101 protein-coding genes, 1 tRNA gene and 2 pseudogenes are annotated in these 113,118 nt (G+C 69.6%); 58 read left to right on the top strand and 46 right to left on the bottom strand.

Features of this window, described 5'->3' with window-relative positions; genetic code table 11:
* Positions 1 to 1,073: 1,073 nt before the first annotated feature.
* Complete coding sequence (locus tag ADL03_RS18695) at positions 1,074 to 1,616, bottom strand: DUF305 domain-containing protein (RefSeq protein WP_053734762.1); 543 nt, start codon at positions 1,614 to 1,616, stop codon at positions 1,074 to 1,076.
* Between the two features lie 71 nt (positions 1,617 to 1,687).
* Positions 1,688 to 2,083: a hypothetical protein gene (locus tag ADL03_RS18690; protein WP_053734761.1), complete on the bottom strand. Its 396-nt coding sequence runs from the start codon at positions 2,081 to 2,083 to the stop codon at positions 1,688 to 1,690.
* A 322-nt stretch (positions 2,084 to 2,405) separates the two neighbouring features.
* Between ADL03_RS18690 and ADL03_RS18685 the strand changes: the two genes are divergently transcribed.
* Complete coding sequence (locus ADL03_RS18685) at positions 2,406 to 3,149, top strand: lytic polysaccharide monooxygenase (protein WP_053734760.1); 744 nt, start codon at positions 2,406 to 2,408, stop codon at positions 3,147 to 3,149.
* A 4-nt stretch (positions 3,150 to 3,153) separates the two neighbouring features.
* Entirely contained in the window at positions 3,154 to 3,762 is a 609-nt protein-coding gene (locus ADL03_RS18680) for a DUF305 domain-containing protein (RefSeq protein ID WP_063798631.1), read from the top strand.
* Between the two features lie 57 nt (positions 3,763 to 3,819).
* Here ADL03_RS18680 and ADL03_RS18675 read toward each other — a convergent pair whose 3' ends face one another.
* Both ADL03_RS18675 and ADL03_RS18670 read right to left on the bottom strand, forming a co-directional pair.
* Positions 3,820 to 6,420, bottom strand: coding sequence for a BTAD domain-containing putative transcriptional regulator (locus ADL03_RS18675; protein ID WP_053734758.1), 2,601 nt, complete (start codon positions 6,418 to 6,420; stop codon positions 3,820 to 3,822).
* 12 nt (positions 6,421 to 6,432) lie between these two features.
* A complete protein-coding gene (locus ADL03_RS18670; RefSeq protein ID WP_053734757.1) occupies positions 6,433 to 7,194 on the bottom strand; it encodes an AraC family transcriptional regulator in 762 nt (253 codons plus the stop codon).
* A 50-nt stretch (positions 7,195 to 7,244) separates the two neighbouring features.
* Here ADL03_RS18670 and ADL03_RS18665 point away from each other — a divergent pair, with 50 nt between their 5' ends.
* From ADL03_RS18665 to ADL03_RS18655, 3 genes are read left to right on the top strand one after another with little or no spacing between them, the layout of a single operon-like run.
* A complete protein-coding gene (locus ADL03_RS18665) occupies positions 7,245 to 7,643 on the top strand; it encodes a DUF2000 domain-containing protein (protein ID WP_231641991.1) in 399 nt (132 codons plus the stop codon).
* A 23-nt stretch (positions 7,644 to 7,666) separates the two neighbouring features.
* Positions 7,667 to 8,245 (top strand): Pr6Pr family membrane protein, encoded by a 579-nt coding sequence (locus ADL03_RS18660; protein ID WP_053734756.1) that lies wholly within the window; start codon positions 7,667 to 7,669, stop codon positions 8,243 to 8,245.
* Positions 8,246 to 8,273: 28 nt separating this feature from the next.
* Positions 8,274 to 9,479, top strand: a complete 1,206-nt coding sequence (locus tag ADL03_RS18655; RefSeq protein WP_053734755.1) for an MFS transporter — start codon at positions 8,274 to 8,276, stop codon at positions 9,477 to 9,479.
* On the opposite strand, the gene ADL03_RS18650 is transcribed toward ADL03_RS18655, so the two are convergent.
* From ADL03_RS18650 to ADL03_RS18640, 3 genes are all read right to left on the bottom strand, one after another.
* On the bottom strand, positions 9,389 to 10,213 hold the full coding sequence (locus ADL03_RS18650) for an alpha/beta fold hydrolase (RefSeq protein WP_053734754.1): 825 nt from the start codon (positions 10,211 to 10,213) through the stop codon (positions 9,389 to 9,391). The two genes, ADL03_RS18655 and ADL03_RS18650, sit on opposite strands and share 91 nt — an antisense overlap.
* Positions 10,210 to 10,893, bottom strand: coding sequence for an SRPBCC domain-containing protein (locus tag ADL03_RS18645; RefSeq protein WP_053734753.1), 684 nt, complete (start codon positions 10,891 to 10,893; stop codon positions 10,210 to 10,212). The genes ADL03_RS18650 and ADL03_RS18645 overlap by 4 nt, the downstream gene beginning before the upstream one ends.
* Positions 10,894 to 11,196: 303 nt before the next feature.
* Positions 11,197 to 11,430, bottom strand: a complete 234-nt coding sequence (locus ADL03_RS18640; RefSeq protein WP_053734752.1) for a zinc-ribbon domain-containing protein — start codon at positions 11,428 to 11,430, stop codon at positions 11,197 to 11,199.
* Between the two features lie 86 nt (positions 11,431 to 11,516).
* Here ADL03_RS18640 and ADL03_RS18635 point away from each other — a divergent pair, with 86 nt between their 5' ends.
* From ADL03_RS18635 to ADL03_RS18605, 8 genes are all read left to right on the top strand, one after another.
* The gene (locus tag ADL03_RS18635; protein WP_053734751.1) at positions 11,517 to 12,023 is read left to right on the top strand and encodes a GNAT family N-acetyltransferase; all 507 of its coding nucleotides are present in this window, start codon (positions 11,517 to 11,519) and stop codon (positions 12,021 to 12,023) included.
* Between the two features lie 26 nt (positions 12,024 to 12,049).
* The gene (locus ADL03_RS18630; protein ID WP_231641989.1) at positions 12,050 to 12,658 is read left to right on the top strand and encodes a nucleotidyltransferase family protein; all 609 of its coding nucleotides are present in this window, start codon (positions 12,050 to 12,052) and stop codon (positions 12,656 to 12,658) included.
* Positions 12,621 to 12,869: a BON domain-containing protein gene (locus ADL03_RS49650; RefSeq protein WP_053734749.1), complete on the top strand. Its 249-nt coding sequence runs from the start codon at positions 12,621 to 12,623 to the stop codon at positions 12,867 to 12,869. Before ADL03_RS18630 ends, ADL03_RS49650 begins: the two co-directional genes overlap by 38 nt.
* Complete coding sequence (locus ADL03_RS18620) at positions 12,866 to 13,588, top strand: metallophosphoesterase (RefSeq protein WP_053734748.1); 723 nt, start codon at positions 12,866 to 12,868, stop codon at positions 13,586 to 13,588. Before ADL03_RS49650 ends, ADL03_RS18620 begins: the two co-directional genes overlap by 4 nt.
* Positions 13,585 to 15,345, top strand: coding sequence for a thiamine pyrophosphate-requiring protein (locus ADL03_RS18615; RefSeq protein ID WP_053734747.1), 1,761 nt, complete (start codon positions 13,585 to 13,587; stop codon positions 15,343 to 15,345). The genes ADL03_RS18620 and ADL03_RS18615 overlap by 4 nt, the downstream gene beginning before the upstream one ends.
* Positions 15,342 to 16,292 carry a TIGR03557 family F420-dependent LLM class oxidoreductase gene (locus ADL03_RS18610; RefSeq protein WP_053734746.1) on the top strand — a complete coding sequence of 317 codons (951 nt, stop codon included), beginning with the start codon at positions 15,342 to 15,344 and terminating at the stop codon, positions 16,290 to 16,292. Before ADL03_RS18615 ends, ADL03_RS18610 begins: the two co-directional genes overlap by 4 nt.
* Positions 16,293 to 16,649: 357 nt before the next feature.
* Positions 16,650 to 16,790 carry a hypothetical protein gene (locus ADL03_RS47160; RefSeq protein WP_157528918.1) on the top strand — a complete coding sequence of 47 codons (141 nt, stop codon included), beginning with the start codon at positions 16,650 to 16,652 and terminating at the stop codon, positions 16,788 to 16,790.
* A gap of 210 nt (positions 16,791 to 17,000) precedes the next feature.
* Positions 17,001 to 17,654, top strand: a complete 654-nt coding sequence (locus tag ADL03_RS18605) for a DUF6766 family protein (protein WP_197288441.1) — start codon at positions 17,001 to 17,003, stop codon at positions 17,652 to 17,654.
* Between the two features lie 556 nt (positions 17,655 to 18,210).
* Here the strand turns inward: ADL03_RS18605 and tuf are convergent.
* Both tuf and ADL03_RS18595 read right to left on the bottom strand, forming a co-directional pair.
* A complete protein-coding gene (gene tuf, locus ADL03_RS18600; protein WP_053734744.1) occupies positions 18,211 to 19,392 on the bottom strand; it encodes an elongation factor Tu in 1,182 nt (393 codons plus the stop codon).
* 208 nt (positions 19,393 to 19,600) lie between these two features.
* Complete coding sequence (locus ADL03_RS18595; RefSeq protein ID WP_053734743.1) at positions 19,601 to 20,473, bottom strand: LysR family transcriptional regulator; 873 nt, start codon at positions 20,471 to 20,473, stop codon at positions 19,601 to 19,603.
* Positions 20,474 to 20,543: 70 nt separating this feature from the next.
* Between ADL03_RS18595 and ADL03_RS18590 the strand changes: the two genes are divergently transcribed.
* The gene (locus ADL03_RS18590) at positions 20,544 to 21,581 is read left to right on the top strand and encodes an FAD-binding oxidoreductase (protein ID WP_053734742.1); all 1,038 of its coding nucleotides are present in this window, start codon (positions 20,544 to 20,546) and stop codon (positions 21,579 to 21,581) included.
* 322 nt (positions 21,582 to 21,903) lie between these two features.
* On the top strand, positions 21,904 to 22,287 hold the full coding sequence (locus ADL03_RS18585) for an STAS domain-containing protein (RefSeq protein ID WP_197288440.1): 384 nt from the start codon (positions 21,904 to 21,906) through the stop codon (positions 22,285 to 22,287).
* Positions 22,288 to 22,309: 22 nt separating this feature from the next.
* Here the strand turns inward: ADL03_RS18585 and ADL03_RS18580 are convergent, their stop codons facing one another.
* The 7 genes from ADL03_RS18580 to ADL03_RS18550 form a co-directional block, all read right to left on the bottom strand.
* Complete coding sequence (locus tag ADL03_RS18580) at positions 22,310 to 23,455, bottom strand: glycosyltransferase (protein ID WP_053734771.1); 1,146 nt, start codon at positions 23,453 to 23,455, stop codon at positions 22,310 to 22,312.
* A 54-nt stretch (positions 23,456 to 23,509) separates the two neighbouring features.
* Entirely contained in the window at positions 23,510 to 24,583 is a 1,074-nt protein-coding gene (locus ADL03_RS18575; RefSeq protein WP_053734740.1) for a nucleotide disphospho-sugar-binding domain-containing protein, read from the bottom strand.
* 96 nt (positions 24,584 to 24,679) lie between these two features.
* Positions 24,680 to 25,606: a hypothetical protein gene (locus ADL03_RS18570; RefSeq protein WP_053734739.1), complete on the bottom strand. Its 927-nt coding sequence runs from the start codon at positions 25,604 to 25,606 to the stop codon at positions 24,680 to 24,682.
* 143 nt (positions 25,607 to 25,749) lie between these two features.
* Entirely contained in the window at positions 25,750 to 28,509 is a 2,760-nt protein-coding gene (locus ADL03_RS18565; protein ID WP_053734738.1) for an AAA family ATPase, read from the bottom strand.
* Positions 28,510 to 28,651: 142 nt separating this feature from the next.
* Positions 28,652 to 29,032, bottom strand: a complete 381-nt coding sequence (locus ADL03_RS18560) for a very short patch repair endonuclease (protein WP_053734770.1) — start codon at positions 29,030 to 29,032, stop codon at positions 28,652 to 28,654.
* 64 nt (positions 29,033 to 29,096) lie between these two features.
* Positions 29,097 to 29,900, bottom strand: a complete 804-nt coding sequence (locus ADL03_RS18555) for an SAM-dependent methyltransferase (RefSeq protein WP_053734737.1) — start codon at positions 29,898 to 29,900, stop codon at positions 29,097 to 29,099.
* Between the two features lie 93 nt (positions 29,901 to 29,993).
* On the bottom strand, positions 29,994 to 30,764 hold the full coding sequence (locus ADL03_RS18550; protein WP_197288439.1) for a toll/interleukin-1 receptor domain-containing protein: 771 nt from the start codon (positions 30,762 to 30,764) through the stop codon (positions 29,994 to 29,996).
* A 440-nt stretch (positions 30,765 to 31,204) separates the two neighbouring features.
* Here ADL03_RS18550 and ADL03_RS48465 point away from each other — a divergent pair.
* A pseudogene (locus tag ADL03_RS48465) lies at positions 31,205 to 31,354 on the top strand (helix-turn-helix domain-containing protein); the annotation flags it as partial.
* A gap of 30 nt (positions 31,355 to 31,384) precedes the next feature.
* Positions 31,385 to 31,708 (top strand): VOC family protein, encoded by a 324-nt coding sequence (locus ADL03_RS48460; protein ID WP_231642001.1) that lies wholly within the window; start codon positions 31,385 to 31,387, stop codon positions 31,706 to 31,708.
* Here the strand turns inward: ADL03_RS48460 and ADL03_RS18535 are convergent.
* Genes ADL03_RS18535 through ADL03_RS18520 form a run of 4 tightly spaced genes read right to left on the bottom strand, consistent with a single transcriptional unit; the run spans position 31,692 to position 35,582 of the window.
* Positions 31,692 to 33,065 carry an NAD(P)/FAD-dependent oxidoreductase gene (locus tag ADL03_RS18535; protein WP_053734734.1) on the bottom strand — a complete coding sequence of 458 codons (1,374 nt, stop codon included), beginning with the start codon at positions 33,063 to 33,065 and terminating at the stop codon, positions 31,692 to 31,694. The two genes, ADL03_RS48460 and ADL03_RS18535, sit on opposite strands and share 17 nt — an antisense overlap.
* On the bottom strand, positions 33,066 to 34,283 hold the full coding sequence (locus tag ADL03_RS18530) for an MAB_1171c family putative transporter (RefSeq protein ID WP_053734733.1): 1,218 nt from the start codon (positions 34,281 to 34,283) through the stop codon (positions 33,066 to 33,068). It abuts the gene before it with no gap.
* Positions 34,270 to 34,827 carry a hypothetical protein gene (locus ADL03_RS18525; RefSeq protein WP_157528914.1) on the bottom strand — a complete coding sequence of 186 codons (558 nt, stop codon included), beginning with the start codon at positions 34,825 to 34,827 and terminating at the stop codon, positions 34,270 to 34,272. The genes ADL03_RS18530 and ADL03_RS18525 overlap by 14 nt, the downstream gene beginning before the upstream one ends.
* A gap of 47 nt (positions 34,828 to 34,874) precedes the next feature.
* Positions 34,875 to 35,582: a hypothetical protein gene (locus ADL03_RS18520; RefSeq protein WP_053734731.1), complete on the bottom strand. Its 708-nt coding sequence runs from the start codon at positions 35,580 to 35,582 to the stop codon at positions 34,875 to 34,877.
* A 215-nt stretch (positions 35,583 to 35,797) separates the two neighbouring features.
* Here ADL03_RS18520 and ADL03_RS18515 point away from each other — a divergent pair, with 215 nt between their 5' ends.
* The gene (locus tag ADL03_RS18515) at positions 35,798 to 36,733 is read left to right on the top strand and encodes a GGDEF domain-containing protein (RefSeq protein ID WP_082373252.1); all 936 of its coding nucleotides are present in this window, start codon (positions 35,798 to 35,800) and stop codon (positions 36,731 to 36,733) included.
* A 74-nt stretch (positions 36,734 to 36,807) separates the two neighbouring features.
* Entirely contained in the window at positions 36,808 to 37,902 is a 1,095-nt protein-coding gene (locus tag ADL03_RS18510) for a hypothetical protein (RefSeq protein WP_157528912.1), read from the top strand.
* 1 nt (position 37,903) lies between these two features.
* On the opposite strand, the gene ADL03_RS18505 is transcribed toward ADL03_RS18510, so the two are convergent.
* The 3 genes from ADL03_RS18505 to ADL03_RS18495 are packed head-to-tail and all read right to left on the bottom strand — an operon-like array spanning position 37,904 to position 40,258.
* On the bottom strand, positions 37,904 to 38,536 hold the full coding sequence (locus ADL03_RS18505; protein WP_197288438.1) for a DsbA family protein: 633 nt from the start codon (positions 38,534 to 38,536) through the stop codon (positions 37,904 to 37,906).
* Positions 38,529 to 39,140, bottom strand: a complete 612-nt coding sequence (locus ADL03_RS18500) for a TetR/AcrR family transcriptional regulator (protein ID WP_053734728.1) — start codon at positions 39,138 to 39,140, stop codon at positions 38,529 to 38,531. The genes ADL03_RS18505 and ADL03_RS18500 overlap by 8 nt, the downstream gene beginning before the upstream one ends.
* Entirely contained in the window at positions 39,137 to 40,258 is a 1,122-nt protein-coding gene (locus ADL03_RS18495) for a glycosyltransferase (RefSeq protein ID WP_053734727.1), read from the bottom strand. The genes ADL03_RS18500 and ADL03_RS18495 overlap by 4 nt, the downstream gene beginning before the upstream one ends.
* An 87-nt stretch (positions 40,259 to 40,345) precedes the next feature.
* Here ADL03_RS18495 and ADL03_RS18490 point away from each other — a divergent pair, with 87 nt between their 5' ends.
* Positions 40,346 to 42,466 (top strand): tetratricopeptide repeat protein, encoded by a 2,121-nt coding sequence (locus ADL03_RS18490; RefSeq protein WP_053734726.1) that lies wholly within the window; start codon positions 40,346 to 40,348, stop codon positions 42,464 to 42,466.
* A 103-nt stretch (positions 42,467 to 42,569) separates the two neighbouring features.
* On the opposite strand, the gene ADL03_RS18485 is transcribed toward ADL03_RS18490, so the two are convergent.
* Positions 42,570 to 43,688: a hypothetical protein gene (locus ADL03_RS18485; protein WP_053734725.1), complete on the bottom strand. Its 1,119-nt coding sequence runs from the start codon at positions 43,686 to 43,688 to the stop codon at positions 42,570 to 42,572.
* A gap of 332 nt (positions 43,689 to 44,020) precedes the next feature.
* On the opposite strand from ADL03_RS18485, the gene ADL03_RS18480 reads away from it, so the two are divergent.
* The gene (locus tag ADL03_RS18480; RefSeq protein WP_053734724.1) at positions 44,021 to 46,888 is read left to right on the top strand and encodes an NB-ARC domain-containing protein; all 2,868 of its coding nucleotides are present in this window, start codon (positions 44,021 to 44,023) and stop codon (positions 46,886 to 46,888) included.
* Between the two features lie 430 nt (positions 46,889 to 47,318).
* On the opposite strand, the gene ADL03_RS18475 is transcribed toward ADL03_RS18480, so the two are convergent.
* Both ADL03_RS18475 and ADL03_RS18470 read right to left on the bottom strand, forming a co-directional pair.
* Positions 47,319 to 48,755: a HAMP domain-containing sensor histidine kinase gene (locus tag ADL03_RS18475; protein ID WP_197288437.1), complete on the bottom strand. Its 1,437-nt coding sequence runs from the start codon at positions 48,753 to 48,755 to the stop codon at positions 47,319 to 47,321.
* Positions 48,752 to 49,417 (bottom strand): response regulator transcription factor, encoded by a 666-nt coding sequence (locus ADL03_RS18470; RefSeq protein WP_053734723.1) that lies wholly within the window; start codon positions 49,415 to 49,417, stop codon positions 48,752 to 48,754. Before ADL03_RS18470 ends, ADL03_RS18475 begins: the two co-directional genes overlap by 4 nt.
* A gap of 153 nt (positions 49,418 to 49,570) precedes the next feature.
* Between ADL03_RS18470 and ADL03_RS18465 the strand changes: the two genes are divergently transcribed.
* On the top strand, positions 49,571 to 50,815 hold the full coding sequence (locus ADL03_RS18465; RefSeq protein ID WP_053734722.1) for a glycosyltransferase: 1,245 nt from the start codon (positions 49,571 to 49,573) through the stop codon (positions 50,813 to 50,815).
* Positions 50,812 to 52,869, top strand: a complete 2,058-nt coding sequence (locus tag ADL03_RS18460) for a glycosyltransferase family 39 protein (RefSeq protein WP_053734721.1) — start codon at positions 50,812 to 50,814, stop codon at positions 52,867 to 52,869. The genes ADL03_RS18465 and ADL03_RS18460 overlap by 4 nt, the downstream gene beginning before the upstream one ends.
* Here ADL03_RS18460 and ADL03_RS47155 read toward each other — a convergent pair.
* Positions 52,824 to 52,970 (bottom strand): hypothetical protein, encoded by a 147-nt coding sequence (locus ADL03_RS47155; RefSeq protein ID WP_157528908.1) that lies wholly within the window; start codon positions 52,968 to 52,970, stop codon positions 52,824 to 52,826. The genes ADL03_RS18460 and ADL03_RS47155 overlap by 46 nt on opposite strands.
* A 231-nt stretch (positions 52,971 to 53,201) precedes the next feature.
* On the opposite strand from ADL03_RS47155, the gene ADL03_RS18455 reads away from it, so the two are divergent.
* The 4 genes from ADL03_RS18455 (at position 53,202) to ADL03_RS18440 (ending at position 58,894) form a co-directional block, all read left to right on the top strand.
* Positions 53,202 to 54,455, top strand: coding sequence for a DUF2252 domain-containing protein (locus ADL03_RS18455; RefSeq protein WP_082373256.1), 1,254 nt, complete (start codon positions 53,202 to 53,204; stop codon positions 54,453 to 54,455).
* Positions 54,456 to 54,502: 47 nt separating this feature from the next.
* A complete protein-coding gene (locus tag ADL03_RS18450; RefSeq protein WP_053734720.1) occupies positions 54,503 to 55,369 on the top strand; it encodes a Scr1 family TA system antitoxin-like transcriptional regulator in 867 nt (288 codons plus the stop codon).
* A 779-nt stretch (positions 55,370 to 56,148) separates the two neighbouring features.
* Positions 56,149 to 57,171: an amidohydrolase family protein gene (locus tag ADL03_RS18445; RefSeq protein WP_053734719.1), complete on the top strand. Its 1,023-nt coding sequence runs from the start codon at positions 56,149 to 56,151 to the stop codon at positions 57,169 to 57,171.
* A gap of 76 nt (positions 57,172 to 57,247) precedes the next feature.
* Positions 57,248 to 58,894, top strand: coding sequence for an SWIM zinc finger domain-containing protein (locus tag ADL03_RS18440; protein ID WP_157528906.1), 1,647 nt, complete (start codon positions 57,248 to 57,250; stop codon positions 58,892 to 58,894).
* Between the two features lie 37 nt (positions 58,895 to 58,931).
* Here the strand turns inward: ADL03_RS18440 and ADL03_RS18435 are convergent, their stop codons facing one another.
* Positions 58,932 to 59,723, bottom strand: coding sequence for a hypothetical protein (locus ADL03_RS18435; protein WP_053734717.1), 792 nt, complete (start codon positions 59,721 to 59,723; stop codon positions 58,932 to 58,934).
* A 221-nt stretch (positions 59,724 to 59,944) separates the two neighbouring features.
* Positions 59,945 to 61,171 carry an IS256 family transposase gene (locus tag ADL03_RS18430; protein WP_197288445.1) on the bottom strand — a complete coding sequence of 409 codons (1,227 nt, stop codon included), beginning with the start codon at positions 61,169 to 61,171 and terminating at the stop codon, positions 59,945 to 59,947.
* Between the two features lie 337 nt (positions 61,172 to 61,508).
* Between ADL03_RS18430 and ADL03_RS18425 the strand changes: the two genes are divergently transcribed.
* Positions 61,509 to 62,459: a helix-turn-helix transcriptional regulator gene (locus tag ADL03_RS18425; RefSeq protein ID WP_053734716.1), complete on the top strand. Its 951-nt coding sequence runs from the start codon at positions 61,509 to 61,511 to the stop codon at positions 62,457 to 62,459.
* Between the two features lie 255 nt (positions 62,460 to 62,714).
* Positions 62,715 to 64,109, top strand: a complete 1,395-nt coding sequence (locus ADL03_RS18420) for a pentapeptide repeat-containing protein (protein ID WP_157528904.1) — start codon at positions 62,715 to 62,717, stop codon at positions 64,107 to 64,109.
* 532 nt (positions 64,110 to 64,641) lie between these two features.
* On the opposite strand, the gene ADL03_RS18415 is transcribed toward ADL03_RS18420, so the two are convergent.
* Positions 64,642 to 65,721, bottom strand: a complete 1,080-nt coding sequence (locus ADL03_RS18415; protein ID WP_053734714.1) for an exonuclease domain-containing protein — start codon at positions 65,719 to 65,721, stop codon at positions 64,642 to 64,644.
* Between the two features lie 248 nt (positions 65,722 to 65,969).
* Here ADL03_RS18415 and ADL03_RS18410 point away from each other — a divergent pair, with 248 nt between their 5' ends.
* From ADL03_RS18410 to ADL03_RS18395, 5 genes and pseudogenes are all read left to right on the top strand, one after another.
* Complete coding sequence (locus tag ADL03_RS18410) at positions 65,970 to 66,773, top strand: hypothetical protein (RefSeq protein ID WP_157528902.1); 804 nt, start codon at positions 65,970 to 65,972, stop codon at positions 66,771 to 66,773.
* A complete protein-coding gene (locus ADL03_RS18405) occupies positions 66,770 to 67,063 on the top strand; it encodes a hypothetical protein (protein WP_157528900.1) in 294 nt (97 codons plus the stop codon). The genes ADL03_RS18410 and ADL03_RS18405 overlap by 4 nt, the downstream gene beginning before the upstream one ends.
* Positions 67,064 to 67,271: 208 nt before the next feature.
* Positions 67,272 to 67,706: a GAF domain-containing protein gene (locus ADL03_RS48455; RefSeq protein ID WP_197288436.1), complete on the top strand. Its 435-nt coding sequence runs from the start codon at positions 67,272 to 67,274 to the stop codon at positions 67,704 to 67,706.
* Between the two features lie 299 nt (positions 67,707 to 68,005).
* Positions 68,006 to 68,419, top strand: a pseudogene (locus ADL03_RS50235) (recombinase family protein); the annotation flags it as partial.
* Between the two features lie 27 nt (positions 68,420 to 68,446).
* Positions 68,447 to 69,508 carry a recombinase family protein gene (locus ADL03_RS18395; RefSeq protein ID WP_369808991.1) on the top strand — a complete coding sequence of 354 codons (1,062 nt, stop codon included), beginning with the start codon at positions 68,447 to 68,449 and terminating at the stop codon, positions 69,506 to 69,508.
* Between the two features lie 216 nt (positions 69,509 to 69,724).
* On the opposite strand, the gene ADL03_RS18390 is transcribed toward ADL03_RS18395, so the two are convergent.
* Positions 69,725 to 69,796, bottom strand: a tRNA-Arg gene (locus tag ADL03_RS18390).
* A gap of 149 nt (positions 69,797 to 69,945) precedes the next feature.
* Between ADL03_RS18390 and ADL03_RS18385 the strand changes: the two genes are divergently transcribed.
* Complete coding sequence (locus ADL03_RS18385; RefSeq protein ID WP_053734766.1) at positions 69,946 to 70,854, top strand: cation diffusion facilitator family transporter; 909 nt, start codon at positions 69,946 to 69,948, stop codon at positions 70,852 to 70,854.
* Positions 70,855 to 71,116: 262 nt separating this feature from the next.
* Here the strand turns inward: ADL03_RS18385 and ADL03_RS18380 are convergent, their stop codons facing one another.
* The 4 genes from ADL03_RS18380 to ADL03_RS18365 all read right to left on the bottom strand — a co-directional run bounded on the left by ADL03_RS18380 (position 71,117) and on the right by ADL03_RS18365 (position 79,387).
* Positions 71,117 to 75,313: a GH92 family glycosyl hydrolase gene (locus ADL03_RS18380; protein ID WP_197288435.1), complete on the bottom strand. Its 4,197-nt coding sequence runs from the start codon at positions 75,311 to 75,313 to the stop codon at positions 71,117 to 71,119.
* Positions 75,314 to 75,759: 446 nt separating this feature from the next.
* Positions 75,760 to 77,634 (bottom strand): acyl-CoA dehydrogenase family protein, encoded by a 1,875-nt coding sequence (locus ADL03_RS18375; protein WP_053734708.1) that lies wholly within the window; start codon positions 77,632 to 77,634, stop codon positions 75,760 to 75,762.
* Between the two features lie 194 nt (positions 77,635 to 77,828).
* Entirely contained in the window at positions 77,829 to 78,536 is a 708-nt protein-coding gene (locus ADL03_RS18370; protein ID WP_053734707.1) for a DUF305 domain-containing protein, read from the bottom strand.
* The gene (locus ADL03_RS18365) at positions 78,536 to 79,387 is read right to left on the bottom strand and encodes a DUF3105 domain-containing protein (protein ID WP_231641987.1); all 852 of its coding nucleotides are present in this window, start codon (positions 79,385 to 79,387) and stop codon (positions 78,536 to 78,538) included. Before ADL03_RS18365 ends, ADL03_RS18370 begins: the two co-directional genes overlap by 1 nt.
* A 142-nt stretch (positions 79,388 to 79,529) precedes the next feature.
* On the opposite strand from ADL03_RS18365, the gene argS reads away from it, so the two are divergent.
* The 6 genes from argS (at position 79,530) to rho (ending at position 88,190) form a co-directional block, all read left to right on the top strand.
* Positions 79,530 to 81,158 (top strand): arginine--tRNA ligase, encoded by a 1,629-nt coding sequence (gene argS / locus ADL03_RS18360; RefSeq protein WP_053734705.1) that lies wholly within the window; start codon positions 79,530 to 79,532, stop codon positions 81,156 to 81,158.
* On the top strand, positions 81,158 to 82,576 hold the full coding sequence (gene lysA, locus ADL03_RS18355) for a diaminopimelate decarboxylase (protein WP_053734704.1): 1,419 nt from the start codon (positions 81,158 to 81,160) through the stop codon (positions 82,574 to 82,576). Before argS ends, lysA begins: the two co-directional genes overlap by 1 nt.
* Positions 82,577 to 82,579: 3 nt before the next feature.
* Positions 82,580 to 83,902: a homoserine dehydrogenase gene (locus tag ADL03_RS18350; protein WP_053734703.1), complete on the top strand. Its 1,323-nt coding sequence runs from the start codon at positions 82,580 to 82,582 to the stop codon at positions 83,900 to 83,902.
* Positions 83,902 to 84,954: a threonine synthase gene (gene thrC, locus ADL03_RS18345; protein ID WP_053734702.1), complete on the top strand. Its 1,053-nt coding sequence runs from the start codon at positions 83,902 to 83,904 to the stop codon at positions 84,952 to 84,954. Before ADL03_RS18350 ends, thrC begins: the two co-directional genes overlap by 1 nt.
* The gene (gene thrB, locus ADL03_RS18340) at positions 84,951 to 85,796 is read left to right on the top strand and encodes a homoserine kinase (protein ID WP_053734701.1); all 846 of its coding nucleotides are present in this window, start codon (positions 84,951 to 84,953) and stop codon (positions 85,794 to 85,796) included. The genes thrC and thrB overlap by 4 nt, the downstream gene beginning before the upstream one ends.
* A 321-nt stretch (positions 85,797 to 86,117) precedes the next feature.
* Entirely contained in the window at positions 86,118 to 88,190 is a 2,073-nt protein-coding gene (gene rho, locus ADL03_RS18335; RefSeq protein ID WP_082373249.1) for a transcription termination factor Rho, read from the top strand.
* Positions 88,191 to 88,286: 96 nt separating this feature from the next.
* Here the strand turns inward: rho and ADL03_RS18330 are convergent, their stop codons facing one another.
* Positions 88,287 to 88,673 carry a hypothetical protein gene (locus ADL03_RS18330; RefSeq protein WP_053734699.1) on the bottom strand — a complete coding sequence of 129 codons (387 nt, stop codon included), beginning with the start codon at positions 88,671 to 88,673 and terminating at the stop codon, positions 88,287 to 88,289.
* A gap of 256 nt (positions 88,674 to 88,929) precedes the next feature.
* Here ADL03_RS18330 and rpmE point away from each other — a divergent pair, with 256 nt between their 5' ends.
* The 5 genes from rpmE (at position 88,930) to prmC (ending at position 93,809) form a co-directional block, all read left to right on the top strand.
* A complete protein-coding gene (gene rpmE / locus ADL03_RS18325; protein ID WP_053734698.1) occupies positions 88,930 to 89,142 on the top strand; it encodes a 50S ribosomal protein L31 in 213 nt (70 codons plus the stop codon).
* Between the two features lie 90 nt (positions 89,143 to 89,232).
* Positions 89,233 to 90,297 carry a peptide chain release factor 1 gene (gene prfA / locus ADL03_RS18320; protein ID WP_053734697.1) on the top strand — a complete coding sequence of 355 codons (1,065 nt, stop codon included), beginning with the start codon at positions 89,233 to 89,235 and terminating at the stop codon, positions 90,295 to 90,297.
* Positions 90,298 to 90,319: 22 nt separating this feature from the next.
* Complete coding sequence (locus tag ADL03_RS18315; RefSeq protein ID WP_082373248.1) at positions 90,320 to 91,528, top strand: acyl-CoA thioester hydrolase/BAAT C-terminal domain-containing protein; 1,209 nt, start codon at positions 90,320 to 90,322, stop codon at positions 91,526 to 91,528.
* A 10-nt stretch (positions 91,529 to 91,538) separates the two neighbouring features.
* Complete coding sequence (gene lpdA / locus ADL03_RS18310) at positions 91,539 to 92,924, top strand: dihydrolipoyl dehydrogenase (RefSeq protein ID WP_053734695.1); 1,386 nt, start codon at positions 91,539 to 91,541, stop codon at positions 92,922 to 92,924.
* Positions 92,925 to 92,936: 12 nt separating this feature from the next.
* The gene (gene prmC / locus ADL03_RS18305; RefSeq protein WP_053734694.1) at positions 92,937 to 93,809 is read left to right on the top strand and encodes a peptide chain release factor N(5)-glutamine methyltransferase; all 873 of its coding nucleotides are present in this window, start codon (positions 92,937 to 92,939) and stop codon (positions 93,807 to 93,809) included.
* Positions 93,810 to 93,831: 22 nt separating this feature from the next.
* Here prmC and ADL03_RS18300 read toward each other — a convergent pair whose 3' ends face one another.
* Both ADL03_RS18300 and ADL03_RS18295 read right to left on the bottom strand, forming a co-directional pair.
* Positions 93,832 to 94,155 (bottom strand): hypothetical protein, encoded by a 324-nt coding sequence (locus ADL03_RS18300; protein WP_053734693.1) that lies wholly within the window; start codon positions 94,153 to 94,155, stop codon positions 93,832 to 93,834.
* Positions 94,152 to 95,864 (bottom strand): hypothetical protein, encoded by a 1,713-nt coding sequence (locus ADL03_RS18295; protein WP_157528896.1) that lies wholly within the window; start codon positions 95,862 to 95,864, stop codon positions 94,152 to 94,154. The genes ADL03_RS18300 and ADL03_RS18295 overlap by 4 nt, the downstream gene beginning before the upstream one ends.
* A gap of 175 nt (positions 95,865 to 96,039) precedes the next feature.
* On the opposite strand from ADL03_RS18295, the gene ADL03_RS18290 reads away from it, so the two are divergent.
* Positions 96,040 to 96,996, top strand: coding sequence for a TIR domain-containing protein (locus tag ADL03_RS18290; protein WP_053734691.1), 957 nt, complete (start codon positions 96,040 to 96,042; stop codon positions 96,994 to 96,996).
* Between the two features lie 107 nt (positions 96,997 to 97,103).
* On the opposite strand, the gene ADL03_RS18285 is transcribed toward ADL03_RS18290, so the two are convergent.
* Genes ADL03_RS18285 through ADL03_RS18250 form a run of 8 tightly spaced genes read right to left on the bottom strand, consistent with a single transcriptional unit; the run spans position 97,104 to position 102,753 of the window.
* A complete protein-coding gene (locus ADL03_RS18285; protein ID WP_157528894.1) occupies positions 97,104 to 97,661 on the bottom strand; it encodes a hypothetical protein in 558 nt (185 codons plus the stop codon).
* Positions 97,662 to 97,695: 34 nt separating this feature from the next.
* The gene (locus ADL03_RS18280) at positions 97,696 to 98,949 is read right to left on the bottom strand and encodes a hypothetical protein (protein ID WP_053734689.1); all 1,254 of its coding nucleotides are present in this window, start codon (positions 98,947 to 98,949) and stop codon (positions 97,696 to 97,698) included.
* On the bottom strand, positions 98,949 to 99,248 hold the full coding sequence (locus tag ADL03_RS18275; protein ID WP_053734688.1) for a type VII secretion target: 300 nt from the start codon (positions 99,246 to 99,248) through the stop codon (positions 98,949 to 98,951). The genes ADL03_RS18280 and ADL03_RS18275 overlap by 1 nt, the downstream gene beginning before the upstream one ends.
* Positions 99,245 to 99,727 (bottom strand): YbaB/EbfC family nucleoid-associated protein, encoded by a 483-nt coding sequence (locus ADL03_RS18270; protein WP_053734687.1) that lies wholly within the window; start codon positions 99,725 to 99,727, stop codon positions 99,245 to 99,247. Before ADL03_RS18270 ends, ADL03_RS18275 begins: the two co-directional genes overlap by 4 nt.
* Positions 99,724 to 100,476 carry an ESX secretion-associated protein EspG gene (locus ADL03_RS18265; RefSeq protein WP_053734686.1) on the bottom strand — a complete coding sequence of 251 codons (753 nt, stop codon included), beginning with the start codon at positions 100,474 to 100,476 and terminating at the stop codon, positions 99,724 to 99,726. The genes ADL03_RS18270 and ADL03_RS18265 overlap by 4 nt, the downstream gene beginning before the upstream one ends.
* Entirely contained in the window at positions 100,473 to 101,741 is a 1,269-nt protein-coding gene (locus ADL03_RS18260; RefSeq protein ID WP_053734685.1) for a WXG100 family type VII secretion target, read from the bottom strand. Before ADL03_RS18260 ends, ADL03_RS18265 begins: the two co-directional genes overlap by 4 nt.
* A 23-nt stretch (positions 101,742 to 101,764) precedes the next feature.
* Positions 101,765 to 102,301, bottom strand: coding sequence for a DUF3558 family protein (locus ADL03_RS18255; RefSeq protein WP_053734684.1), 537 nt, complete (start codon positions 102,299 to 102,301; stop codon positions 101,765 to 101,767).
* Positions 102,298 to 102,753, bottom strand: a complete 456-nt coding sequence (locus ADL03_RS18250; RefSeq protein ID WP_053734683.1) for a hypothetical protein — start codon at positions 102,751 to 102,753, stop codon at positions 102,298 to 102,300. Before ADL03_RS18250 ends, ADL03_RS18255 begins: the two co-directional genes overlap by 4 nt.
* A 255-nt stretch (positions 102,754 to 103,008) precedes the next feature.
* Between ADL03_RS18250 and ADL03_RS18245 the strand changes: the two genes are divergently transcribed.
* The 11 genes from ADL03_RS18245 to ADL03_RS18195 all read left to right on the top strand — a co-directional run.
* Positions 103,009 to 103,659: an L-threonylcarbamoyladenylate synthase gene (locus ADL03_RS18245; RefSeq protein ID WP_053734765.1), complete on the top strand. Its 651-nt coding sequence runs from the start codon at positions 103,009 to 103,011 to the stop codon at positions 103,657 to 103,659.
* 82 nt (positions 103,660 to 103,741) lie between these two features.
* Entirely contained in the window at positions 103,742 to 104,878 is a 1,137-nt protein-coding gene (locus ADL03_RS18240; RefSeq protein WP_053734682.1) for a glycosyltransferase family 4 protein, read from the top strand.
* 56 nt (positions 104,879 to 104,934) lie between these two features.
* Positions 104,935 to 105,381 carry a hypothetical protein gene (locus ADL03_RS18235; RefSeq protein ID WP_053734681.1) on the top strand — a complete coding sequence of 149 codons (447 nt, stop codon included), beginning with the start codon at positions 104,935 to 104,937 and terminating at the stop codon, positions 105,379 to 105,381.
* 149 nt (positions 105,382 to 105,530) lie between these two features.
* Entirely contained in the window at positions 105,531 to 106,307 is a 777-nt protein-coding gene (gene atpB, locus ADL03_RS18230; protein ID WP_157528892.1) for a F0F1 ATP synthase subunit A, read from the top strand.
* Positions 106,308 to 106,368: 61 nt separating this feature from the next.
* Complete coding sequence (locus tag ADL03_RS18225) at positions 106,369 to 106,617, top strand: ATP F0F1 synthase subunit C (protein WP_053734680.1); 249 nt, start codon at positions 106,369 to 106,371, stop codon at positions 106,615 to 106,617.
* A gap of 29 nt (positions 106,618 to 106,646) precedes the next feature.
* Positions 106,647 to 107,195: a F0F1 ATP synthase subunit B gene (locus ADL03_RS18220; protein WP_231641984.1), complete on the top strand. Its 549-nt coding sequence runs from the start codon at positions 106,647 to 106,649 to the stop codon at positions 107,193 to 107,195.
* Positions 107,196 to 107,204: 9 nt separating this feature from the next.
* Complete coding sequence (locus tag ADL03_RS18215) at positions 107,205 to 108,047, top strand: F0F1 ATP synthase subunit delta (protein ID WP_053734679.1); 843 nt, start codon at positions 107,205 to 107,207, stop codon at positions 108,045 to 108,047.
* A 46-nt stretch (positions 108,048 to 108,093) separates the two neighbouring features.
* Positions 108,094 to 109,740, top strand: coding sequence for a F0F1 ATP synthase subunit alpha (atpA, locus tag ADL03_RS18210; protein WP_053734678.1), 1,647 nt, complete (start codon positions 108,094 to 108,096; stop codon positions 109,738 to 109,740).
* An 8-nt stretch (positions 109,741 to 109,748) separates the two neighbouring features.
* Complete coding sequence (locus ADL03_RS18205; RefSeq protein ID WP_053734677.1) at positions 109,749 to 110,663, top strand: F0F1 ATP synthase subunit gamma; 915 nt, start codon at positions 109,749 to 109,751, stop codon at positions 110,661 to 110,663.
* Positions 110,656 to 112,092 carry a F0F1 ATP synthase subunit beta gene (atpD, locus tag ADL03_RS18200; protein ID WP_218133719.1) on the top strand — a complete coding sequence of 479 codons (1,437 nt, stop codon included), beginning with the start codon at positions 110,656 to 110,658 and terminating at the stop codon, positions 112,090 to 112,092. Before ADL03_RS18205 ends, atpD begins: the two co-directional genes overlap by 8 nt.
* 342 nt (positions 112,093 to 112,434) lie before the next feature.
* Positions 112,435 to 113,118: ABC transporter transmembrane domain-containing protein (locus ADL03_RS18195; RefSeq protein WP_369808990.1), on the top strand; the 684-nt coding region annotated here is incomplete at its 3' end.

Below are 113,118 nucleotides of genomic sequence, written 5' to 3'. Positions count from 1 at the left end.
GTCCGTGGGCTGTCGTCTTGGGTGCGGGGTTGGGTTGGGTCCGTGCGTCTGTCGCCTTGGGTGCGGGGTTGGGTTGCGTCCGTTTGTCTGTCGCCTTGGGTGGGTGGTCTTGCAGGCAGGGACGACGTTCGGGGTTCATCGCCGCTTCGCGACGATTGCGATTGGGGCTTGACTTCGAGCCTCTTGCGGGGCGATGAGTCGGCCTTAAAAGGCCGGGCATAAGGGAGCCCGGCCGATCCCTACCAGGGTATCGCCCCGCCCTCAAAGTCAAGCCCCAATCGCAGGTCAAAGGGCTAGTCACCGCTACCCGTCAAGGGAAGGTAGATACGTCTCGCTTCGCTCGATAGGCGTGAACTGCCTGAGGCGAGGGAGGTTCGTCTCGCTTCGCTCGACGGGTGTGACCGTGCATGAAGGGAGATTGATACGCGTCGGGTCAGGCTGCCTGATCCGACGCCCGCCCGCCTCGGGGCTACGCCCGTCCAGCTACGCCCGTCCAGCTACGCCCGCCTCGGCTACATCCGTCCAGCCACGTCCGTCGAGCCCAGCCCCGCCCAGCCTTGGCCGTCCAGCCTCGGCCCCACTCCAGTCCCGGCCGCCCAGCCCGGCTGCCCATTCACATCCGCCCATTCACATCCGCCCATTCACATCCGCCCAGTCACGTGCGGTCGGCTGCGCCCGTCCCGGCTACGTCCGCCCGACCCTGGCAACCCAGCCCTGGCAACCCAGCACTGGCCTCAGCTTGCCCGCGCCCGGAAATGGCCGTCCGAAACTGTCAGACCCCATCACTAGCCTGGGTCGCGGGGGAGCCAAAACCGAAGGGGACCCCTGCGCAAGCCTGCAAACGACGCGGTGGCGGGTGCACGGCGCAACCAGCCGCCGCGCACCCGCCACCAAGTACGTCCGGCGTCGAGCGCGTCTCCACCGACCGCCGCTGACTGCGTGTCCACCGCCAAGCCGCCACCAGCGGCCCAGCGGCCTCAGCGGCCCAGCAGCCAGCAGCCAGCAGCCAGCAGCATCAGCAGCATCAGCACCCCAGCACCCCAGCACCCCAGCAGCCCAGAGGCCGGTCAGCGTCAGGACTTCTGCTTCGCGCTGATCTGGTCCAGCACCTCGGTCTGCGACACGATGATCTTGCCTGCCAGCGCCTTCGAACCGATGTGCACACCGGTCGTCTGGGCGTCCTTCGCCATGTCGACGCCGCTGCGGAGGTGGCGGGACAGGGTGGCGAGGTACAGCGTGTCGAACTGGGTGCCTTGTGCGGCCTTGAGGCCCTCCACGTCCTTGGCCGTCATCATCCCGGCCATCTTGTGGGTGCCGTTCGGGTCGTCGCCGGGGATGGGGATGTTCCAGGTGCGCAGGTAGGTGGACATCTGCTCGATCTCGCCCGCTTCGGCGGTGGAGATCTTGTCGGCCACGTCGATGACGAACGGGTCCTTCGAGCGTTCCACGGCGAGTTTCGAGATCTCGATGGTTTGGCGGTGGTGCGGGATCATGCGCAGTGAGAACGTCGCATCCGCCTCGTTGGCCGCGGGTTCGCCGGAGCTGCCTCCGCCGAACATCGAACAGCCCGTCAGCGCTAGCAGACCCAGCACCATGATGAGCAGGCGCGCACGCATGAAGCCTCCCGTCCTCGGTTCCCTGCCGAGGGATACGGGCGGGTGTTCTGTCCGGTTCAGCGGAAGTTCTGTCACCTCACCTGTTCGGCGACCGCGTTCACCACGTCCGGGTGGCCGAGGGGCAGGGGTGCGGGGATGCGGTCGTCTGAGGTGTCGTCGCTGCGGGCGATGACCCGGGCGAACGGGGCGGAGACCTCGGTTTCCGGGTCCACCAGCAGGACCGAGTTCACGAGGTGTTCGTGGCCGCGGACCAGGTCGACGACGTCGGCTGCGATGGGGCCGCTGCACACCACGTCGAGGCGGGCCGGGGCCGTGTCGTCGCGGTGGGCGGTGAGCACCTTGTCCACTGTGGACTGCCAGCCTGGCGCGGCCGGCACGCGCAGCCACACGATGCGCAGGGTGTCGGTGAGCGTGCGCCAGGTGGCGGGGATGCCGTCGTGCAGGGCCTCGCCGGCTGGATCGATCACGAGGATCGTTGGGGCGCCTGCGGGTCCGTCGACCACTACGCCGGGACCGGTGGCTCGGGCTGGCTCGTCGAAATCGCGCATGACGGTGGGATTACCCATCCGGCGGCGGATTAGTCGGCCGACAGGACCAGTTGTGCGAGTGGACCTGTGGGTGGGGAACTCGTCCCGGTTCGCTGCCCGTGACTCCTTGACCACTTTCTGAACTCCGGTTTATGGTCTAGACCACACCGAAACCCGATCGGCGAGCGATCAGAACGCCGCCGGTTCCCGCCCCCTGCAACGGGGTCAACCCCGCCTGGGAACGATCCAAGGAGTTCGGACGATGAAACTCACCCGCAAAGCGGCGCTCGTCATGGCCGCGGTCCCCGCAATCGTGTTCATCACCCCTGTCGGTTCGGCGAGCGCGCACGGGTACGTGTCGTCGCCGCCGAGCCGTTCGGCGCAGTGTGCGCAGAAGACCGTTCCGTGTGGTGCGCCCACGTACGAGCCGCAGAGCGCTGAAGGGCCCAAGGGCCTGATGAACTGCAACGGCGCTCGTGGCGACTTCGACGAGCTGAACGACGACAACAAGGGCTGGAAGGCGACCAGCACCGGCACCAGCCTGACGGTGTCCTGGACGTTCACCGCCCGCCACAAGACGCGCGACTACGAGTACTACATCAACGGCTCGCGCGTCGCGTACGTCAACGGCAACAACGCGGCGCCGGTCGACCCGGTCCGGCACACGCTCAACCTGAACGGCTTCTCCGGCCGCCAGAAGATCTTCGCGATCTGGAACATCGCCGACACCGGTGCCGCGTTCTACTCCTGCATCGACGTCAACGTCGGTGGCGGCACGACCCCGCCGCCCACCACGACGCCGCCCACCACGACGCAGCCGCCCACCACGACCACGGCCCCGCCGACCACGCAGCCGCCCGCGGGTGGCACGTGGGCGCCGAACACGGCGTACGCGACGGGTGCGCAGGTCACCTACGGCGGTTCGACGTACCGCTGCCGGCAGCCGCACACGTCGCTGGTCGGCTGGGAGCCGCCGAACGCGGCCGCGCTGTGGGAGAAGATCTGATCCGATGAGGCGCCTGGTGATCGCGGTGGCGGTCCTGGCGCTGGCGGGGTGCGGCGGAGGTGACGCCATCGTGCCGGAGGCCCAGCAACACGGCCACGGGCACGGTGCGGCGACCTCCGCCGCACCACCTCCCGCTGCCAGCGCGAGGTTCAACGACGCGGACGTGATGTTCGCGCAGATGATGGTCGCCCACCTGCAGCAGGGCATCGACCTCGCGCAGGTGGCGAAGGCAATGGCCACCAAGCCGAAGGTGAAGGAGCTCGCGGGCGCGGTCGACGCGACGCAGCGCGAGGAGCTCGAGATGCTCAGGGGCTGGCTGAAGCTCTGGGGCAAACCCGAGCAGCCGTCGAGCGACCCGAACGTGCACGCCGCGCACGGCGGCATGCCGTTGCTCGACGCCAAGGTCATCAGCGAGGTCAAGGACAGGAGCAAGGAGGAGTTCGACCTCGCCTACCTCAACCTGATGACCGGCCACCAGGGCGGCGCCGTCGAGATGGCGCAGACGGAGCTGAAGGACGGCTCCAACCCGGAGACCACGGCCTACGCCGAACGGGTGCGCGACTCGCGGTCGGGTCAGATCCAGCAGATGCTGACGTTGATCAACGAACAGTAGGTGGTCGGCGGCCCGGTGTTGCCTGCCGGGCCACGGACCCGAGGGCCGCCACGGCGATCAAGCTCCCCGACCACGCCTCAGCTCGCTGAGCGCCGCTTCGACGTGCTGCTTGGCGTTGGCGTGCATCCACCCGAAGCCGAGCTCCTGGCCGGCGGCCACCAACAACCGCTCGGCCTCGGCCGGGTCGCCCTTGCGGCGCGCGATCTCCGCCAGGCCCGCGCAGGCCAGCGCCCTGGTCGTCGCGAGACCCGCGTGCGTCGCCAGGTCCAGGGCCGTGCGGTAGTCGTGTTCGGCCGCGTCCTGGTCGAGGTCGAGCAACCGGTCCGCGCGCCGCGTGCGCAGTTCGGCCAGCTCCTCCTGGGCGCCCAGCTCGCCGACGGCCCGCAACGCCTCGTCGGTCAGCGCGAGGGCCTCGTGCGGGTCCTCGGTGAGGGTGGCCAGCACGTCGAGGACCTGGGCCGCGCCCCAGCGTTCGCCCAGGTCCTGGAACCGCCGCAGCGCCTCGCGAGACCGTTCGACCGCCTTGGCCCGGTCGCCGTGCAGGGTCCACTCGGTGTAGGCGTTGCTGAACGCGATCAGGCCCTGGACCCACGGGTCGGTGCTGCGCTCGACCTCCTCCTGCAAGGAGGTGCGAGGTGCGTCCGGCTCGGGCGGGCCGGCCAGCATCGCCCACGCGATCAGCACGAACGGCTGGCGGATCGGGCCGTGCAGCCGCTCCAGGACGCCGCGCACGCGTTCCGGGTCGGCCAGTGCCAGCAGGATCGCGTAGTCCTCGCTGACCTGCTCGGGCACCCGGTCGAGGAGCGTGCGCGCGGTGGCTTCGACCTCGTTGCGGCTGCCCTTCAGGTACAGGTACCACGACAGGTCGCTGAACAGCCGCAACGCCTCGGCGGGCGCGTGCAGGGTGGTCCACGTCAGCGCCTGCAGCAGGTTCGCGTGCTCCGCGCTGAGCCGGGCGAGCCAGCGCACCTGGTCGCGGCCGCGCAGCTCCGGGCCGGCCCGGCGGGCCAGGGCCGCGAAGTGGGCGGCGTGCTCGGCGTCGACGCGTTTGTGCCGCGCGCAGAACTCGCGGATGGTCTCCAGCATGCGGTAGCGGCCGTCGGCGGCGTCGACCAGCGACTTGTCCACCAACGCCTCCAGCACCTCGAGGTCGTGCCCGCCCACCTCCTCCACGGCGTCGAGCGCGGCGCCGCCGCTGAACGTGGCGAGGGCCGCGGCGAGGTCGCGTTCGTCCTCCGTCAGCAGGTCCCAGCTCCACTCCACGACGGCGCGCAACGTCTGGTGGCGGGGTGCGGCGGCGCGGTTCCCCTTGGTGAGCAACCGGAACCGGTCGCTCAACCGCCGGGAGATGTCCTCGGTCGTGAGCGTGCGGACGCGCGCGGCGGCCAGCTCGATCGCGAGGGGGAGGCCGTCGAGCTCACGGCAGATGCTCTCGGTGTGCTCGTCCGGGGTGAACGCCGGGTTCACGGCCCTCGCGCGCTGCACGAACAGCGTCACGCTCTGCTCGGGGTCCAGTGGCGGCACCGGGCACAGCGTCTCGCCGGTGATGCCGAGCGCCTCCCGGCTGGTCGCGATGATCCGCAGCCGCGGGCACGTGCTGAGCAGGTGCTGGGCGAGTGCCGCCGCCTGCACGACCACGTGCTCGCAGTTGTCGAGGACCAGCTGGGCCGCGCGGTCCTTCAGCGCCAGCGTCAGCCGCTCCTCCGGTGGCAGCACGGTTTCCTTGAGGCCCAACGCCTGCAACGTCGCCGCCGCGACCTCCCGCACCGGTGCGAGGTCCACGAAGACGGCGTCCTCGTCCGCCGCCCGCAGCGCGAGCCGGGTCTTGCCGGCACCGCCGGGACCGGTGAGCGTGATCAACCGGGCCGCGCCCAGCCCCGCGATCCGGTCCAGCTCCGCCTGCCTGCCCACGAAACTCGTGAGCTGCGCGGGCAGTTCGCGCTGGGACTGGCCGCGCAGCAGCTGCACGTGCACTGCCCGCAGCTCGGCCGACGGGTCGGTGCCGAGCTCCTCCGCCAGCACCGCGCGGGCGTCCTCGAACGCCTGCAACGCCTCCGCCTGCCGGCCCTGCTGGTGCAGCGCCTGCATCAGGAAGCCGCGCAACCGTTCGTCCAGCGGGTGCTGCCGCACGAGGTCCTGGATCTCCGCCACGTCCGCCCGGTGCAACCGGATCCGCGCGGCGATCAGGTCGTGCGAGGCGGCTTGTCGTTGCCGCTCAAGGCGTTCCGCGTGCCCGGCCGCGGTCGTGCCGGCCAGCGCCGGTCCACGCCACAACGCCAGCGCCTCGGCCAGCACCGTCTCCGCCGCCTGCGGGTCACCCTGCTCCAACGCCTGCCGCCCGGCCGCCGCCAGCGCAGCGAACCGGTGCGCGTCAACGCTTTCCGGTGCCAGCGCCAACCGGTAGCCGGCCGGGTGGAGCTCGACCAGCCCGGCCACCCCGAGCGCCCGGCGCAGCCGGGAGACCTGACCCTGCAACGCGTTCGCCGCGTCCGCCGGTGGGTCCTCGCCGTACAGCTCGTCGATCAGCCGGTCGACGGGCACGACCTCGCCCGCCCGCAACGCCAGCAGCGCGAGGAGGGTGCGCGGCCGCGGACCGCCCACCTGGATCTTGCCCTCCGCGGCGTGCGCTTCCACCGGGCCGAGGATGTCGACGTGCACCGGGTGATTCTGTCAGCGCGCGAACCGGCCGGGGCTGGTACCGAGCACACGCCGGAAATGCCGGGTCAGGTGCGACTGGTCGTGGAACCCGGCCAGCACCGCCGCCTCGGCCGCGGGACGCCCGTCCAGCAGGTGCCGGCGGGCCAGGTCGACCCGCCGGCCGGTCAGGTAGCGGTGCGGCGGCAGCCCGAACCGCCGGCTGAACGCGCGCACCAGGTGCGTGGGGCTGGTCTGCAGCTTCGCCGCCGCCTCCGCCAGCGTGATGCCGCCGGGTAGGGAGGCGTCGAGCAGCTCGCGCAACCGGTCGGCCAGCGTCGGGTCGGCGAACACCTGCGGTGCGGTGCCCGCGAGGTGGTGCGTGATCCGCTCGGTGATCAACGCCAGCCGGCTCTGCGCCTCCAGCGGCTCGTCGAGCACCAAATGCAGCTGGTGCACCCGCTGCCGCAGCAACGGGTCGACCAGCATCGGGGTGTCGACCGACCTGCCGACCAGTCCCGCGGGCAGGACGTCACCGTCGAGGTACAGCACGCGCTTGCGGAACCCCGACGCGTGCGCGGACCGGCCGTCGTGCGGCACGTGCGGCGGCAGCAGCGTCACGCCGTCGACCAGCGCGCCGTGCTCGTGCCGGTCCAGCTCGTAGCGCACCGCACCGGTGTCTATCAGCAACAACGTCCACGCGTCGTGCGTGTGCGCCGGGTAGACGTGGGTGGTGAACTCGGCGTGGAAGACCTCCCGGATGCCCTCCACCGCCGGGCGCCAGGCGGTGCTGCCCATGTCAGGAACGTACAAGACCGCACGCCGTGGCACCCGCGATGGTGGACGCCATGTTCGACACCAAGATCGCTGTTCTGCTGCGGGACGACCTGGCCTCCTGGCAGGCGCTGAACGTCACCGCCTTCCTCGTCAGCGGCCTCCCGCAGGAGCTGCGCGGAGAGCCCTACGTCGACGCCGACGACGTGACCTACCTGTCGATGTTCGGCCAGCCCGTGGTGGTCCTGCAGGGCGACAGGGACCTGCTCACCAAGGCCCACGGCCGTGTGCTGGCCCGCAACCAGCTCGTGTCGATCTTCACGGCCGACCTGTTCGCCACCGGCAACGACGCCGACAACCGGGCCGCTGTGCGCAAGGTGCACACCCAGGACCTCGACCTCGTCGGCATGGCGGTGCACGGCCGGAAGAACGCCGTGGACAAGATCGTCAAGGGTGCCCGGATGCACCCCTGATCGATCCGGGTTCTAATTCCAGCGTGATCAGACTGCTCCGCACGGCCGTGTTCCTGCTGGTGCTTTCAGCCGAGGTGTACCTGGTCGTGGTGCTGGGCGACCGGTTCCGCGGGGTCAACCACTTCAGCTACTTCACGGTGCTGTCGAACCTGTTCGCGGCCTGCGTGGCGGTACTGGGGGTGTTCCGGCCGGTGTCGGCGCAGCTGCGTGGCGCCGCCGTGCTCTACATGGCCACCACGGGCATCGTCTACACGATGCTGCTCAGGGACGTCGACGTGCAGACACCGGCGTACGCCGACTGGGTCCTGCACGTCGTCGTCCCGGTCCTCGTCGTCGTCGAGTGGGTTCTCCGGCCGGAGAAGACGGCACGGCCGTGGACGTGGCTGGCGTTCCCGCTGGCCTACCTGGTGTACACGCTGGTCAGGGGCCCGGTAGTGCACTGGTACCCGTACCCGTTCATCGACCCGCGGCCACACGGCTACGGCGCCGTGGCGGTGAACTGCCTGCTCGTGGCGTTCATGTTCATCGTGCTGGCCTATGCGGTCTCGTGGGTCGGCACGAAATTGGCCCAAAGAAGCAGTGCGGTCTTGTCCTACGACTAGGGCCAATCGCCGCCATACGGTCGTGAACATGACCCGGCGACTCGCATATGCCCAGCTCACGAACTCCATCGGCGACGGCGGTTTCCTCGTCTGCTCCGCCCTCTACTTCACGCTCGTGGTCGGCCTGAGCCCGGCGCAGGTCGGGCTCGGCCTCACCGTCGCGTGGGGTGTCGGCGCGGCGGCCGGTGTCGCACTCGGCTCGCTCGCCGACCGGTGGGGGCCGCGCACCACCGCCGTCGTGCTGGCCGTGCTGACCGCGGCGAGCATCGCGGTCCTGCTCGGCACGCGCGACCACCTGGTGTTCGTGCTGGTCATGTGCCTGTACGCGAGCTGCCAGAGCGGGCTGCAGGCGGCGCGGCAGGCGTTGCTCGCGGGCCTGACGACACCCGAGGAACGCACGCGGGTCCGGGCACGCATCCAGGCCACGGCCAACGCGGGCATCGCGATCGGCGCGGCGGCGGGCGGGTTCGCGTTGCACCTCGGCACGGAGATCGCCTACACGGCCGTGTTCGCGCTGGACGCGCTGAGCTTCCTCACGGCGGCGGCGATCCTCGTGACGTTGCCGGAGACGACGATGACCCGCACCACGGGCCGGTTCGACGTGCTGAGGGACCGGCCGTACGCGCTGGTCATGCTGATCAACGCGGTGATGCTGCTGTACATGCCGCTGCTCAGCCTGGTCATCCCGCTGTGGATCGTGCAGCGCACCGAGGCGCCGACGTGGCTCGCGGCCGCGCTGCTGGTGCTCAACACCGCGGCCGTCGTGCTGTTCCAGGTGCGGATCGCCCGGCGTGCCACCGGTCTCGCGCGGGCCTCGAAGCTCGTGCGGCACGCCGGGCTGGTCATGCTGGCGTCCTGCGTCGTCTTCGCGGCCACGGCGTTCAGCATCGGCGCCTGGCCCGCGGCGGCGTTGCTGGTCGCCGCCGCCGCGTTGCAGGTGCTCGGCGAGATGATGCTCGCCTCCGGCGCGTGGGAGATCAGCTTCTCCCTCGCCCCGCCCGACCGGCAGGGCCAGTACCAGGGCTTCTTCGGCACCGGCACGGCGGTCGCGCGCATGGTCGGACCCGCGCTGCTCACGACCGTCGTGCTCGGGTGGGGGAGCGTGGGCTGGCTCCTGGTCGGCGGCCTGTTCGTGCTGGCCGGCTACGCGATGGGGCCGGCGGTGCGCTGGGCCCGCGAGAAGAACTCGACCAGCTCCGGTGCGACGACCGACGACCTGTACATGTGCGTCTGACCGGGCAGCGTCCGGTGCTCGGCGCCCTCGACGACCTCCGCGACGTTCTTCATGGCGTTGCGGAGGTACACGGGCGACTTGCCGCCGTCCATCACGAGCGTCGGCACCTCCACCTGCCAGCGGCCGGTGGGCAGCTTCTCGCCGCGGCCGTCGTCGCCCAGCAGCGCCAGGTCCCACGGCAGCGTGTGCGCCACGGCCTTGAGCTTCTTCCACACCGGGGTCAGCTTCATGACCGCGACGGCGAAACCGGGCGTACCGACGAGCTTCATGAACGACGCCACCGCACCGGACCGGTCGCCGCGCGCGATGAGCCCCTCCAGCGTCCGCACGTAGTCCGCCGGACGCGCCGGGTAGGTGTCGTCCACGACGAACGGCGCCTCGTAGACCGCCAGACGGGTGATCGACGGCAGCCGGGACGCGGCTTCGAGGGCGAGCACCGCGCCGGAGGACACACCGAAGACGAACGCCGTGCCGCCGGCCTCCCTGATGATCGCGTCGATGTCCTCGACCTCGCGCTCCAGCGACCACGGCGTGGCGCCGTCACCGGTCTCGCCCCGGCCGCGGCGGTCGTAGGTGTGGACGGTGAAGTCCTTGTCCAGCACGGACGCCAGCTCGGTCGTCGGGCCGAACCTGCGGTGGCACAGGGCGCCGTCCACGAGGACCAGCGCCGGTCCGGAACCGGTGACGGAGCAGGCGATCTCCGTGCCGTCGGCCGAGGTCGTGAAGCGGGTCATCTCGTCTCTCCCAGGGTGGTGTCGAGCCAGCGCTGCCAGTCCTGTTCGGACTCGTCGCCCGCGAAGACGTGGTGTGCGGCGATCATCGGGCCGTGGAACCCGCGCAGGAAGCGGTACATGCCGTTCTGGGTGCGCAGGCCCAGGGTGTGCGAGTTGCGGTGGTACTCGACCGCGCCGGGGAGCCGGTCGGCCAGGCCGTCCGCGAGCCTGCGCCAGGCCTCGTCCCAGTCGGTGACCGCCGGGCCGAAGACCGTGAGGGGCCGTGCGGTGCGGCCGGCGAAGTGGTGCAGGTACTCGACCAGCGTGCGCCAGAACAGCGCGCCGCCCAGCCGCATCGCCTCGTACTCGTCCGCCCAGTCGTCGCCGGGCAGGAAGCCGCTGGTGACCATCCGCAGCACCGTGCTGCCGTGGTCGCGGCCCTCGATCATGAACTCGTAGGCGATGAACCGGCCGTCCTCGGCCTTGCCGCTGTCGTGCACGAAGTGCTTCGGCGGGTCGCACGCGGTGACCTCCGAGTTGAGCCTGAGCCCACCGAAGGACAGCGTGACCTGGCCGTTCTCGACCTCGCTGCGGCCCATGAACCACGAGTCGATGCCCGGCCCCGTCGCGATCGCGGCCCAGACGTCCTCGACCGACGCCGGTACCTCGACCTGCTCGGTGCCTTCGAACGCGTGCCCCATGGCTCCTCCTTCGCGGTGATGCTCCCATCCTGCTGCCGAAAGTTCTCCTCGTCAAGACAGTTTGGTTCGTCTTGACAAAAATATTTGTCGGAGGCTGCGCGCGTAGGCTCGGGGAATGGCTGGTGAGCGGGCTGATGATGCCGACGGCGTTCCCGGACACCTCGCCGGGGACCGCGCTGCTCTACCCGGTCGTGACGACCGGTCGGCCGCGGACGTCGGTGAGACCGCGTGTTTCCTCGACCTGGTCTGCCCCGAGTGCGGGCGCGTCACCACCGATGCCGGCGCGCCCGGCTGCGCCGCCTGTCAGACGCCCGCGCCCAGCTGATGCGCGTGGGCCGAGCTGATGTCGTACGCCACGCCGCAGAACGTGCACTGCATCCCGTACTTCTTGCTGATCGTGAACAGCGGGATGAAGAAGATCGTGGGCTTCGTGACCCTGCGCGTGAGGCTGTGCGCGGCCTGGTGACCGCAGTGGCCGCACACCAGCGTCAGCATCACGAGCTGCTGGACCGTCGTTCGCCAGCCGAAGATGACCATCCGCACTCCCTGGGTCGGTTCACCTCTTGGACGTCCGGCGGGCCCGTTGAGTTGCAGCCGGCCCGGCATCTTCAGAAGGTGGACAGGTGACCGACCTGCTGCGGCCGTGGCTGCCCGACGACGCTCCGGTGCTGCTGGCCGCCGCCCGTGAGCCGCTGGTGGACCACCAGTTCACGACCGCGATCACCTCGCTGGAGGACGCGGTCGCCTGGATCGACCTGCTCGCCACGAGCCGGGTGGACGACACGGCGTACGCGTTCGCGGTGCTGTCGGACGGCGTGCCGGTCGGGAACATCACCGTGTCGAGCGTGGACCGGCGGCACCTGACCGGGTGGGTGTCGTACTGGGTGCGGTCGTCGGCACGCGGCCGCGGCCTCGCGACGCGGGCCTGCCGCGAGGTGAGCGACTGGGCGTTCGGCGAGCTGGGCCTGTTCCGGCTGGAGCTGGCGCACCGGACCGACAACCTCGCGTCGTGCCGGGTGGCGCTCGGTGCCGGGTACGCGGTGGAGGGGGTCGAACGGGCGCGGCTGCTCTACGACGGCGAGCGGTTCGACGCGGAACGGCACGCGCGGCTCGCGACCGACCGGGTCTGATCGAGTTCGAGGTTCACCCCGCGGACATGCGGGTAACCGCTGGCATGAGCGACGTGCAGGACGAGCTGCTGCGGACGCTGACAAAAGTCGCGAACGCCTTACGCAGCGCCGAAATTCCGTTCGCCCTGACCGGCGGGTGCGCCGGCTACGCGCGCGGTGGCCCGGCGAGTGAGCACGACGTCGACCTGCTCGTGCGAGAGCAGGACGCCACCGAGGCCGTGCGGGTGCTGGTGTCACGAGGGCTGCGGGCCGCGGAACCGCCGGAAGACTGGCTGTTGAAGGTCTACGACGGCGACTCGCTGGTGGACCTGCTGTTCCGGCCCAACGAGCGGCCGGTCACCGAGGAGATCCTCGCGATGGCCGAGGAGCTGCCGGTCGGGTCGGTGGTGCTGCCGGTGATGCCGGCGACGTACGTGCTGACCAGCAAGCTGCTGGTGCTGGACGGCCACCGGTGCGACTTCAGCGAGCTGCTGCCGTTCGCCCGCGCGCTCAGGGAGCAGATCGACTGGCAGCAGGTGCGGGACGACACCAAGAACTCCCCGTACGCGGAGGCGTTCCTGGTGCTGATCGAACGCCTGGACATCATCGGGAGGGACCATGAGCTCCGAGCAGTACCTCGCGGCGAATCTGCGTAGGGCGGTCGCCGAGGACCCGAGAACGGCCGAGCTCGGCGTGCGGGTGACCGTGCGCGGGGACCACGTGATGCTCTCCGGCGATGTCGCGTGCGCGGACCGCAGGGCCGCGCTGGAAGAGGTGCTGCACGAGGCGGCACCCGAGCTGACGATCCTCAACGACGTGCGCGTGACACCGGCCGGTGAACCGGAAGGTGAGGAGGACCTGCGATGATCCGCATCGCCGCCGTCGGTGACGTGCACCTGGGCGAGGACATGCGCGGCCGGCTGAGGCCCGCGTTGGAGAAGGTCGGCGAGCACGCCGACGTCCTGCTGCTCGCCGGCGACCTGACCCGGCACGGCACGGTCGCGGAGGCCGAGGTCGTCGCCGACGAGTTCGCCGACCTGCCGGTGCCCGTGGTCGCCGTGCTGGGCAACCACGACCACCAGGACGACAAACCGCTCGAAGTCACCAAGACGTTGCAGGACAAGGGCCTCCACGTCCTGGAGGGCACGACCTTCGAGACCCGCATCAACGGCTGCACGCTCGGCGTCGCCGGAGTGAAGGGCTTCGGCGGAGGCTTCGCCGGCAAGTGCGGCAGCGCGTTCGGCGAACGCGAGATGAAGGCGTTCATCCAGCACACCTGCGACATCGCGGCAACGCTGGAGAGCGCACTGTCCGAACTGGACACCGACATCAAGGTGGCACTGACGCACTACGCGCCGGTACCGGACACGTTGCGCGGCGAGCCGCCGGAGATCTACCCGTTCCTCGGCTCGTACCTGCTCGGCGAGGCCATCGACAAGACCGGCACGCACCTCGCGATCCACGGCCACGCGCACTTCGGCACCGAACAGGGCATGACGCCCGGCGGGGTGCGGGTGCGCAACGTCGCCCAGCCGATCATCCGCTCGGCCTACACCGTGTACGTGCTGGAAGGCGCCTCCGCATGACGACCGTCGGCGACTTCATCGTGCAACGCCTGCGCGACTGGAAGGTCGCGCAGGTGTTCGCGTACCCCGGCGACGGCATCAACGGGATCGTGGCCGCGTTCGGCAAGGCGGACGACGACCCGAGGTTCATCCAGACCCGGCACGAGGAGATGGCCGCGTTCGCCGCCGTCGGCTACGCGAAGTTCAGCGACGACGTCGGCGTCTGCCTGGCCACCTCCGGTCCCGGGGCGATCCACCTGCTCAACGGGCTGTACGACGCGAAGCTCGACCACGTGCCGGTCGTCGCGATCGTCGGCCAGACCGCCCGCACCGCACTGGGTGGCAGCTACCAGCAGGAAGTCGACCTGCACTCGTTGTTCCGCGACGTCGCCGCGTTCCTGGTCGACGTCACCGTGCCCGAGCAGCTGCCCAACGCGCTGGACCGCGCGTTCCGCACCGCTGCCGCCGAGCGCGCGCCGGCCGTGCTGATCATCCCGAACGACGTGCAGGAGCAGGACTACGCGGCGCCCAAGCACGAGTTCAAGTACATCCCGTCGAGCCCGCCGTCCCGGCCGTCGTCCACCGTCGTGCCGGCCACCGACGAGGTGCGGCGCGCCGCCGAGGTGCTGAACAGCGGCTCGAAGGTCGCCGTGCTGATCGGCCAGGGCGCACGCGGCGCCGCCGAGGAGGTGCGGGAGGTCGCCGACCTGCTCGGCGCGGGCGTCGCGAAGGCGTTGCTGGGCAAGGACGTGCTGCCCGACGACCTGCCGTTCGTCACCGGCTCGATCGGGCTGCTCGGCACCCGGCCGAGCTACGAGATGATGCGCGACTGCGACCGGTTGCTGATCATCGGATCGAACTTCCCCTACTCGCAGTACCTGCCGAAGCCCGGAACGGCCCGCGGCGTGCAGATCGACCTCGCCGGCAGCACGATCGGCATGCGCTACCCGACCGAGGTCAACCTGGTCGGTGACGCCCGCGAGACGCTGCGTGCGCTCATCCCGTTGCTCGACCGGAAGGACGACCGCTCCTGGCGTCAGACGATCGAGCAGAACGTCACCCGTTGGTGGGAGGTCGTGGAACGGCAGGCACTCGTACCCGCCGAGCCGGTCAACCCCATGCGGATCGTGCACGAGCTGTCCGAACGGTTGCCGCACAACGCGATCGTCACCGCCGACTCCGGTTCCGCGACGAACTGGTACGCCCGCAACCTCAAGATCCGCGGCGACGTGCGGTCCTCGTTGTCCGGCACGCTCGCCACAATGGGCTGCGCCGTGCCGTACGCCCTGGGCGCCGCGTTCGCCCAACCCGACCGCCCGCTGATCGCGCTCGTCGGCGACGGCGCCATGCAGATGAACGGCATGGCGGAGCTGCTCACGTTGCGGCACCACGACATCCGGTGCATCGTGTGCGTGTTCCACAACAACGACCTGAACCAGGTCACGTGGGAACTGCGCGCGATGGGAGGTGCCCCGAAGTTCGAGCCGTCCCAGACCCTCCCGGACCTCTCGTACGCGCAGTACGCGCGTTCGATCGGCCTGCAGGGCATCGAGGTCGACGACCCCGACCAGCTCGGCCCGGCCTGGGAGACGGCACTCGCGTACGCCGGCACGACCGTGCTCGACGTGCGCTGCGACCCGAACGTCCCGCCGATCCCGCCGCACGCGACGTTCGACCAGCTCAAGGACATGACCGAGGCGGTGCTGCGCGGCGACCCGGACGCCTGGGGCGTCATGGCGCGCGGCCTGCGAACCAAGATCCAGGAGTTGCTGCCGTGAAGCTCGGCTACTTCCTTTCCTCAGAAGAACACGGCCCGCGCGAGCTGGTCCGCAACGCCCGCCTGGCCGACCAGCACGGCTTCGAGGCGCTGTGGATCTCCGACCACTACCACCCGTGGAACGACGAACAGGGCCAGTCCCCGTTCGTCTGGAGCACCATCGGCGCACTGTCCGAAGCCGTCACGCTGCCGATCACCACAGCCGTGACCTGCCCGACCGTCCGCATCCACCCGGCCGTCATCGCCCAGGCCGCCGCCACCGCCGCGGTCCAGTGCGAGGGCCGTTTCGTGCTCGGCGTCGGCAGCGGCGAGGCCCTGAACGAACACGTCCTCGGCGACCGCTGGCCGTCCGCCGACGTGCGCCTGGAAATGCTGGAGGAGGCCATCGGCCTCATCCGCGCGCTGCACAAGGGCGACGAGGTCACCCACCACGGCAAGCACTACACCGTGGAGAACGCCCGCATCTACACCCTCCCCGAACAGCCGGTGCCGATCTACGTCTCCGCGTTCGGCCCCAAGGCCGTCAGCCTCGCGGCCCGCACCGGCGACGGCTACATGTGCGTCGGCCCCTCCGGCGACCTGGTGGAGAAGTACCGCTCCGAAGGCGGCCGCGGCCCGGCCCAAAGCGGCCTGAAGGTCTGCTACGCCCGCTCCCAGGACGACGCCGTCGCCACCGCACACCGCCTGTGGCCCAACGACGGCCTGCCCGGCGAGCTCGCCCAGGTCCTGCCGACCCCGCGCCACTTCGAACAGGCCTCACAGCTCGTCACGCCCGAGATGATCCGCGACGCGATCCCCTGCGGCCCCGACCCAGAGCCGTACGCGGAGAAGATCAAGGAGTTCGCCGAGGCCGGGTTCGACGAGGTCTACGTGCAGCAGATCGGGCCCGACCAGCAGGAGTTCTTCGAGTTCTGGGCCAAGGAGGTCGTGCCGCTCATCCAGGATTAGCCGCCTTTGGGGCTTGTCGTTTGTGGAGGTTCGGCGAGCCCCAGGGGTATGTTGCTTGGCGGTGTTTGGTGGCGGACGCGGGTCGGCTGCAACGTCGGCGTGCTTGGCGTGTCCTGCAACGGCACTCTGCCCAACGCCGCCGCGGCCGTACCCGGGGTCCCGCGGCTGGCTTCGGGGCGTGTTTGCTCGTCGGGGTTCCGCGGGCTCCGGGGTGTGTGGCTTGTCGGGGTTCGGTGGTGGCGCAGGCCGGGCCTCCAGCCTGAAGTCTGGAGGCCGACCTCGCGGCGTGGTGCGCCGGGGTTCAGCAGCGGGCACAGCTCGTGCCGTTTGCCGCGGTTCGGCCGCTGGCTTCGGGACGTGCTCCTCGTCGAGGTTCCGTTGCGGACGCGGATCGCGCCGCTCACCGCGGTTCGGCGGCAGGGTCCGGACGCGCTGCTCGTCGAGGTTCCGTTGCGGACGCGAGTCGCGCCGCTCGCCAAGGTCCGGTGGCGCACGTGAGTCGCGCCGCTCGCCAAGGTCCGGTGGCGCACGCGAGTCGCGTCGCTCGCCGCAATTCGGCGGCAAGCCCAGACCGTGCCGTTCGCCGAAGTTCAGCGCCCGCCCCAGACCATGTTGCTCATCGCGGTCCAGCGCGGCGGACCCGAGCCGCGCTGAACCTCAGGGTTTAGCGGAAAGCCCGCCGGGAACTCCGGTCCAATGAGGAGGTTCTTGCGCGAGCACAGCCTGACGCTCGTCTTCGCCGGGCTCTTCCTCGCCGCGCTGGTCGGCCAGTTCTTCACGGGCCACGCCGACTACAACGAACGTCAAGCCTCGCTGGGCCAGCCGTTGCTGTCCCTCGGCTCCTACCTCGTCTCCGCCGACTTCATCGTCGACGTCGTGGAGAACTGGCAGTCCGAGTACCTCCAGTTCTTCCTCTACGTCTGGGCCACCGTGTGGCTGGTCCAACGCGGCTCCACGGAGTCCAAACCGGCCGACAAGGCCGGCCCGGAAAGCGACGAGGAGCAGCAACTCGGCCGGCACACCACCGAATCCTCCCCGCGGTGGGCCCGCGCGGGCGGCTGGCGCACCGCGCTGTACTCGAAGTCGCTCGGGCTCGCGATGCTCGCGCTGTTCCTGTTCTCCTGGACCGCGCAGTGGATCGCCGGCTGGTTCGCCAACAACTCCGACCCGCTCGCCACGAAGATGAGCCTGCTGGAGTACTTCTTCAGCGCCGACTTCTGGAACCGGTCGCTGCAGAACTGGCAGTCGGAGTTCCTCGCGATCGCGTCGATGGCCATTCTCAGCGTGTACCTGCGGCAGCGCGGATCGCCCGAGTCAAAGCCGGTCGGTGCGGCGCACTCGGTGAGCGACCGGTCGGGGTAGCTGCGCCGGGCTCCCAGGCATGGCTGCGGTGTGGTCGGGCTTGGCTGCGGGTCTGGTCGAGCTTGGCTGCGGTGTGGTCGAGGCTTGACTGCGGCCTGGCCTGGCCTGGCTGCGGTCTGGCCAGGCGTGGTTGGTTGTCCGGTTCGGGCTGACCGACCGAGGCGACGTGCCGCAGCTCCAGTGGTGTGCGCTGAACGGCGGGCCGCTGCTCGGTGACGCGGACTGGCTGCCACACCACCGAGCCGCCCAGCGTTCTCCCCGCCGCCCCGCGCGTTTCCCAATACGGGACGAGCGAGCATCCAGATCCGGACACATCCGCCCTCCTTTCACCCGATCCGGTGACGCACGCCTCGCACGCCGACCAACCAAGAGAAGAGACGCCGGCCCACCCGAATCCGGACACGCTTCACCCGATCGAGCGACCCCGCGCCACCCGCAACCGACCGCCGAAACCCCACTGACCTGCGAAAACGAGAAAGGGTGCGGCAGAGCCTGAAGGCCCCACCACACCCTCCCGAAGGCAGCGCGACCACCTTCTCGGGCCGTCGCCGCCGCCCTAAGCGAGGATCTCGCCGACCGTGCCGGCGCCCACGGTCTTGCCGCCCTCGCGGATCGCGAACCCGAGTCCGGTGTCCATCGCCACCGCCTTGCCGAGTTCCACGGTGACCTCGACGGTGTCCCCTGGCAGGGCCAGCGTCCTGTCGAGCTCGACCACCCCGACGACGTCGCCGGTGCGGAAGTGGAACTGCGGGCGGTAGTTCGTGGCGATGCCCGTGTGCCGGCCGCCCTCGACGTGGGACAGCAGGTACACGGTCGCGCGGAAGCGGGTGTGCGGGGCCACGGTGCCGGGCAGGGCCAGGACCTGGCCGCGCCGGACGTCGCCGCGGCGGACACCGCGCAGCAGGATCGCGGCGTTGTCTCCCGCCTGGGCCTGCTGCATCGGCTTGCCGAAGGTTTCGATGCCGGTCGCCACGGACGTGACGGCCGGGCCGAGGCCGACGACCTCGACCGTGTCGCCGGTGGTGAGCACGCCGCGTTCCACCGCGCCGGTCACGACGGTGCCGCGGCCGGTGATGGTCAGAACGTTCTCGATCGGCATCAGGAACGGGCTGGTGAGGTCCCGCTCCGGCACCGGGACGTGGGTGTCCACGGCCTCCAGTAACGACACGATCGACCGCGTCCACGCCGGGTCGCCCTGCAGCGCGCGCAGGCCCGAGACGCGGACCACCGGAGTGGCGTCGCCGTCGAAACCGTAGCGCGACAACAGGTCACGGATCTCGAGCTCCACCAGGTCGAGGAGCTCGGGGTCGCTGACCGCGTCGGCCTTGTTCAGCGCCACCACCACGTGCGGCACGCCGACGCGCCGCGCGAGGACCACGTGTTCGCGGGTTTGTGGCATGGTGCCGTCCTCGGCGGACACCACCAGGATCGCGCCGTCGAGCTGCGCCGCACCCGTGATCATGTTCTTCACGTAGTCGGCGTGGCCGGGCATGTCGACGTGGGCGTAGTGCCGCGTCGGCGTCTCGTACTCGACGTGCGCGATGTTGATGGTGATGCCGCGGGCCAGCTCCTCCGGGGCGCGGTCGATGCGGTCGAACGCGGTGAAGGCGGTGGCCGACGGGTCCACTTCGGACAGTACCTTGGTGATGGCCGCGGTCAGCGTGGTCTTCCCGTGGTCCACGTGACCCATCGTGCCGATGTTGAGGTGCGGCTTGGCGCGTACGAACTCCTGCTTCATCGTCCTGTTTCCTCGAAAGAACAGCCGGGTTGCCCAGAACCGGTCGACCACCACGACCCTCCTCCAGCGGTCCTGGAGGAACGGACTGGAGAAGGGTCAGAGTCGGGCGCCGGTCAGCTGCGCCGAGGCGACGGCGAGCGCGCCCGCAGGAACACCTGCGAACGTCGCGCACTCAGCCGTCAGGAACATGCCGGAGATCGTGGCAGAACTAAGGATTCGCTGTCACGCGCTTTTCCGCGAGCGCGATCAACGCCCGCGCCGCCGGGCTGTGTGGGCCCTCCGAGCGCCACGCCAGCGCCAACCGGCTCCACGGCACCGGATCCGTGATCCGCACCGCGTGCAGGCCGGACACCATCGACTCCGCCAGGATCGCCGGGCCGAGACCGCGCTGCGCCAGGGTGATCACCATCGGCGGCGCCGACGCCTCGAACGCGATCCGCGGCCGCCGCGGCCCGCAGGCCGCGTCCAGCGCCCCGCGCAGCCCCGTCCCGACCGGCAGGCTGATCAGCCCGCGCTCCAGCAGCTCGTCCAACGTCACGGAATCCCTGCCACACCAGGGATCTGACGACGACACCGCCGCCACGAGCGGCTCGTCGGCCAGCACCCGCACCGTCAGCCCGGCCGGTGTGTCGCCGGCATACCCGACCAGCGCCAGGTCCAGCCGTCCGTCCACAAGCGACTCGATCAGCTCGTCGGAGTTGGCCTCCGCCAACGTGATCTCCACACCCGGATGCGCCGCGTGGAACGCCGACAGCAGCTCCGGCAGGTCCATGATCCCGCACGACACGACCATCCCCACCCGCACGGTGCCGCGCACCAGCCCGGCCAGCTCCTCGACGGTCCGCCGCGCCGACTCCACCGACCCCAGCGCCGCCCGCGCCAGCGGCAGCACCGCCGCGCCCACGTCGGTCAGCGTCACCGCGCGCCCCGACCGGTCCAGCAGGTCGTGGCCCAGCTCGCGCTCCAGCCGCCTGATCTGCGCGCTCACACCGGGCTGGGCGACGTGCACCCGTTCCGCGGCCCGCGTGAACGAGCCCTCCTCCACGACCGCGACGAAGTACTCCAGCTGCCGAAGCTCCATAACCACCGATTATAGAACCGAGCACAACTAGATCTTGGACATATAACCACTGCTCATCCACCCTGGAAACATGCAGATATTCCACCCCGGCGACCCCGGCTACGACGACGAACGCAGCGGCTTCCAGACCGGTCTGCGCCACGAGCCCCAGGTGATCTTCGCCGTGGAGAACGCCGAGGACGTGCGGAAAGCCGTCGAGCACGCCGAGGCCAACGGCCTCCCGTACGAGGTCCAGGCCACCGGTCACGGCCTCACCACGCCGACGACCGGCGTCCTCATCTCCACCAAGCGGATGAACGGCGTCCACGTCGACCCCGCCCAGCGCACCGCCACGGTCGAGGCGGGCGCGCTCTGGCAGCAGGTGATCGACGCGGCCGCTCCGCACGGCCTCGCCCCGCTCAGCGGCGACGCCGGTGACGTCGGCGTGGTCGGCTACACCCTCGGCGGCGGCCACGGACTGCTGGCCCGCGAGTTCGGCCTCGCCCGCGACCGCGTCCGGAGCATGGACAAGATCGGCGAGGTGGTGACGACCCTGGAGTTCGAGCTGCTGCCTGTGAACCAGGTTCACAGCGGGGAGATGTACTTCGACGCGAAACACGCCGAAGCGGTGTTCGACGCGTTTCACCGGTGGGACCTGCCGGACCACGTCACACCGTCGCTCGCGACCATCGCGTTCCCGGACATCCCGGTGCTCCCGGAGCCGCTGAGGGGGCAGAACACCGTCCGCCTCACCTACGCGAGCACCAGGCCGTTCGACATCGACCACCTGAAGGTGGCGCCACGACTCACCGAGGAGTTCGGTGTGAAGCCGTTTCACAGGGCGAGCGGCGGCGAACTCCCGCCACACACCTACCAGGGTGACAACGTGCTGCTCAGCGATCTCCCGGCAGAAGCGCTGCACAGCGTCCGCGAGCGCGCCGCCGGCTCCGACGTGCCGATCTTCCTCGGCCTGCTCCCGCTCAACGACAAGATCAGCCCCGGCGCCACCCACCTGCTCAAGCTGATCTCGCCCCGGCTGCACGTCGAGGACCGGCACGCCGAGGTGTTCGACGCCGTGCGCCCGTACGTCGTCGGCAGGTCGCGCAACTTCCGGTTCGCCGTCGGATGAGCAACGTCACATCGGCCTTGACCACGGTTGTCCACTGTGGACACGAAACCCCTGCTCGGCCGAGACACAACCGTGACCACACAACCGCTCACCACCGGCGACGGCCCGGCTCCGCGAAACGTGCTGCTCGACGAAGAACCACCCCGCGACGGTGAGAGCGGTCCCCCGGTGACGCGCCACCGGGCCGGTCGCCTCCGATCGACGGATGCTGTTGCAATAGGTTGTGGTGTGTAAGCAACAGCCGTAACGTCGATGACGCAGCCGGGTTCAGCAGCGTGCTCGGAGTCCTAGTCATACGCGCTTCGGCCACCGGGGAGTGCTGGTGAACGAAGATCAGTTCAATGAGTCACCGCTGCTGACGGTGCGTGCCGACGAGGTCGCCGGAGTGGTGGTCGTCGCGGTCGAGGGTGAGATCGACGCCGACACCGCCGACGTCGTGCTGGACGCGCTGCGCCTGGGCTTCGAGACGGCGGGACCGGCGCTGGTCGCCGACCTGACCGGGGTCAGCTTCTTCGGCTCGACCGGCATCTCCACGCTGATCACCGCACACGAGCTCGCCGACGAGCACGGCATGGACTTCCACGTCGTGGCCCCGCACCGCGCCGTCAAGAGGCCGTTGCAGGTCACCGGCGTGGCCGACGTGCTCCGGCTGCACGACTCGGTGCCGGAGGCGCTGACCGCGCTGAAGCCGGTGCCCAGCGAGTGACACCCGCCGGGCACCCGCTCCGCTAGCCCGCCAGCTCGACCAGCTTCGGCACCACGTCCGCCGGCGACGGCATCGCCGCGATCTCCAGCCGGATGCTCTCGACCGCGTCGTGGACGGCCGCGTCGTTGAGCAGCCTGGCCACCGTGTCGTGCACGGCGTCCGCGGTGAACTCCTCGCCGACGAGGTGGTCACCGAGGTTCGCCGCGGCGACCACCTCGCCGTTGCGGAACTGGTCGGCGCCCTGTGGCAGCACCAGCTGCGGCACCCCGGTCGTCATCGCGCTGACCGTTGTGCCGCTGCCGCCGTGGTGCACCACGAGATCTGCGTGCGCGAGCAGATCCGCCTGGGGCACCCACGACATGACGTGCACGTTGTCCGGTGCGTCGGCGACCAGCGAGGCCTCCACCTGCGGCCCGGTCGCGACCAGGACCTCGGCGTCCAAACGCGACAGTCCGGCCATCGCCCGCTGGATCAGCTCCAGCCCGGCGAACGCGGTGCCGAACGTCAGGTAGACCAACGGCCGGCGGTGCTCGCGCACCCAGTCCGGCACCTGCCCCGGCTCGGCGAACGGCACCGGCCGCACCGGGATCCGCTCGACCTCCCTCAGGTGGTCGAGGTCCTGCAACGACGCCGGGAAGATGTCGAGATAAGGCGCTCCAAGCCCGAAGAACTGCCCATTCGGCACCGTGATGCCCACTTCGTCCAGGTACTCCAGCAGTGGCGTGACCATGGTCTCAGGGGCCATCATCGGGTCAACCTTGCCGAAACCGTGGCAGACGGCCGGAATTCCCGCCTGGATGGCCGCGACGCCCGCGCCGGGGTTGAGGATCTCGAAGACCACCAGGTCCGGCTTGTCCCTTTCCAGGATCGGGGCCAGATCACGGGCATAGGCGCGGGGGAGGACCGAGCCGAACGCCGTCGAGGCGGTCTGGCGGAGCATCTCGCGCTGGAACTGATCGGTCCCGTGCAGGCTGTTGGCCTGGGTGAACGCGTCGAGGATGCTCAGGCCGGCCTCGACGACGGTGAAACCCAGCTTTGCGACGGGAGCGTGAAATCCGGAGTCGACCGCGTAAACGATGTCGTGCCCTTGCTCACGGGCGGCGACCGCGAGCGGGAGTAACGGATACGTGTGTCCGTGCGAGCCCAGGCTCGAGAAGAGAATGCGCACCACAACACACTATGGGGTGACGCAAACAATCGGGGCCGGATCGGGTTGCTCGATCTAGGTGACGATGCTTTCCCATTGACGGGCGATATCCGCCGGTGCGGGCATCTTCGCCATCTCCTCGCGCACCTCGCACGCGGCGGCCTGCAGCTTCGGCGTCGTGATCAGCGTGGTCAGCAGTTCCGGGGTGATGTCGCGCGGCGTCGCCTTCAGCCCGGCACCGCGGCCGGCGACCGCGGTCGCGTGCGCGGTGCGGTCGCCGGGACCGGGCTCCACCAGCTGCGGGACGCCCGCGGCGAGCGCGGCCAGCAGCGTGCCCGCGCCGCCGTGGTGCACGATGCCGTCGCAGAACGGCAGCACGGCCGGGACGGGCACCCAGCCCGTGGTCCTGACGTTGTCGGGCAGGCCGTCGGTCCGGTCGGGGCGGACCAGGACGAACTCGGCGTCGACGTGGGCGGCGGCCTCGACCACGGCGGCCATCATCCGGCCCGCGCCGGGGCCGGGGGCGGTGCTGCGGCTGACGAGGATCCGCGGCGTGCCGGACGGCTCCGCCAGCCACGCGGGGACCTCGCCGGTGCCGGCGTGGGGGACGAACCGCATCGGCAGCCCGCCGGGGAACTTCGCCAGACTGGCCGGGGCCGTGCGCAGAACCGTTGCGGGCGCGTGGGTTTCGGCCTTCATCCGGGCGCTCACGGCGGCGGTGAGCTCCAGCCCGTCGAACAGCGAGACGTCTTGCACGATCGAAGGCACGTCCAACGTCGACCCCGCGGCCGCCAGCGGTTCGTGCAGGACCACGTCCGGGCGCCACCGGGTGGCAAGCGCTTGCAGCGGGGCGGTCATGGCGTTGTTGACGGCGGCGAACAGGCGGGAGACGAAGTCCAGCCTCCCGCTGCCGCGCAGCTCCGCCCGTGCCACCAGCGGGTGGGTGAGCATGATCCGCGCCGCGACCCGGCCGAAGTGGACGTCCGGCCCGACGACGTCCTCGACGGGCAGGCCCGACTCGCCGGCCCTCACCGCCTCGCCGCCGGTGGCGATCACGACGTCGTGACCCGCCTCCCGCAACGCCAGCGCCAGCGGCAGCAACGGGAAGACATGACCCAGCAACGGCGCCGACACCACGAGAACACGCACATGCCCAGGTTAGACGCGATGTGTGAGAGCAGACTGAGAATCACGCCGCGAAGGCCGCGCCCCCTCGCGGGGAGCGCGGCCTCCTGCGGCCCGGGGTCACTTGGCCATGTCGAACCAGTTGAAGCCCTCGACCATCGGCCGGGTCGTGCCGACGTAGCGCGGGCCGGTCAGCTCCCAGCGGGTGACGGTGCGGTAGGTGCCCGGCTGCAGCGACTCGTCCTGACGGGTGTTCTCGTCGTCCTTGACCGGCACGTACTCCTTGATCGAGCGCTTGGTCAGGGTGACGTCGAGCGCCTCGTAGGCGGACTGCGTGGACAGGTAGTCGCCGTCACCGTGGTCCAGCGCACGGCCCGGGTCGGCGAGCTTCAGCTGGATCGTGTTGCCGCCGAACGACCCCGTGGCGGACACGACGGTGACGATGTGACCGCCGCTGCGCTGCAGGGAACCGGTCGTGGGGCCGTCCTTGTACCGGCCGTAGACGAGCTGCAACGGGCCCTCGTTGAGCTTCTTGGCCACGTCACCGGCGAAGTCGGGGTTCTCGTGCGTGCTGACGCCGCCCGTGGTGGTGGTCCAGCCGGCGTCACGGGCCGGCTTGGTGGCGATGGTCCACGCGGTGCGCAGGTTGGTGAGGTTGGTGCCGCTGCCGCTGTACTTGGCGTCCACGCCGATGCGCCCGATCGAGTTGGTGATGACGCCGTAGTCGGCCGGGTCCTTCGGGTCGAGGTTCGCGACCTTGGTGGTGAGCCAGCCGACCGGGGCGGCCTTCTGGTGGGCCCAGTAGTGCAGCACGTTGTAGAGCGAGGTCGGGCCGCAGTAGGCGCCGCCGTCGTTCTCCAGACCGGCGCGGAACTGGTCCACGTCGCTGACACCGCACTTGCGGACGGAGAAGTCCGGGCCGACCAGGTCGGCGGCGGTCACGCACGGCGGCGGCGTGCCGATGACCGGGTCCGCCGAGGCGATCGGGGCGAAGACGGCGGCGATGGTGGCGGTGGCGGCGGTGGCGACGAGAGCGGTGCGGATCATGTCGGTGTCCCCTTCGAGTTCCTGTGTTCCCCTGCGGTGACACAAGATTCGCCGAGGCGGACCCCCAAGGGCATGAGGGGAGATCCCTCAACCCCGCGGCGGGAAAGATGGGTGTATCAGGGACACCCCCACGTGCATCCGTTCTAGGCCAGAACGCGGGCGAGGTCCCTGCGACCTGCGATCCCGAGCTTCGTGTAGATGCGGCCGAGGTGGTTCTCGACCGTCTTCGGCGTCACGAACAGCTCCTGGGCGATCTCCCGGTTCGCACGTCCGGTGGCGGCGAGGTCGGCGACCCGGCGTTCCGACGCGGTCAGCGCCTCCGCACCCACCACGACCTGCCGGCGCGGCCGGTCACCCAGCGCCTCCAGAGCCTCGGTCGCGCGCGTCCGCAACGCCGCGGAGCCGCACTCGCCCGCGAGCTCGATCGCCCGGTGCAGCGGTTCGCGGCCGTCGGTGCGCTTGCGGGCCACCCGCAGCGCCTCACCGAGGTCGACCAGCGACCGGGCCAGCTCCAGCCGGGCCGGCGAGCCCTCCAGGACCCGCACGGACTCGGCCAGCAGGTCCAGGCGCGCGGCCGGGTCGGCATGGGCGAGCAGCCGCAGGGCCGCGCCGACCTCCGTGGCGGCGCCCCACCTGCGGGCCACCTCCACCTGCTCGGCGGCGAGTTCGAGGGCGAGCTCCTGCTCACCTAGCAGCAGAGCGGCCCTCGCGGCCGGTGCGCGCCACGGGATCGTGGGCGGGTCGACGTGCACCCGGTGCATGGCGTCGCGCTGCCGGTACGCCTCGGACATCGCCCTGCGGGGGTCGTTCCCGGCCAACGCGATGAGCGCGCGCACCTCGTGCAACCAGATCGTCGGCATCGTCGGGCGGGCATGGGCGTGTGCCCGGTCGAAGGCGTTGATGAACGACGCCGCCGCTGCCGTGTCACCACGTTCGAGAGCCGCGTAGACCGCGAAGTGGGTGGAGGTCGCGCGCAGGCTGATCACGGTCGAGCCGGGGTCCTCGTGGGCGACCGCGGCCAGCGCACCCTCCGCCTCGGCCTCGACCGCCCGCATGTTGCCGGTGCGCCAGCTCAGGAACAACGCCGCGTTCGTCACCATCGCGAACTCGATCGGCGAACCGTGCGCGCGCACCTTGAGCCGTGCGCGTTCGATCTCTCGTTGCGCCGTATCGACTCCGTCAGCGGCCATCAACGCGAGGAGCGCCACGAGCCACGCGACCATCTCGTCCGTGCTGCCGGTCGCGTCGTCGAAGTACGCGCCGTTGGCCAGCGCGCGCGTCGCGGTCGCGGCGACCTCCTCGTGCGGCCACACCTCGTAGCGGCCCATCTGGGCGAGCAGGCCCAGCAGCGTGCGTTCGTCCGGCGTGCCGCCTGCCAGGTGCGCGTAGCCGCTGAGGTGCGCGGACGCGACCTGGCGCTGGTCGGGCAGGAACGACCGGAACACCGCCAGCCTGGCCTCCAGGTGCAGCCGCGACTCGCCATCCGGCCGCCGCGCGATGGCCTCGGTGAGCTCCTCGATCGCGGCCGCGGGCCCCTCGATCACGGCCGTCGCGGACGCGGCGGCGGCCACGAGCTCGGCGTCCGGCAGCCCGGCCGCGGCCGCCTTCAGGTGCCGGTGGGCGTTGACCGCGTCGCCGGTCCGCAGCAGCGCCCTGCCCAGCTCCGCGCGCAGGGCCGCGTCGTCGGGCCGCTCGTCCACGGCACGCGTGAGGTGGGCGGCGGCCATGCGCGCGTCACCGGCGGCCAGCAGCGCCGACGCGGCCTTCCTGAGCACCTCGGCGGCGTTCGGGAGCGTGCCCTTCGGGGCGTGGACGAGGTGCGCCGCCACCCGATCTGCCGACGCGTGGGCTTCTGCCAACGCCGTCGCAGCGCGCGCATGCAACGAAGCACGCGCGATCGGGCCGAGGCTGCTCAACACCGCCTCACGCACCACGGGGTGCACGAACTCCAGGTGATCGCCGGTGACGATCACGTTCGCCGCCACCAGCGCCTCCACCGCGGCCGGCAGGTCAGCGGTCTGCGCGAGTGCCGCCGCCTGCCACGGGTCGGCGTGCGATCCGAGGACCGCGACCGCACCCGCGAGGGAGACGGCCGCAGCGGGCAGCCGTCCGAGCGTGGCGCGGAAGACGGTGCTGGGCCCGAGCCCGCCGACCTTCTCCGCGGTGTTCGCGTCGTCGATCGGCAACCCGAGCGCCGCCAGCTCGTCGACCAGCACCCCCGCCAGGAACGGGTTCCCGCCGCTGGCCGCGTGCACCGCCTTGACCACCTCCGGGTGCCCGCCCACCAGCGTGCTGAGCGCATCGGGGGTGAGGGGCCGCGGCAGCAACCGGTCGGCCGACAGGCTGAGCTGGGCGAGCGGACCGGCGTTGTCCGCGGGCGGCCGGGTGGCGACGACCAGGGCGATCGGCAGGTCCGCGATCCGGCGCGACAGGTAGACGAGGAACCGCAGCGACGACAGGTCGGCCCAGTGCGCGTCGTCCACCGTGATCAGCAACGGCCGCGTGGACGACAGGTCGACCGCCACCCACCACAGCGAGTGCAGCGTGCGGGCGAGCTCGGCCTCGCTCGGGTCGAGCGCCGCGTCGTCGAGCGCCTTGAGCGCGGCACCCGACGGCCCGGCGAGGATCTTCTCCCTGACCTCACCCGAGTAGCGCGAGATCGACCGCTCGACCAGCTGCCGCACGACACCCCACGCCATGGCGGTCTCCAGCCCGTCACCCACGGCCTGCAACCGCCCGAACCCGCGCTCCTTGGCCAGCTCACGGCACTCGTGCACGAGCCGGGTCTTGCCGATGCCCGCACGACCCTCGATGATGACGACGCGACCCTCACCACGGGTGGCTGCGTCCAGGGCTTGACGGAGGTGCGCGATCTCGTCGTCTCGTTCAAGCGGTTCGCGCACGAATCGATCGTAGCGGCCCTCAGGCGGCCTACATGCTGGTCATCGGCATCGCGTCCGGGCGACTTGATGCTCCATTAGCGTGAACGCATCAGTGCACGCACCCGGAGACGTGGGCCCGGCTTCTTCCGCTCCTCCTGACCGCTCAGCGCGGCCGCCTGCCCAGCACGACCTCGTGCACGCGGGCGGCCGCGGTTGCGGCGCTCTCGTGCTCCCACACGCGCACCGACAGCCAGCCGGCGTCGGCGAGCTTCGCGTCGGTGTCCAGGTCACGCCGGCGGTTGGTCTCGATCTTCGTCCGCCAGAACTCGGCGTTGTTCTTCGGCCAGGTGGCGTGCTCGGGGCAGCCGTGCCAGAAGCAGCCGTCGACGAACACCGCGACCTTTGCCGAGGTGAAGACGATGTCGGCCTCGCGTCGCACGCTCTTCACCGGCCTGCGGTGCACCCGGTAGCGCAGGCCCGCGGCGAACAGCGCCCGGCGCAGCTCCACCTCGATCTGCGTGTCGCGGGTCTTCTGCTTGCTCATCCGGGCCCGCACGCCCGGTGCGGTCTCGAGCGGCTCCACGGCGGCATTCTCCCCGACGAGGGGATCAGACCTTGCGGGCGACTCCCACGTAGACGTCCTCGGGGCCGCCTTCTCCGGCCGGGCCGAGCTCGGGGTACCAGTGCGGTGCCGCGACGACGCCCGGCGGGAGGACCTCCATGCCCGCGAACATCGTGAGGAACTCGTCGCGCGAGCGGAAGTACATGGGGTCGCGGCTGTGCTTCATGGCCTCGACGACGGCGCCCATCTCCTGCGGCTTGAAGTCGGCGGTGAGGTGGGATAACGCGATCAGGCTGCCGGGGGGCATGGCGTCGCGGTAGCGGGCGACGACGTCGGCGGGGCCCTTCTCGTCGGACACGAAGTGCAGGACCGCGACCATCAGCAGGCCGACGGGCTTGGAGAGGTCGATGAGGTCCTTGACGACCGGGTCCGTGAGCACCTGGTGCGGGGCGCACATGTCGGCCTGGACGACGTCGGCGTTCGGGTTGCCCTCCAGGATGAGCTGGCTGTGGGAGACGGCGACCTCGTCGTGGTCGACGTAGACGACGCGGGCGTCCGGGTTCTCCTGCTGCACGATCTCGTGGACGTTGCCGACGGTGGGGATGCCGGAGCCGAGGTCGAGGAACTGGGTGATGCCGTGCTGCATCATCAGGAGCACGGCGCGGCGCATGAACGAGCGGTTCGACGCCGCGATGGCGCGGCCGTCGCGCAGGACGCCGAGCACCTTCTCGCCGACCACGCGGTCGGAGGCGAAGTTGTGGCCGCCTCCCAGCAGGAAGTCGTAGACGCGTGCCGCGCTGGGCACGTCGGTGTTGATTCCGGTGGGCACCCACGAGAACGGCTCGACCATGCCGGAGAACCTACCGGGTTGTGCGCACGCGTGCGTGGACCCGGATCGGGTGAAAAACGCGGCCGGGGCGTGCGCGGATGGCGCACGTCTGCTTCAGGGGAGCAGGTGGCGGAAGGCGGCGATCAGCAGCAGCCGCTTCTGGTCCACGTCCAGCGCGTCGTCGCCGGCCAGCCACTCGACGTGGATGCCCAGGTCGACCACGTCGGACCTGGGGTCCACTGTGGACTCACCGGGAGCGATCACGGTGCCCTGCTGCGACAGCCGGTACGAGAAGCGCAGGCCGACCTGGCCGTCGAAGCCGGCCTGTTCCTCCGGCAGCCGCAACGCGCTGTGCACGGCCCGGTGCAGTGACTCCCCGGTCAGGTGCAGCGGGGCCATCACCACGTGGGTGATGCCGAGGTCGTGGCTGCGCACCGGCACCGCGACCGTGGGGCCGTCGGGAACGGGCGGGCGGGGTTGCGGGAACACCGGCAGCGCCGACTTGCGGTCCGCGCGCCACGTCGTGACCAGGCGGTCGGCCGCGTCCACGAGGTCGATGTGCTTGCGCGGGGTCAGCAGCGGCAGCGGTTCCTCGTCCACCCGCACGACGAACAGGAACGCGCGGCGGCGGGTCAGCTCCGCGGCGAAGCCGGCGGTCCAGCTGTCGGTGGCCCACTCACGCGAGGGCGTGTGGGAGGACCACAGCAGGACGTAGTAGTCCGAGGAGGCGATGGCGTCGGGAACGGGGGTTTCGGTCAGCTCGTTGAGGAACGTGGTGACGTTGCGGGACTCCAGCTCCTCGTGCAGGGAGTCGGCGTGGGGGCGGTCTTTGCCGGCGAACGACAGGAACACCTTCGGGTGGATGTCGAGGGGCACGGGGGTCACCGTTCTTCCGCTGTGCCGGGTGTGGTCTGCGGACAGTTGCCGTGGCACGCAGGTTAACGATCCGGGTGCGGTTCAGATCGTTTGTCATGTTTCTGTCCTTGATCCGGCGCCTATCGAGCGGGTGATGCGGGCGGCCATCGCCGCCAGGTGCTCGATCAGCGGTGCGGGGCCGTGCACGGTGAAGTCGCAGGCGAGCGACGTGAGCTCCACCGAGGGCGTCAGTTCCCGGCGGCACGTGGAACCCACCCGGCTCGTGGCGCTGGGCCGCCACGAGGTAGGAGAAGCGGAGGCGTTCGCGGGAGTGGGTGGCGGCGGCGACCGCGGTCAGCTCGGCGGGGTCGGCCACCGAGCCGGGCGGGCGGGGGAGGACGACGTCGCGGCGGTGAGGGAGGTGACGCGGCGGGCCAGGCGGGGCGGCAGGACCTGTTGGAGCTTGGCGAGTGCGCGCAGGGAGGCGTCGGCGATGCCGGAGACGGGCTGGCGCGCGGCGGTGCGCAGGCCGAGGGTGGGGCAGTGAGCTCGCGGCCCGGCTCGGCGTCACCTCGCGCACCGTCCGCCGTGACGTCGACCGCCTGCGCGACCTCGGCTACGGGGAGCCGGGTGCGATCGGGCACGCGGAGGTGCGGATCGGGGACTCGGTGGTGATGTTGTTCGACCACCCGGACTGGCCGGCGACACCGGGGTTCCTGCGGCTGTACGTCGCCGACGACGCGGCGGTGCTCGAACGGGCCAGGGCCGGCGGGGCGGTGGTCGTCACCGAGCCGACGGAGTTGTTCTGGGGCGACCGGGTGAGCAGGTTCGCGGATCCGTTCGGGAACCTGTGGTGGGTGCATCAGCGCGTGGCGCACCCCACCGCCGAGGAGCTGAACGCCAGGATGGCCGACCCGGCGTTCATCGAGGCCATGGCGTACGTGCAGAGCATGCGGTTCACACCGGGCCGGTGACGCGGGACCGTTCCTCGGCGGTGAGGGTCGGTGCCGGCGGTGTGCCGCGAGGTCCGCGCAGCGTGGCGAGGAGGACCCTGGGGCTCATCAGCTTCGTCATCGGGCCGGAGAGCGTGAACGCGTCGATGAAGGCGCGGGTGACGGTGGGTTCGGTGGTGGCGGTGCGGACCAGGCGGTCGACATAGCGCTGCAGGACGCGGCCGGTCAGCGACAGCGGCTTGCCGACCGCGCCGGGGTAGAGGATGTCCTGGTTGGTGGCCATGGCCCAGGCGCCGTCGACGACCTTCGCGATGTCGCGCTGGACCTGCTGCACGGTGGAACCGGAGCGCAGGCCGGCGTCGAGGGCCAGTGCGCTCTGCGCGGCGACCGACATGCCGTGGCCGTAGACCGGGTTGTAGGTGGCGACCGAGTCGCCGAGCGCGAGAACGCCGGTGGGCCACGACTTCAGGCGTTCGAAGTACAGGCGGCGGTTGGCGGTGCCGTGCGCGCCGTACACGGGGCTCAGCGGCTCGGCTCCGGCGATGAGGTCGCCGACGAGCGGGTCGCGGACGGAGCGGGCGAACGAGACGAACCGCGCCTCGTCGGTGGTGGGTTCGCCGCCACGGGTGCCGGACAGGGTGACGAGCCAGCGGCCGTTCTCGATCGGCAGCAGCGTCGCCGTGCAGCCGGGGTGCGGGTCGCGGGGGTTGGCCTGGACGTTGACGATCGGGAAGCCCGCTGCGGCCGGGGCGGGGGCGCGGAAGACGCGGGTGGCGTAGGCGAGGCCGGAGTCGACCGTCTCCTGCGGGACCTCGGGCAGGCCGAAGTCCGCCAGCCACCGGGAGAGCTTCGAGGCCCGGCCGGTGGCGTCGAGGACGAGGTTCGCCTCCAGCGACACGTGCTCGCGGGAGACGCGGTCCTCGACGAGCACGCCCGTGACGGCCTCGCGGTCGCCGAGCAACGCCACCGGCTCGGTGCCGGCGAGCACGGAGATCTTGGTGTCCCGCAACGCCCGGCTGCGCACGACCCAGTCGAGCAGGCTGCGGCTGCACGAGACGATGTACTGCATCTCGGGGAACCGCGGCACCCAGCCCTGGGCGCTCAGCGACACCAGCGCGTCCGGAACGCCGATGCGGTGGGCACCCGCGGCGTAGAGCTCGTCCAGCGTGCCCGGCAGCAGCTCCTCGATCGCGCGGGCGCCGCCGGACATCAGCAGGTGCGCGTGCCGGGCCTGGGGCACGCCGGTGCGCGGCTCCGGGCCGTCGGGCAGCTTGTCGCGCTCGACGACGGTGACCTCGTCGAAGTGTCTGATGAGGACGGTGGCGGCCAGCATGCCGGCCAGGCCTCCGCCGAGGACAACGGCGTGTGTCGGAGCCATCTAGTCGTTTCCCCTTGCTGCGTGCACGCGGGTGGCGTCGGCCACCGCGGCGTCGACGATGGGCGAGTGCTGGAACGCGCGCGAGATGCGCACCCATCGGTCGTGTTCGGTGGCGAGGTCCGTGCCGTCGACGATCTCGGCGGCCGGGCGGCGCTGCGGTGGCCGGCGACGGGCCTCGGTGGTGCCCGCGGCGCGCAGCTGGGCGGCCTCGACCACGGCGGCCAGCTCGTCGCCCGGCAGGTCCGCCCGGCGGGCCAGGGCGGCGGCCGACTCGCCGACGGAGTGGTCGTAGTAGGGCGTCAACGCCCAGCGCCAGTCGTTCAGCTCGATGATCTGCCTGCGCACGCGGTGGTGCGGGTTGAGGAACTTGCCCGGCGCGACCAGCACGATGTGCGGGTTCACGTGCGCCAGCGCGCGGTGCAACGGCCGCAGCAGGAAGTACGTCCGCCACCGGCGCAGCCACAGCCGCGGCGACGGCCGGCGCGGCCCGAACACCGGCAGCGCCATCGCGATCACCAGCGGGATGATGCTCAGCGACGCCATCAGCGGCGCGGTCAGGCTGAGCACGTCGAAACCGCGTTCACCGGCCCAGTCCATCAGCAGCACGAACAGCTTGATCAACGCGAACGCCACCGGGAACAGCCCGGCGAAGCAGTACCAGAGCAGGCCGCGCGCGAGCCACGGCCGGGCGGTGATCGCCTGGTCGCGCGCGCCCTGCCAGCAGTGGTAGGCCTGACCGCCGCAGCCGACCACCGTGGCCACCAGGTAGATGAACAGGAACGCCGCCACGGTCGGCTGGGTGGCGTAGTAGGTGTCGAAGTCGATCTGGCGTTCCTGCCCGACGTCGGACGAGCGGAACAGCGCGACCATCGCCGCGATGACCGAGCCGTAGCTGACCAGGATCAGCCGGACCCGCCGCCACGCCTGCCCGGCCGGGTAACGCCAGCACAGCACCAGCGCGAACGACGAGCCCGCGAAGCCGACCACGAGCGAGTAGACCAGCGGCACCGCGAAGTTCGGCACACCGGACACCCAGTTGAGCCACGTGATGTTCGCGGGCGCGGCGAAGAACACCGCGAACGCCGAGAAGAACACCGTCGAGATCAACGCGACGACCCGCGGGCTGCCCCAGTTCGAGCGCAGGGCCCGGATCTTGTACGCCAGCAGCAGCAGGCCGATGAGACCGCAGGAGAGGTAGATCAGGTTAAAGATCGCCACGACGCACCCAGCGGGATCTTCCTTCCAGGGACTCGGCGATCCGCCGCACGTGCGGTGCCGTGTCCGTGGCCACCGTGTCCGCCCAGACGTGGTGCTCCGTCAGGCGTTCCAGCAGGTGGTCGGCGAGGTTCTCGGCCTCGCGCTCCTCGTCGTCGGTGAGCGCGGTGCGCCCGGCGATGATCTGCGCCATCCGCGGCAGCAGGTTCGGGGCGAGCTTGCGCATGCCCTCGCTCTTCGTCAGCGTCACGGGTTCATGCCGCAGCAAGGCGTGCGCGAACTCGTGCAGCAGCACGTGCAGCCGGTGATACCACGACGGCGAGTCCGCGCAGATCACGAGGTACGTGCCGTTCTCCAGCAACGCCGTCGCGCCGCTCAGGCAGGTCGTGCCGGTGATCGCGGCGAAGCGCACCTCGACCGGGCGGCCGAGCCGTTCGCCCATGAGCTCGCAGACCCGGCGGCTCGCGTCCCGGTGCGTCGCGCCGGGCGGCAGGTCGAGGTCGCGGGTGACCTCGTCGACGAGCAAGCGCAGCTTCCTGCGGTTCACCCGGCGCCTCCTCTCGTCCTCGGCAACTGCGGTCCAGGTCGCGAACTTCACGCGTGGCCGGGCGGGGTGCGCCGGCCCTTCATCGGGAACGTCCAGCCCTCACCGACCTCGAGCGCCTGCCGGAACCCTTCTACCGCAGCGGCTCTGGCCTGTGGGGAGAGTTCACCCGTGCGTTCGGCCAGCCGGGTGACGAACTCGACCACGCCGAGCTCGCGCAACGCCAGGAAGTCGGTCAGCTCCGAGTCGACCTTCGCCGCGACGTCGTCGTCGAAGAAGTACGCCGGGTCGGCGCCGAAGTGGTCGGCCAGGCCGAGGATGTGCTTGAGCCGAGGGTTCGCGCTGGACTGGCTGAGCAGCTCACGGATGTAGCTGGCGGAGATGCTGCCGTAGTGGCCGGAACCGCTGATCGAGGCCGCGACCTCCTCCGGTGACCACGGCCCGCGGTCGGGCGGGTGCACCGCCTCGAACAGCGTGCTCAGCGCGGTCGCGCGCCAGCCGGGACGTTCGCCGGGGTAGAGCTCACCGCGTCCGCCCAGGAACACGGCCGGGTGGACGCCCAGCGCGCCGGCGAGGTCGACGATGGCCTGGCAGGTCGGGTTGTCCTTGACCCCGAGCCGCAGCTGCGAGATGTAGCCGTGCCCGATGTCGCCACCGCGCTGCTTGACCGCCGCGGCGAGCGCCACGTTGGTCATCCTGCCCTGGTGGTGGGGCGGGTTGTTGCACAGCTCGTTGAGGACCTCGGCGAACGGCCTCACGCCACACCTCCGCTGGAGCGACCCATCGGCCGGCGATGATTCCACTGTTGTGGAACCGAGTGAGCATATGGCATCACAAGGGTTGAATCCACCCGTGCGTAGCCCTATCATCACAGTCCGCCGCTTCCACTGCTGTGTCGCGTTTGATCCGAACGACGTCACCTCAGTTGAACGTGGCAGCCAGGGCCGGTCAGGGCTGATGTCTGGGGGGACTGATGACGACTGCGCGGATGGGGCTGACGGTGACCGAAGGCGCTGCTCGTTCTCTTCGCCTGCACGACGAGAGCGCTCCCACTCGCTGTGGCTCGTGCGCACAGCCGGTCGGCGCGTGGGCGACGGACCGGCTCACCGGCCTGCTCGGCCGCTGGGGCTGGGACGACCAGGCGCCCGCGCTGTACCGCAGGGCCCAGCGCCGCTGGGAGCAGGTCGCGCTGCTGATGATCGACCTCGACCGGTTCAAGAAGATCAACGACGACTACGGCCACCCGGCCGGCGACGTGGTGCTGAGCGACGTCGCCGACGTGCTGGCCGCGCACACCCGCTCGGCCGACCTGGTCTGCCGGTACGGCGGCGACGAGTTCCTCGTGCTGCTGCCCCGCACCACGCCGGGTGAGGCGGCCGTCGTCGCCGAACGGGTCCTGCGCGGCATCAGGGCGTTGCGGACCGAGATCACCACCAACGACGGCTACGGCCTCACGCTGAGCGGCCAGACCGCGTCGATCGGTGTCTCCGCGCACGTGCCCGGCCCCGACGACACGCTGATCGACCTGGTCCGCGAGGCCGACGCCGCCCTGCAACGGGCCAAGCGCGGCGGCCGCGCGTGCGTGCGGGTGCACGACCAGGGCGCGTTCCCGGAACGCCGGCTCGACGCCTCCGCGCTGCACCACCTGCTCGCGTTGCAGGAGCTGGTGGGCAACGACCTGATGCCGCAGGTGCTCGTGGCGTTGTCGGACGGTCCACTGCCGTTCGAGGAACTGGTCGCCGCGGCCGGACCGTCCGTGCACCGGACGTTGGAACGCTTGCAGGACAACGGTTTCGTCGTCCGTCGCGCGGCGCGCTACGAGCTGACCGCCGCCGCGCGCGAGTGGCTGACCGACGTGCTGCCGGTCGTGTCGGCCTGGGCCGGTCGCCACCACGCGCACGTCACCTGATCGTCGGTGTATCAGGACCGGCCCCGCCGTCCTCACACTGGTGTTCCGGCATCGGCGGGAGGTGTGCGGTGGGCGTGCGGATCGTGCTGGACGGGCCACGTCCGGACGCGGGCAGGCGGGTGGGCAGGGCGTTCGCGGTCGCGGCCGGGGTGCCGCTGGTGATGGTCGGCGTCGTCGGCCTGATCGGACTCGTCTACCTGGTCGCGATGCTGGTGACCGACTCCGTCGCGAGCCACGACCGGGACAAGGCCGCGCTGTACACGGCGTGGTGCGCGGTCGCCGGGTTCGCCGGGCTGTGGCTCGGCGTCCAGCTGCTGCGCGGCCGCCGGCGGCTCGTGTTGTTCCTGCGGCGCTTCGGTTACGCGGACGCCACCCGCGCGTTGAGCTTCGCCGCGACTAACGCGATCGGCGGGTCGTGGCGGCTGGTGACGCTCGACGACGACATGATCCGCGGCATCGGCGGGTCGGCCGCGCCGCGCAAGGCCTCCGGGTTCGGCACCGTCGTCGTGCTCGCCGCGGCCGGTGCGTTCGTGTGGTGGTTCATCGAGTTCGGTGGCGACATGGTGCTGGCCGACTTCATGTCCTCGCCCCGCGGCAGCGATCCGCTGGACGGGATCGGGCAGGCGCTCGGGGCGGCCATGGCGCTCGGCCTGCTCGTGTTCGTGCTGATGTGGCTGCTGATCGCGCTGGTCGGCGTCTCGGTGCCGTTGCTGCTCTTCAGCTACCTCAAGGCACGCCACGCCGAACGCGCCCTGACCGAACGCATCCGGTCCGAACGCGACATTCCCGGCCGGGTCGCCCGGATGGCCCGCAAGAGCACCAAGATCCTGTCGCCGCGGCTCACCGTCGTGACGGTGGCGCACGCCGTGTGGCAGCAGGCCGTCGTCGCCTTCGCGCACGCGTCCGGGGTGGTGATCATCGACGTGACCGTGCCGTCGGAGGCGTTGCGCTGGGAGATCACGACCCTGCTGCCCGCGTTGGGACGGCGGTGTGTGCTGGTCGGCAGGCTGGACGCGCTGACCACGACGCTGCCGGACGGGCGGACCGTGATGGACACGCCGCTGGCGCGCGACATCGACGGGCAGGAGGTCCTCGCGTACCGGCCCGACGGCCCCGGGCTGCGCCGGTTCGCCAAGGCGTTGCGCGGCACCATCGAGGCGCGCGTCTGACTCAGCCGATGGCGGCCAGCCGTTGCTCGACCTCGTCCGCGTCGGCGTGCCCGCGTGCGAGCGCGTACGCCCGCGACCCGTCGACCGCGATCAGCGTCGGGAAGCCGTTCACGCCGAACCGGGCCGCGCGCTCGAAGTCCACTTCGGGCTGTGCGCCGTGGAACGCCGCGACCACCGCGTCGGCGTCGAGCCCGAATTCGGCCGCGATCGCGCGGAAGGTCTCCGGGTCGGACAGGCTCCGCCCGTCGTGGAAGAACGCCTGCTGCACCGCGATGGCCAGCTCGGCGGCCCGCTCGGGGGCGGCGTCGCGCAACGCGATCACGCCACGGGCGGCGGCCTCGGAGTCCATCACGAACTCGCCCTCGTCGAGCACCCGGTTGAAGGCGTCGCCGAACCGGGCGCCGGTGCGGGCGGTGACCTGGACGTTCGCATCCTTGATGAACCCGAACTCGCGGATCGGGACCCGTCGCGACCCGGTGAACAGGCCGCCGGAGACGACCTCGACCGGCAGGTCCGGGTGGCGTTCGGTGACGGCGAGCAGGGTGCCGGAGAAGGCGTGCGACCAGCCGCAGTAGGCGTCGAAGACGTAGACGAGCTTCACGACCCGGTACAAGCCCGCGTGCTGCTCAGGCATTCCCGCCGATCATGCCGACCGCCTGTCGGGCGAGCCACACCTCGGCCTCGTCCCAGCTCCAGCCGCACTCCCTCACCAGGGTCCGCCACGCGCCGAACCCGAAGCAGAACCACAGCACGTCCGCGGCCCGTCCGACGTCCGTGGTGAGCAACCCCTTGTCCCGCAGGTGTTCCGCCACCACGGTCAGCGCCTGCCGGTACGGGGCGGTGGCCTGCTCCCACAGCAGCGCACCGTCCTCATGCACCGGAAGCGCCGCGTAGAGCACCTCGACGACCTGCTGCTCGCCCTCGTTGCCCATCCGCGTGCCGCGCGCGAGCAACGTCATCGCCTCGGCCACGCTCGCCGTCCGCAGCACCGCCGTGGTCGTCGCCGCCGCGTCACTCCTGGCGATCGACTCGGCGACGATCTTGTGCAGCACGTCCGACTTGCCGCCCGCACTCGAGTAGACGGTCTGCGGCGCGACACCGGCCCGGTGCGCGATGTCGTTCACCGTCACCCGCGCGTACCCGTTGGCGGAGAACAACTCCGTCGCCGCACGCAGGATGTCGCGCCGGGTGTCGGCGGCATCCCGCGCGCGGCGCGGCGAGTGGTACGACCGGGTCATCGACCTTCTTCCAGCAGCACCGCCACCTCGTCGGCGGAGGGCATCGTGGCGATCTCGGCGGCGATCGCCGTGACATTCTCCCTGACGGCCCCGTCCGCCAGCACGGCACGCACCGCGTCCACCAGCGCCTCCGGCGTCTGGGCCGGCGGGAGCAGCGCCAGACCCGCGCCCGCCGCGGCGACCCGTTCGACCTGGAAGAACTGGTCGGCGCCCTGCGGCAGCACCACCAGCGGCACCCCCTTCGCCAGCGCCGCCGCAGTCGTCCCCGCCCCGCCGTGCGTGACCACGACGTCCACGCCGTCCAGCAGGTCCTCCAACGGCGTGAAGCCCACGAACCGCACCCGTTCGCGGTCGACGTCGAACTCCTCCGGCCGCGTCACCAGCCCGAGCGTGACGACGACCTCCACGTCCAGCCCGGACAGCGCGCGCACCAGCGGACCGAGCTTGGCCGGGTCGCCGAAGTACGTCCCGAACGTCACCAGCACCCGCGGCCGCCCCGCCACCGGCAGCTTCTCCGCGGCACCACCCGGCACCCGGAACGCCTCCGGCCGCAACGGCAACCACCCGTGCGGCGCCCGCCACCCCGGCGGCCGCATCGACGCGGGCCACGTGTCCAGCACCCACCGCCGCTCCGCCGCCGGCAACCCCCGCCGCGCGTGCTGCCCCTGCGCCATCGCGTCCATCGCCTCGGTGAACTCGGGCGGCATCGGCGGCCCGTAGGCAAGCGTCGCCACCGGCGCCCCCACCGCAGCCGCCACCAACGGCCCCACGTAGTCACACGTGTCCACGGCCACCAGATCCGGTGCGAACCCCTCGACGGCCGCCAACGCCTCGTCCGCGGACAGGTCGACCCGCGTCCCCGCGAAGAACTCCGCCACCGTGTCCGGCCGCGGGTCGTGCGCCGGATCCGCCCCGATCCTGCGCATGATCTCGGCGAACAGCGCCTCCGGCATCACCCCGGCCGGCAACAGCCGCAACCCCTGCCGCTCGACCACCGGCCGCATGCCCTCGGCGGTCAGCACCGCCACCTCGTGCCCGCGCCCGGCGAACGCACGGGCGAGCGGGAGCAACGGCAGCAGGTGCCCGTGCTGCGGAACGCTGGACATGATGATTCGCATATTGAATAACGTACGCCTCTAACGAATTGAGACGGGGTGCCATGGATCTCTTCCACGTCGTAGCGTGGAGCGTTGGGGTGATGCCGGGTGGCCGAAGTCGAGAACACCGTGTCCGGGCAGGTCAGCGGCAACGTGGTGCAGGCGGGGTCGATCGGCAGCGTCCACTTCCATTCCGTCCCGGCGGGAAACCCGGTGCCCCGGCAGCTGCCGCCCGCACCGAGGCTGTTCGTCAGCAGGGACGACGAGCTGACGGCGCTCGAACGGTGGCGGGAGCACGAGGACGACCAGCTGCTCGTGGTGGTCAGCGGGCCCGGCGGTGTCGGCAAGACCTCGCTGGCGCTGCGGTGGCTGCACGACACGCGCGAGCAGTTCCCGGACGGCCAGCTCTACGTCGACCTCGGCGCCCACGCCGAGGCCGCCCAGCCGGACGAGGTGCTGGAGTGGTTCCTCGGCGCGCTCGGCGTCGAGGTGGTGCCGCCGGGCCTGCCGCGCCGGCAGGCGTTGTTCCGCTCGCTGACGGCCGACCGCTCCTTCGCGATCTTGCTCGACAACGCCGCCAGCGCCGGACAGGTGCGGCCGCTGCTGCCCGCGTCGGCGAGCTGCGTGGTCGTGGTGACGAGCCGGTGGCGGCTGAGCCCGCTGGGCATGGACGGCGCCAGGTTCATCGAGGTGGACCCGATGGGGGTGCAGGCGTCGGTGGAGCTGCTGGAGCGGGTGCTGGGTGAACGCAGGCTCGCGGTCGAGGCCGACGCCGCCCGCGAGCTGGCGCGGTTGTGCGGCGGGATGCCGATCGCGCTCGGCGTCATCGGCGCCAGGCTGTCCCGGCGGCCGCGCCGCAGCCTCGCCAGGGAGGTCGACGAGCTGAGGACCGAGAACCGGCGGCTGTCCCACCTGGACCTCGGCGGCTCCGCCTCGGTGAGCGCGGTGCTCGACCTGTCCTATGTGGACCTGCCGCCGCGGCAGGCCCGGCTCTACCGCTTGACCTCGTGGCACCCGGGACCGAGCTTCGGTGTCGAGGTCGCCGCCGCGATGCTCGCCGACGAGGTCGGAGAGGTCGAGGACGACCTGGACGACCTCGTCGAGAAGAACCTCCTCAGCGAGGTCGGTGACGACCGGTTCCGGTTCCACGACCTCCTGCGCCTGCACGCACGGGAACAGGACGACGCGGACGTCGAGGAGGCCGTCCAGCGGGCCGTGGAGTTCTACCTCGACAAGGCGGTCGTCGCCGACTCCGCGGCGATTCCCGGCCGCCCGCGGGTGGGGCTGCGGTTCAAGTCGGCCGATCCGGACGCGTTCGGCTCGCGGGCCGAGGCGCTCGACTGGCTCGACTACGAGCGCGACAACCTCGTGCAGTCGTTGCGCGCGGCCGAGAGCCACGGCTGGCCGGAGCTGGTCTGGCAGCTCGCCGAGGCGATGTTCGCCCTGTTCCAGCGCCGCCACCACTACTCGGACTGGTTGTTCACCCACCAGCTCGCGGTGGCCGCGGCGCAGGCGTGCGGGGAGCAGACCGCCGAGGCCAGGCTGCGCATCCAGCTCGCCGTCGCGTTGCGCAACCTTGGCCGGCTCGACGAGGTGGAGGAGCAGGTGCGGGTCGTGCTGGAGCTCGCTGGCGACCACGACCTCGGCAGCCGGGCGACCGCGCTGGTGCAGCTCGGGCACGTCCACCGGCTCAGGGGCGAGTTCGAGGTCGCGCTGCGGTACTTCCGCGAGGGCGTCGACGTGGAGACCCGGCACGGCCGCGTCCGCGGCATCGGGCTCGCCCGGCGGCGCGTGGGCGAGGTGCTGGTCGAGCTGGGCCGCCTGGACGAGGCCGTCATCGAGCTGCGGGAGTCGGAGGCGTTGCTGGACAACGTGGTGGACAAGGCGCGGGCGCGGATGTTCCTCGCCCGCGCGCTGCTGCGCGCCGGCCGGTTCGACGAGTCGCTCGGACTGGCCAGCGGTGTGCTCGCGGACGTCCGGGACGCCGGCTCACCACTGCACATGGCCGACGCGTTCGAGCTGCTGGGCGAGATCGCCGAACGGCAGGGCGACCTGCCCGTCGCCCGTGACCACTACCGTGCCGCGCTGGCTTGCTACGGCGAATCGTTCGACCCGAGCGCTGACCGCGTCAGGGACCGGCTCGGCGCTCTCGATCGGAACGAGGACGAGCGAGCAGCCGACGTAGCGGCCCAGCACGAGCCTGGCGACGGCGAGGGCGAGCTCCGCTGACGGCTCCGGCGCCGTCAGCAGCACGTCCGCGATCGTCCACCACCGCCGCGCCGCCCGGTCGGTGCGCACCAGCAGCACACCGCTCTCCCTGTGCACGCCCTCGTCAACGAACACGGCTCACCGGCACCGGTGCGACCGGGGTGGCGTGGGCGGGCTCCACGATGCCGATCAGGTCGTACATCGCCGCGCGCAGGATCTCCTTCGCCCGGTCGAGACGCGAGCTGACGAGGTCCGCGAAACCGGGTACCCGCACCGCCGCGGTGAGATCGCCCGCGTAGGTCGGTACCTGCCGGCGCAGCACGTCGGCGAGACTGCCCGCGCGGACCTCCGGACAGGTCGCGAGCAGCACCCGCCTACCGATCGCGGCCGCGTACTGCGTCGTCGAGCCGTGGTCGCCGATGACGACGTCGCTCGCGATCACCGCTGCCCGCCAGCCCTCCTCCGGCGGGATGACGGTCACGTCGCTGCCGGCCAGCCACGCGCGCACCTGCCAGGTGCCGTGCGCCGCGCTGATGTTGGGGTGCAGCACCGCCGCGACCCTGGCTGTGCGCGGCAGCTCCCGGTACAGCTCCGGGCGGCGGGCGAACGTCGACTCCGGTGTCCACGTCGAGCTGATCGTCACCAGCGTCTCGCCGGGCTCGACGCCCAGCGCCCGGCGGTAGTGCTCGCGGAACGGCAGGCTCGCACGCATCCGGTCGAGGCAGAGGTCGCCCGCCACCACGGCCCTGTCCAGCGCCTCCGGGCAGGACCCAGCGAGCGTGTCGAGCTCACGGTCGTGGGACAGCACGATCGCCGCCGCGTGCACCTTGCCGTCGCGCATGAGCAGCTGCCGGTCGAGCCCGTGCACCGGCTCCGCGGTGTGGCGGACGGTCCGGCGCGACTTCAACGCGCTCGCGCCGTGCGGGAGGACGAGGACCGGGCCGGGCGCGCGGTCGACGAACCGGTAGCTCGCCGCGAGGACGAGGTCGAACTCGTGTTGCAGAGCCAGTTCCCACGGGATCACCAGCCCGCCGATCGCGTCGACGAACGCGGTGGTGGCGCCGCACGGCTCCGGCAGCGTGAAGTAGGTCTGCAGGCGGTGGTCGGCCTCCAGCAGCGGCAGCAGGTCGAGCAACCGCGTCCCGGCCACCACGCTCGGGACGATCACCAGCACCCTGCGGCATCCGGGCACCGTCACCCGGTGTGCACCGCCCGTGCCGAGCGGCGTCGTGAACCAGTTCATCTCGGGCTCCCTCGGTCGAAGTGGTGCACCGACGGTCCCGGCCGGGGTGTTCATTGAGCTGTCAGAAACTGTTCGCGCAGTTCAACCCCGTGCTGATCAAGGTGGCCCGAGGTGTTCAAGGCGCTATTCACAAGCACATGTCAATGGACTGTCACCTAACTGTCACGTATGCCCGCACGTGTGCGTTGCATTACCGCGGAATGCGGAGGACACTTTGTTCGGGGACGCGAGGGGTGGCGCTGGTGGATGCGCGATTCACGATTCTGGGACAAACGGGGATACGGGTCGGCGGTGTCGTCCGCACGCAATGGGGGCAGCTGAAGCTGCGCGCCATGTTGGCGGTGCTGCTCACCCGACCAGGGCAGCCGATACCTGCGCTGGAGCTGGCCGAATGGGTGTGGGGCGACGACGACGAACTGCCGAACAACCCGGTGCAAACGTTGTACTCGTATTCGTCGAGAATTCGCCGCGCCTTCGAATCGATGCAGATCCGGGTGGAATTGCCGGTCGTCAACGGCGCCTTTCGCGTCGACGTGGACCGCAATGCCGTCGACTACTTCCAGTACCGTGATCAGGTCGACCGCGCACGTGCTCTGGCCCGGCGCGGTGATCATCAGCAGGCCCTCGACGCGATTCGCGGCGCATTCACCATCTGGCGCCACCAGCGGCCACTGGACGAGCTCAGATCCGACCGCGCCGACGCCTGGCGCGCCCAGGCCGAGCGGAACGTGCGGATCCCCGCCTACGACCTGCTGTGCACGGAGTACCTCGTGCTCGGCGAGTACCCGCGCGTGCTGACGGAGCTCGACGAGCTCGCGCCCGACTACCTCGCCCACCCGGTGTTGCTCAAACGGCGGCTCGAGGCGCTCTACCTGTTGTCCCGCACCGAAGAGGCGACAGGGCTCTACCTGAGTGCCTACCAGTCGTTCAAAGCGGCGGTGAACGACGCAGCCGCACGCGACCTGCTGGAGTTCCACGAGCACCTCAAGGCGCACGGGGTCGCCCGCACCGAGCCGCAGACCGGTGCCGCGGGAGTGCTCGTCCCGCAACAGCTCCCGCTCGACGTCCCGACGTTCGTGGGGCACGGGGACAACCTCGCCGCCCTCGACGCCATGGCCGCACGACCGGGGATCGTCGTGGTGGACGGGGTCGGTGGCGTCGGCAAGACGGCGTTCGTCGTGCACTGGGCGCACACCCGCCGCTCCCGCTTCCCCGACGGCGTGCTCTTCGTCGACCTCCACGGCTTCTCCGACGGCGCCGTCGTGGACGCGTCGTCCGTCGTGGACCGCTTCCTGCAGGGGTTCGGCATCCCGCCGGACCGCATCGCCAACCCCGAGCACCGCCTCGCCAAGCTCCAGTCCGCGGTCTCCGGCCGCAGCCTGCTGGTGGTGCTCGACAACGCCAGGAACACCGCCCAGGTCCACTCGCTGCTGCCGCTGTTCTCCTCCTGCCTGGTCGTGCTGACGAGCCGGTCGCGCCTCTCCGGCCTCGCCGCCCGCCTCACACCCCACCGCATCTCGATCGAGCCGCTGGACACCGATGAGGCCGGCCGCCTGCTGGTCGACCGCATCGGCGCCCGCGGCAGCGACAGCGCCGCCCTCGCCGACCTCGCCCAGGTGTGCGGAGGCCTGCCGATCGCGTTGAAGGTCCTCGCCAACCACATCGCCACCCGCCCCTCCGTGCAGCTGAGCGCCTTCGTCAGCCACTTCCGCGAGCGGGGCGTCCTCGACATCGGCGTCTCGCACGGCCCCCGCGCCGTCTTCACGCAGTCGTTGCGCGCCCTCGACCCCGATGCACGGCTCCTGTTCCGCGCGATCGGCGCGCACCCCGGTTCCGGGATCACCGTGCGCGCCGCCGCGGCGATGGCCGCCCTCCCGGCCCGGCGGGTGCACGAGGCGCTGGACGCGTTGGCCGAGGCCCGCCTGCTGGACCAGGCCGGCGAGCTCGACCGGTTCAAGCTGCACGACCTGCTGCGGGAGTTCTCGGCCAGCCTGCTGGAGGACGCCGAGGAGCGGATGGCGATCGAGCGCCGCATGCTCGACTACTACCTGCGGACCGCCGAGCGGGCCGACCAGAAGATGTTCTCCACCGGCTTCCGGGTGCCCACATCGGACAGTGCCGAGGACGTCGACGCCCTGGAGTTCACGGACGTCGCCGCGGCCCACCACTGGGGAACGGTCGAAGCGCAGAACCTCGTCGCACTCGTGCGGTTCGCCCTGGAGGCCGGTTACCTGGAGCACGCCGTGCAGATTCCCCAGCTGGTGGGGGAGATCTGGTTGAGGCAGGGCCTCACCGGCGACGTGCTGAACCTCCTGCACGCCGGCATCGCCGCCGCGGAACAGCTCGGCGAACCGGCCGAGGAAGACGCCGCCGCGCTGAGGTTGCAGCTCGGGTTCACCCACCTGCAGCGCCAGGAGTACCGCCAGGCCGAGTACCACGTGCACCAGGCGCACCTGGGTTTCGTGCGGGCCGCCGGTGACCAGACGGTCGGCATCGCGGTGTGCCTGCACACCGGCGCACGGATCCTGGTGGCGACCGGGTCGATCCTGATGGGGATCGACTCCCACGAGCGGGCCCTGGCGATGGTCAGGCAGCTCGGTGAACGCGGGCGTGGCATCGAGAAGTTCTTCCTCCTCCGCGCCGGAGAAGCCTACAAACACGCCTTCGAGTACGAGCGTGCGGCGGACTACTACTGCCAGGCACTGGAACTGGCGCGAACCCAGGAGGACGAGGCGACGGAAGCGACCGTGCTGCTCCTTCTCGGTGCCCTGCGGTTCGCCCAGGAACGCACCGCGGAAGCGCGGGGGTTCGCGGAGGCCGCGCTCTGGAAGCACGCACGGCTGCATGCCGTCGGCATGGTCGGAGAGGTCTGCGCGCTACTGAGCGAGATCGAGCTGGACGACGGCGAGTTGTTCAAGGCGAAGCAGTACGCGCGTCAGGCATATCGCTTCTGCGGCCGCGTCGGGGCCTCGCTGAGCGAGGCGCGCGCACTCAGCGTGCTCGGCGGCATCCTCGGCCGCGCGGACCGGCGGGAAGGCGCGATCGAGGCGCTCGAAAGAGCCCAGGCGATCTTCGCCGACCTCGATCCGCACCGCGCCACGCTGCTCGCGGCCGACCTGGACGAGCTCCAGTCCGAGCGCGACATCCCCAGCTCACGCACGGGTTCGCCGGTGATCGACCGGAGGCCCGAGGTGCGCTAGGAGCTGTCACCAGCACTGACACCCGACCGAGTGCACCTGGGCGTCTGCGCGCGCACGTCACGCCGTAGCGGCAACACACTGAACTGCGTGGACACCAGGAAACGCGTGGATGCGGTGCGGCGCGGTCGCACGGTGCTGGGCTGGTCGTTGGTGGCTACTGCTGCTGCGGCAGGTATACGGGCCGTGATTGGCCTCAAGACCGTGGAGGAGGCCGAGCTCGCTGTGCGTGCGAAGGACGGTGCGGGCATCACCGCCGCGTTGCACGCCGGGCTGACCTACGGCTGGCTCGGGTTCGCCGTGCTGACGGCGGTCGCCGCGGTGCCGTTGCTGCTCAGTGGCGCGGGGCGGCCCTTCGCGGCGGCGGTCTGCTACGCGCTGGGGCTGCCGTTGCTGGTGTTCGGCATCGGGGCGCCCGCGCCGGTGGACTCGGTCAGAACGCTGACATGGGTGGCGTGCGGAGCGATCCTGGTGCTGGTGTGCTTCGTGATGCTGACTTCTGGGCCCGTGCAACCGCAACGGGTCGGTGCGGCGGCAGCTCGACGCGCACCGAGGCGCCACGTCCGTTAGGCACGAAGCGGACCGATCCGCCGTGCACGGCAACGATGTCCGCCACGATCGCCAAGCCCAGGCCGGAGCCGGGCAGCCCGCGCGCGTCGGGAGCGCGCCAGAACCGTTCGAACGCCGCGGAACGGTGCTCGCGTGCCACCCCGGGGCCCTCGTCGGTGACGGTGAGCCAGCCGGGTCCGGAGCGGACGGTGATCGTGGAGCCGGCCGGGCCGAACTTCACCGCGTTGTCCAGCAGGTTCAGCACGCTGCGTTCGAGCGCGGCCGCGTCGCCGAGCACCGACCAGTCCGCCCGGTCAACGTCGAAGACGTGGTCGTGGGCCCGGCTGCGGGCCCTGCGGACCGCGCGGTCGACCACCGCGCCGACGGCCACCGGGTCACGGGCGAGCTCGCGGTCGTCGCGGGCGAGCACGACCAGCTCGTTGACCAGGTCGCTGAACTCGCGGCTTTGGGATTGGAGCCGGTCCAGGACCTCGCCACGGCCGGGCAGCTCGCGGCCCGTCTGCTCGGCGCGGACCAGCAGGTCGATGTTGGTGCGCAGGCTGGTCAACGGTGTGCGCAGCTCGTGCGCGGCGTCGTTGACCAGGTCGCGCTGCCTGCGGCGGGACTCGGCGAGCGCGGCGGTCATCGCGGTGAACGCCCGGCCCAGCCGGCCGACCTCGTCCTGGCCGGAGACGGTGACCGGGGTGGTCAGGTCCTCGGTGCGGGCGATGTGTTCGGCCGTTTCCGTAAGGCGTTCCATCGGTGCGAGCGCGCGCCTCGTGAGCCATAGACCACCCGCCGCCACGAGCAACGCGCCCAGCGCGGAGACGCTCACGAGCACACCGGCGAGCGTGGTGAGCGTGCCGTCGATCTCGGCGAGGCTGCGGCTGAGCACCAGCACGGCGCCGTTGTCCAGCGGCTGGAGCAGCACCCGTGCCGAGGCGCCGGAGCGGGTCACGCCGTCGCGGAACGTGGCGGTCCGCGTCCGGAGGTCGGCGGTGGTGGTGACGACCGGGTCGACGCCGGGCGGCGCGCACGTGCTGCCGTCCGGCCGGAGCTCCTGGATGCCTTGCAGCACCTGCTGCAGCCCCTCGCCCGGGACACCCTGGTCGCAGCGCAGCTTGAACACCCGCAGCTCACCGGGCGCCTGCGGGAGGCGGATCGGCGGCGGCAGGCTCGCCAGCAGCGACTTGTCGAGCTGGGAACGCAGGTTGTGCTCGGTGACCAGCCACGTGACGACGCTGATGCCGGCGATCGCGACGGCGACGACGCACGCGGTGATGACCGCGAGCTTGCTCCGCAGCAGCACGGGGCCCCTCACGGCGACTCGCGCAGGATGAAACCCATGCCGCGCACGGTGTGCAGCAGCCGGGAACGGCCACCGGCCTCGGTCTTGCGGCGCAGGTAGCCGATGTACACGTCGAGGTTGTTGGTGCCCTGGTCGTGGCCCCACACCGCGTGCTTGAGGTGCTGCTTGGACAGCAACCGGCCGGGATCGGCGAGGAACACGGCGAGCAGGTCGAACTCGGTCGGCGTCAGGTCGAGCCGGACACCGCCGCGGCAGACGGCGCGTTCGGCCGGGTCCATCCGCAGGTCGGCGAACTGCAGCGCCGACGGTTGCGCGCGGCGGCGGTTCTGCTTGAGCAACGCGCGCACGCGGGCCAGCAGCTCCTCCAGCGCGAACGGTTTGACGAGGTAGTCGTCGGCACCGGCGTCCAGGCCGGTCACCCGGTCGCCCAACGCGTCCCGCGCGGTCAGCATGAGCACCGGCAAGCGCTCTCCGGCCGCGCGCAACCTGCGGCAGGCCTCCGAGCCGTCGACGTTCGGCATCATCAGGTCGAGGATCGCGAGGTCGACGCCGGTGAGCCGGCCCAACGCCTCCGCACCGTCCGCGGCTGTGGTGACCTCGTAGCCCTCGAACTCCAGGCTGCGCCGCAGGCTGTCCCGCACGTCCGGGTCGTCGTCCACCACCAGCAGTCGCATGGCAGCGACGGTAAGGCCGGAGTCTGTGAGCCCGCTGTGTGAGCACGCGGGCTCTCACGAATCTCTCAGCAGAAGCCAAGGACGTTCTCACGACCGCGCCGCGAACCTGGGACTCGGAACGAACCGGTGTGTCCACAGTGGAACGGAGAGCAGATGGCGGTCAGCGGGGCGCCAGCCGCGGTGCGGCGCCGTGACGACAGGACCACGACGGCCGTGGACATCATGATCCCCGTCTTCAACGAGGAACGCGCGCTGCCGGGGTGCGTCGAGGTGCTGCACGGGTTCCTGCGCGAGCAGTTCCCGTTCGACTGGTCGATCGTGGTCGTCGACAACGCGAGCACCGACGCGACCCTGGCCACCGCGCACGACCTGGCCGGGCGGTACGACCGGGTGCGCGTGCACCACCTCGACCGCAAGGGCCGCGGGCTCGCGCTGAAGGAGGCGTGGGGCGCCAGCGAGGCCGCCGTGGTCGTGTACATGGACGTCGACCTGTCCACCGGCCTGGACGGGCTCCTGCCGCTGGTCGCGCCGCTGGTCAACGGCCACTCCGACCTCGCGATCGGCTCCCGGCACGCACCGGGCGCGCGGACCGTGCGCGGACCGCGGCGCGAACTGGTGTCACGCGGCTACAACGCGCTGATCCGGCTCACGCACGGCGCGCGGTTCAGCGACGCGCAGTGCGGCTTCAAGGCGGCGCGGCTGGAGGTGGTCCGCCCGCTGCTCGAACGGGCGGGCGACGACGCGTGGTTCTTCGACACGGAGCTGCTGCTCCTGGCCGAGCACAACGGTCTGCGCGTGCACGAGGTGCCGGTGGACTGGGTCGAGGACGTGGACAGCCGGGTCGACGTGCTGGCCACCGCGCTGGACGACGTGAAGGGGCTGGTCAGGGTGGCGAAGGCCAAGGCGAACGGCACCGCCCGCGTACCCGGTCTGCCGCAACGGCCCGCGCCGCGGGCGATCCACCCCGACGCCGTGCTCAGCCGCAGCGAAGGCGGGCTGTCGTGGCAGGTGCTGTCGTTCGCGGTGATCGGCGTGGTCTCCACGCTCGCGAACCTGGCCCTGTACGGCGTCTTCCGCACGTGGTGGCCGGTGCTGACGGCGAACCTGCTCGCACTCGTGATCACCACCCTGGTCAACACGGAGGCCAACCGGCGCTTCACCTTCACGGCCCGCAACACCGCCCGCGGCAGGACGCACCTGCAGGGTCTCGTGGTGTTCGGCCTCTACTACGCGTTCACCTCGGCCGCGCTGCTCGTGCTGCACGCGGCCACCCCCGATCCGCCGCGCCTGCTGGAGCTGGCGGTGCTGCTCGGCTCGTCGGCCGTGGGCACGGCGGGACGTTTCTTCCTGTTGCGGAGCTGGGTGTTCCGCAGGGACGACCGAAAGGACTCAGCATGACCGCCACTGCCGAGGTGGCCGCACCTGTTGCCACGCCAGCGGAAACCCGGCCGGCGCGCTGGCCGGCCTGGGCGCTCGCGGCGATCTGCGCGGCCGCCGGTGCGCTGTACGTGTGGCAGATCGGGGCGGGCCAGGTGGGCAACGCCTACTACGCGGCCGCCGCGAAGTCGATGTCGACGTCGTTCACCCACTTCCTGTTCGGCTCGTTCGACCCGGCCGGCGTGGTGACCGTCGACAAGCCGCCGATGGCGTTGTGGCCGCAGGCGGTCGCGGTGTGGCTGTTCGGGTTCCACGGCTGGGCGGTGCTGCTGCCGCAGGTCGCCGAGGGCGTCGCGGCGGTGTTCCTGCTGCACCGCGCGGTCCGGCTGTGGGCCGACGAGAAGGTGGCGCTGCTCGCGGCGTTGATCCTCGCCCTGACGCCGATCACCGTGGCGATCAACCGGGACAACAACCCGGACACGCTGCTGGTGCTGACGCTGGTCGCCGCCGCCTACGCGTTCACGCGGTCGGTGCGGGCCCCGGAGAGCCGGGTGCGCACGAAGTGGTTGCTGTGGTGCGCTTTCTTCATCGGCTGCGGCTTCCTGACGAAGATGCTGCAGGCGTGGATCGTGGTGCCGGGGTTCGCGCTGGCCTATCTGGTGGCGACGAACGCGCCGCTCAAGAGGCGGCTCCTCGACCTGCTGGGCGCCGGTGCGGTGCTGGTCGCGTCGTCGTTCTGGTGGGTGGCGCTGCACGCGTGGTGGCCGGGCTCCAAGCCGTACATCGGCGGGTCGGCCGACGGCGGCGCGTGGGACCTGATCATCGGCTACAACGGTCTCGGCCGGGTGTTCGGCGGTGACGGCAACCGCGGTGGCGGCGAGCGGATGATCGGCCAGCCGCCACCGGGCGTGGAGGTCGTCGGTGCTCCCGGCGGCGGCGCGATGTTCGGTGGCCAGGCCGGGATCACCCGGATGTTCGCGAGCGCGGTCGGCGGGCAGATCTCGTGGCTGCTGCCGTTGTGCCTGCTGGTGCTGCTCGTGGTCGCTGCCGGTGGCGTGTTGCGCTGGCGTGGCAAGGTTCCCGGCGACGCGGCCGAACGCGCGGGCTGGTTCATGTGGGGCAGCTGGCTGCTGGTGACGATGGCGGTGTTCAGCTTCGCGCAGGGCATCTTCCACCCGTACTACACGACGATGCTCGCACCGGCCGTCGCCGCGATCGGTGCCGCCGGGCTGGTGATGTTCTGGCGGGCCAGGAGCTTCGTGCGGTTCCTGCTGCCGGTCGCGGTCGCGATCACCGCGGCGTGGGCGTTCGTGGTGGTCTCGCGGGACACGTCGTGGTTCGGGTGGACGCGGTGGGCGGTGGCCGGGGTCGCGGTGGTGGCGGTCGTGGTGCTGCTGGCGGGGCTGCGCCGGACCGGGCTGGTCGCCGCGGTGGTGGCGGTGCTGCTGGTGCCGGCCGTGTGGTCGACGGCGACGGCCGCGACGGCGAGCGGCAACGGGGTGATGCCCGCCGCGGGGCCGAGCCAGGGCGGTGTGGGCCAACTCTTCCGGTACGGGCAGGTGCCGGGCGGGCAGCTGCCGGGTGGGCAAGTGCCTGGTGGGCAGGTGCCGCCGAACGGCGTGCAGCCGCCGGGCGGAACGCGGCAGGCGCCGAACGGGCGCGGCAACCGCGGTCCGCAGCTGGTCGGTCCCGGGTTTGGTGGCGGGCGTGCGGAACTGTCCGACGAGCAGCGCAAGATCCTCGACTACGCCAAGGAGCACAGCGGTGGCGCCGAGATCACCCTCGCCGTCGCGGGGGCGGCGCAGGCGGCGGCGCCGTTCATCATGGGCTCCGACGAGGTGGTGATCGGCATGGGCGGGTTCTCCGGCTCGGACAACGCGCCGTCGGTCGACCAGCTCCAGGCGTGGGTGAGCGAGGGCAGGCTGAAGTTCGTCCTGGGCAACGCCGGTGGCATGGGCGGACGCGGCGGCACCGACAACGGCCGCCAGGAGTGGATCGGGCAGCACTGCTCCACAGTGGACCCGTCGCTCTACGGCGGCAGCTCCGCGCAGACGTTGCTGGAGTGCAAGGCGTAGACCGGAGAGTTCTCTTCGTCCGGTTCGTCCCGCTCGGCCTCGTCCGCGAGGCCGAGCGCGTGCCGCACCTGTTCCCTGCTGGCGCCGAACATGAAGCACATGCCCGCGACGCTAGGGGCCGCCGCACGGCCGTGGCTTCTCGATTCCTGCCCGATTCGTCCCGGCCCGGGTCAACGCGAGCCGAACGGCCGACGAAATTTGCACCAGCACCGGGCGGGAACGGCACCGGCGTGGTGGGCTTTGCGTCCTTGTCATCAGGAGAGAGGGGTGCCGCCGTGACCGATCGTGGCGACCGCATTGTGAGCGTGCTCGAAGAGGCGTTCACCGACCTGATGACCGCGGACCCGGCCGCGTTCCGGCACAAGTTCCGGAAGATGGCCGCGGAGCCGTTCGCGTTCTACCGGGGCAGCGCCTGCCTGTTCTACGCGGACATGGCGGAACTTCCGGACGAATGGGCCGACGAGCGCACCGGCCGGATCTGGATCCAGGGCGACCTGCACGCCCAGAACTTCGGCACCTACATGGACTCCGAGGGCACGCTCGTGTTCGACGTGAACGACTTCGACGAGGCCTACCTCGGCTCGTTCACCTGGGACCTGCGCCGCTTCGCCGCCAGCATGGCCCTGCTCGGCTGGCGCAAGGCACTGCCCGACAGCGTGATCACCGACCTGATCGGCACCTACGTGGCCGCCTACGTCGCCCAGGTCCGCACGTTCGCCGAGAAGCCTGGCGACGAGCTGTTCAGCCTCGGCCTCGACACGACCGAGGGCGCCCTGCACCGCGTCCTGCAACGCGCCCGCCTCGCCACCCGCATCGACCTGCTGCGCGAGAAGACCACGATCCGCGACTACGAACGCACGTTCCGCCGCGACCGGGAGGGCACCCACGAGCTGACGCCCGAGGTCCGCGCCGCCGTCGAACAGGCCTACACGGCCTACCTGGACACCATCCCGCAGGGCAAACGCGCCAGCAGCCGCACCTACACCGTGAAGGACGTCGTCGGCCGCAGCGGCTTCGGCATCGGCTCGGCCGGCCTGCACGCCTACAACATCCTCGTCGAGGGCCGCACCCAGGCGCTGGAGAACGACGTCGTGCTCTCGATGAAGCAGGCCAACATCGCCGCCCCGAGCCGCATCGTCCCCGACGAACGCATCCGCGAGTACTTCACCGACCACGGCCACCGCACCGCCGTCTCCCAGCGCGCACTGCAGGCCCACGCCGACCCGTGGCTCGGCCACACCCAGATCGACGGCGTCGGCTACGTCGTCTCCGAACTCTCGCCTTACGAGGCCGACCTCGACTGGTCCGACCTCACCGAGCCCGCCGACATGCTCCCCGTCCTCGACTACCTCGGCCGCGCCACCGCCAAGATGCACTGCGTCGCCGACGAGGACTCCGAGCAGACCCTCGTCGCCTTCCAGTGCGAGGAGGCCATCGCCGCGGTCATCGGATCCCGTGAGGCCGAGTTCACCGAGTCGATCGTGTCGTTCGCCCTCGACTACGCCCAGCAGACCCGCGAGGACCACCGGCTGTTCGTGGACGCGTTCCGCGACGGCCGGATCAAGGGAGTCGGCTCGACCGCCTGACCCGTCCGGCGGTACGTTTGCGGCCATTCGACTGACAGGATCTGCCGATGGCCCGTTCCGACGACGCACACCAGGACCTCGCCGAGCTCGGCGCCCTCCTCCGGCAGCACCGGAAGAGGGCCCAGCTCACGGGAACCGAGGCCGCCCGCCGCGCCGGGTTCACGCAGTCGAAGCTCTCCAAGATCGAGAACGGTCTCCTGCTGCCGGGCGCTGACGACGTCCGCCGCCTCGCCACGGGCTTCGCGATGGACCCGGCGTCGACCGGCCACGCCCTCGAACTGGTGCGGCGCCTGCACATCGAGCAGGCGGCCGACCGCATCGTGCTGCGGCGCGGTGTCGTCACGGAGCACACCGCGCTGCTCGCGAAGCTCGGCAGGAACGGCCGCGTCGTGGCGGCCGATCCCGCCGTCGTGCCGGATTGGCTGCGCACACCCGCGTACCTGCTCGCGCTGACCGGGCCGCTGCCCGAACGCACCGCGAAGGCCACCGCGGCACTACGGCGCAAACGGCGGCGGTTGTTGGCCGCGCCCGGTTTCCGGTACGAGGTCTACGTCTTCGAGCAGTCACTGGGCATCCGCGTGGGCTCGCCCGAGATCATGACGGAACAGGTACGAGAGCTGGTCGCAGTCGCGGAAGGACACCCGAACCTGGTCGTGCGCGTCGTTCCGGCCAGGGCCACCGTCTCGCCGGCACCCGTGCACGGCTTCGAGGTGCACGACGACCGGCAGGTGGTGATCACCGTCCTGCCCGGAGTCCTGGTGACCACATCGGACGACGACGTCCAGCCGTTCCGGCAGCTGATCGGGTCCTTGCGCGAGTCCGCGCTGAGCGTCGAAGCGTCGATCGCCTACCTGCGGCGACTCACCGCGGTCTACGACCACCACGCTCGCGTCGTGTCGTTTCGCGCCTGCTGATCCCAGGCAGGCCTGAAACGGCCTGCCTGGGCAATAGCAAAACCTGAATTACTTTCGAATCCGTGCGATCGCGGACTTATACCGTGCGGTACTCGAACGACGCCAACCGGTAAGCCGACTCAGTCTCGTTCAGCCAATAGCGGCTGTCGGTGCTGTCAGCTGGTGTGGTCACGGGCGCGGCCGTTGTGATCACGGGCTCCGGCTCCGGCATCGAACTCATGTGGGCCGACGCGGATCCTGCTGCGGCGACAATGCCGAAGAACAGCAGCGGAACCAGCTTCTCGGAGATGTTGATCTCCAGCTCCTTCGAACGTGTGAGGGGCGATATTCCTAGTGAATGCGGAATGCTTACCCGAAGCCGCCCTTACGGTCAAATCGAATGGGGGTAATCAACATGGAGGACCCCGAACGGGCATTGGATGTAGACCAAACTACCGACAGTGCGACTGGGAGCCCGCGCCAGGGGTCAGGGCCTCCATTGCTTCCGCGGGTGTGCTAAAAGGACTCGCAGGACGCGGAGGTGACGCGGCTTCATCGCCGGCGCAACAGGGTTCGCGGCCGTTTGCGGCACCGGGTCGGGCTGGAACTGGCCAGTGTGGACTTCACGATCGTGCGGGCGCATCACGAGTCGGCGGCCTGGCGATCACCGCTGAGGTCCTCGCCGCGACCGCCCGCCGTCCCGCCCATCGCATTGATAACAAAAATCGGTTTCCACTGATGTTTTCACTGATACGCTGAACTGCGTACCGATGGAAACACCAGGTGGAGGACGTGCTGACATGCCCGACAAGCTGCGCATCATCGGTCTTGAGGAACACGTGGCCCTCCCGGTCCTGCTCGACGCGTGGAGAAGCGCCGGACTGCAGCCGCACCGCTACGGCGACGACCACCCGGTCACGCGACGGCTGCGTGACGTCGGCGATCAACGCCTCGCCGACATGGACGACCAGGGCCTCGACGTCGCGGTGCTGTCCCTGGCCTCGCCGGGCGTGCAGAACCTCGCGGCCGCCGATGCCGTGCGCGTCGCACGTGAGGCCAACGACGAACTCGCCGAGATAGTCCGCGGCAACCCGTTGCGGTTCCAGGCGTTCGCGGCCATCCCGACGTCCTCACCGGAAGCCGCCGCGGCGGAGCTGGAGCGCGCCGTCACCCACCTCGGCTTCCGCGGCGCGATGCTCTACGGCCGCACCGGCGGCAAACTGGCCGACGCGCCGGAGTTCGACGTCCTCTACGCCACCGCCGAACGGCTTCGCGTCCCGCTGCACTTCCACCCGCAGGCCCCCGTGCAGGCGGTCCAGGAGGCGTACTACTCGGGACTGCCCGGCGGAGTGGGTGCGGTGCTGGCGACCGCAGGACTGGGCTGGTACTACGACCTCGGCGTGCAGTACCTGCGGATGATCTTCTCCGGCGTGTTCGACCGTCATCCCGACCTGCAGGTGATCGCCGGGCACTGGGGCGAGGTCGTCCTGTTCTACCTGGACCACATCGGGATCCTGCAGGACATGGCCGGATTGCAGCGGCCGTTGGCCGACTACTTCCGCCAGAACTTCTGGGTGGCCGGCAGCGGCACGGTCAGCGAGCGCTACCTGCGCTGGACGGCCGAGGTCGTCGGAACCGACCGCATGCTCTACTCGACCGACTACCCCTACACCTTCGGCACCCGGCCGGGCGGCTTCCCCTACCTGGACACCAGCGGCGGCGTCGCCAGGTCCTTCCTCGAGAACGCGCCCTTCACCGACGAGGAGAAGGCCGCCATCGGCTCCGGCAACTGGGAGCGGCTGACCGGCCACACCGCTCGGTAGAGGTGCCGCGGCAGCGGGACTGCTCCTCGTCGGGTGCCTGGCAGGATGAGCAGCCGTGGCGGTGAGCAGGAGCACGGTGCGGAAGCTGGCTGACGAGAGGTCGTTCGAGCGAGGCGAGCGGTACTTCGCGGCCGGCCAGGTCCGGCGGGTCACGGTGGACGGGTCGACCGTGACCGCAACGGTGGACGGTACCCGGACCTATCGCGTGCGGCTCGACGTCACGCCGAAGAGCTTGCGCGGGAGCTGCTCCTGCCCGTACGGCGCCGAGGGCATGTTCTGCAAGCACTGCGTCGCTGCTTCGCTGGCGTGGCTGGAACAGGGCGGCGAGGTGGGGGAGTCGCGTGCGAAACCGTTGTCCGACAAGCGGCTGCGGTCGTTCCTGAGCGGTTGTGATCGGGAGTGGCTGGTCGAGCAGTTGATGGCGGCCACGAAAACCGATCGCGTGCTGCGTGCCCGGCTCGCCGCCGCGGCCGGGCAGAGGAACGCGTTCGACGACCGGGACATCAGAGTCCGCCTGGAACGCGCCATCGAGATCCCCGACTACGTCGAATACGGCGAGGCGTACGGCTACTTCCTGCACGTCGGTGACGCTCTGGACGAGGTCGAACGACTGGTCGGCGCAGGGTTCGCCGATGCCGCGATCACCCTCGCCGAGTACGCGCTCGAACTGCTGGAGTCCTCGGCCGAGCGGGTGGACGACTCCGACGGCGGGCTGTCCGAGGCGATCGCCCGCGTGGAGGAGATCCACCTGGCGGCGTGCGAGGCGGGCTCACCGGACCCGGTGGAGCTGGCCGAACGTCTGGTCACGCGGGCGGTGAGCACCGACTACGAGGTGTTCCTCGACGTCCTGCCCGCGTACGAGGAGGTGCTGGGCTCAGCGGGCCTGGCACGGTACCGGGAGCTCGTCGAGCAGGCGTGGCGCGAGCTGCCGCCGAAGAAGCCGAACGACTACAGCGCCCGTCGCTTCGTCATCACCCACCTCATGGAGAAGCTGGCCGAGTCGTCGGGAGGGGCCGATGGGCTGGTCGAGGTGCTGGCTCGGGACGTGACAAGCTCTTACGACGTGCTCCGCATCGCCGAGCGGCTGTGTGCCGACGACCGCGACGACGAGGCGCTGACCTGGCTGGAACGTGGCCTGGCCGACTTCGAACCCGACTTCCGCCTGCGTGATCTGGCCGCCGGGATCCACGCACGCGCGGGCCGGCTCGACCGGGCGGGCGACATGCTCTGGGCCAACTTCACCGACCGGCCGAGTCTGGAGACCTTCCGCGCGCTCCGCGACGTCACCGCCGGCGACTTCCCGCAATGGCGGGAACGCGCACTCGCCTTCCTCGCCGGCCTACCGCCGGTGAAAGGACCCTGGTCACCGGGCCGCTCGACGTTGGTGGAGATCCTGCTGGCCGACGACGAGCACGAGGCCGCCTGGCAGGCCGCGGTCGACGGCGGCTGCTCGGACGGCCTGTGGCTGCGCCTCGCGCGGGTCCGTGCCGCAAACCATCCGGCCGACGCCATTCCCATCCTGCTCCGCGCTGCCGACCAGGCGATCGAGGTTCGCACCCGCGACTCCTACAAGGCGGCCGTCCGCCTGCTGGCCGAGGCGAAGGCGCTGTTCGCCCGCTGCGACCGCGACGACGACTTCCGCACTCACATGACCGCTGTCCGCGACGCGCACCGCACGAAGTGGGCCCTGCGCCAGGAACTCGACTGGGCCCGCTTGTCCTGATCAGCCGGGGGCAGGGCCCCCACCACCTGATCCCGGGCTACGCCGGGTTCTCCGCGACGGCGAGGTAGTCAGTGTAGATCTGCGGCGAGCCCGAGAACGAGGCCAGCCGCTTCCACTCCTCGTACATCTGCTTGGTGTCACGGTGGGTGGCCGCGAACTCCGCGGCCACGCCGGTGGCGATGTCGGGCTCGGGGTAGAACACGTCCAGCGCGTCCACACTCGCGATCTCCATCATCATCACGTACTGGTCGAGTCGGTTGCCCCGCTCGCCCTTGAGCACGTGGAACCGCCAGTCCGGGTAGTCGTCGATCCGGTGGTGGTTCTCGGCGATGAAGCGGTCGAACATCTCCTCGGTCACCCCGGCGCGCAACGCCAGGTTGTGGATCCCGATGACCCTGGCGACGGGCTCCTCCCCCGCACGGTCGCGGTAGCGGGGACCGGGCGTGACCGTGCTTCGCGGGTTGTCGGCCAGCAGCCGGTAGTCGGTGAACAACGTCGGCAGCTCACCGAACGTGCCCAGCCGCCGCCACCGCGCCAGCACAGCCTCCGCCTCGGGGTGCCGCGCCCAGAACTGCCGGGCCAGCTCGGTCTGCTCGCCCCGCGCCGTGACGTAGCGGTCGCGCTGCTCCGCGCTCTCGATCTCGTACAACATCAGGTACTGCCCGGCCCGCTCCCCGCGCAACCCGCGCAGCAGAGTCCACCGCCACCCTGGGTACAAGGGCAGATGAACGCCTTCACCACGCACGAAGGTCTCGAACTCCTCCGGCGTGACACCGGCCTCCGTGTCGATGGCGATGTACTGGAAGGTGAACACCGACGAGCGTCCCATTGCGTCGAATCTACCGCCTGCGCAGTCGCACGTCCTGTCTGCAACTGCCTGTTCGCTGTGCACCCCGAACGGCCCTGGCAGCAGGAAGGGCCGCAACCGAGGCGGTTGCGGCCCTTCCTGAAGCAACGCTCTGCTCGTGGTGAGCAGGTCTGCGTGGTGCCCCCGGCAGGAGTGCCAAAGGGGGACTGTCAAACGAGCGGTGTAACTCGGATTGAAGGAAACTACTTGCGTCCGGCGGCCAGGCGGCCGTCGAAGGCGATCTCGAACGCGTTCAGGGCGGGTTTCCAGCGCATCGTCCAGCGTGCGCGGCCGGTGCCGGTCGGGTCCAGGCTCATGACGGCCATGTAGACGCACTTGAGCGCGGCCTGCTCGTTGGGGAAGTGCCCGCAAGCCTTGACTGCGCGGCGGATGCGGGCGTTGACGCTCTCGATCGCGTTGGTCGAGCAGATCACCCTGCGGATCTCCGGATCGAAGGCCAGGAACGGCACGAACTCTGCCCAGGCGTTGTCCCACAACCGCACAATCGCCGGATAGCGGGCGCCCCAGGCCTCGGTGAACTCGGCGAACCGCTCACGGGCTGCGGCCTCGGTCGGCGCGGTGTAGACCGGCTTGAGGGCCTTGGCGATCGCAGCCCAGTGCTGCCGGCCCGCGTAACGGAAACTGTTGCGCAGCAGATGCACCACGCAGGTCTGAGTGATCGTCTGTGGCCAGACGGTGGTGATCGCGTCGGGTAGGCCGGTCAGCCCGTCGCAGACGACCATGAGCACGTCGGCCACGCCGCGGTTCTTCAGTTCGGTGAGCACGTGCAGCCAATATTTGGCGCCCTCGCCGCCGTCGCCGGCCCCCAATCCGAGGATGTCGCGGCGGCCCTCGCAGGTGACCGCGAGCGCGAGGTATATCGGCCGGTTGGCGACCTGACCGTCCCGGATTTTCACGTGGATCGCGTCGATGAAGACCACCGAGTATACCGCGTCGAGCGGCCGGCTCTGCCACTCGACCATTCCCTCGATCACCTTGTCGGTGATCGTGGAGATCGTCTGCCGCGACACCTCGGCGCCATAGACCTCGGCCAGGTGCGCGGAGATCTCCCCGGTCGTGAGTCCCTTGGCAGCCAGAGAGATCACCATCTCGTCCACACCACCCAGGCGCTTCTGCCGCTTGGCGACGATCTTGGGCTCGAAGCTGGCGTCGCGGTCACGGGGCACATCGATCTCGACCGGGCCAACATCGGTAAGCACGGTCTTGGACCGGGTGCCGTTGCGCGAATTGCCGGTCCCGCGGCCGGCCGGGTCGTGCTTGTCATAGCCGAGGTGGTCGGTGATCTCGCCCTCGAGCGCGGACTCCAGCAGCCGCTTGGTCAGCTGCTGCAGCACCCCACCCTCACCGGTCAGCTTCAACCCGCTGGCCTTGGCGCTGCTCAGCAGCTGCGCGACGAGCTGCTCGTCCATGCCATCCAGACCGGCTGCGGGCTTCGAGTCCTCGGTGTTCTCCACGCCGGACATCATGTCGGTCATCAGGTGCACTTCCATGATCGGGAGTTACACCGCTCTTCTTACAGTCCCCTGCGGATCGCGGTTGTCACGGGGATTCGAAACTGCTGTTCGAGGTTCGAACCACCCGATCGAGGTGGAGGCTCGTGAAGGTCTGTTGCCGCCGATCAAGATCCGCTAGTGCGCGATTCTTGCTAGATCGATGCGAGATTCGTGAGCTGGTGCGGTCTGCTGAGGGCGATGTTGGCTGCGCAGCACTGACCGGACACTCTCCAGCAACTGCAAGGAAAACGCGATGCCGAAACGGGACTCCACGGCGCAGGGGCGTGAGTTTGGGAAGAGTCTTCGTGACGCGATCCGGCGCACGGGCTTCACATCGCGTGAGCTCGCCGACAAGTCTGGGTGGGACGAATCCAAGCTCTCGAACGTGATCAACGGCAAGGGCGGTGCCACGGAAGTTGAGCTGGCCGTTCTGTTCGGATTTTGCGGCTTCGGCCCTGACGAGCGCGAACACCTGTTCCTGCTCGCGCAGACCGTGAACAGTAGGAGCTGGTTGCAGAACCACGACGGTTGGCCGATCCGACGACGCACCTTTGAGGAGAACATCGTTTTGGCGAAGGAGCTGATCTGCTGGCAGGCCCACGAAGTGCCGGACTTGCTTCAGACCCCTGCCTACATGCGAGCGATAATCGAGGCCTCGCGCGATGAGTCTTCAGAAGACCTGGAACAGCGCGTAGCAGCTCTGCTGGAGCTGCAGAAGGAGCTGCGTCAGAGGAAGAATCTGACGTGCGCGTTCTACATCCACGAGTCTGCACTCCGTCTGCCTGTCGGTGGACGTGGCGTGCAGGGAGAGCAGTTGCACGAGTTGTTGCGGTTGTCTGTACGAGACAGCATCAACATTCAGATCGTGCCCGCAGCGGTGGGAGCGCATGCTGGGATGAAGGGACCGTTTATGCATCTGAACTTCCACGCGTTCAGGTCTTTGGTCTGCGTTGAGCAGGAGAACTCAACACTTTTCCTTGAGGACAAAGTGCAGGTTGACGGCTACAGCAACATCGTTCGGTCGCTCAGCAAGTGTTCTTTGGACGAGGAAGCGTCGAAGACGCTGATCGCACACCTCGGAGAGGCGCTTACGGCTGAGGAAGGCGTCGGTTGCTTTGGAGCCCGATTGCTTCCGTGTGAGGTTCAAGCCTGGCCTGCACCAACTGGAGCCAGTACACAAGGTGGAAATCACGACCGGTTGTGACGATGAAGGCTGCGGTAACACGGCGGGTGGGTTCACGATGCCGTGTGCGTGACGACTGCTGCGACTTCGCCGTCCCCTGACCGCCCTGCCGGGCGGGTGGCTCTTATCCGATGGGCGGTGACCGGACGGCGTGGGCTGGGGGCGCTGGCTTGGCTGCTGGCCGCTGCGGGCCTGGGTATGGCGGTATGGATGGCGCGGTCCTGGTGGCCTGCGGCGTGGGTGTGGCTGGGTCGGTGGTGGATGGTGCCGGTCACGGTGCTGCTGCTGGTCGCCACGGTTGTGCTCGGGGTGCTGCGGGCTCATCACCCAGCCTCGCCACGTCGCCCAACGGAGGAGTTGGGGACGGAAGTGATGGCGGCATTGACACCGCGGGCGATCCTGCTCGGCGCACTCGTTCTGCTGGGCCTTGGCGTCACCGCAGCGGTGCTGCTGCTGGTCAACTTCTCCGGGACCGAACCACGAGACCAGTTGGACGCGATCCGAACCGCGGCCACGCTGCTGGTGGGCACCGGCGGCGCCGCTGCGCTCCTGCTGGCGGCACGCCGTCAACGCGCGGCCGAACTGACCTTGGCCGTGCAGCGCAAGGCCGCCACCGACACCGCGCACGACGCAGCGGCACGGCGGATCACCGAGCTGTATCTGAAGGCTGTCGAGCAGTTGGGCTCGGACAAGGCCGCAGTCCGCCACGGAGGCCTGTACGCACTGGAACGCGTCGCCCAGGACAACCCCAACCAGCGTCAGACCGTGATCAACGTAATCTGCGCCTACCTGCGCAGCCCGTACACCCCGCCGCCTGAGCAGCCTGCCGCCCGCCAGACCGGGCTGTGCGCGACCGCACGTCAGAGCACCGCAGCCGACCGTGTCGCCGCTCGCACCGCAGCCGCTCGCCGTATCGGGCTCAGGCCACCTAGACCGGCTTCAACGTCCGAGCAGTTGCGGCAAGAACGCGAAGTACGGCTGACCGCGCAACGCATCCTCACCACTCATCTATGCCCCGAGCCGGACGAGGCCATTGGCTCACCAACCAACACGCTGTACTGGGCTGAGGCCTATGACCTTGACCTCACCGGTGCCACTCTCATCGACTTTCACGCCATCGGACTCACCGTGCGAAACGCGACATTTATTGACGTGTGCTTTTCCGGCAACACGTGGTTTATGGGAGCGACGTTCGCCGGTCGCGCGCTATTCAGCGGGGCGACGTTCGTCAACGTTGCGGTATTCAGCGACGCGACTTTCGCTCGCAACGTGCGATTCAGCAGCGTGATGTTCGGCGGGGACGCGTGGTTCAAAGCGGTCACCTTCGCCAGCGACGCGTGGTTCAACTGGGCGACGTTCGCCGCTGACGCGCTGTTCGGCGGCGTGACATTCACTAGCGGCGCGTGGTTCAACGGAGCGAGTTTCCCTGGAGGCGCGTGGTTCAACGGGGCAACCTTCAACGACATCGCGGCGATGGAGAGAGCTGCGACTGCAACTGCCCAGTCATGTGTGTGGCCGGCAGGATGGACGGTTGACGATCGCTGCCAAGAGACCGCGACGTTCGGTGAAGGACAGGGCACTTTGCGGTTGGTTCCGGTGCCGGTAGTGCTGGCGAGCCCCGAACCGACCGACAGGTCTCGGCGTGCGCATGGCGAGAGCTTGCCGGAGTGAACGCTTATCGTGCATTCCTTGCTAAGTCATTCGGTGTTGCTGCATCGACTGCCGCTTTACGTTCCGCTGTCGTCGGTCACCGGGATGCTCGGTTTCGCCGACCATCACCTTGGCGGGTTTGTCCTAATTGATCATCTAGACCGTAAAGTAGTCGGTAATCGCAATCGGCCAGGACCGCCAGGCTGCGCCTGGGAATACGTCACGAACAGATACACGGTGTTGCCTGTACGCCTTCATGTAAATGTGGGTGACGTTGTTACGGACGGCGGGGTATCAGCGCCGCAGGGCTACCAGATGCACTCCAGGAGGCTACTCCTCCCAGTCGCGATCGGTTCCTGCACGCGGAAGATCGACGAACCGAGCTTCCGCGTGTGCCACTACCGCCGACACACAACTCGACCTTCTCCACTACGAAGCCGATGCCCACGCCGTACCTTCGTCGCCTGAACGACAGCGGAACGTACAGGTCGGTTGGTGTTCGCGATCGGATGACTCGATGGGATGGTGTCGATTTGCTTAGGGCAAGCCAGGATCAGCGCTTGTACTCAGCGTCGTAGGAGCGTTGTAGCTCGGCAGCGCGCTGCTCGTCGCAGGTGAGTCCTGGTTGTTCGGGGTCGCATCGCAGTCGCAGCAAACGTGAGCGGATGGCAGCAGGCGTCCGTCCGTGGTGCTCGGCGATCTCCTCGCGGAGCGGCTCGGCCAGTTCCACAGGGTCGGCGTTGAGCCACAGATCGCGCAGCGCAGCATCCAAGTCGGGCGTCCAGGACGCGTGCGAGTTCGCTACCCCGCCGGGGCGAGGTGGCAGGCGGCGGCGCTTGCCTTCGGCTGGGGTCGTCTCGGGCAGGAAGGGCCAACTGCTCGCAGCGGCTCGCGTGTCTGCCGCGCGGGCGCGCAGGCGATCGGCACCTGCCGTGTCGCCGCGTGCTGCAGAGCCAGCGGCTGCTCGTTCGAGCTTGTCGGCGTGCACGACCTGGCTGTCGCGGAACCAACGGGCTTGATGCCGGTGCAGTACGTGCGGAGGAACCTGGCCGACTTCCTTTGAGAAGACCGTGGACATCCGCCATGCCAGGCGGGCCGTTGCCTTCGCGTCGCCCGCGCTGCTGTGAGCATTCTCCAAACGCACCTGATAGTGAGCGCATAGACCGGAGAGTGTGCGCTTGTTTTTGCGTTGTGGGTCCAACTGACGGTCGATGCACAGCGGGTCGACCACAGGACCGCTGAGCGGAAGGCTGCGGCCGTGATGCCGCTGGAGTTCGGCGTCGAGCATCGTGAGGTCGAACGCGGCGTTGAACGCGCACAACGGCGTCGTTGGTGCCCAGACCTTGGCCAGCAGCTTGGTGACTTCGTCGATCACTTCGGAGGCGTCGCGGCCCTTCGCGCGGGCCTCCTCGGTCGTGACGCCGTGGATTGCGGTCGCGTCAGCAGGTATCTCCACGCCTGGATCGGCCGACCACTCGTAGGTGTGGACGTTAGGGCGCTCGCCTACGGAGACCGGCGTGATGGTGATGATGGCCGCCGTCACGATCCGGTCCTTGCGAGGATCGACGCCGGTCGTCTCCAGGTCAACCGCAACGAGCGGTCCGGCCGACCATGACAGTACGGGTTCAAGCATGCGCGCAGAGTAGCGTCGAGGTCTGACACTTTCGTGTTTCTGCAGGTCACCGCAGTCTTGCTGAGATTGTCTTCTGCGTAGATCTGGCGGGGAGACGACACGCCTGAGGGCGGTGACGCTACTACTGCCGGGCGCTCGCCGACAGACAAAAATTATTTCGGACGCGTATCACTCCAATCTCCTACGACGATGAAACGGCGCTCGAAAAACCGGGTGAGGCGCCGGTCAACGCGAGGGGGAGTGTGCGCATGTCGAAGCAGCGGCGATATCCGGAGGCCAGAGTCGAGGCGCTGCCCAACATGGTGGTAGCTGCCAGACAGGCAGGGCTCTACCGCTGTTCTGGTCGACCAGACGAGTCCGGGCATCGAGAGGGCGACGGGAAGAGTCTCAGTAGTGCAGGGAAGGTGTTGGCCGCGGAGTTGTGGACCTATGCCTACCCCGCTCTCAAGGTCATGCTGCGCGACTGTCTTGTCGTGCCGCAGCTCAGACGGCTCGGCGTACCCACTCCGGTACTGACTGCAGAGCAGATCGAGGCAATCACGCAGACGGACGGCCACCGCCACGATCTTGCCGGAGCAATGATCGTGCGCGCCCTGCCACGCTTCCTTGAACGTGTCGTTGTGGAGAACAAGTGGGATCAAGTCCGGTCGGCGTTGACCACCCACTTCGTCAACGCCTGCCTTCTTGCTTATCCGGACGTGGTGAAGCAGTGGATCAAGGAGCGGTATCAGCTCACGTCGGGTTTCGATGAGTTGGGCTTGGTCGCGGTGCGGCAGGACACCGAGTTGGTGATCGAGAACCGGGAGCTGGTCCGTGCTGTCGTTCTGCGAGCACCGGAGCGTATCCGCCCGATCCTGACCTGGCTCTGGCTTGGCTACACGGTCACAGAGGTCGCCGAGAAGCTGAAGCTCAACCCCAGCACGATCCGGAGTCGGCTGTTCGAATTCCGCAAGGGCACGTTGCTGCCGCTTGTCAGATCCGGCCAGCTCATCCCGCCGCATGGACACGTGCTGCAGTCATCTCGGCTCGCTGTCGAGGCAGGCGCACGGTGACGACTCCCGAACGGCCGCGCCCGCCAGCAGATTCGGACCTCGCTGCATCAACCAAAGATCAAGTTTGCCCCGACAATGACGGAAAGATCAGGATGCATCGCGACGACGAACAGAACTCCACGCCGCTGCTTCCCGTGCGTACCGCATTGGTTCTGCTCCTTGCGGTGCTCGCGGGTGGGGTCGCCGGCCTGCTCACGGTCTTCGCGCGCCACTCGCCTTATGAGGCGGCACTGGTAGGGCTCGCGACGACTGCGGCGGCGATCAAGTTCTTTCATTGGTTGATCTTCTGAGCTCACCTAGTCGATCTTGGGAGTCTGTGTGAGTGGATGTTGGAGGGGAACCTTGCCGAAAGTTGGTGATCATCCCCAACTAGTTGATTCACTCAACTGAATGAACTGAGAGTCGCATCGGCAGCTTCTTGGAGAAGCTCCAAGCGAAGCCCGGTTGGCGGAGTCAGCCTGTCTGAGCAGGCCAATCTTCGACCGGGGGGACGGAGCGATGGCGGCTGACTGGCTGTTGGTCGAGACATTTGGCGGGGTTCGGCAGGAGCCGACCGTGCTAGCGGTCGGGAACAACCCGAAGAACATGGTCTCCGTTCGTTCGGTACTCGGGCGGAGGCCATTCCTGCCTGACGTGCTGGGCACGACCGCGCGGGTGGTCGTGGGGCGTGAACCAGTAGAAGCGCGAACGACCACGGGCAGACGTCGCGTGATCGCGTATCCGCTGCTCGCGCACAGCGGCGACCCGGTCCACGGCGTCCAGGTGTGGGTGGGTCCGCTGGGGGAAGAGCCCCCTCCTCGGCCTTCTGCAGGTGCCTGGCACATCAACCTCGCGCGGCACGTCAGCAGCAGGTCCGACGACCTGCTGCGGCTCTACGGGACGCGTGCCGATCGGTGGCGGAACGAGCACGACCTGGCTGAGCTGTTCGCCTAACAGCGGCTTCAGACCAACTCGGACGAATCGAAGGCGCTGGCGCTCATCGTCAACGCGACCGCGGGCGCGGAGCACCTGGCCACGTGGACCGTGAATCGGGACGACGGGGTCAGGCGGGCGGTGCGTTTCGCGTGCCGATGCGTGGAGATCGAGACTCCGGGTGGTCGGGTCGAGCTCGTCGTTCGTGGGATCACCTACGACATCGGTCCGGCCGAGGCCGTGCCGGCCGCGCCGCCTCCCATGCCGGTCCTGCTCGCGCAGCAGGTCCTCGCGGCTGAGGCGAGGGGCGGACCTCGACCTACGACCAGCAGGACCCGACCTTGTCGATCCCGCGGCAACTGCGGACGTGCCACGGCGCGCTGCCGGACGACGTGGTCATCGTCGCGCACTTCTACGACATCGAATCCGGCCGCAAGGACCTCTCTGACCGCGAGCGCGGCAACGCCCACGAGCTGTTCCAGATTCCGGTCCCTCGGGACGGAGGTATCCAGGATCTTCTCGACGAGGCCGTTCGGCCAGACCGTTGCTTCGACGTGGTGATCGCCGAGGACATCTCGCGCGTGAGTCGTCGGTCGTACACCTCGACGGAGATCGAGCACCGGCTGGAGACGGCCGGCGTCATGCTCGTCTGCGCTGACGAACCGTTCCGCCTCGACGCCAAGGGACGCCGCGCCAAGACCTCGACTCAGGTCCTGACGCGGAGGGTCAAGCAGGGCGTCGCCGAGTGGTACGTCATCGAGATGCTTGGCAAGGCGTGGGACGGCTTCGAGACGCACACCGAGCAGGGCTACAACGTCGGCAAAGCTTGCTACGGCTACATCGCGAAGAAGATGCCGCACCCGGTACCCGCCAAGCGAGCCAAAGGCCTCAAGAAGACGCGGCTGGAGATTCATCCAGTCGAAGGCCCGGTCGTCCGGAAGTCGTTCGGATGGCGGGTCGCGGAACGGCTCGGTTACCAAGCCATCGCCGACCGGCTCAATGAGGACCTCGTTACGAATCCACCGCCGACCCCGGTCGGCCCGGACAACGCCGTCGGTATGTGGACCTACTTGAACGTCCGCGACATACTGACCAACCCGAAGCACACCGGGCACATGGTCTGGAACCGCCGGGCTCGCAAGGGCGGCGGCAAGAACCGGATGAACCCGATCTCCGAGTGGGTCTGGTCGCCCGACCCGACTCACGAGGCGAACATCGACCTGGAGACCTTCGTCCAGGCTCAGCAGGTCGCTGAACAGCGTGAGCGGTCACGGACCGCGAGCAAGAGTCGCGATCCGCAGGCCAAGCGGACCTACAGACTGCGCAGCTACATCTTCTGCGTGCTCTGCAGGCGTCGCCTCTACGGCAAGACGAAGCACCAGCACGCCTATTACGTCTGTGCGCCGAAGAAGGCTTGGGTCCCGGAAGGTCACCCTCCCTCGACCTATTGGGTTCGCGAGGGCGGCATGGTGAAGGGGCTCACCGAGTTCCTCGCGAACCACGTCTTCGGTCGGTACCGGCGCCAACTGCTGTCCGTCAGCCTCAAGGAGCTCGACGAGAACGCGAAGAAGGATCGCAAGACCAAGATCACCGCGCTGCGCCGAGCGATCACCGAGGCTGAGACCAAGCGGAAGAACCTCGTCCGCAATCTGGAGCTGACCGATGTCGACCAGGACTTCGTTCGAGACGTCAACGAGCGAAGGGCAGAGCTTCGGGCGAGATCGAGGGGCTGCGTGCCCAGCTGGCCAAGGCAGAGAACGAGGTGCAGCAGGCATCCAACCTGGGTCTGGTCGACTTCCTGCCCGTCACGCCGGTCGAGCTGACCGAGCTGCCGGACGAACTCTCGCGGAAGCTGTTCGAGGCCTTCCGGCTGGAGATCCACTACGACTACGTGTCCCGCAGCGCCACCTGCCGGGTGACGCTTCTCGGCGACACGATCGAGGCCGTCTCGAAGACCACTCAAGAGGCGGTCGTCATCCCGTTCCCAAAGCAGAAAGGTCCCACCATGGATGATCTCCACGGCGGGACCGTCTGTGTAGTGCCCCCGGCAGGATTCGAACCTGCGCTCCCGCCTCCGGAGGGCGGTGCTCTATCCCCTGAGCTACGGGGGCCGTAGCTACGTGAAGATCCTAGCGCACCTCCGCGACCCAGTTCGACACCACCCCCTCCGAACCGGCGCGACGTGGCCTCGATCATGAGACGGCCTGGTCAGGAATACGCCGGATTGCACTCATGCGCATGTCGCTATATGTTCCAAAGCATGGGTCACGGGCATGGGCACGGATCGGCGTCCGCGGGTGGGCAGCACGCCGGCAAGCTGTGGGTCGCGTTCGGGATCGGCGCGGTGTTCATGGTGGTCGAGTTCGTCGTGGGGTTCGCGACGTCCTCGCTGGCGCTGATCTCCGATGCCGCGCACATGCTCACCGACGTGCTCGGGGTCGGGATGGCGCTGGCCGCGATCATGGTGGCGCGCAGGGCCAAGGCGGGGCGGAACCGCACGTTCGGGTTCTACCGGGCCGAGGTGCTGGCGGCGCTGGCCAACGCGGTCTTGCTGTTCGGGGTCGCGGGGTACGTGGTCTACGAGGCGGTCGGCAGGTTCCAGGACCCGCCGAGTGTGCCGGGGTGGCCGGTGCTGATCGCGGCGGGGCTGGGGCTCGCGGCCAACCTCGTGTCCTTCAGCGTGCTCAAAGAGGGGGCCAAGGACAGCATCAACGTCAGGGGTGCGTACCTGGAGGTGCTGGCGGACCTCGTCGGGTCGGTGGGGGTGCTCGTCAGTGCGCTGGTGACCATCACGACGGGGTGGCGGTACGCGGACCCGATCATGGGTGTGCTGATCGGTGTGTGGGTGCTGCCGCGGACGTACTCGCTGGCGAAGAACGCGTTGCACATCCTGTTCCAGCACGCGCCGGAGCGGTTGGACGTCACGGAGATGCAGAAGGCGCTCTCCACGTTGCCCGGTGTCGTCGAGGCGCACGACCTGCACGTGTGGACGCTCACCAGTGGCATGGAGGTGGCGTCGGCGCACCTCACGACCGCGCAGGACGCCGATCACGAGGTAGTGCTGACGGCCGCGCAGGCGTTGTTGAAGAGCGAGTACCACATCGAGCACGCGACGTTGCAGGTCGAGGGCGGGTCGTCAGCGCAGCGGTGCCGCGAGCTTTCCTGGTGAGCTGACCGGCAGGGAGCGCACGGCGTCCTTGGTGGACGGCATACCGGTGCGTGACGGAACGGGCCGTCGCGGCTCGGGTACCGAAACCCACGTCCTGCCTTGGGTGAACGGCACCACAGCGACCTCCCCGAGTCACACCAGCGAATTGTCAAGATCCCACCGGAAAACCTACCGCACCGGAAAGATCCGTTCAGGTGAACGGAAAAAGCCGCGCTCCGTGACGGAACGCGGCTTTTCCTGTCAGGCGGGCTTCAGTTGGGCGTTACAGCCCAGCGCACTGTCCTGCCTTCGGCCCCTTGACGTCGTTCGCGAAGCCGTTGCTGACCGGTGACGGCGTGTTGCCCGTGCAGGACAACGGGCCGCCGACGGTCGAGAACGCCACCACGGAACGGGTTTTGTTGGACGTCAGTGACACAGGGCCACCGACCGCGGTGTTCTCCAGCGCTACCTCCGACGAGGCGCCGTTCACGGTCACCGGGCCCGAGACCCTGGTGCCCACCAGGACCACGGACGCGGCGTCCGCGGCCGACAGCGGGCCCTTGATCTCGCCGCCGAAGACGTACAGCGTGGCGCCGCGGGCGACGGTCACCGGACCGCTGATCGTGGCACCGTCCACATAGGTCACGCCGGTGACCTGCAGCGGGCCGTTGACCGTGCCGGTCACCGTGGTGGTGGCGGCGGGTAACGGCTTCGAGAGCAGCTCGAACTCCGACAGCGCGACGTCGCCGGCGAACTCCAGGCGGTAGAACGCGTAGCGGCCCGGCGAGGCGATCTTGAACGACCGGGTGTACTGCTGCCACTGGAAGTTCTCGCCGGAGCGCTTGTCGACGGTCGCCCACGTCTTGCCGTCGTAGGAGGCCTTCAGCTCCCACGACGTCGGTGACGGGCCGGCCTTCGCGTTGGTCAGCGTGTAGAACTCCGCCTTCTCCTTGGCGTCGGCCGGCGTGAAGTCGGCCGTGCGGACCGTCGCGGAGGTCGCGGAGTTGTTGTCCGACAACGCGGCCACCGACAGGCCCGTGGCGACGTCACGCAGCGGCGTGGCGACCTCGGTGCCCTTGGTGATCGACTCGGGGGCGTCGTCGGCGCCCGTGCCCCACTTCGACGGGGCGGGGCCCATGTCGAAGTCGATCGTGGCGCCGTTCGCGAGCAGGTCGTGCGGCAGGTACGTCTTGTTCCACGCCTTGCCGTTGACCTTCACGCCCTGCACGTAGATGTTCTTCGCGCTGTTCTTCGGCGCGTTGACCACCAGCTTCTTGCCGTTCTCCAGCGCGACGGTCGCCTTGGTGAACTGCGGCGAGCCGATCGCGTAGGCCGGCTTGCCCATCTGCAGCGGGTAGAAGCCCAGCGACGAGAACAGGTACCACGCCGACATCTCGCCGTTGTCCTCGTCGCCCGCGTAGCCCTGGCCCTCCTGACTGCCGACGTACAGGCGCGCCATGATCTCCCGGACCTTCTCCGCGGTGCGGGCGGGCTGACCGGCGTAGTTGTACATGTAGGCGATGTGGTGCGAGGGCTGGTTGGAGTGGCCGTACTGGCCCATCCGCACGTCCCGCGCCTCGATCATCTCGTGGATCACCCCGCCGTAGCCGCCGGGGAACTTCGCGGTCTCCGGCAGGGTGAAGAACTGGTCGAGCTTCTTCGCCAGCGCGTCCCGCCCGCCGTACAGGTTCGCGAGACCTTGCCCGTCGTGCGGCACCGTGAACGCCATGTTCCAGCCGTTCGTCTCGGTGTAGTCGTAGCGCCAGTCCTGCGGGTTGTACTTCGCGGGGTCCTGGACCCGCCACGACCCGTCGACGTTGCGGCCCTGGAAGAAGCCGATCCGCTTGTCGAACGTCAGCACGTAGTTGAGCGAGCGGTTGAGGAAGTACTCGTGCTCCTCGGCGTACCGCTTCTCGCCCGTCTTGTCGTACAACGCCTTCGCCATCTGCGAGATGCCGTAGTCGTTGAGGTAGCCCTCGATCGCCCACGACCAGGCCTCACCCAGCTGGTCGTTGCCCGTGTAGCCGAGGAAGATCGACCGGTCCATGCCCTTGCGGCCGACACCGCTGTTCGGCGGCACCACCGAGGCGTTCTTCACCGCGGCCTCGTAGGCGGCCTTGGCGTCGAAGTTCGTCACGCCCTTGAGGTAGGCGTCGGCGAACGCCACGTCCGAGCTCGTGCCGGTCATCAGGTCGGCGTAGCCGGGGGAGGACCAGCGCGAGATCCAGCCGCCGTCCTTGTACTGCTGGACGAAGCCCTCGGCCATCTCGCCCGCCTGGGAGGGCGTGAAGAGGCTGTAGGCGGGCCAGGTCGTGCGGTAGGTGTCCCAGAAGCCGTTGTTGACGTAGATCTTGCCGTCCACGACCTTCGCGCCGGTCTGCGTCGGCGTCGAAGGGCCGGTCGGGGGCGCCACCGGGGACGCGTACCGGACCTTGTCGCCGACCTTCTCGAAGCCGGAGTTCGGGTACAGGTAGAGCCGGTACATGTTGGAGTACGTGGTGATCAGCTGGTCTTCCGACGCGCCCTCGACGCTGAGGATGCCGAGCACCCTGTCCCAGGCGGCCTGCGCGCGGTCGCGCACCGACTCGAACGTGTCGGAGCCGCCGACCTCCTGCTCCAGGTTCGCCTTCGCCTGGTCCACCGAGATCAGCGAGGTGGCGATGCGCAGCTGGACGGTCTTGTCGGCGAACGTGAAGTAGCCGCCGACGGCGTCACGGCCGGCGCCCGTCAGCCGTCCGCTCGCGGTCACCGCCTTGTCCACCTCGCCGTAGACGAACAGGCGCGACGCACCCGTGGAAAGGCCGCTCTTGACGTCCGAGAAGCCCGTGACGACACCACCGGCCGCGTCGAGGGTCAGCCCACCGAGGTTGTTCACGTTGTCGAACACGAGGTTCTTCTGGCCCTCGTCCGGGAACGTGAACCGGAAGACCGCCGCGTGGTCGGTCGGCGCGATCTCGGCCTTGAGGCCGTTCTCGAAGGTCACGCCGTAGTAGTGCGCCTTCGCGACCTCGTTGTCGTGCTTGAACGGCAGCGACCGCAGCGCGCGGTCCTGCGTCGGCGCCTTGTCCGACGGCATGACCTGGAACGTCTGCCGGTCGCCCATCCACGGGCTCGGCTCGTGCGAGGCCGTGAACGCCTGCAGCGTCGGCAGGTTCTGCGCGTTGTTGCGCTGCTGGTACTCGTACAGCCACGACGTGGAGCCCGCGTTCGTCATCGGGGTCCAGAAGTTGAAGCCGTGCGGCACCGCGGTGGCCGGGAAGTTGTTGCCGCGCGAGAACGAGCCGTTGGAGTTCGTGCCCCGCGTGGTCAGCACGTAGTCCGACGGCTTGGCGTACTGCTTCTTGACGACGTCGCCGATGCGGATGTCGTCGACCCACGCGCCGAACTCGGTCGGGCCCTGGGGGCCGTCGTAGGCGACCAGCACCCGCTTGACCGTCTTGCCGGCCGCGACCGCGCCGATCGTCGAGGCGACCTTGTTCCACTGGTTGGTGTAGAGGAACTTGCCCGCGCCCTGGCCCTGCGGCGACAGCACCGCGCCGTGCTGGTCCACCGCCTTGAGGTCGCTCAGGTACGTGCCGTCGGAGAACGCGAGGTCCACCGACGAGTACGTGCTCGGGTAGTTCAGGTTGTCGGTCACGAAGTCCGGGAAGATCAGGTACGACAGCTCGGTCTGCGGCCCGACCTCGACGTCGACGTCGAAGACCTTGTTGTAGCTGTACGCCCGGCCCTCGGCGGTGTGGCGGCCCTGGAAGCGGAACGACTTCACACCGGTCCAGCCGACCCGCGCCTTGGACGCGTAGCCGCCCGTGGGGCCGCTGCCGACGACGCTGCGCATGTTCGGCGGCGGAGGCGTGGTCGAGCCGTCGGAGAGCTGCACCTCGGCGAGCTGCACGATGTTCGTGGAGCCGTTGTTCAGCGTGATGTCGAGCTTGTACCGGGTGAACGCCTGCGGCGTCGCGATGTCGTAGGTCTTGGTCTGGAACCGCTCGGCGAACGCCTCACCGGTGCGGGTGTCGACCACGGTCCAGTCGGTGCCGTTGTCCGAGCCCTGCAGGGTCCAGTTCTTCGGGTCGCGCTCGGGCGAGTCGTTGGCCGACGAGAGCGCGTACCTGCGGATCGTCTGGGCCTCGGCGAAGCGGAATGACGCCCAGCCGGTGGTCGCGAAGACCAGCCACTTGGTGTTGACGCTGCCGTCGACGAGGTTCTCCTTCACCTCGCCCGAGTCGGCGTACTCACCGCTGGCCTTCACCTCCAGCACCTTGTCCGAGACGTTGCCGGGGATGCCCGAGCCGTCCGAGCCGATGACGCCGGACGCCTTCGGGCTGCCCGAGGGGCCGGTCTCGACCGTGTTCGCCCACGATGGTTGCGGTTGACCGTCCTCAAAGGACGATGAAAAGCCCACTCCCGACTCCTCCGGTGCGGCGGCCGCGTAGCCGTTGGTGACGCCGCACACCAGTGTCGCAGTGATCGCGACGCTCAACAGGGTCGTTGTCCGTCTCTTCCCCAGTTGCCTCATTGCAACCCTTCCGCCGCCTTGCCTGCCCCGTTCGCGAGGCAGCGTTTCGGCACGCTGACATCGTTGTCAAGACGCAGGCTGGAACTTGTCCTCGAACCTGTCTTCTCCGCACGTCTCGAATCGGCGGAGTCCATTGCGGGGCACGGAGGCGCCGTGAATTGGTCTTCGAAGTTACTCTCTGAGAGTAGTCGAGTGTGCCTCACCTGGTAATTCACTCATTTGTCGTATGCGTGAACAGCGATTTGTGGCTTAGCGTTACCGGAACCTCCACCTGGAGGGTGTTGTGTCCTTCCGTTGCAAGGGGAGTCGGTAGGGGGATGCGGGGGACGTAGCCCCCTACCGGCCGTGCACGGGGCAGGTGCCGCGCCCGCACCACCATCAGCCTGCCCCGTGCAGCAACAACGGGAGCTTCAGCGCGGAGTCGGCCGGTGGACGTTCTCGGCCGTGCTCTCGCGGTGCGTCGAGTCGGCGATCCAGCTGCCGGGGATCGACGGGTCGACGATGCCGTGCTCCAGCCAGGTGAACCGCCCGTCCATGACCTGCCTGGCGAGGACGACGTCGGAGTCGTCGGTGTTCTTCCACAGCCGCTCGAACAGCTCGTCCACGCGGACGCGCGCCTGCTTGCAGAACGCGTCGGCCAGCAGCTGGGCGTCCGGGTTCGGGTCACGCACCGCCCGCACGCATGTCGCGCTGATCGCGAACAGCTCGGCCCCGATGTCCACGACCCGGCTGAGGAACCGCTGCTTGCGCTCCATCTTCCCCTGCCACCGCGACATCGCGTAGAACGTCTGCCGCGCCAGCTTGCGCGCCGACCGCTCCACGAACCGCAGGTGCCTGGCCAGCGGCCCGAACTCCGTGTAGCCGGCCGGGCTCTGCCCCTTGCCGACGACCAGCGTGGGGAACCACCTGGCGTAGAACCCACCGGCCTTGGCCGCGGCCTTGATCTTGCGCTGCCGGTCGGCGTCCGGGTCGATGATGTCGCCGGCCACCGACAGGTGCGCGTCCACGGCCTCGCGGGCGATCAGCAGGTGCATGATCTCGGTGGAGCCCTCGAAGATCCGGTTGATGCGCAGGTCCCTCAGCACCTGCTCGGCCGCGACCCCGCGTTCCCCGCGCGCGGCCTGGCTCTGCGCGGTCTCGTACCCGCGCCCGCCGCGCACCTGCACCAGCTCGTCGGCCACCAGCCAGGCCTTCTCGGAGGCGTAGAGCTTGGCCAGCGCGGCCTCGATGCGGATGTCGTGGCTGCCGGCGTCGGCGAGCTCGGAACTGAGGTCCAGCACCGCCTCCAGCGCGTACGCCGTGGCCGCGATGAAGGCGATCTTGCCGGCGATGGCCTCGTGCCTGCCGACCGGCAACCCCCACTGCACGCGCTCGCTGCTCCACTCGCGCGCGATCTTGAGGCACCACTTGGCACTGCCCGCGCAGAGGGCGGGCAGGCTGAGCCGGCCGGTGTTGAGGGTGGCGAGGGCGATCTTGAGACCGGCCCCCTCCTTGCCGATGACGTTCTTCCCGGGCACCCGGACGTCGTGGAACCGCGTGACGCCGTTCTCGAGGCCCCGCAGGCCCATGAACGCGTTGCGGTTCTCGACCGTGATGCCCTCGGCGCCCGCCTCGACGACGAACGCGGTGATGCCCTTGCCCGGCACCTGTGCCATGACGACGAGCAGGTCGGCGACGACGCCGTTGGTGGTCCAGAGCTTGACGCCGTTGAGGACGTAGTCGTCACCGTCGGGCGTGGCGGTGGTGCCGAGCCGGGCCGGGTCGGAGCCGACATCGGGCTCGGTGAGGAGGAAGGCGGTGATCTCGCCCTTGGCGCACCGCGGCAGGAACTCGCGCTTCTGCTCCTCGCTGCCGAACATGGCGACCGGCTGCGGCACGCCGATGGACTGGTGCGCGCTCAGCATGGCGCCGATGGCGGGGCTGGCGCTGCCGACCAGCATCAACGCCTTGTTGTAGTAGACCTGCGTGAGGCCGACGCCGCCGTACTCGGGCTTGATCTTCATGCCGAACGCGCCGAGGTCCTTGAGCCCCTTGAGCACGTCGTCGGGGATCTGTGCGTCCCGCTCGATGACGGCGTTGTCGATCCGGGCCTCGGTGAACTCCCTGAGCTTGGCGAGGAACGCCTCCCCGCGCTCGCGGTCCTCGCGGCTGCCCTGCGGGTGCGGGTGGATCAGGTCGACGCGGAAGTGGCCGAGGAAGAGCTCTTTGCCGAAGCTCGGTCGCTGCCAGCGGGTTTCACGGGCTTGTTCGGCGACCTGCCTGGCCGCGCGCTCGTCGACGGTCATGGTTACCTCCGAGTAGGGGTGTGACCCACGTTACTCAGGGGTAGGCGGATGTCCACCGGCTCGCAGGGTGAAAGCCGAACCGTGCCGGCAGGCCGCTCCAGGAGCTCAACGGCCGGGCGATCAGTGTCCCGGCCAACGCACAAGGCCGTCCCCCTCCGAAGAAGGGGACGGCCCGCGGGTGTTGACCAACCTGGCTACGGCAGCGGGGCGGCTCCGCGCTTGGCCAGGTAGTCCTTCATCAGCTCGGTCTCGGCCGACTGCGACTTCAGCATGTTCTCGGCCAGCGTGCGCACCGCGGGCTGGCCAGCGTGGGTCGAGGCGTACTCGGCCATCGGGGCGCCGCCGAGGTGGTGGCGGAGCATCAGCTGGAGGAAGTACACGTCGAGGTCGCGGCCGGTCAGCGAGCGGAGCTTCTGCAGCTCGTCGGTGGTGGCCATGCCGGGCATGGCGGGCTTGCCGGGTTCCGGCGTGGTGGCGCCGTGGCCGTGGACGCCCGACTCGTTCATCCAGGTCATGTAGACGCCGGAGACGTTCTGCTCGTGTTCGTTCCACATCATCAGCCAGCCCTTCATGCGGCCCACCTGTTCGAGCTGGGTGGAGGCGATGTCGAAGGCGAGCTGGCGGACGTCGGGGTCGGTGGAGCGGTCGCGGGCGGTGTTGGCCATCTGGATGCCCTGCAGGTGGTGCATGGCCATGTCCTGGCAGAAGCCGACGTCGACCGAGCCGGAGGCGGGGGCGGCCGACGTGGACGACGAGCCGGGGAGCTTCACCAGCAGGCCGACGGCCGCGCCCAGCAGCAGCACGGCGAGCACGGCGGCGGTGATGACGAGGGTCCGGGCGACACCCGAGGGGCGCCCGGAGCCCACGACCACGACCTCGTCGTCGGAGGGAGGGACCGACATCAGCTCGAAGGCGGCGTCGAGACGGAGCCCGACGGCGGCGGCGTGCTGGCGTTCGGCTGGCCCTCGGTGGCGGAGTCGTCCTTGCCGCCGTCCATCGGCACGGCGTCGGCGCCCGGCTTCTCGGCCACGAACGGGGCCGGGTTCGACAGGAACGCCGAGTTCTCGCAGGACGCGCCGACCTCGGGGTAGGTGTTCGAGTTGCGCAGCAGCGAGGAGACGAACTGGTCGATGCGCTCGTCGTCGGCGTTGTCGACCTTCAGCTGGTGGCCCCACGCCTGCAGCGAGATCGGCTTGTCGAGGCCGGGGTACGGCGACATCATCATGTACGGGATGCCCTCGACCTTGGTCTTGAGCTTGCCCAGGGCGTCGCCGGAGACCTGGTCCGGGTTGTACGCGATCCACACGGCGCCGTGCTCCAGGCCGTGGACCATGTTCTCGGTGCGGACCGCCTTGTCGTAGACGACACCGGTGCAGTCGGCCCACTGGCCGTCGTGCGGGCCGCCGAACGCGGGGGTCTGGTCGTAGGCGACGCGCTGGGTCGCCTCGACGTGGCGGGAACCCTTGTACTCCTTGACCACGATGCCCGCGAGCTGCGTCGACGGGTCCTTGTTGGTGTCGGAGGGCTTCCACTTGGCCAGGGCGGCCTCTTTGACGTTCTGCGCGTGGATCTGCGAGTACGCGTATCCGAAGACGCCGCCGGCGAGACCCAGCACGGCGACTACCGCGATGATCGTGCCCCACGGCTTGGGCTTCTTCCCCACCACCGAGGAACGGGCTGCGGCCACGCTGTTGCGTGTGGCCTTCGTCTTCTTGCCGCTGGTCATGTCCGCCTCAGATGTCGTCCTGGTCAACCGGCGCCAGTGTAGGGACAACGTGTCTGATCACTGTCAGGGCAGTGCACTACCACGTGCGCGTTAACACTTGCCGTCTCACCCTCCGAGACCCGGTATCCCGGTCGAGACCTGCGACAACGCTTCTCTAGACTCATCGTCCGTGACCCCTGACGCGCTCGCCGATCTGGTTCGGACAACGGTTGCCCGGCTGCTCTCCGACCGGGGCCTGGACACCGCCGCCGCACCGGAGCAGGTGGCCGTCGAGCGACCCAGGAACCCCGAGCACGGCGACTACGCCACGAACGTCGCGCTGCAGCTCGCCAAGAAGGTCGGTGTCGCCCCGCGCGACCTCGCCACGTGGCTCGCCGAGGCCCTGCGGACCCAGGCGGCCATCGCGAAGGCCGACGTGGCGGGACCGGGCTTCCTCAACCTCACCATCGCCACCGAGGCGCAGGGCGCGATCGTCGAGGACGCGCTGCGCGAGGGCTACGGCACCGGCGACGAGCTCAAGGGCAAGAAGATCAACCTGGAGTTCGTCTCCGCGAACCCGACCGGCCCCATCCACCTGGGTGGCGCGCGCTGGGCGGCCGTCGGCGACGCGCTCGGCCGGATCCTGCAGGCCCGCGGCGGCGAGGTCACCCGCGAGTACTACTTCAACGACGCGGGTGCGCAGATCGACCGGTTCGTCCGGTCTCTGATCGCCGCCGCGAAGGGCGAGCCCGCGCCGGAGGACGGCTACGCGGGCACGTACGTGAGCGACATCGCCGCCGAGGTGTTGCGCCGCGAGCCGGGCGCGCTGACCGACCCCGAGACGGTCCGCAGGGTCGGTGTCGGGCTGATGTTCGACGAGATCAAGCGCAGTCTGCACGACTTCGGCACCGACTTCGACGTGTTCTTCCACGAGGACTCGCTGCACCGCGGCGGCCGGGTGGACGAGGCGGTCGCCAAGCTCAAGGCCAACGGCACGTTGTACGAGAAGGACGGCGCCTGGTGGCTGCGGTCCACCGACTTCGGTGACGACAAGGACCGCGTCGTCATCAAGAGCGACGGCAACCCGGCCTACATCGCCGGCGACATCGCCTACCTCGTGGACAAGCGCGGCCGTGGCTTCGACCTGTGCATCTACATGCTCGGCGCGGACCACCACGGCTACATCGCGCGCCTCAAGGCCGCCGCGGCCGCCCTCGGCGACGACCCGGACAGCGTCGAGGTGCTGATCGGCCAGCTCGTGAACCTCGTCAGCGGCGGCCAGCCGGTGCGGATGAGCAAGCGCGCCGGCACCGTCATCACGATGGAGGACCTGGTCGACGCGGTCGGGGTGGACGCCGCCCGCTACGCCATGGTCCGGTCGAGCGTCGACTCCGGCCTGGACATCGACCTCGACCTGCTGCGCAAGCACAGCAACGACAACCCGGTCTACTACGTGCAGTACGCCCACGCGCGCACGTCGTCGATCCTGCGCAACGCCGCCGACCTCGGCATCACCCCCGGTGCGGACTTCGCGCTGCTCACCCACGAGCGCGAGGGCGACCTCATCCGCACCATCGGCGAGTTCCCGCGAGTGGTGGCCACCGCCGCCGAGCTGCGCGAACCGCACCGCGTCGCCCGCTACCTCGAAGAGCTCGCGGGTACCTACCACCGCTTCCAGCAGGACTGCCGCGTGCTGCCACGCGGCGATGAGGAGACGACTCCGTTGCACCAGGTCAGGCTTCAGCTCGTCAACGCGACCAGGCGCGTGTTCGCCGCGGGCCTGCGCCTGCTCGGCGTGACCGCCCCGGAGCGCATGTGATGCGCGCGCACCCGGCCGGACCCCGGCACGCCGACGTCGTGGTTCCCGGCACCACCGCCGGCGACCGCCCCTCCACCGCCGACCAGCTCGACCACCTGCACCCGAAGGTGTGGCCGCGCAACGCCTCCCGCACCGCCGACGGTGTCGTGGAGCTGGCGGGCGTGGACGTGCGCGGGCTCGCCGAGCAGTACGGCACCCCGTTGTTCGTCATGGACGAGCAGGACTTCCGCGCGCGCTGCCGTGAGCACGCCCAGGCGTTCGGCGACCCGACGCTGGTGCACTACGCCTCCAAGGCGTTCCTGAGCGTCCAGGTCGCGCGGTGGGTGGCCGAGGAGGGCCTCTCCATCGACGTCTGCAGCGGCGGTGAGCTGGCGATCGCGCTCAGGGCGGACTTCCCGGCCGAGCGGATCGCGTTGCACGGCAACAACAAGAGCGCCGCCGAGCTGATCGCGGCCGTGGAGGCGGGTGTCGGCGGGATCGTCGTCGACTCCTACCACGAGATCGCGCGGCTCGACCAGATCGCGCGCGACCGTGGTGTGGTGCAGCCGGTGCTGATCCGCGTGACGGTCGGCGTCGAGGCGCACACCCACGAGTTCATCGCGACCGCGCACGAGGACCAGAAGTTCGGCTTCTCGCTGTCCTCCGGTGACGCGGCCGAGGCCGTGCGCCGCGTGCTGAAGGCGAGCGGCCTGCGGCTCGTCGGCCTGCACAGCCACATCGGCTCGCAGATCTTCGACGCGTCCGGCTTCGAGGTCGCCGCCCGCCGCGTGATCGGCCTGCTGGCGGACATCCGCGAGGAGCACGGCGAGATCGACTCGCTGACCACCGTCGACCTCGGCGGCGGTCTCGGCATCGCCTACACCCCGGACGACGACCCGCCCCCGCCCGCGGAGCTCGCGCGGCAGCTGCACAACATCGTGCAGAAGGAGTGCGAGCACAACGGCCTGGAGATGCCGCGCATCGCGGTCGAGCCCGGCCGCGCGATCGTCGGCCCCGGCACGGTCACCGTGTACGAGGTCGGCACGATCAAGGACGTCGAGCTCGACGGTGGCGCGCGCCGCCGGTACGTCAGCGTCGACGGCGGCATGAGCGACAACATCCGCACGGCGCTCTACGACGCGGTCTACGACTGCAGGCTGGTGTCCCGTGCCGCGGAGCCCGATTCGCGGGCGGTGCTGTGCCGCGTCGTGGGCAAACACTGCGAGTCCGGTGACATCGTGGTGCGCGACTGCTGGCTGCCCGACGACCTCGCGCCGGGCGACCTGGTGGCGGTGGCTGCGACGGGGGCCTACTGCTACTCGATGGCGAGCGGGTACAACCGACTTCCGAGGCCCGCGCTCGCCGCGGTGACCGACGGGGAGGCGCGGCTGCTGCTGCGCCGCGAGACCGAGGACGACCTGTTCCGTCTGGAGGTATGAACGGTGCTCGCCAAGGAATCAGCCGGAGGCAAGCCCACACCCATCCGGGTGGCGCTGCTCGGGTGCGGCACGGTGGGCACGGAGGTGGTCCGGCTGCTGACGGACCAGGCCGGTGACCTCGCGGCCCGCATCGGTGCGCCGATCGAGCTCGCCGGGATCGCGGTGCGCAGGCCGAACAAGCACCGCGAGGTGCCGGAGCACCTGCTCACGACGGACGCGTCCGCGCTGGTGAAGTCCGACGACGTGGACGTGGTCGTCGAGGTCATCGGGGGCATCGACCCCACGCGCGGGCTGCTGCTGGAGGCGCTGCACAACGGCAAGTCCGTCGTGACGGCGAACAAGGCGCTGCTGGCCGAGCACGGTTCCGACCTGTTCGAGGCGGCGGACGGCTCCGGTGCCGACCTCTACTTCGAGGCGGCCGTCGCCGGTGCGATCCCGTTGCTGCGCCCGCTGCGGGAGTCCCTCGCCGGCGACCGGATCACGCGCGTGATGGGCATCGTCAACGGCACCACGAACTTCATCCTGTCCGCGATGGATGCCACCGGCGCCGGCTACGCCGAGACGCTGGAGGAGGCCTCGCGGCTGGGGTACGCCGAGGCCGACCCGACCGCCGACGTGGACGGCTTCGACGCCGCGTCGAAGGCCGCGATCCTCGCGTCGCTCGCGTTCCACACGCGGGTGACGGCCGCGGACGTGTACCGCGAGGGCATCCGCCAGGTCAGTGCCGCCGACATCGCGGCGGCGAAGGGCCTGGGCCGCACGGTGAAGCTGCTCGCGATCTGCGAACGGGTCGTGAGCCCGTCCGGTCAGGAGTCAGTCGCCGTTCGAGTGCACCCGGCCATGATCCCCAGGACGCATCCGCTGGCGAGTGTGAACGGTGCGTTCAACGCGGTGTTCGTCGAGGCCGACGCGGCGGGGGAGATGATGTTCTACGGGCAGGGCGCCGGTGGCGCCCCGACGGCGAGCGCGGTGCTGGGCGACCTGGTCGCCGTGGCGCGCAACAAGGTCGCGAGCGGGCGTGGTCCGCGCGAGTCGGCCTACGCGGCGCTGCCCGCGCAGCCGATGGGCAACACGCCCACCCGCTACCACATCAGCCTCGACGTGGCGGACAAGGCCGGTGTCCTGTCGCAGGTCGCCGCCGTCTTCGCCGAGCACGACGTGAGCATCGCCGCGGTGCGCCAGGAGGGTCGCACCGAGGACGCCAGCCTGGTGATCGTCACGCACGCGGCGACCGACGCCGCGCTGCGGTCCACTGTGGACAAAGTCGGTGGCCTCCCCGTGGTGCGGGACGTCGTCAGCGTCATGAGGGTGGAGGGCGAAGAGTGATGAGCGCTGTCAGAGCAGGCTGGCCCGGACTCATCAACGCCTACCGGGACCGCATCGAGATCCCGGAGGGCGCGGAGGTCGTCACGCTGCACGAGGGCGGCACGCCGCTGGTGCACGCCCAGCGGCTGTCCGCGACGACCGGGTCGGACGTGTGGGTCAAGGTCGAGGGCGCGAACCCGACCGGCTCGTTCAAGGACCGCGGCATGACCGTGGCCATGACCTACGCGCTCGCCTCCGGACTGAAGGCGGTCATCTGCGCCTCGACCGGCAACACGTCGGCCTCCGCGGCCGCCTACGCGGCCAAGGCCGGTCTGACGGCGGCGGTGCTGGTGCCCAGCGGCAAGATCGCGATGGGCAAGCTCGCGCAGGCCGTGATGCACGGCGCGAAGATCCTGCAGATCGACGGCAACTTCGACGACTGCCTGGAGCTCGCGTCGAAGACCGCGGCCGAGTACCCGGTCACCCTGGTCAACTCGGTCAACCCGGTGCGGCTGGTCGGGCAGCAGACCGCCGCGTGGGAGGTCTGCGACGTGCTCGGCCGGGCGCCGGACGTGCACTGCCTGCCGGTCGGCAACGCGGGCAACATCACCGCGTACTGGAAGGGCTACACGTCCTACGACCGGGGCCTGCCCCGCATGTTCGGGTTCCAGGCCGCCGGTGCCGCGCCGCTCGTGTCCGGTCAGCCGGTGCCGAACCCGGAGACCATCGCGACCGCCATCCGGATCGGCAGCCCCGCCTCGTGGACCGGTGCGGTCAACGCCCGTGACGAGTCCGGCGGCCTGATCGACGCGGTCACCGACGAGCAGATCCTCGAGGCCTACCGGCTGCTGGCGTCGTCGGAGGGCATCTTCGTGGAGCCCGCGTCCGCGGCGTCCATCGCGGGTCTGCTGCAGACCGCGCGGGACGGCCGGCTGCCCCAGGGCTCGACGGTTGTGTGCACCGTCACCGGACACGGTCTGAAGGACCCCGACACCGCGCTGCTCGGCACCACCGAGGTCGAGCCGGTGCCGGTCGACCCCGGCGCCGTGGCACACGCGCTGGAGCTCGCGTGAGGTTCGTCGTCACCGTCCCCGCGTCGACCGCGAACCTCGGTTCGGGGTTCGACGCGCTGGGCATGGCACTCGGGTTGTACGACGAGGTCGAGGTCGCCGTCGCCGAGGGCCTCTCGGTCACGGTCGAGGGCGCCGGATCGGGTGAGGTCCCGCTCGACGAGTCACACCTCGTCGTGCGGGCCGTCCGTGCCGCCGGCTACTCCGGTGGGCTCGCTCTGAAGTGCCACAACGTGATTCCGCACGCACGCGGGCTCGGCTCTTCGGCCGCCGCGATCGTGGCGGGTGTCGCAGCCGGGTTCACCCTCACGGGTCGCGAGTTGGACACGGACGCGTTGCAAATCGCCGCCGAGTTCGAGGGCCACGCGGACAACGCCGCCGCCGCCCTCTACGGCGGTGTGGTCGTCGCGTGGTCGGAGGGGGAGCGGTACCGGGCGGTCCGGATGGCCGCTGACGCACGGGTGCGCCCGGTCGTGCTGGTCCCGTCGCAGGAGTCGTCCACCAAGACCACCCGCGGCCTGCTTCCGGCCGAGGTGCCGCACGCCGACGCCGCGCACGCCGCCGGGCGGGCCGCCCTGGCGGTGCACGCCCTGACCTCGGACCCGTCGGTTCTCCTTGCCGCTACTGAGGATCGCCTCCACCAGAACTACCGCGAGCCCGCGTGGCCCGACACCGTTCGAGTGATCAACGATCTCCGCAAGCTCGGGGTTCCCGCCTGCGTGTCCGGAGCGGGACCCACCGTGATCGCGTTCGGGGACGTTCCGGACGAGGTGGACGTGCACGGCTTCGACGTGCGGAGACTCGACGTCGACGCCGCCGGCGTACGTGTTCGTCCATTGGACTGACACGCCCGACCCCGGTTGTTGCATGCAGGAGAACCGGCGTCTACCCTCGGGGGCGATCAGTCACCGAGCGCACGGGCGCCGGTGTCGCGCCCGGACATTCGTTCCGGGTCGCAATCCTTTTGTGTTCCGGCTCTGTGCCGTGCGGGCGGGGCGGACGCAAAAGAGGCACCCGATCGCCGTGTGACCTGACAAAAGTCCCGTGCTTGCCGGAAGCGGTGTGTGCTTCCGTCTGCATCGGACTGACCGTCGTTCCCCAGTTGAAGCGGGAAGACGGGTCCGCTGGGCCGCGTAGGAGGCGGGGCCTGGTCAGGAAGGACATGTGTGAGCAACACCGATTTGCTGAGCAGCGATGTCGCAGCTGCTTCTGGTTCTGGAGCCGAGGAGACCGCTCTGTCCACCCCTTCGAACGGCACGACGCCGCGCCGCCGCGCGGGTCTGTCCGGCATGGTCCTCGCTGAGCTGCGTGAGCTCGCCGGGCAGCTGGGCATCACCGGAACCGCTGGCCTGCGCAAGGGAGACCTGATCGCGGCCATCAAGGAGAAGCAGGGCTCCGGCGCCCCCGCGAAGGCCGAGAAGCCGGCGCGGGCCCCCAAGCAGGCCGCTGAGAAGCCGGCTCCCGTCGCGGAGCAGCCGGTGGTCGAGAAGCCCGCGGAAAAGCCTGTTCAGCAGCAGCTCGACGTGGCCGAGAAGCCCGCCGCCGCCGACGCTGGGGCCGAGGACGGGGGCCGCAACTCCGAGGAGGGCGGTCGCCGTGGCAACCGCCGCCGCCGGTCCGGCCGCGGTGGTGGCAACGCCGAGGCGGGCGAGGGCCAGCAGCAGCCGCAGGAGCGCGTCGAGCGTTCCGAGCGGGCTGACCGGCCCGAGCGTGCTGACCGTGGCGAGCGCTCCGAGCGTTCCGACCGCGGCGAGCGGACCGACCGTGGTGAGCGTGCTGACCGTTCCGAGCGGGCTGACCGTGGTGAGCGGGCTGACCGCGGCGAACGTCCCGAGCGTGCGGAGCGCAGCGAGCGTTCCGACCGTGGCGAGCGTTCCGAGCGCGGTGACCGCCAGGAGCGCGGCGAGCGCCGTGAGCGTTCCGACCGGGGCGACCGCGGTGACCGCGGCGACCGGGGTCGTGACCGCGATCGCCAGGGCAACCAGCAGCCCGACGACGAGGACGGCGGCCGTCGTGGCCGGTTCCGCGACCGTCGCCGCCGCGGTGGCCGTGGCGAGGGCGGCGAGCGTCCCGACCGCGAGACCGAGGTGCGCGACGACGACGTCCTGCTCCCCGTCGCGGGCATCCTGGACGTGCTGGAGAACTACGCGTTCGTCCGCACGTCGGGCTACCTGGCCGGCTCGAACGACGTCTACGTGTCGCTGTCGCTGGTGCGCAAGTACGGTCTGCGCCGCGGTGACGCGATCACCGGCGCCGTCCGCCAGCCGCGTGACGGTGAGCAGCAGCGCCAGAAGTTCAACCCGCTGGTCCGCGTCGACAAGATCAACGGCCTGGACCCGGACGAGGCGCGCAACCGCCCGGACTTCACCAAGCTGACGCCGCTCTACCCGAACGAGCGTCTGCGCCTGGAGACCGAGCCGCACATCCTCACCACCCGCGTCATCGACCTGGTGATGCCGATCGGCAAGGGCCAGCGCGCGCTGGTCGTGTCGCCGCCCAAGGCCGGTAAGACCTCGGTGCTGCAGTCGATCGCGAACGCCATCACCACGAACAACCCCGAGTGCCACCTCATGGTCGTTCTGGTCGACGAGCGCCCTGAAGAGGTCACCGACATGCAGCGCTCGGTGAAGGGCGAGGTCATCGCCTCGACCTTCGACCGCCCGCCGTCGGACCACACCACCATCTCCGAGCTCGCCATCGAGCGTGCGAAGCGACTGGTGGAGATGGGCCACGACGTGGTCGTGCTGCTGGACTCGATCACCCGTCTGGGCCGTGCGTACAACCTGGCGGCCCCGGCCTCCGGTCGCATCCTGTCCGGTGGTGTCGACTCCACGGCGCTCTACCCGCCGAAGCGCTTCCTCGGCGCGGCGCGCAACATCGAGGGCGGCGGCTCGCTGACCGTCATCGCGACCGCGCTGGTCGAGACCGGCTCCGCCGGCGACTCGGTGATCTTCGAGGAGTTCAAGGGCACCGGCAACGCCGAGCTCAAGCTCGACCGCAAGATCGCCGACAAGCGCACGTTCCCGGCCGTCGACGTCGACTCGTCGGGTACGCGCAAGGAAGAGCTGCTGCTCTCGCCGGACGAGATGGCGGTCACGCACAAGCTGCGCCGCGTCCTGCACGCGCTGGACGGCCAGCAGGCCATCGACCTGCTGCTCGACCGGCTCCGCAAGTCGCGCACCAACATCGAGTTCCTGATGCAGGTGGCGAAGACGACGCCGGGCGCCGAGCAGGACTGATCGCCCGCAGGTTTCACGTGAAAATGCCCCCGGTGCAGGTCACCGGGGGCATTTTCAGCTTGTTCACTCGAATGCCGAACGACCGGACGTCGTGGTTCAGCGGCAGTTGGAGGCGGACCGGCTCTCGTCCTGCTGCACCAGGCACTGGAACACCAGTCCCAGCAGCACCGGCACTCCCAGCACGGCCGTGACCAGCGCGGGTACCTCCAGTGCGCCGACGAGCACGCCGAACGCCAGCACCGCGGCGAGGTACGGCCAGCGCACCCAGTGCCGGTGCCAGGCCTTCGGCCACCGCACGCCCGCCGACACGGCGGCCGCCACCGCCACTCCCGCCCCGGACACGACGGGCGACAGCGGCACGGTCGCGTACGACGCCGTGACCAGCCCTGCCGACCCCATGAGGCCGAGCACGGCGGCGGAGAACAGGAACGGCACGGCCAGCCAGAGGCGCCAGCTCATCTGCCGATCGGCGGTGCAGAACACGGCTATCAGTCTGATGGAACGCGACCAACAACATGGAGTCGCATCCGGCCGAGCGGCGGCACCTTGCGCCGAACGGCGTACTGGCGGGGGTGAGCGGTTGTGACTTCAGCCACCACGGACACCGCCCCAGGCCTGCGGGAACAACCACGTTCACGCCTGTGTTGAACGGTCTGGCAAACTAAGTGGTCGAGTCCGGCTCCGGTTCACCCGTCATCGAAACAGGGACCCGGCGGCCATCCTTGAAAGGGACAAGATCTTGAAGACTGGCATCCACCCCGAGTACACCGTCACCGAGGTGACCTGCAGCTGCGGTAACAGCTTCACGACGCGCAGCACCACCGCCGCGTCCGAGGTTCGCGTCGAGATGTGCTCCAACTGCCACCCGTTCTACACGGGCAAGCAGCGCATCCTGGACACCGGCGGTCGCGTGGCGCGCTTCGAGCAGCGTTACGGCAAGCGCAACAAGTAGCTGCTTTCACGGCGCCTGACCTCGGCCTGCGGGCCGGGGCAGGCGCCGTCGCCGTTTCCGGACCACCCTAGGCAACAGGAGCCTGACAACGTGTCGCAGTCGCTGGACAGCCTGCTCGCCGAGTACGACGAGCTGGAGAAGAAGCTCGCCGACCCCTCCGTGCACGCTGACCAGGCGGGGGCGCGCAAGCTCGGCAAGCGCTACGCCCAGCTCGGCCCGATCGTGAAGACGGCCCGTGAGATCGAGCAGGCCCGCAGCGACCTGGGGGCCGCCAAGGAGCTCGCGAGCGAGGACCAGTCGTTCGCCGACGAGGCCAAGCAGATCGAGGAGCAGCTCCCCAGGCTGGAGGAGAAGCTGACCGAGCTGCTGCTGCCGCGCGACCCGCACGACGCCGACGACGTGCTGCTGGAGATCAAGTCCGGCGAGGGCGGCGAGGAGAGCGCCCTGTTCGCGGGCGACCTGCTACGCATGTACACGCGGTACGCCGAGCGCCAGGGCTGGAAGGTCGAGATGCTCGACGGCACCGACTCCGACCTGGGCGGGTTCAAGGACGTCACGGTGGCCATCAAGGCCAAGACCACCACCCCGGACGGCGTCTGGAGCCGGCTGAAGTGGGAGGGCGGCGTGCACCGCGTGCAGCGCGTGCCCGTCACCGAGAGCCAGGGCCGCATCCACACGTCCGCGGCCGGCGTCCTGGTCTTCCCGGAGACCGAGGAGACCGCCGAGGTCGAGATCGACGAGAAGGACCTGCGCATCGACGTCTACCGGTCGAGCGGCAAGGGCGGCCAGTCGGTCAACACCACCGACTCCGCGGTCCGCATCACGCACCTGCCGACCGGCATCGTCGTCTCCTGCCAGAACGAGCGCAGCCAGCTGCAGAACAAGGCCCGCGCGATGCAGGTCCTGCAGTCCCGCCTCGCCGCGCTGCACGAGGAGCAGAAGGCGCAGGAGCAGAGCGACGCCCGCCGCACCCAGATCCGGACGGTCGACCGCAGCGAGCGGGTGCGGACCTACAACTTCCCCGAATCGCGCATCTCCGATCACCGGGTTGGGTACAAAGCGCATAACCTGGACCAGGTGCTCGACGGAGACCTGGACGCGGTGGTGGACGCTCTGGCTGCCGCTGACCGGGCGGAACGGCTCGCAGGCCGGTAATCCGACGTGAGAGGGGCGCGTTGTGGCTGAGATCCTGGTGAATCCGCAGATAGCGCCCCTCGACCAACCGGTGGACGTCGTCGTGACCGGACTACCGCCCGGCGCCGAGGTCACCGTGCAACTGTCCACAGGCGACCGCGCGTCCCACGGCGTGTTCCAGGCCGACGAACGCGGTGTCGTGGACCTCACCCGGCACGCGCCGCTGGAAGGCACCTACGGCGGTGTCGACCGGATGGGCCTGTTCTGGTCGCTGGAACGCACCGGCGGCAAGCCGGGCCCGCTGTGCCTGTCCGCCGAGGGCGCCGGTGAGGTGGAGCTCAAGCGGCTCACCGTCCCCGAGGGCGTCGAACGCGTCGAGGTCCGCGAGAACGGCCTCGTGGGCACGCTGTTCGCCCCGGAGGCCGACGCGGGGGAGCTCCCCGGCGTGATCGTGCTGGGCGGTTCCGAGGGCGGCCTGCACGAGACCGACGCCGCGCTCCTGGCCGCGCACGGGTTCGTGACGTTCGCGCTCGGCTACTTCGGCGCGGAGGGCCTGCCGGAGCACCTCGTCGACATCCCGCTGGAGTACTTCGGCGAGGCGATCGGCCACCTGTCCGAACGGGCCGGTGCCATCGGTGTGGTCGGCGGCTCCCGCGGCGGCGAGCTGGCGTTGCTGCTCGGCGCCACGTTCCCGCAGGTCAAAGCGGTCGTCAGCGTCGTCGGCAGCGGCGTGGTGACCCAGGCCATCGGTCCGGGCGCGAACCTGCTGCAGAAGCTCTCGTACGAGGCGGCGTCGTGGACGTACAAGGGCGAGCCGCTGCCGTACCTGCCCTACGACGTCAGTGACGAGCTGCGGGCGAGGATCGTCAACGACGAACCGGTGCCGTTGCGGCTCGCCTTCGACACGTCCGACGGTGTGCCGGAGGACACGGAGATCCCCGTCGAGAACATCGCCGGCGGTGTGTTGCTCATCTCGTCCGGGCACGACGACGGGTGGCCGTCGGCCGAGCTGAGCGAGGTCGCCCTGCGCCGGCTGAAGGACCACGATCACCCGTTCCCGTACGAGCACGTCGTGTATCCCGAGGCAGGACACCTGATCGCGGGCCCGCCGCACCGCCCGGCCACCGACGTGACCTATCCGGGGCCCGGTGTCACCTTCTCGGGTGGTGGTGTTCCGCGGGCCACCGCGCACGCGCGCGCGGACGCCTGGAAAAGGACCGTCGAGTTCTTGCAGGAGCAGCTCGGGACCTAGGGTGTGACTCATGAGCGCACACTTTGATGTCGTCGTCGTGGGTGCGGGTCCCGGCGGGTACGTGGCCGCGATCCGGGCGGCTCAGCTCGGGCTGAAGACCGCCGTCGTGGAGGAGAAGTACTGGGGCGGCGTCTGCCTGAACGTCGGCTGCATCCCGTCGAAGGCTCTCCTGCGCAACGCTGAGCTCGCGCACATCTTCACGCACGAGCAGAAGACGTTCGGCATCAAGGTCGACGGCACCGTCAGCTTCGACTACAGCGCGGCGTGGCAGCGCAGCCGCAAGGTCGCCGACGGGCGCGTCAAGGGCGTGCACTTCCTCATGAAGAAGAACGGCATCACCGAGTACAACGGGTGGGCCAACTTCACCGACGACCACACGCTGACCGTCGGGGACGAGACGATCACCTTCGGCCACGCGATCATCGCCGTGGGCGCCACGACCCGGATGCTGCCGAACACGCAGAAGTCCGACCGCGTCGTGACCTACGAAGAGCAGATCATGACCGAGGACCTGCCCGAGTCGATCATCATCGCCGGTGCGGGCGCGATCGGCGTCGAGTTCGCCTACGTCATGCACAACTACGGCGTGAAGGTGACCATCGTCGAGTTCCTCGACCGGATGGTGCCGCTGGAGGACGCCGAGGTGTCCGCCGAGCTGCTCAAGCGCTACAAGAAGATGGGCGTCGACGTCCGCGTCGGCACCCGCGTCGAGTCGATCGACGAGTCCGGCCCCAAGGTGCGGGTCACCGTGTCGAAGAACGGCGCGGAAGAGGTCCTGGAAGCCGACAAGGTCATGCAGGCCATCGGGTTCGTGCCGCGGGTCGAGGGCTACGGCCTGGAGAACACCGGCGTGAAGCTCACCGAGCGCGGTGCAATCGACATCGACGGCCGCGGCCGCACGTCCGTGCCGCACATCTTCGCCATCGGTGACGTGACCGCGAAGCTGATGCTCGCGCACACCGCCGAGTCGATGGGCATCATCGCCGCCGAGACCATCGCGGGTGCCGAGACGATGGAGCTCGACTACGTGATGATCCCGCGCGCGACGTTCTGCCAGCCGCAGATCGCGTCGTTCGGCTACACCGAGGCGCAGGCCCGGGAGAAGGGCTTCGACGTCCAGGTCTCGAAGTTCCCGTTCACCGCCAACGGCAAGGCGCACGGCCTGGCCGACCCCGGCGGCTTCGTGAAGCTGATCAGCGACGGCAAGCACGGCGAGCTGCTCGGTGGCCACATCATCGGCCCCGAGGCGACCGAGCTGCTGCCCGAGCTCACGCTGGCGCAGCAGTGGGACCTCACCGTCCACGAGGTCGCGCGCAACGTGCACGCGCACCCGACGCTGTCCGAGGCCGTCAAGGAAGCCGTGCACGGCCTCGCCGGTCACATGATCAACTTCTGAGGTCGCTCGTCGATGTCGAACCGGCAGCCGCTCCGCCCCGTCGTCGCCGAGGCGGCGAAGATCCTCGCCGAAGCGGGCGTGGACAGCCCGCGCGTGGACGCGGAGCTCCTGGTCGCGCACGTGCTCGGTGTGGAGCGCGGGCGGCTGCCGCTCATCCCGCTGGTCGACCCGCCCGTGGTCGACCGGCTGCACGAGCTGGTCGGGCAGCGCGCGGCGCGGATCCCGTTGCAGCACATCCTCGGCTGGGCGCCGATGGGGACGATCACGGTCGAGGTCGGGCCCGGCGTGTTCGTGCCGCGGCCGGAGACCGAGCTGCTGATGGAGTGGGCTCTCAAGGCCGTGGCCGGGGTGCCGGCACCGGTCGTCGTGGACCTTTGCACGGGCACGGGCGCGCTGGCGTTGTCGATCGCGGCGGCCCGGCCGGACGCGGTGGTGCACGCGGTGGAGCTGGACCCGCAGGCGCTGTCGTGGACCCGGCGCAACGCCGACGCGCGCGTGGCGGCGGGGGACACGCCGATCCGGCTGCACCACGGTGACGCCACGGACCCGTCGCTGCTGTCCGATCTGGACGGTGGCGTCGACCTGGTCGTGTGCAACCCGCCCTACGTGCCGGAGGGAACGCCGGTGCAGCCCGAGGTCGGCGTGCACGACCCGCACCACGCGGTGTTCTCCGGCGCGGACGGCCTGGACGTGATCCGGCACGTCGTGTCGGCGGCCGCGCGCTGGCTGCGGCCGGGCGGGTCCGTCGGGATCGAGCACGACGACACGCAGGGCGAGTCGGTGCCGGCGCTGCTGGCGGCGCGGCGGGTGCTGACCGCCGTCGCCGACCACGCCGACCTGGCCGGACGGCCGCGGTTCGCGACCGCCCGCAGGGTCTCCGGTTAGCGGTTCTGCAGGCCCCCCGGGGTCAGTACAGCGCGTCGAACGCCTTCGCGAGGTCTTCCATCTGCTCGCCCAGGCCGCGGCCGGCCAGCTTGTCCATCAGGTGCGCGGTGACGTCCCTGCTGGGCTTGTGTTTGCGCGCCTCGGCCCGCAGGTCGTCGACGGCCTCGACGGTCGACGCGGCAGCCTGGGTCTCGCCGAGCTCCTCGCGCAGCGCGTCGAGCAGCCGCAGCACCGCGGCGACGTCCCTGGCGTGTCCGATGTGGACGTCCCCGGCCCTGGCGTGCCCGCTGGTGCCGATGTTGCTGCCCAGCACGGGCCCGGTGATCTCGACGTGGTTGTCCCTCATGCCTTTTCCCTGCCCGCCGTGACGTTGCCCGCTCGTGCCCGGCCGGCCGAGGCGATGTTGCTGGAGATGACCGGGCCGGTGATGTGCACGTTGTTGTTCGTCACCTGCATGGCCTGTTCCATGAACTCGGTGACCGAGATGCCCTTGCTCTCCAGGAACTCGCCCAGCGTGCGCAGCAGCCGCGACTCCAGGACCTTGATGTAGCGCTCGATGTCGGTGAGCTGGAAGTAGTTGTCCACCTGCCGTTCGCTGGCGAGCTCGCGCAGGCTGGTCTTGGCGCCGTACCGCGCCGCGACGTGGGTGCCGTCGGCCTGGTGGATCGGGGTCAGCCAGCCCACCGCCGTGGCGAACCGGCGGTGCAGCGTCGCGGGGAACCTGACCAGGTCGGCGAGTGCCTCCAGCAGCGGCCGCAGCGACTGCTCGGGCAGCACGTCGATCTGGCGGTGCCGCGCCTCGATCGGGTGCAGGATGCAGGGCGTCCACTCGACGTAGAGCATCTCCTCGTCCAGCCCGAACGTGAGGTAGGCCGACACCACGACGTCGCGGTCCCACGTCTCCACCTGGAACGAGCGGAAGTACCGCATCCACTCCATCGGCCGGGCGATCAAACCGTCCACAACGGACTGGTCGACGGTGCGTTGGGGCGCGCTGTCCTTGTTCGGCAACACGATCCGCGCCTCGGGGTCGTCGATGTGGTCGACCAGCTCGACCGCGGAGATCACCACGCGGTCACCGGTGGTGAGGTCCTTGAGGCGGTGGCCGGGCGACAGCGACGGCGAGCGGCCGGTCTTGAGCAGCTCCGCGGTGATGTGGTCGTAGAGCTCCGGCAGCGCGAAACCCGGCCGTGGCCGGTCCCCGTGTTCCTCGGTCGGCTTGAGCGGCAACGCCATCGACCACGGTTCGAACATGGTGCCGGAGCCCACGAACGGCCGGTAGCCGTCGTAGACGACCACCTGCGCCCGGTCGGCCGGCACGGGCGCGTCGTCCTCGACCGGGAAGTGCGCCAGCGCCCTCTCGAAGCCGGAGTGCCCGAGCGTGCGGACCTTCCACTCGTTGGCCCACAACGGCTGCTGCGGCCCGCTGGCGCGGAAGCCCTTGCGCCGGAAGCTCTTCGTGACCAGCAGCCACACCAGCACCCGGTCGGCCAGCAGCACGGCGAAGATCAGCAGGATGCCGATGACCGTGAACGCCACCTCGGCACCGCTCGGCCCGCACACGTCGTACCGGCGGCAGTACGCCGCGCTGGGCTGGTTCGCCTCCTCGATCACCTTGTAGAGCACGAGGAACGCGGCGACCGCGGCCGCGGCAGCCCCCAGCGCGAGCGGCCCGCGCGGCTGCGGAGGGACCTCCTTCTTCTCCTGCTTCGCCGCCTTGGCCCGTGCCCCCAGTGCCCCGGTCATCCCGACCGCCACGACCACGGCGGTGACCACCCACAGCCCGAGCAGGTCACCGCCCGCCGCCACCAGCACCAGGATCGCCAGCACCACCAGCACCAGGTCGCGCACCTTGCGCCGCGCGCGTGCCGCCACCGCCTCCCGCAACACCGCACCCGTGTTGACGCCGGGCGAGCGCGGAATGGACCGCGTGCTCTCCACGAGGTACTCGCGAATGGCCGAGTCCGCGAACTCCTGGTCACGATGCGCGGCCCCGCAGAGAAAACGAGTCGTGTCGTCACGCAGCCGCGGAGGTGTTTCGTCCCGGTCTGCCACCGGAGCTGACATTGTCCTGTCCACTTTCTGTCATTGATTCGTGTGCTGCCGTTTCTGCTGGTCACAAGCTTGATGAACACGTATTCACCGCTTTGCTGGCACAATAGCCCGGCCGGGTCGTCATCGTGCTGGAGGTGGCAGAATTGCGAATTGTCAATGCGCCGAACGAGGGCAGATGACATCGTCGACCGACGCCCCGCCGATCCGCTGTTTCCTGAGCTACGCCCGCCAGGACGACGTGGTGATGGACTTCGTCGCCCCGTTCGCGGCGTCGTTGCGCCACTACGCCTACGCCGACCGCGGCCGTTCCCTGGAGATCTTCCTCGACCGCGACGCCATCGGCTGGGGCGACCTCGTGCAGCCCGTCCTGCGCTCGGCGATCCGCAGTGCCACGGTCCTCCTGCCCGTCCTGACCCGCCGCTACTTCGACCGCCCCTACTGCCGCAAAGAGCTGTTCCTGTTCTACAACCAGGCTTTCGTCGCCGGCGTCCGCGGCCTGCTGCTGCCCGTGGTCCTGCTCGGCGACTCGTTCCTCACCGAGGACAACCCCGACCTGGCCGTGCAGATCGTCGTGCAACGCCAGTTCCACTCGGTCCGGCAAGCCTGGCTGGAAGGCCCTTCCTCACCCCAGTGGCGTCGCACGATGCTGTCGCTGGCCGGCGCCCTCGTGGACGCCGTGGAGGAAGCCGAGCTCGCCCTGTCCGTTCCCCCTGCCCTGACGGACACCGACGTCTCCGCCGAACTGGACCGCTTCACCACCGACGTGCAGACGATGATCGGCACGACCAGGTCCGTGGTGTCGGAGTTCCAGTCCCTGGTCGGCGGCGACCCGGCCCTGCTCACCCCCGGCGCCCACCGCCTGCGCGAGGCAGCCTGGACCTTCGAACGCCGCGCCGTCGAGGTGGACCGCCTGCTGCGCGCCACCGGCTCGTCGTGCGCCCCCGCCGTCACCGCCGAACTCCTGTCCCTGCTCCCCGGCGTCCGGGCCCTGCTGACCAGCACCCGCCGAGCCGAAGCCGCCGACGCACCCGTCCGCCGCACGATGGCCGTGTTCCGCGAGGGCCTCACCGCGTTGCGCAGCGGCCTGTGCGTCGTGAAGTCGTGGGCGGAGTTGCCAAATCCTGGTCAATAAGTCGACGTTCGGTCGCGTTGGGGCCGAATGGCCGTATGTTGCCCGGTGGGGAGGGCACGCGGTCACGCGCTGGAGGAACCACCGCCTCGCGCGTGACCGTGTGTTGTCTAGAGGAAGTCGCCGACCCTGACGTTCTTCGGCCTCCGCCGCGGCAGTCGCACGACGAGCACGACGTACGTGGCACCCAGCACGGCTGCCGCAGGCACCAGCAGGTTCCGCCACCACGTCACCTTGCTCGGCGCGAGCACACGAACGACCCCCGTCCGGTCGATCACCAGACCGACGCGGTCACCCGGTTTCCCGAGCTGGTCGGCGTTGTCGGGGAAGTGGCTCGCGATGCGCTGAGATCCGCACATCAGGTCGTTGCTGTACGACGTGGGTGACCTGCGGCTGGTGTGCGTGTTCACCGAGACGACCTCGCAGCTCACCTGGTCGCCGAACGCCGTGAGCCACAACGAGTCACCGCCGGTGAAACCCAGCGCGGCGAGCGCGAACACGACCAGCGGCGGCGCCACGATGCCGGACGAGGCCGGTCGGAGCTTCAGCAGGGCGTAGCCGGCCAGAGCGGCGCAGGCGACAACGACGAGCAAGGCGACGAACGGTGCCGGACCGCTGGTGTTGATCACAAAGCCCGCGACCACGGCGCCGAGCAGCGCGAGACTCATGATCGTCACGAACCGCCGGCTGCGGCCGGATGTCTCAGGAGGGGTCACGGTCGAGGTGTCCCCGCAGCCGTTCGAAAGCGGGTTTGTCGTCCACGCCCTCCAGTTGCAGTTCGTCCTGCTTCGCCGTCTCGCGCAGCACGTCGGCGCCCAGCTTGATCTGGTAGCCGCCGTCCAGGACATTCGGCACCGAGTGCGGGGTGACGGTCCCGTCGGCCTTCGTGATCGGTTTGAACGGGGTGTACGCGTCGGAGGCGGTCTCCTGCCAGGGCTTCGCGGGGACCTGTGCGCGGTATGGCTCCTCGTAGGAGTTCTTCCACCTGTTGCCCGCGTCCAGACAGCCGTCCCTGAGGTCCTTGCCGCCTTGCTTGAGCTCGTCGAACGCCTCGCCCGCAGTGGGACGCGACTTGCCCCAGTCCTCCAGTCGTCTACCGGCGTCAGTCACCGCGTCGGTTTTGGGCGTCGACGGCGTGCGCGGTGCACTCGGTGCGTCCACGCCTCGGCCCGCGCCCTTTCCGAACCGCGCGAGCCGGGCCAGCACGTCGCCGAGCTGGGCGAAGAGTCCCTTGAGACGACCGATGATCCGGGTGACGATCTTCATCAGCTTGGCGATCTGCTGCGTGATCTTGCCGAGCACGACCGCTCCGCGTCCGACCGCCCACGCCGAGAAAGCCGCGACCGAACTGCCCAGCGTCACGTAGGAGGACGCGAGCGCGATGATCGCGTTGCGGATGACCTCGTAGATGAACATCGCGACGAGGTCGCGGAGCATGCCGCGCACCGCGGCCGTGACCGTGCCCGCTGTGGCGATCTGCTCGCCCACAACCGCACACGACCTGCTCACCGCGGTGATCTCGGCCGCGAGCTGTCCCTGACTCGACCGGAACCGCTCGGCCGCGGCCTCGCGCCACGAGCCGACCTGGGACCGCACCGCCTCGGTCTGGTCACTCGCGATCTCCGCGATCGCGACCGACACCTGGTTCCACGTGGCGACGGCCGCCTTGATCTTGTCTCCGTTGCCCGCCAGCAGGTCCAGTGGCTCACGCAGGAAGCTCAGGTGTTCGATCAGCCAGCCGATGCCCGCTGTGGCCAGAGCCCCGACCGGGTCCATGAACACCCCGAGCAGGTCGAGGCTGAGCGCTGCCGCGTTGAGGCCGACCTCGGCGAAGTCCCCCTCGCCCAAGCGCTTCACGGAGTCGGCTGTCTGGAAGAACGACTCGACGATCCCGGCACCGGCGAAGTTGTCAGGGTTGGGCCACTCCTCGCCGCCCTTGAGCCCGGTGAGGGTCATCAGGATCCTCCGAGCCTCTCGCGGTTCGCGTCCTCGTGCGACTCGTAGAACATGGCTGTGGTTCTGGTGTTCTCCGCTGCGTCGCCAACCCCTTGCGCGAGCCGGCGGATCGCTTCGACGGTCTTGAGCGCGGTGGACTCGGCCTCGAAGGCGAAGAACTGCAAGAGAACGCCGAACGTGTCACCACCGAGCGCAACACCGGCTGCTTTGTCGGCAGCCGCTTCAAGCGCTTGCTGGCGGGAGAACTGATCTGTGGCGAACGTGTGCAGTTCCGTCGGGTCGACGCCGAAACCGGTCACCTGAGCACGCTCCCGAAGCCGTCCTCGTCGTCGTCCGCCCGGTGCTGTGGCCGTGGCGGCGCGGGCTTCTGCGCGGGTGCGGTCCATGAGACCTCGCGCATGACCTGACCGTCCTCCGGTGGCGACGGCGGTTCCTCTTCCTCCTGCTGCGGGATGAAGCTGCGCAGGAAGTCCATCGCCTCGGTGCCGCCGAACTGGGGCTCCACGATGGACGCCACCTGTTCCGCCGCCTGGATCTGGGCCTTCTGCACGGTCTGCATGACGAGCTGGCCCAGCTGGACGTGGGTCAGCCGGGTGGCGGCCGGTGAGAACTCGATGTGCTGCAGGGCGCCGTTGGGTGCCACGCGGACGGTCACCGCCTCGTTGGGGGAGGTGACCGTGCTGGTGGCGTGCTGGAGCTGCTCCTGCATCTGCTGGGAGCTTCGCTGGAGCTGCTGCGCCTTGGCCTCCAGGTCCGCGATCAGCTGCTCGGGGTTCATCGTTCGCTCGTCATCGCCAGGACCTGGCCCAGGTGGCGGGCGAGGCCCATGTTGTCCGCGGGCGTGATCGTGAACCAGCCGGTGCGCAGCTGCACGTTGGCGTAGCGGCCGGTCTGCGTGTCGATCCACGTGACCGGTGGGAAGTCGCGCTTGGTGCGGCCCTGTTCGAGCTGGACGAGGAAGTGGCCGTTGCCCAGCGCGGGCCCGGTCAGCATCTGCTTGGCGAGGCGGACGTCCTCGTTCTCGGTGCTGCGGACGGCCTGGCGGAAGCCCTCCTGCTGCTGCGGCTGGTTCTCGAAGGCCTGCGCGGGCACCGTGACCGGCTTGCCGGGACCGGGGCGGCCGTGCGGCACGACGTTCGCGAGGCTGGTCGCGATCTCGTTGGGCTGCACCTGGTTCAGCGTCATCGTGGTGTCCTCCTGGGACACCAGCACCGCGTAACCGCCGCGCGCCACCACGCAGGCCCGCACGAGCTTCTCCTGGCTCATGTCGGGCATGCACAGCGCGATCACGCGCAACTCGGGACGCGCCAGCAACTTCAGCGCGTCGTCGAGGTCGGGCTCCGGACGGCCGCGGCGGGCGAGGCCGCGGCGTTCGAGGTCCTGGTGCACGGCCGCTTTGATGCGCTCGCGCTCGTCGAGCGTGTCGCCGTGCGAGGTGACGTCGAACGGGTAGGGCACGCTCCCCGCCCGCAGGTCCTCCCAGAGGACCTCGAACGCGGGCAGGGAGAGCTGCGCGATCTGCCTCATCCGCCGATCACCGGCGGCGCGACCATGCGATCGTCGTCGAAGAACTCGTCGGTGGGCACCAGGTAGTTCGACTTGTGCTCCTTGTCCTCTCCACCCTGGCCCGCACCGGCACCGCCGCCGCCACCCGTGCCCGCCGCACCGGCCGCGCCACCGCGTCCCGCCGCACCGGCACCGGGTCCGCCCGGTCCGCCGCTGTTCGCGCCGCCCATCACACCCGCGCTGCCGCCGGGGTTGGCCGGGCCGAAGCTGCCCATGCCACGGCCGGCACCACCCGGTCCACCACCCATGCCGCCGGGGCCCATGCCGCGGCCGCCACCGGCGCCAGGACCACCGCCTGGACCGCCCGGTCGGCCGCCGGGACCTCCGGGACCGCCTTGACGGCCACCCACCGGCGGGCGGCCGGTCTGGTTGCCGCCGGGAGGCCGCATGCCGGGCGGGAGGACGCCGGGCGGGCCGATCGGCGGGCGGTTCTGGTTGGTGCCGCCGTTCTGGTTGTTGTTGAGGTTGTTCGGCAGGTTCGGGTTGTTGACCTGCGGGGCCACCCACGACGGGTTCGTGGTGCCGTTGCCGGTGGTTCCCGGCGGCGGCGTGCCCGGCATGCCCGTGGTGCCGGGCGGGCGGTAGCCGGTGTTGTTGCTGAGCGACGTCGTGGTGTTGTTGTTGCTCGACTGCGTGATGCCCTGGTCGTGCGTGACGACCGGCGGTGAGTCCATGGTCGGCATGGACAGCGCGGCCGACATCATCGTGTTGTCACGCGTCTGCATGACCTGCACGGCCTCGGCCTTGGCGTTCTGCTGGGCGTTGTACGTGGAGAGCATCTCGATGGGCGCGCCGGCCATCATGACCGGGCTGATGAAGCCGCCCTTGTTGGTGAACCAGTCGCCCGCGATCTTGAGCGGGTTGAAGTCGACCGGCTTCGGCATGCTGTTGTTTGCATGCACCGAGGCTTCGCGCTGCTGCTCGATCGCGGTGGACGTCTTGTGGAACGTCTCACCGGTCTGTTCCACGAAGGTGCCAACCTTGTTCAGCGCGTTCCGCACGCCCTCGGCCGCCTGGCCCGTCCAGGCGCTCTGCGACCCGTTGACCAGGATGCTGAAATCGGTTGCCAGGTCTCGAAAGGTGGTGCTGAACGACTTCCACACGTCGGCGATGTCCGTCGCGGTGTCCGGTGCGTAGTTGTCCGTGACCAGCGACTGCATGTGTTCGTGCTTCTGGGCGGCGTAGTTGTCGTTCGGCGTTGGAACAGCGGCTTTGATGGGCGCCATGAGATGTCCCCCCTCCTGCGTTGTTACGGCAGCTTCTGCGCGACCTGGTCAGCGGCCTTGGATGCCTGCTTGCACGCGGTCGCGGTGTCTCCGGAGCCGGCGTTGACGGTCCAGATGACGGCGACGGACGAGGTTTCGCTGGCTCCGATCGCGACGACGCAGGTGTCCTTCGACCCGTCCTGGGCCTCGACCTTGGTGGCCTTGAACTTGCCGACCTTGGTCTCGGAGACCTTCTCGCCCTGGAGGTTCAGGTCCTTGAGGCCCTTGTCTGCGCGGACACCCACCTGCATGCCACCGTTGCCAGGGACCGTCCAGTCGCAGGTGTCGACAGCAGATCGCTTCTTGGCCTCACCGGGGAGCTTGAAGCCGAAACCGGCTGCTTCGGAATCGGTGATCAGGTCACAAGGCTTGATCGACTTCAGGTCCGACGACGCGTTGCTGCCGCTCGTGGGCGTACTCCCACCGGTGGTGGGGGTCGGCGTCGGCGTGCCTGCCGTACCGGTGCACGCGGCCGTGAGCGCGGCGAACCCGAGCAGGACGGAGATGAGGATGCGCTTCATGACTTCCCGTTGAGTTTGGTGAAGGAGTTGGCGCCGGACTGGTCCACGTTCCGGTAGGAGGCGCGGCTCTTCTCGATCTGGGTCTTCAACGACTCGATGGCGCGACCGACGTCTTCGATCTGCTTGATCGCCCCGGCGCCGAACTGGGTGTTGGCCTTCGCGATCTCCATGGCGTAGCCGCCGCCGAGCTTCATGTCGATGCTGAGCTGGCCGCGGTTTCGCAGCACGTTGTTGAGCTCGTCCCGCATCTCGTCGAGCTTCTTGATCATCGCGTCGACCAGGTGCGGGTCGACGGAGAGTTGCTGGGTCTCGACGGCGACCGCGACCGCCTTGCTCGCGGCCATGACCGCCGCGACCCCTCCCCCGAGGATGGCGCCCCACGAGGCGGTGGCGGCGGCTTGTTCGGCAATGCTCGTGCCGACGACGCCGGTCGTGCTGAATGGTTCGGACACAGGAGCTCGACCCTCCCCGATTGCGCTCTGTGGTCGGCTAGTGACCATACAGCGGTGCGCCCATTCGGTGGATGAGTTGAACTACTTACACCCGTTTGGGGCAGAACTACACCTGGTCAGCACGCGTGTCGGCGTTTCAAGTGAGAACGCGGGCGCAGGTCTGGACGGCGTCGGGCAGTGCGCGGGGAAGACCACGGTGCGTTGTGAGTGGAGGGCATGGCGCGCCTGGGCGGGATGCTGGCTAGGCTCACGGAGGTGAGCACGGTCTACGACTGCAGCGAACCCGGCAACCGCGCGGCGGGTCTTGCCGCTGCTGCGGGTGCGGTGCGGAGCGGACGCCTCGTCGTCCTGCCCACCGACACCGTCTACGGGCTCGGGTGTGACGCTTTCGACGCGGAAGCCGTCCGGGGCCTTCTGGCGGCCAAGGGGCGTGGGCCGGACATGCCGGTGCCGGTGCTGGTCGGGTCGTGGACCACGGTCGACGGGCTGGTGCTGAGCGTGCCGCGGCAGGCGCGGGCGCTCATCGAGGCGTTCTGGCCGGGTGGGCTGAGCATCGTGCTGCCGCACGCGCCGAGTCTGGCCTGGGACCTCGGGCAGACGCGCGGGACGGTGATGTTGCGGATGCCGTTGCACCCGGTGGCGCTGGAGCTGCTCAGGGATGTCGGGCCGATGGCCGTGTCCAGTGCCAACCGGTCGGGGCACGCGCCGGCGGCCAGCGCGCAGGAGGCGCTGGAGCAGCTCGGGGACTCGGTGCCGGTGTACCTCGACGGCGGGTTGAGCGGGGAGAACGTCGCCTCCACGATCGTCGACCTGACCGGGCCCGACGCGGTGATCCTGCGCGAGGGTGCGGTGAAGCGGGCCGAGATCAACGAGGTGCTCGGCATCGAGGTCGAGGTCGCCGGGTAGCCGGCGGCTGCGAGAATGATCATGGCGTCGCGGGTACCGTGGCGGCCACCCCGCAAGAATCCCCGATCTGATTGGTAGGCCCGTGGGGCCCGCATCCTCGTTCGTTCTGCCGGTGCGCGAGTACCTGCTCGTCGCGCTGACGGCTGCCGTCGTGACGTTCCTGCTCGTCGGCCTGGTGCGCGCGCTCGCGTTCCGGGTGGGGGCGGTGGCCTATCCGCGCAAGCGGGACGTGCACGTGCAGCCGATGCCGCGCATGGGTGGTGTGGCCATCTACGGCGGTGTGCTCGGTGGCATGTTCCTCGCGCACCAGCTGCCGGTGCTGCGGGCGGCGTTCGACTTCTCCAACGACCCGTGGGGTGTCATCGTCGCGGGCGGCGTCATCGTGCTCGTGGGTGCGATCGACGACCGGTTCGAGCTCGACTCGCTGACGAAGCTGGCCGGGCAGATCACGGCGGCGGGCATCCTCGTGCTCTTCGGTCTGCAGTGGATGCTCGCGTGGGTGCCGGGGCTCGGGGCCACGGTGTCGCTGGACCAGAACCAGGGCGCGCTGCTCACGGTGCTGCTCGCGGTCACGATGATCAACGCGATGAACTTCGTCGACGGCCTCGACGGGCTCGCCGCGGGCATCGGGCTCATCGCCGCCGCCGCCACGTGCGCGTTCTCGGTCGGCATCCTCGTCGAGCGCGAAGGCGCGGTGGAGGCCTACCCGCCCGCGCTGATCGCGGCCGTGCTGGCGGGTGCGTGCCTCGGCTTCCTGCCGCACAACTTCAACCCCGCGCGCATCTTCATGGGCGACTCGGGCTCGATGCTCATCGGTCTCATGCTCGCCGCCGCGACCACCAGCGCGTCGGGCAAGATCAACCCGTCCACCCGCAGCGCCGCCGACCTGCTCGGTCTGCTCTCGCCGCTGATCGTCGTGGCGGCCGTGCTGTTCGTGCCGGTGCTCGACCTGCTGATGGCCATCATCCGGCGCACGCGCCGCGGCGAAAGCCCGTTCTCGCCGGACAAGATGCACCTGCACCACCGGTTGCTGGAGATCGGCCACTCGCAACGGCGCGCGGTTCTGCTCATCTATTTGTGGGCCGGCGTGCTTGCGTTTGGAGCCGTAGCTCTGACGCTGTTCGACCCCGTCATCGTGGGCACCTGCTTCGTCATCGGGCTGATCGTGACGGCCGTCGTCTCCGTCATTCCGCGGCTGCGCGAGACGCGCAAGTCCTGACGGTTCCCCAGGGGCCGCCTGCACGGCCGGAAATGCGGGTTCCTACACTTCGGGACATGAGCGACGCGGACAAGGCCGTCACGCACGAGCTGACCGTCCAGCGGCTCGCCGGGGAAATGTTCCGCGCGGCCGCATGGGCCGCGCTCGGCACGTTTGTCCTCGGCGTCGTCGTGTCAACTGTGATCTGGGGGACCGCCGGTCTCGCCGGATCCCTGATCGGTGGTGCGATCGCCATCCTTTCGAGCCTCGCCACGTTGCTGCTGATGCGCAAGACGGCGGCGCTCGACCCGATGTTCGTGATGGTCGCCGCACTCGGCGGATTCATGGGCAAGCTGATCGTGCTGCTGCTCGCGGTGGTCCTGCTGCGCAACCAGTCGTGGCTCGAACCCAAGGCGCTCGGAATCACCCTGGTGGCGACGTTGCTCGTGACGTCGTTCCTGGAGGCGAGAGCCTCCAGGCGCAGCCGTAGCCAGATGGTCGTCCCCGCCTCCGAAGGCGCCTAGACCTGCTGATATGGTCCGCGCAGACCAGGGACACCCGATAGCAGGGGTGCCTCTGGTAGTCGCTTGCGAACCGTAAGGTACGTTAAGTCCAGATCGTGACGATTCCCCCGGCGGAGTGAACGCCGGCCGGGAGAACCGGAAGGAACACAGTGACCGAGTTGCTGGCCTCGGGGAGTGAGTTCGTCGCTCCCGGTGTGAAGGACTTCTTCCTCCCGCCGATCTTCGGTGACGTCACGAAGCCGATGGTCCTGCTGGTGCTGTCGATCTTGATCATCGGCGCCTTCTTCATTGCGGCCACCCGCAACCTCAAGGTCGTTCCGGGCAAGTTCCAGTTCGCCGCCGAGTCGGTTTACGACTTCGGGCGCAACAACATCGCCCGCGAGCAGATCGGTGCGAAGGACTTCAAGCCCTTCGTCCCGCTGATCCTCACGATCTTCTGCTTCGTCCTCGTGAACAACCTGTTCGGGCTCATCCCGATCATCCAGTTCCCGACGATGTCGCACATCGGCTTCCCGCTCGCCGTTTCGTTGCTCGTCGTTTACCCGGTGTACCACTTCGTCGGGTTCAAGCGGCACGGCTTCGTGGGTTACTTGAAGCACCAGACGATCCCGCCGGGCGCGCCGTGGTTCGTGCTCCCGCTGCTGATCCCGATCGAGTTCTTCCAGAAGTTCATCCTGAACCCGCTCACGCTGGCGATCCGAGTTTTCGCCGCGATGTTCGCGGGACACCTCCTGCTGCTGGTGTTCACCCTGGCCGGTGAGTTCCTGCTGCTGAACGGTGGACTGACCGTCATCGTGGCGCCGGTGTCCTTCGCCTTCGCCATCGCGCTGACCTTCCTGGAGGCACTGATCATGTGCCTGCAGGCCTACATCTTCGCGCTGCTGTCTGCCAGCTACATCGGCATGGCGCTGGCAGAAGAGCACTGAGAAACACAAAGCCTCCGATCCGCCAACTCCCGGCGGACCGAAGTGAAAGGGAACAGCAACAGTGAGCGCTTCCGTCGTTCTTGCCCAGGCCGGCGACATCAACCCGGGTCTTGCTGCGATCGGCTACGGCCTCGCCGCGATCGGCCCCGGCATCGGTGTGGGTCTGATCTTCTCCTCGGTCATCAGCGGCACCGCCCGCCAGCCCGAGGCCCGTGGCGTGCTGCTCGGCCTCGCGTGGACCACCTTCGCCATCGTCGAGGTCCTCGCGCTGATCGGCTTCGTCGTGTACTTCATCGCGACCGCCGGCTGACCTGACCCTTCTACGCGTTAGGAGACGTCGTGTACGACACCCTGATCCTGGCTGCGGAGAACGAGGTCAACCCCGTTGTCCCGCACCCGGCAGAGATCATCCTCGGTCTCGTCGCGTTCCTGCTCCTCCTCTTCGTCATCAAGAAGTTCGTGTCACCGCGCTTCGAGGCGCTGTACGCGGAGCGGACTGCCAAGATCGAGGGTGGCATCGAGAAGGCTGAGCAGGCCCAGGCCGCGGCTCAGAAGACTCTCGAGCAGTACAAGGAGCAGCTGGCCGAGGCTCGCGCCGAGGCCGCGCGCATCCGCGACGACGCGCGGGCCGAGGGCCTGCAGATCATCGAGGAGCTGCGCGAGCAGGCACAGGCCGAGTCCGCCCGCATCGTCGCGCAGGGCCAGCACCAGCTGGACGCGCAGCGCGCCCAGATCGTCGCCGAGCTGCGTGCCGACCTCGGCCGCACCGCCGTCGAGCTGGCGAGCAAGGTCGTGGGCGAGTCCCTGGAGGACGAGGCCCGCCGCCGTGGCACCGTCGACCGCTTCCTCAACGAGCTGGACGCCGTCGCGGCGCCGGCGAGCAAGTAGAGGCTGCCGATGACGTTGCATGCCGCAAGTCGTGAAGCTCTGGCAGCCGCGGAACTGCGGCTGCTGGAGCTGGCCGACGCCACCCAGGACGACTCCACCCTGGCGACGGACGAGCTCGCCAAGCTGGGCGAGGAGCTGTTCGCCGTGCTGGGCCTGCTGATCGAGCAGCCGGCGCTGCGCCGTGCCGCTGCCGACGCCTCGTCGGAGGCCGCCGGTCGTGAGCAGCTCGTCCGCGGCCTGTTCGCGGGCAAGGTGAGCGACGCGACGCTGCAGGTCCTGGTCGCCGTCGTGACCGCGCGCTGGTCCAGCCCGCGCGAGCTCGTCGACGGCGTCGAGTCGCTCGCCCGCACCACGCTGCTGGTGCGTGCCGAGCGCGACGGTCAGCTCGACTCGGTGGAGGACGAGCTGTTCCGGCTCGGCCGCATCGTGGCGGGCTCGAACGAGCTCGAGCTCCTGCTGGCGGATCCCGCCGGTGCCGTCGACGGCAAGGTCGCGCTGGTCGACACCCTCATCGAGGGGAAGGTCAGCCCGGTCACCAAGACGCTGGTGGACCAGCTGGTCCGCCACCCGCGCGGTGTCCGCGTCGCGAACGGCCTCGGCGAGCTCGCCGACCTGGCGGCCAAGCGCCGTCAGCGTTCCGTCGCGCACGTCCGCTCCGCGGTGGCGCTGACCGCGGAGCAGGTCGACCGCTTGACCGCCACGCTGACCACGATCTACTCGCGCCCGATCGCCCTGCACGTCGAGGTCGACCCCTCGCTCGCGGGTGGTCTCCAGATCAAGATCGGCGACGAGATCATCGACGGAAGCATCGCCGGCCGGTTGGCGGCACTGCGCCGCAATCTCGCCAGCTAGCCCCCGAGCCCTTTCCCAGAAACGTTGAAGTGAGAGCAGGAACGACATGGCGGAGCTGACGATCTCGTCGGACGAGATCCGCAGTGCGATCGAGAAGTACGTCTCGAGCTACTCCCCGGAGGTCAGCCGGGAAGAGGTCGGTACCGTCTCCGAGACCTACGACGGCATCGCCATCGTCGAGGGCCTTCCGGGCACGATGACCAACGAGCTGCTCGAGTTCCCCGGTGGCGTCCTCGGCGTCGCCCTGAACCTCGAGGTCCGCGAGATCGGTGCGGTCATCCTCGGTGACTTCGACAAGATCGAAGAGGGCCAGGAGGTCCGCCGCACCGGCAAGGTCCTCTCCGTGCCCGTCGGCGACGGCTTCCTCGGTCGCGTCGTCAACCCGCTGGGCCAGCCCATCGACGGTCTCGGTGACATCGTCGCCGACGACACCCGCGCCCTGGAGCTGCAGGCGGCCTCCGTGCTGGAGCGCCAGCCGGTGTCCGAGCCGATGCAGACCGGCATCAAGGCCATCGACGCGATGACCCCGATCGGCCGCGGTCAGCGTCAGCTGATCATCGGTGACCGCAAGACCGGCAAGACCGCGGTCTGCATCGACACGATCATCAACCAGAAGAAGGCCTGGGAGTCGGGCGACCCGAAGCAGCAGGTCCGCTGCGTCTACGTCGCCATCGGCCAGAAGGGCTCCACCATCGCGGGCGTCAAGACCGCGCTGGAGGAGGCGGGCGCACTCGAGTACACGACGATCGTCGCCGCCCCCGCTTCTGACTCGGCCGGCTTCAAGTGGCTGGCGCCGTACACCGGCTCCGCCATCGGCCAGCACTGGATGTACCAGGGCAAGCACGTCCTGATCATCTTCGACGACCTGACCAAGCAGGCAGAGGCGTACCGCGCGATCTCGCTGCTGCTGCGCCGCCCGCCGGGCCGCGAGGCCTACCCGGGCGACGTCTTCTACTTGCACTCGCGTCTGCTTGAGCGTTGCGCGAAGCTGTCGGACGAGCTCGGCGGCGGTTCGATGACGGGTCTGCCGATCATCGAGACCAAGGCGAACGACGTGTCGGCGTACATCCCGACCAACGTCATCTCGATCACCGACGGTCAGTGCTTCCTCGAGTCCGACCTCTTCAACGCCGGTGTCCGCCCGGCCGTCAACGTGGGTATCTCCGTGTCCCGCGTCGGTGGTGCCGCGCAGATCAAGGCCATGAAGGACGTCGCGGGCTCGCTGCGCCTCGACCTGTCGCAGTTCCGCGAGCTGGAGGCGTTCTCCGCGTTCGCGTCCGACCTCGACGCCGCCTCGCGCGCCCAGCTGGACCGCGGTGCCCGTCTGGTCGAGCTGCTCAAGCAGGGCCAGTACTCCCCGGTCCCCGTCGAGGAGCAGGTCGTCGAGATCTTCACCGCGACCAAGGGCCACCTGGACGACGTGCCCGTCGCCGACATCCGCCGCTTCGTGGCGGACTTCAAGGACTCGCTGCGGCGCAACCACGCCGACGTGCTCGGCAGCATCATCGAGACCAAGAAGTTCCCCGAGGACGCGCAGAGGCGCATCGTGGACGCCATCACCGAGTTCAAGAAGCAGTTCACCGCTTCGGACGGCTCGACGATCGTCAACGAGGCCCCGGAGAAGGCCATGGACGCCGACAAGGTGGGCCAGGAATCCGTGAAGCTGCACAAGCCCGAGCCCACCAAGAAGTGATCTGAGCCATGGGCGCACAGATTCGGGAGCTCCGCCAACGGATCCGAACGGTCAACTCGACCAAGAAGATCACGAAGGCCTACGAGCTCATCGCGACGTCTCGCCTCGCGAAGGCGCAGACCAGGGTCGCGGCCTCCCGGCCGTACGCGGACGAGATCACGAACGTCCTCTCCGCGTTGGCCGAGGCCTCGGCGAACCTCGACCACCCGCTGCTGACGGAGCGCACGAACCCGAAGCGCGCCGCGGTGCTGGTGATCACGAGTGACAAGGGCATGTGCGGCGGTTACAACGCCAACGTCCTCAAGGCCGCGGAGCAGCTGCTGCAGCTGCTCCGGTCCGAGGGCAAGGAGCCGGTGCTGTACGTGACCGGCCGCAAGGGCCAGGGCTACTACCAGTTCCGCCGCCGCGAGGTCACGGGTTCGTGGAGCGGGTTCTCGCAGACCCCGCACTACGTCAACGCGGTCGAAGCCGGTGACGCGCTGGTGCAGGCGTTCCTGGAGGGCACGGAGAACGGCGCGCAGGGCGTGGACGAGATCCACGTCGTGTACACCGAGTTCAAGTCCATGCTGAGCCAGACGCCGACCGCCAGGCGCATCGCCCCGATGGAGGTCGAGTACACCGACGAGGCCCCCAAGGGCCCGCGCGCGGTGTACGACTTCGAGCCCAGCGCCGAGGCGCTGCTCGGCGCGATGCTGCCCAAGTACGTGAAGACCCGGCTGTTCTCCGCCATGCTGGACGCGGCGGCTTCGGAGTCGGCTGCCCGTCGTACGGCCATGAAGGCCGCGACGGACAACGCGACGGAGCTGGTCCGGAACCTCAGCCGGGCGGCGAACTCGGCCCGTCAGGCCCAGATCACCCAGGAGATCAGCGAGATCGTCGGTGGCGCTGCCGCGCTTACCGGTGGCGCAGGAAGTGATGAGTGACATGAGTGCTACTGCCACCACCACCCGCACCGGCCGTGTGGTCCGGGTGATCGGTGCGGTCGTCGACGTGGAGTTCCCGCGCGACGCCGTGCCGGAGCTGTTCAACGCCCTGAACGTGGAGATCACGTTCGAGGCCGTCGCCAAGACGCTGACCCTCGAGGTCGCGCAGCACCTCGGCGACAACCTCGTCCGCACCATCTCGATGCAGCCGACCGACGGCCTGGTCCGCGGTGCCACCGTGACCGACACCGGTCGCGCCATCTCGGTGCCCGTCGGTGACATCGTCAAGGGCCACGTCTTCAACGCCCTCGGCGACTGCCTCGACCAGCCCGGTCTCGGCCGCGACGGCGAGCAGTGGGGCATCCACCGCAAGGCTCCGTCGTTCGACCAGCTCGAGGGCAAGACCGAGATCCTCGAGACCGGCATCAAGGTCATCGACCTGCTCACCCCGTACGTCAAGGGCGGCAAGATCGGCCTGTTCGGCGGCGCGGGTGTCGGCAAGACCGTGCTGATCCAGGAGATGATCACGCGTATCGCGCGTGAGTTCTCCGGCACCTCCGTGTTCGCCGGCGTCGGCGAGCGCACCCGTGAGGGCACGGACCTGCTGCTGGAAATGGACGAGATGGGTGTCATCCAGGACACCGCGCTCGTCTTCGGTCAGATGGACGAGCCGCCGGGCACGCGCATGCGCGTCGCCCTGTCCGCTCTCACGATGGCGGAGTACTTCCGCGACGTGCAGAACCAGGACGTGCTGCTCTTCATCGACAACATCTTCCGCTTCACCCAGGCGGGCTCCGAGGTGTCGACCCTGCTGGGCCGCATGCCTTCCGCCGTGGGTTACCAGCCGACGCTGGCCGACGAGATGGGTGAGCTCCAGGAGCGCATCACCTCGACGCGCGGTAAGTCGATCACTTCGCTGCAGGCCATCTACGTGCCCGCGGACGACTACACCGACCCCGCGCCGGCCACCACCTTCGCCCACCTGGACGCGACGACGGAGCTCTCCCGTCCGATCTCCCAGAAGGGCATCTACCCGGCCGTCGACCCGCTGTCGTCGTCGTCTCGAATCCTCGAGCCGTCGATCGTCGGCGAGGAGCACTACCGGGTCGCGCAGGAGGTGAAGCGAATCCTGCAGAAGTACAAGGAGCTGCAGGACATCATCGCCATCCTCGGTATGGACGAGCTGTCCGAAGAGGACAAGGTCCTCGTCGGTCGCGCCCGGCGGCTGGAGCGGTTCCTCGGCCAGAACTTCTTCGTCGCGGAGAAGTTCACCGGGCAGCCCGGGTCGTTCGTGCCGATCAAGGACACCGTCGAGGCCTTCGACCGGGTCTGCAAGGGCGAGTTCGACCACTACCCGGAGCAGGCGTTCTTCTCCTGCGGCGGGTTGGACGACGTCGAGGCCAACGCCAAGAAGCTGGCCGGCAACTGAGGTTCTTGTTTGGCTGAAGGGCCGTTTCTCCCGGTGGGGAGGGGCGGCCCTTCGGGGTTTCCGGGGGCTGGTCTGTCGTCTTGGCACCGGGGTCAGGTTGCGTCCGTGGGCGATCACCTTGGGTGGGTGGTGGTCTTGCGGGCAGGGACGACGTCCGGGGTTCATCGCCGCTTCGCGACGACAGCGATTGGGGATTGACTTCGCGCCTCTTGCGAGGCGATACGGCTTGCCATTCCTTGAACCAGGTCGATTCGTGTCGCTCCGCTCGATGGGCGTGCAACTGCCGGTTCTGAGCGGGGCAAAGCGGGTGTGCGGGGCTTGCGGTGGTGGCATCGTCGGGGGATGGCCCGACATGCGCCTTATGCCGATCCTGGAGTGCCGGACCTTCGAACGCCCTGGCGGTACCTGTGGTGGCTGGCGTGGGTGCAGCGGTGGCGGGTGCTTGCAGGGGCGTGGTGGGGGTCGGTGTGGATGTGTGCGCTCGTCGTGCCGCCGTACCTCATGCAGCGGGCGGTTGAGGACGGGCTGCGGGGTGGGGACCGGCGGGCACTGGTGTGGTGGTGTGCCGCGTTGGTCGGGGCCGGTGCCTTTGTGGCCGTTGCGGGGATGTTGCGACATCGGACGATGACCAAGGTGCGGGCGGATGCGGCGTTGCGGACGGCGCAGGTCGTGGTGCGGCACGTCACGGGGCTTGGCGGGGTGGTGCGGCGGAGGTTGTCCGCCGGGGAGCTGACCTACCTGCAGAACGGGGACACTGCGCGGATCGCTTTTGCGCTCACCGCTACCGGGCCTGGGGTGGGGGCGGTGGTTGCTTATGTCGTCACCGCGGTGTTGTTGGTGCGGATCTCTCCGTTGGTGGCTGTGGTGGTGTTGCTGGGGGTTCCGGTGCTGGCGTTGGTCACCGGGCCAGTGATGCGGCGGCTGCACGCTGTGGAGGCGGGGTACCGGGACGGGCAAGGGGAGTTGACGGCGCGGGCTGGGGACGTTGTCGCGGGGTTGCGGGTGTTGGTGGGGGTTGGCGGGCGG

Origin of the sequence: Nocardia sp. NRRL S-836, from assembly GCF_001279525.1 — a bacterium.
GTDB lineage: Bacteria > Actinomycetota > Actinomycetes > Mycobacteriales > Pseudonocardiaceae > Lentzea.
The sequence above is the reverse complement of the archived record's forward strand: the minus strand, read 5'-3'. Positions and strand labels throughout refer to the sequence as shown.

Bases quoted from the DNA above. Each gene is read 5' to 3' on its own strand.
- ADL03_RS18495 (WP_053734727.1), bottom strand. From the start codon at position 40,258: ATGCGAATCATCATGTCCAGCGTTCCGCAGCACGGGCACCTGCTGCCG.
- ADL03_RS18410 (WP_157528902.1), top strand. From the start codon at position 65,970: ATGTCGAAGCAGCGGCGATATCCGGAGGCCAGAGTCGAGGCGCTGCCC.
- ADL03_RS18450 (WP_053734720.1), top strand. From the start codon at position 54,503: ATGGCCCGTTCCGACGACGCACACCAGGACCTCGCCGAGCTCGGCGCC.
- prmC (WP_053734694.1), top strand. From the start codon at position 92,937: ATGTCGAACCGGCAGCCGCTCCGCCCCGTCGTCGCCGAGGCGGCGAAG.
- ADL03_RS18430 (WP_197288445.1), bottom strand. From the start codon at position 61,171: ATGGACGAGCAGCTCGTCGCGCAGCTGCTGAGCAGCGCCAAGGCCAGC.
- ADL03_RS18615 (WP_053734747.1), top strand. From the start codon at position 13,585: ATGACGACCGTCGGCGACTTCATCGTGCAACGCCTGCGCGACTGGAAG.
- ADL03_RS18470 (WP_053734723.1), bottom strand. From the start codon at position 49,417: ATGCGACTGCTGGTGGTGGACGACGACCCGGACGTGCGGGACAGCCTG.
- lysA (WP_053734704.1), top strand. From the start codon at position 81,158: ATGCGCGCGCACCCGGCCGGACCCCGGCACGCCGACGTCGTGGTTCCC.
- ADL03_RS49650 (WP_053734749.1), top strand. From the start codon at position 12,621: ATGAGCTCCGAGCAGTACCTCGCGGCGAATCTGCGTAGGGCGGTCGCC.
- ADL03_RS18665 (WP_231641991.1), top strand. From the start codon at position 7,245: ATGTTCGACACCAAGATCGCTGTTCTGCTGCGGGACGACCTGGCCTCC.
- ADL03_RS18395 (WP_369808991.1), top strand. From the start codon at position 68,447: ATGCTTGGCAAGGCGTGGGACGGCTTCGAGACGCACACCGAGCAGGGC.
- ADL03_RS18650 (WP_053734754.1), bottom strand. From the start codon at position 10,213: ATGACCCGCTTCACGACCTCGGCCGACGGCACGGAGATCGCCTGCTCC.
- ADL03_RS18570 (WP_053734739.1), bottom strand. From the start codon at position 25,606: ATGATCCGCACCGCTCTCGTCGCCACCGCCGCCACCGCCACCATCGCC.
- ADL03_RS18255 (WP_053734684.1), bottom strand. From the start codon at position 102,301: ATGAAGCGCATCCTCATCTCCGTCCTGCTCGGGTTCGCCGCGCTCACG.
- ADL03_RS18480 (WP_053734724.1), top strand. From the start codon at position 44,021: ATGTTGGCGGTGCTGCTCACCCGACCAGGGCAGCCGATACCTGCGCTG.
- ADL03_RS18640 (WP_053734752.1), bottom strand. From the start codon at position 11,430: ATGGTCATCTTCGGCTGGCGAACGACGGTCCAGCAGCTCGTGATGCTG.
- ADL03_RS18455 (WP_082373256.1), top strand. From the start codon at position 53,202: ATGACCGCGGACCCGGCCGCGTTCCGGCACAAGTTCCGGAAGATGGCC.
- atpD (WP_218133719.1), top strand. From the start codon at position 110,656: ATGAGTGACATGAGTGCTACTGCCACCACCACCCGCACCGGCCGTGTG.
- ADL03_RS18670 (WP_053734757.1), bottom strand. From the start codon at position 7,194: ATGGGCAGCACCGCCTGGCGCCCGGCGGTGGAGGGCATCCGGGAGGTC.
- ADL03_RS48455 (WP_197288436.1), top strand. From the start codon at position 67,272: ATGGCGGCTGACTGGCTGTTGGTCGAGACATTTGGCGGGGTTCGGCAG.
- ADL03_RS18465 (WP_053734722.1), top strand. From the start codon at position 49,571: ATGGCGGTCAGCGGGGCGCCAGCCGCGGTGCGGCGCCGTGACGACAGG.
- ADL03_RS18685 (WP_053734760.1), top strand. From the start codon at position 2,406: ATGAAACTCACCCGCAAAGCGGCGCTCGTCATGGCCGCGGTCCCCGCA.
- ADL03_RS18535 (WP_053734734.1), bottom strand. From the start codon at position 33,065: ATGGCTCCGACACACGCCGTTGTCCTCGGCGGAGGCCTGGCCGGCATG.
- ADL03_RS18260 (WP_053734685.1), bottom strand. From the start codon at position 101,741: ATGGCGCCCATCAAAGCCGCTGTTCCAACGCCGAACGACAACTACGCC.
- ADL03_RS18285 (WP_157528894.1), bottom strand. From the start codon at position 97,661: ATGAGTCTCGCGCTGCTCGGCGCCGTGGTCGCGGGCTTTGTGATCAAC.
- ADL03_RS18300 (WP_053734693.1), bottom strand. From the start codon at position 94,155: ATGAGGGACAACCACGTCGAGATCACCGGGCCCGTGCTGGGCAGCAAC.
- ADL03_RS18290 (WP_053734691.1), top strand. From the start codon at position 96,040: ATGACATCGTCGACCGACGCCCCGCCGATCCGCTGTTTCCTGAGCTAC.
- ADL03_RS18370 (WP_053734707.1), bottom strand. From the start codon at position 78,536: ATGTCGGTCCCTCCCTCCGACGACGAGGTCGTGGTCGTGGGCTCCGGG.
- ADL03_RS18205 (WP_053734677.1), top strand. From the start codon at position 109,749: ATGGGCGCACAGATTCGGGAGCTCCGCCAACGGATCCGAACGGTCAAC.
- ADL03_RS18505 (WP_197288438.1), bottom strand. From the start codon at position 38,536: ATGCCTGAGCAGCACGCGGGCTTGTACCGGGTCGTGAAGCTCGTCTAC.
- ADL03_RS18560 (WP_053734770.1), bottom strand. From the start codon at position 29,032: ATGAGCAAGCAGAAGACCCGCGACACGCAGATCGAGGTGGAGCTGCGC.
- ADL03_RS18555 (WP_053734737.1), bottom strand. From the start codon at position 29,900: ATGGTCGAGCCGTTCTCGTGGGTGCCCACCGGAATCAACACCGACGTG.
- ADL03_RS18265 (WP_053734686.1), bottom strand. From the start codon at position 100,476: ATGAGGCAGATCGCGCAGCTCTCCCTGCCCGCGTTCGAGGTCCTCTGG.
- ADL03_RS18385 (WP_053734766.1), top strand. From the start codon at position 69,946: ATGGGTCACGGGCATGGGCACGGATCGGCGTCCGCGGGTGGGCAGCAC.
- ADL03_RS18695 (WP_053734762.1), bottom strand. From the start codon at position 1,616: ATGCGTGCGCGCCTGCTCATCATGGTGCTGGGTCTGCTAGCGCTGACG.
- ADL03_RS18375 (WP_053734708.1), bottom strand. From the start codon at position 77,634: ATGACCGTCGACGAGCGCGCGGCCAGGCAGGTCGCCGAACAAGCCCGT.
- ADL03_RS18595 (WP_053734743.1), bottom strand. From the start codon at position 20,473: ATGGAGCTTCGGCAGCTGGAGTACTTCGTCGCGGTCGTGGAGGAGGGC.
- ADL03_RS18270 (WP_053734687.1), bottom strand. From the start codon at position 99,727: ATGAACCCCGAGCAGCTGATCGCGGACCTGGAGGCCAAGGCGCAGCAG.
- ADL03_RS18460 (WP_053734721.1), top strand. From the start codon at position 50,812: ATGACCGCCACTGCCGAGGTGGCCGCACCTGTTGCCACGCCAGCGGAA.
- ADL03_RS18590 (WP_053734742.1), top strand. From the start codon at position 20,544: ATGCAGATATTCCACCCCGGCGACCCCGGCTACGACGACGAACGCAGC.
- ADL03_RS18445 (WP_053734719.1), top strand. From the start codon at position 56,149: ATGCCCGACAAGCTGCGCATCATCGGTCTTGAGGAACACGTGGCCCTC.
- ADL03_RS18415 (WP_053734714.1), bottom strand. From the start codon at position 65,721: ATGCTTGAACCCGTACTGTCATGGTCGGCCGGACCGCTCGTTGCGGTT.
- ADL03_RS18680 (WP_063798631.1), top strand. From the start codon at position 3,154: ATGAGGCGCCTGGTGATCGCGGTGGCGGTCCTGGCGCTGGCGGGGTGC.
- lpdA (WP_053734695.1), top strand. From the start codon at position 91,539: ATGAGCGCACACTTTGATGTCGTCGTCGTGGGTGCGGGTCCCGGCGGG.
- tuf (WP_053734744.1), bottom strand. From the start codon at position 19,392: ATGAAGCAGGAGTTCGTACGCGCCAAGCCGCACCTCAACATCGGCACG.
- ADL03_RS18435 (WP_053734717.1), bottom strand. From the start codon at position 59,723: ATGGGACGCTCGTCGGTGTTCACCTTCCAGTACATCGCCATCGACACG.
- ADL03_RS18425 (WP_053734716.1), top strand. From the start codon at position 61,509: ATGCCGAAACGGGACTCCACGGCGCAGGGGCGTGAGTTTGGGAAGAGT.
- thrC (WP_053734702.1), top strand. From the start codon at position 83,902: ATGAGCGCTGTCAGAGCAGGCTGGCCCGGACTCATCAACGCCTACCGG.
- ADL03_RS18485 (WP_053734725.1), bottom strand. From the start codon at position 43,688: ATGAACTGGTTCACGACGCCGCTCGGCACGGGCGGTGCACACCGGGTG.
- atpA (WP_053734678.1), top strand. From the start codon at position 108,094: ATGGCGGAGCTGACGATCTCGTCGGACGAGATCCGCAGTGCGATCGAG.
- ADL03_RS18500 (WP_053734728.1), bottom strand. From the start codon at position 39,140: ATGACCCGGTCGTACCACTCGCCGCGCCGCGCGCGGGATGCCGCCGAC.
- ADL03_RS18235 (WP_053734681.1), top strand. From the start codon at position 104,935: ATGAGCGACGCGGACAAGGCCGTCACGCACGAGCTGACCGTCCAGCGG.
- ADL03_RS18215 (WP_053734679.1), top strand. From the start codon at position 107,205: ATGACGTTGCATGCCGCAAGTCGTGAAGCTCTGGCAGCCGCGGAACTG.
- ADL03_RS18655 (WP_053734755.1), top strand. From the start codon at position 8,274: ATGACCCGGCGACTCGCATATGCCCAGCTCACGAACTCCATCGGCGAC.
- ADL03_RS47155 (WP_157528908.1), bottom strand. From the start codon at position 52,970: ATGTGCTTCATGTTCGGCGCCAGCAGGGAACAGGTGCGGCACGCGCTC.
- ADL03_RS18515 (WP_082373252.1), top strand. From the start codon at position 35,798: ATGACGACTGCGCGGATGGGGCTGACGGTGACCGAAGGCGCTGCTCGT.
- ADL03_RS18645 (WP_053734753.1), bottom strand. From the start codon at position 10,893: ATGGGGCACGCGTTCGAAGGCACCGAGCAGGTCGAGGTACCGGCGTCG.
- ADL03_RS18280 (WP_053734689.1), bottom strand. From the start codon at position 98,949: ATGACCCTCACCGGGCTCAAGGGCGGCGAGGAGTGGCCCAACCCTGAC.
- ADL03_RS18620 (WP_053734748.1), top strand. From the start codon at position 12,866: ATGATCCGCATCGCCGCCGTCGGTGACGTGCACCTGGGCGAGGACATG.
- ADL03_RS18630 (WP_231641989.1), top strand. From the start codon at position 12,050: ATGCGGGTAACCGCTGGCATGAGCGACGTGCAGGACGAGCTGCTGCGG.